Below are 111,066 nucleotides of genomic sequence, written 5' to 3' on the forward strand. Positions count from 1 at the left end.
GCGCGATCCGAAACTGAAGACGGCCAATTTCTCGGGCGGCAATGCCCAGAAGATCGTGCTGGCCCGCGAGATGGAGCGCGACCCGGCTTTGCTGATCGTGGGGCAGCCGACGCGCGGCGTCGACATCGGCGCCATCGAGTTCATTCACCGCCGCCTGATCGGCATGCGCGACGCCGGCAAGGGCATCCTGGTGGTTTCGGTCGAGCTCGACGAGATCATGGGCCTCTCTGATCGCATCCTGGTGATGTGCGGCGGGCGCATCACCGGCGAGTGCCTGGCCAAGGACGCCACCGAGAACGGCCTTGGCCTCCTGATGGCCGGCGTTTCGGGAGAAGCGGCATGAGCGGGCAGACCACCACGCCCGGGGCCTTTCTCGGGGCGATCTTTTCGGGGCGCAGCGGCGCCAGCCTGATCACCCTGCCCTGGTGGGCCGACACCATCATCCTGCCGCTGCTCAACGTCTTGGTGGCCTTCATCGTCTCCGGCATCGCGGTGTGGATCATCGTCGGCGCCGACCCCTTGACCGTCGGCGTCACCATGATCGGCGGCGCGTTCGGCGATGCCAACGCCGTGGGCACCACGCTTTATTATGCCACCACCTTCATCTTCGCCGGCCTTGCCGTCGCCGTCGCCTTTCATGCCGGATTGTTCAATATCGGCGTGGACGGCCAGGGCCAGATCGCCGGCATCGGCATCGCCTGGGCCTGCCTGCATCTGGGCGGCCTGCCCTGGCCCCTCGCCATCCCGCTCGGCATGGCCGCCGGCATGCTCTTCGGCGCCGCCTGGGCCTTCATTCCGGGCTACCTCCAGGCCAAGCGCGGCAGCCATGTCGTCATCACCACCATCATGTTCAACTACATCGCCACCGCTCTGGTGCAGTATCTCCTGGTGAACGTGATGATGAAGCCGGGCTCGGGCGAGCCGAAGTCCGAGCTTTTTCCGGATTCGACGGGCATGCCCTTGCTCAGCGACATCCTGGCCGGCATCGGCATCCAGCTCGACCTCACCCTCGTCAATCTCGCCTTTCCGATCGCCCTGATCGCAGCCCTACTGGTCTGGGCCCTGATCTGGCGCACGCGGCTCGGCTATGCGATGCGCACGGTCGGCCACAACCAGACGGCCGCCGTCTATGCCGGCATCTCGCCTGCGAAAATCATCATCATCGCCATGCTGATCTCGGGGGGCCTGGCCGGCCTGATGGGCGCCAATGTGCTGATGGGCGAGCAGCACCGCATGATCATCGACTACACGGCCGGCGCCGGCTTCATCGGCATCGCCGTTTCCCTGATGGGCCGCTCCCATCCGGCCGGCATCGTGCTTGCTTCCATCCTGTTCGGAGCGCTCATCCAGGGCGGTCAGGAATTGTCCTTCGAAAACCCCGTGTTCGACAAGAACATGATCGTGATGATCCAGGGCATCATCATTCTCTTCGTCGGCGCCCTGGAGACCATGTTCCGACCCCAGCTCGCTGCCCTGTTCCAACTGTTCACCCCCGCCGGCAAGGGAGCATGACGCCATGGATACCGTGATCATGCTGGCCAGCGTGGCGGCCGCCGCCATCCGCATCTCCACGCCCTATCTGCTCTGCGCCCTCGCCGGCCTCTATTCGGAACGTTCGGGCATCGTCGACATCGGCCTCGAAGGCAAGATGCTGGTGGGGGCCTTCGCCGCCGCGGTCACCGCCGCGACCTATGGCTCGGCCTGGCTCGGCCTCATCGCCGCCATCATCGTTTCCATCGGCTTTGCGCTGCTGCACGGCATCGCCTCCATCCGCTATCGCGGCAACCAGATCGTTTCCGGCGTCGCCATCAACATCCTGGCGCTCGGCAGTACCGCCTTCATCGGCAATGCCTGGTATGGCGAGGGCGGCCGCACGCCGAGCCTCAGCGGCGCCGCCCGTTTCCAACCGATCGAGCTGCCGGGTGCGGAGGCGATCAAGGGCGTGCCGGTGATCGGTGAGCTCTATGCCGACGTGCTCTCCGGCCATTCGATCCTGGTCTATTTCGCCTTCATCTGCGTGCCGGTAACGGCCTGGGTCCTCTACAAGACCCGTTTCGGCCTGCGCCTGCGCGCCGTCGGCGAGAACCCGCAGGCGGTCGACACCGCCGGCATCTCGGTCGCCTGGCTGCGCTACCGGGCCGTGCTGATCTGCGGCCTGCTGACCGGCATCGCCGGTGCCTATCTCTCCACCGCCGATTCGGCCGCCTTCGTCTCCAACATGACCGGCGGGCGCGGCTATATGGGCCTGGCGGCCCTGATCTTCGCCAAATGGCGGCCCTGGCCCGCGCTCGGCGCCTGCCTGCTCTTCGGCCTGCTCGACGCCATCTCGATCCGCATGGGGTCGGGCTTCGTCGTCGCGGGCATGCTGGTGCCCTCGGAGCTGATCTCGGCGCTGCCTTTCATCCTCACCGTACTGATGCTGGCCGGCTTCGTCGGCGCGGCGACGCCGCCCAAGGCCGCGGGCATTCCCTATCTCAAGGAACGCTGATGGACGCGCTCGCCGATCTGTTCGAAGCCGCCAGGGCCGTGCGCGAGAAGGCGCACGCCCCCTATTCGCGCTTCAAGGTGGGAGCGGCCATCCGCGGCCGTTCGGGCCGGATCTATGCCGGCTGCAATGTCGAGAATGCCGCCTATCCGGTCGGGGCCTGCGCCGAAGGCGGCGCTATCTCGGCCATGGTGGCGGATGGCGAAACGGGAATCGCCGAAATCCTGGTACTGGGCTGGACCGACGCCCACCCCGATGCGCCCGGCCTCACCACGCCCTGCGGCGGCTGCCGCCAGCGCATCCGCGAATTCGCGAGGCCGTCGACACCCATCCATGTCGCAGGGCCCGAGGGCATCCGCCGCAGCTTCACGCTCGACGAGCTGCTGCCCGAGAGCTTCGGCCCGGAAAATCTCGGATAGAACCTCAGATCGAGACCAGGTCGAGGAAGCTGGCGCACAGCAGCACGACGGTGGCGACGGCCAGCGTCAGCCCCACCCAGAACTGCGCCCTGTCCTCGGCGGAAATGCCGCCCTTCAACACGATATGCATACGCTCGATCATAACCGACCCACCTCGAAACGGGGGTCATGATGGAAGCGTCGCGGATGCTCGGGCGTTAACGCGGCGCGAATTCGCCGCACCGTCTGGAATCATGGTTGAGAAGAGATGAGCGGGCGTCCGGGCGCCCGCGCATCCGGAACTACAGGAACGACTTGCCCGCCCCCTGCCAGTCCAGCCTGAGGTGCTCCGCCACGCTGGCGGCCATGTCGGCGAAGCTGTCGCGCCGGCCGATCGGCCCCGTGCGCTTGCCCAGACGCGCCAGCACCGGCACGAATTCGCGCGTATGGTCCGTTCCCGTCCAGGACGGGTCGCAGCCATGGTCGGCCGTGATGATCAGAAGGTCTTCCTCACCCAGCCGCGTCAGGATCTGCGGCAGGCGCATGTCGAACTGCTCCAGGGCGCCGGCATAGCCGGGAATATCGCGGCGATGGCCATAGAGCGTGTCGAAATCGACATAGTTGGCAAAGAGCAGGCCGCCATCGGGCAGGCGCCCCATAGCTTCGAGCGTGCGATCGATCAGGGCGTCGTTGCTCGGGCCCTTGACGATCTCGCCAGTGCCGCGATGGGCGAAGATGTCGCCGATCTTGCCGATGGTGACGATGCCCCGTCCCGCGCGCTCTGCCACGTCGAGCAGCGTGTCGGCCGGCGGCGGCACCGCATAGTCGCGCCGGTTGGCGGTGCGTGTGAAACCGCCGACGGCATCGCCGACGAAAGGCCGCGCGATCACCCGGCCGATATTGAGGTGGTCGACGTGGCGCCGGGCGATCTCGCACAGGGACAACAGCCTTTCCAGCCCGAACGCCTCCTCATGGGCGGCGATCTGCAGCACGCTGTCGGTGGAGGTGTAGAAGATCGGCTTGCCCGTCTCTATGCTCTCGGCACCGAGTTCGGCGATGATCTGCGTTCCCGAGGCATGACGCTGGCCGAGCACCCCGGCAAGCCCGGCCTCCTTGACGATGGCGGCGATCAGCTTGGGAGGAAAACAGGGCACCTCCCTGGGGAAATAGCCCCAGTCGAACGGCACGGGATAGCCGGCAATCTCCCAATGGCCGGATGGCGTGTCCTTGCCTTTGGAAACCTCCGCCGCATAGCCCCACAGCCCCTCGGCCACGCCGCCTTCCAGGCCAGGCGGGAGTGTGCCTGTCGCAGCCTGCGCAGCCGCGCCGAGGCCCAGGCTGGTGAGCACGGGCAGGCGCAGGGGCCCCGTGCGATGCTCGTTCTCCCCCGCCCGGCCCGCCGCGCAGGCCGCGGCGATATGGCCGAGCGTATCCGCTCCCGCATCGCCATAGCGCTCGGCATCGTCAGCCGAGCCGATGCCGAAGGAATCCATCACCAGAAGGAGAGCGCGGCCCATGTCACTTTCCTCCAATGCGTTCGAGTACCGGCGGCAAGGCTGCTTCGCCTTCTCCGATGCGGTAGGCGGTGCGGAGGCTGGCGGCCGCCGCTTCGGCTGCCGCGTCGCTGCGCGCATGCACGAAGCCGAGGGGACTGTCAGGCCCGACCTCGGCGCCGAGTTCGGCGAGGCCGGTCAGGCCCACGGCATGGTCGATCGCATCCTGCGGGCGGGTGCGCCCGCCGCCCAGCGCCACCACCGCGAGACCGACGGCCCGCGTATCGATACCGCCGACCCGCCCTGCCTGCTCGGCGAAGACGGGTTTAATCACTGGTGCAACGGGCAGATAATGCTCGGGCCGCTCGACGAAGTCCGCCGGCCCACCGAGCACCGCGATCATGCGGGCGAAATGTTCGGCCGCCCGCCCGCTCGCCAGAGCCTGCTCGATGCGCGCCTGGCCTTCGGCGGTATCGCGGGCAAGCCCGCCGAGCACCAGCATTTCGGCGCAAAGATCGACGGTGACCTCCAGGAGGCGCAGGTCCCGCTGCCCTCCCGTGAGGAAGTCCACGGCATTGCGGACCTCCAGGGCGTTGCCGGCGGCGCTGGCAAGGGGCTGGTCCATCGCCGTGATCAGTGCAGTGGTCGGCAGCCCGGCTCCCGTGGCGACGGTCGCAATCGATTCGGCCAGTTCGCGCGAGCCCTCCAGGGTGGGCATGAAGGCGCCAGAGCCCGTCTTCACGTCCATCACCAGGGCCTGAAGTCCGGCTGCGAGCTTTTTCGACAGGATCGAGGCCGTGATCAGCGGGATCGATTCGACCGTGGCCGTGACGTCGCGGATCGAATAGACGGTCTTGTCGGCCGGGGCGAGATCGGCGGTCTGGCCGATGATGGCGGTGCCTGCCTCGCGCACGGCGCGGCGGAACAGGTCGAGATCGGGCTGGGTGGCGTAGCCGGGCACCGAATCGAGCTTGTCGAGCGTGCCGCCGGTATGCCCCAGGCCCCGGCCCGAGATCATCGGCACGAAGCCGCCACAGGCAGCCACCAGCGGCCCGAGCATCAGGCTGACATTGTCGCCGACGCCGCCGGTCGAGTGCTTGTCCACCACCGGCCCCGGCAGGTCGAGCCCGCGCCAGTCGAGCACGGTGCCCGATTGGGTCATCGCCCGCGTCAGGGCAATGTGCTCCTCCATCGCCATGCCGCGGAAGAACACCGCCATGGCAAAGGCCGCGACCTGGGCATGGGTGACGCTGCCGGCGACAAGCCCTTGCACGAAACTCTCGATGTCAGCCGCGGATAGAGCGGCGCCATCGCGCTTCTTGCGGATGATTTCCTGGGGAAGAAGGGTCACGAATGGGGCTCCCTGGAGCAGAACGCAGTCAAGCGGAACGCTTCTTTGCGATTCCCGGCCGACGGCCAGATCGCAAGACGCCTTGGCCCTGCGTGGCCTTTCGATTTCGGGCCGCGACGATAGCCTCCACGATCCTCGAAGGAAAGCCATGCGGAGGAAAGTGTGCGAGCGTTTACAAATCTATCACGAAGAGACGACGTCCTGGTGCCCTGGCAAAGCTGCCCTACGGCCTGTTCCCCCCGAACTGGCCAGCGCCTGGCGCGCGTGCCACAATCGATGTGGTGCTGCCGTGAATCCGGGGTGGGGCGATGATCCGGCGTTGCGTAATGCTGTTGTGTCTGTTCTGGCTGGCCGGGGCCACCGTCGCGCTCGCCGACAAGCGTGTCGCCCTCGTCATCGGCAACGGCGACTATCGCACGCTCGGCCGCCTCGCCAATCCCGTCGCCGATGCCGACGCCATGGCCACGCTGCTCGCAGGTGGCCCACTCGGCTTCAAGGTGATCCGCGCCACCGACGCCGATCATGCCGCCATGCTCAGGGCGATGTCCGAATTCGGCAACGAGGCCACCGATGCCGATATCGCCCTGGTGTACTATGCCGGCCACGGCATGCAGGTCGACCAGCGCAATTTCCTCATTCCCGTCGGCGCCGACATCAAGAGTCGCGTCGATCTCGCCACGCAGACCATCAAACTCGACGACATCAGCGACATCCTGAGCGCTTCCGGCGCCAAGGCCAAGATCCTGCTGGTGGATGCCTGCCGCAACAATCCCCTGCCGGCAAGCGCAAGCCGCGGCGCCTCACGCGGCCTCGCCCGGCTCGATGCCGCCAGCACCGGTACGCTGGTGGCCTTCGCCACCGGCCCCAATGCCGTCGCCGACGATGGGGACAACGGCCATTCTCCCTTCGCGGCCGCCTTGCTGAAGCGTCTGCCGGAGGCCGGCATCGAGATCCGTCGCATGCTGGCGCTGGTACGCCAGGACGTCCATGCCGCCACGAACCAGCGCCAGACGCCGTGGGTGGATGAAGCCCTGCTCGGTGATCTCTATCTGTCGGGAAGCGCCATATCCGGTTCGGTCCCCATCGCCACGCAGCAGCCATCGCCGGCGCCGGGAAGCCCGGTCCCCGACAAGGCGGACATGGCGGCCTGTACCGATCTCGGTACCGAACCCACCCCGATCAAGCTCGAAGCCTATCTCGACAATTTTCCGAAGGGCTATTGCGCCGCCTCGGTGCGCCGGCGGCTGGAAGCCCTGGCCAAGCCTGCGGCCGGGCCGGCGCCGATCTCCGCCTCACCTGCGTCCGCGCCCGCTCGACCCGATCCGCCACCCTACACGATCTCGAGCTATTGGAACCATAACGGCTCGCGCGTGGCGCTTTCGGCGAGTGAGGGCAACCGCCTGTTCTATTATGAGGCGCCGCGCCCGGGCCTGGCCGAGGTCGGGGTCCGCAAGGGGGCACTGCTGTTCAAGGGGAGCGCCAGCGGCGGCATCTATCGCGGCCAGGCCTATGTCTTCTCGCGCGAATGCGGGCCGATCTCCTATCGCGTCGAGGGCTCGGCGGCCGGAGAGCCGCCGATCATCACCCTGCGTGGCAAGGCTCCCCGACGTGCCAAGGATTGTGCGCAAACCGGCTGGCGCGACGACACGCTGGTATTCCGCTACGATTCGGCGGCGCGATAGCACGCATACCCCTGCCGACCAGCCGGTCCGTGGTCCGACAAAGCCGCTTGAGTCCTTTTTAAGGGGGCAACATCGCCCCCGCGACCCTTCCCCCGCTTTCGGCTGCGGGATTGCTATGTTAAGGGGAGGCCGTGGAGCGGGCAGGCTCGCCTGTCCGGCCACGCGGTTTTGACTGGTCGATGAGGACTGAGACGCAATGGCGGAACGCCGTTCGAGCTTTGAATATGAAGATCTCCTGGCCTGCGGGCGCGGCGAGATGTTCGGCCCCGGCAATGCGCAATTGCCCCTCCCCCCCATGCTGATGTTCGATCGCATCCCGGAGATCTCCGAGACCGGCGGGCCAAATGGCAAGGGCTGCGTACGCGCCACGCTCGATGTCAAACCGGACCTGTGGTTCTTTTCCTGCCACTTCCAGGGCGATCCGGTGATGCCGGGCTGCCTTGGCCTCGACGCCCTCTGGCAGATGACCGGCTTCTTCCTGGGCTGGCTCGGCCAGTCCGGACGCGGCCGTGCTCTCGGCGTCGGCGAAGTCAAGTTCACCGACCAGGTGCTGCCCAGCGTCAAACAGGTCGAGTATGGCGTCGACCTCAAGCGGGTTTTCAAGGGTAAATTGATTCTCGGCATTGCGGATGGCTGGCTAAAGGCCGATGGCCGCACCATCTATGAAGCCAAGGATCTGCGCGTCGGCTTGTTCCAAGCCTGATTTCTGGCCTGAGCGCGGCGCGGATCGAGCGCGTTTCCGGTCGGGCCTGGCATCGGCCTGCCTGTTGCAATGCGCTTTGAAACATGCAGGGTGCGGCCCCGACGACGCTCGACGCGCCGACGGGGTCGATGCTTTGTTAGCCGTCCGTGTCCGGGTCCTGCCCGTCCGCGGGCAGCGAGCATAATTTCCGAGCTTGCCCAAAACCGGGCCGCTTGCGAAATTCTGCTCAAGCGTTTTGCGATGAGACGCAATTGCCTCAAATCGCAAGGACGCTCCCGCCAATCCGTCGGATTGGCTTGGAAACAAGGAGCTAGGGCAAGCGAGCGTTCACATTGAACGCGCTTTTCTCTAGGGAACGCAGTGCCGGCCTGGCGATCTCCTCGGAGAGGATCGTGGGGCGGTCACGAAACTGGAAGGGATCGCCATGAGACGTGTCGTCGTTACCGGCATGGGTATCGTGTCTTCGATCGGCAACTCGACGCAGGAGGTTCTCTCCAGCTTGCACGAGGCCAGATCCGGTATCACGCGCGCCGAGCAGTTCGTCCAATACGGCTTCCGCTCTCAAGTCTATGGCGCGCCGACGCTCGACCCTGCCTCGGTGGTCGATCGCCGCGCCATGCGCTTCCACGGTGGCGGTACCGCCTGGAACCATGTGGCGATGGAGCAGGCCATTCTAGATTCAGGCCTCGAAGCCAACGAAGTCTCCAACGAGCGCACCGGTATCATCATGGGGTCCGGCGGCCCCTCTACCCGTACCATCGTCGAGGCTGCCGACAAGGCGCGCGAGTCGGGCAGCTCCAAGAAGGTCGGCCCCTTCGCCGTGCCCAAGGCGATGTCGTCCACCGCTTCGGCCACGCTCTCGACCTGGTTCAAGATCAAGGGCACGAACTACTCGATCTCCTCGGCCTGCGCGACCTCGAACCATTGCATCGGCAATGCCTATGAGCAGATCCAATATGGCAAGCAGGACGTGATGTTCGCCGGCGGCTGCGAGGAACTCGACTGGACGCTCGCCGTGTTGTTCGACGGCATGGGTGCGATGTCGTCCAAATATAACGACACCCCGTCTACGGCCTCCCGCCCCTATGACAAGAATCGCGACGGCTTCGTGATCTCCGCCGGTGCCGGTGTGCTGGTGCTGGAAGAACTGGAGCACGCCAAGGCCCGCGGCGCCCGCATCTATGGCGAGATCGCCGGCTATGGCGCAACCTCCGACGGCCATGACATGGTTGCCCCCTCGGGCGAAGGCGCCGAGCGTTGCATGCGCATGGCGCTGGCCAATATCAAGGCACCGATCGACTACATCAACCCGCACGCCACCTCGACGCCGGCCGGCGATCCGCCTGAGATCGAGGCCATCCGCAAGGTGTTCGGCTCGGGCGACAAATGCCCCCCGATCGCCGCGACCAAGGCGCTGACCGGCCATTCGCAGGGCGCGACGGGCGTGCAGGAAGCAATTTATTCACTCCTCATGATGAATAATGGCTTCATCTGCGAGAGCGCGCATATCGAGGAGTTGGATCCGGCCTTTGCTGACATGCCGATCGTGCGCAAGCGTATCGACAATGCCAAGCTCAGCCATGTCCTGTCCAATTCCTTCGGATTCGGCGGTACCAACGCGGCCCTGGTCTTCAAGCGGCTCGACGCCTGAGATCGGTCACCGCCTGTTCCGCCCGGACTATCCAGGGTAGGCGCTCATCCATAGTTTGAAGACCGTGGATGAGCATGCCCGGTAACAAAGAGACAGATAAAGTGATCCGGGAAGCCAGCAAATCCCCGGCTGCTTTGTCAAAACGTGGTAAAGAGGCGGAAATGCGGGCTGATCGGCCGATTCTGGTCTGATTGCGCCCCAAAGCGCTTTGCGATTTGACGGGATCGCGTCGAATCGCAAAGCGCGTCCAACCAAGGAGTCAAAGCAAAGTAACGTTCACACGAAAACGCGCTTTGCTTTGGTGACTGATGACCAGGATTTGGAGTTGCAGGCCATGACAGGGCTCATGCAAGGTAAGCGCGGTCTGATCATGGGCGTGGCCAATGATCATTCGATCGCCTGGGGTATCGCCAAGAGCCTTGCCGCCCAAGGCGCCCAATTGGCATTCACCTATCAGGGCGATGCCCTGCGCAAGCGCGTGGAGCCGCTGGCCAACAGCGTCGGCTCCAGCCTGCTGGTGCCGTGCGACGTCGAGGATATCGCTTCCGTCGACGGCGTCTTCGCCACGCTGGCGCGGGAATGGGGCAAGATCGACTTCCTCGTCCACGCCATCGCCTATTCGGACAAGAGCGAGCTCAAGGGCCGCTACGCCGACACCACGCGCGACAATTTCGCCAAGACCATGGTGATCTCCTGCTTCTCCTTCACGGAGATCGCCAAGCGCGCCGCCGACCTGATGCATGATGGCGGCTCGATCCTCACCTTGACCTATGGCGGCTCCACCCGGGTGATGCCGAACTACAATGTCATGGGTGTCGCCAAGGCCGCGCTGGAAGCCTCGGTGCGTTATCTGGCTTCCGATTTCGGCCCGCAGGCCGTGCGCGTCAACGCCATCTCGGCCGGGCCGATCCGCACCCTGGCCGGTGCCGGCATTTCCGATGCCCGCCTGATGTTCAACTACCAGCGCGCCCATGCGCCGCTGCGTCGCACGGTCAGCATCGAGGAAGTCGGTGGCTCGGCGCTCTATCTGCTCTCGGACCTGTCGACCGGCGTCACCGGCGAGGTACATTTCGTCGACTCCGGCTACAACATCATCTCGATGCCGCATCCCGAAGCCCTCAAGGCCCAGGAAGCCGCCGAGGCGAGCGTGACGACGAAGGCCGCCGCCGAATAGGCCAGCCTGTCCCCGTCGCGGAAGCACTGGAAGCGAAGTATCCATGGAAGTGCGGGCATCGTCGCCCGCATTTTCTTTTCCACGAGCAAACAGCCAGCTACAGCCCGCTGAACCAATTATAGCTCTGGCTCTCCCAGGTGCCGCCGAGATAGTCGTTGCTCACCTCGATCTCGCCGATGAATTTGGGGTTCTTGAAACCGAGCTTGGTCGGCACGCGCAGTTTCATCGGGAAGCCATAGGCACGCGGCAGCACCTGCCCGTCTAACCAGAAGGTGAGCTGCGTCTGCGGATGCAGGGCGGTCGGCATGTCGATGCTGGTGACGTAATTGTCGTCGCAGCGGAAATTGACGTAGTTCGCCGTGAGATCGGCGCCGATCCGGCGCAGGAAATGCGAGAAGGGTACGCCGGACCAGCTGCCGATGGCGCTCCAGCCCTCGATGCAGATATGGCGAGTGATCTGGGTGACGCGCGGCAAGGCGTGCAACTGCGGCAGTGTCCAGTCCGCCCGCTGCTCGACCAGGCCCGTGACGTTCAGGCGATAGAGGCCGGCATCGATCACCGGTGCCTTGTCCGGAATGTTGGGCTCGTAGAAGGAGTTGAACGGGAAGGGCCGGGTGATCATGCTTTCGGGATATTCCTTTGCCAAACGCTCCGGGGAGAACAGCCAGGCCTGCACGCGGTCGTTGAAATCGGAGATCCGCCCCAGCATCGCCTCGGCGCTATAGCCGTCAGTGACGTCGCAGCCGGCGAGCAGGGTCAGGCTTCCCAGGCCGAGCGCCCGGCGCAGGAACTGGCGCCGCGTGGCGCGATCGAGCCGGCGGGCGGCCTCTTTGAGGATCGCGCCAGTATCGGGATGGGCCTTTTTGGGTTCACGCAGCATGACACCCTCCCTCAATGCCCGCGGATCATGGCGACGAGGCTGCGCGGCACCAGCAGGGCCATCGCGACATGCACGACCTGGAAGCCGACGATCACCGACATGGCGCCGAAATGGATCAGGCGGGCCATGTCGAAATCGCCGAGCAGCATGACGAGCGGGCGCAATTGCACCGGCTTCCAGATCGCCAGGCCCGACAGCACCACCAGCACGCCGGCGACAATCACGCCGAGATAGAGCAGGCGCTGCACGGCGTTGTAGTGGCTGAGATCCTCATGGCCCAGCCGCCCGGCCAGCGCCGCCTTGAGATCGGCGAGCACGGCGGCCAGCGTGACCGGCAGCAATTTGCGCCGGAACCGGCCGGAAACCAGGCCATAAGCGAGATAGACCACGCCATTGGCCATCACCAGCCACATGGCGGCGAAATGCCATTGCAGACCGCCGATCAAGGAGCCGCCGAGCGTGAGGGCCGAGGGAAACGGGAACGGCAGGGTGGGATAGGCATTGTGGATGGCCCAGCCGGAAGAGATCATCAGCAGCATCGCGACCGCATTGGTCCAATGGCTGATCCGCACGATCGCCGGGTGGATCGGCGCGGCGACCGGGACCGGCAGGGGGTGAGATTGCGTCATGGCGACGGACTCCCGAAAGGGATCTAGGAGGCACCGGACCGCGGAGGCGTCCGCGGTCCGGCGCAAGCCATCATTGCGGCAGCAGTACGGTGTCGACGACGTGGATGACGCCGTTGCTCTGGTTGACGTCGGGGATGGTGACGGTGGAGCGGTCACCCTTGGCGTCGATGATGTCGAGCTTGCGGCCGTCCTGCACGACGGTGAGCGTGCCGCCCTGCACAGTCTTGAGCGTGGCCTTGCCGCCCCCGGCCTTCACTTCGGACATCAGTTCGGCGGCCGAGTGCTTGCCGGCCACGACGTGATAGGTGAGCACAGCGGTCAGGGTCGCCTTGTTCTCGGGCTTGAGCAGCGTGTCCACCGTGCCCTTGGGCAGCTTGCCGAAGGCCTTGTTGACCGGGGCGAACACGGTGAAGGGGCCGGGGGTCATCAGGGTATCGACCAGGCCGGCCGCCTTGACCGCGGCGACCAGCGTGGTGTGGTCCTTCGAATTGACGGCGTTTTGGATGATGTTCTTGGAGGGATACATCGGCGCGCCGCCGACATTGACGGTGGTCTCGGCAAAGGCCGCGCCCGTGTAGAACACCGAGGCGGCCAGAACCACACCGATGACGGCTGCGTAAGAGGAGGTGCGACGGGTCATGATAGATCTCCGGAAGGTTGCACCGCTCGTTCCGAGCGGTGGAGCACGGGGATGTCCGCGTCTCGTGAAGATCTACGCCTCGATTTCGCACGAGTTTCAGAATTTAAAAAATATTCTTCAATTTCATCTTATAGATCGAAATAACAATGAAATATACAGATACGATACAACGGCCATAAGGTTTCATTTCTGTGAATAAAATTATTTCCATATTTCGATGAAACCTTTGCGCAGCTGCAACGTACGCACCAACCCGCCGGATTTCAGGATGGAATTCTGTTTCGCCGGGCAGCGAATTATTGTTTGATTGAGGCGGGCGACCAGTCCAGGCCAGGCGGAAACCGGGGCAATCGGCTTGAGCAGCAGCAGAGGCGTCAACGAGAAGGAAGGGTCGTCGCTGGAGGGCCTGTTGCACGCCGTCGCCTCCGGCGACAGGGCTGCGTTTCGGCGCCTCTATGATGCGACACAGGCGAAACTTTACGGGGTGGTGCTCCGTATCCTGCGTGACAGGGCTGCGGCCGACGATGCAGTGCAGGAGATCTACGTGAGAATCTGGGACAAGGCGGCGGATTTCGACCCCGGCAAGGCCTCCGCCCTGACCTGGATGGCGACGATCGCCCGCAACCGCGCCATCGACCTGCTGCGCAGCGCGCGGCCCACGGCCGGCACCGACGCCCAGGAGATCGAGGATTTGCCGGCCGAGGCAAGCGAACCGCTCGAGGCTCGCCAACGCAGCGAGGAATTGCGGCGACTGCTCTCCTGCCTCGCCGGCCTCGAAGAGGAGCGGCGCCAGATGATCCTGCTCGCTTACTATCGCGGTGCCACACGCGAGGCCCTGTCCCGGCGCTTCGAGCGGCCGGTGCCCACGGTCAAGACCCTGCTGCATCGCGGCCTCGCCCAGCTGAGGGAGTGCCTCGGCCATGACTGAGCGCGATGACCTCGATCTCCTGGCAGGCGAGTATGTGCTCGGCACGCTCGACACGGCCGAACGTGCCGCCGTTGCGGCCCGGCGCCAGCGCGAGCCCGATCTCGATGCCGCCATCACGGCCTGGGAGCGTCGTCTGGCCCCATTGGCCGAAACCATCGCACCGGTGGAGGCGCCTGCTTCCTTGTTCCCGAGCATCCTCGGCCGCCTCGACGGCGGGACGGACAGTCTGGTTCCCCTGCTCGAAAGGCGCCTGCGGCGCTGGCGCATGGCCGCCCTGGGTGCAGGCGCGCTGGCCGCGGGGCTGGCCCTCTTCGCCCTCACGCCCTCGCTCCGCAATCCGGCGCAACCGGGCAATTTCGTCGCCGTGCTGCAGAAGGACGCCGCCTCCCCCGCCTTCATCGTCTCGGTGAATGTCGAGGCGCGCTCCCTCACCATCCGGCCGGTGGCCGCCCGGCCCCAGCCGAACAAGTCCTATGAGTTGTGGCTGGTGAACGACAAGCTCCCCGGCCCGCGATCGCTCGGCGTGATCGGCGACCGGCCCTTCACGGTGGAGAAGGCACGCCTGTCCAGCGTGCCCGAGCAGGTGGTGCAGCAGGCCGTCCTGGCGGTGACCTTGGAGCCGGAGGGCGGCTCCCCCTCAGGCCAGCCCACCGGCCCCATCCTCTATTCCGGTACCCTGGTGCAGGCCACGCCCTGATCCTGCGGGTGCGCGGACGTCACGGCGACATGCTCGCATGCCGCGACGTCCGCATCCTCGCCTCCCAAGCTGTCACGGTTCCAAGAACGGACAAAGCGTGCACGTGCCCGGGAAAAGCTCACTCTCAATACGCGTGCAAATCGATTTGCAAATGCATTCATCTTGGCTATCATGCCCAAGTGAGCACGATATCGAAAGTCGCCGAGAGAGCTGGCGTTTCACGCACGACCGTATCGCATGCGATCAATCATGCCGATCGCGTGTCCAGGGAATTGCGCGAGCGCGTCGAACAGGCGATCCGCGAATTGGGCTACCAGCCCAACCCCCAGGCACGCAGCCTGCGCACGGGGCGCACCGATACGGTCGCCATGCTGATCCCCGACATCCGCAACCCCTTCTATCCCGAGCTGGTGAAGACGGCGCAGTCGGAGCTCGAGAATGTCGGCCTGGACATGCTGATCTTCAACACGGACGTGCCCGGTGGCCACTCCCAGGACCATGGCCGCGAATATCTCAGGCAGATCCGCAACCGCCGGGTCGATGGCCTCATCGTCGGCGATTTCGCCCTGCACGGCATGCATGACGTGCTCGAAGACATCGACATTCCCACCGTCTTCATCGGTCATCTGCCCAATCAGGCGGTCGACAGCATCCGGCTGGACGATTTCGGCGGCGGCTATCTGATGGGCGAATATCTGGCCCGCCAGGGCCATCGGCGCATCGCCCATGTCACCGGCCCGGACTTCTTCTCAGAGGCGATGGCGCGCGCGGACGGTTTCGAGAAGGCGTTGAGCGACAATGGCGTCGCGATCGACCCCGCCTTGCGCTTCACCGGCAGCTATCTGGCGCCATCGGGCCGCGAGGCCGCAGCCTGGCTCAGGCACGAGCACGGCCACGCCCTGCCGACGGCCGTATTCTTCGCCAACTACCTGATGGCCTCCGGCGCCCTGACCGAATTCTACGACAGCGGCATTTCGGTGCCCGGGCAGATCGCCGTATCCGTCTTCGACGACCTGCCCCAGCTCGAATATGTCCGCCCGCGCCTGACGCGGGTGGGCAACAGCCCGGCCACCCTCGCCCGGCAGGCCACAACCATGCTGCTCGAACGCCTGAACGGCAGCTTCACCGGCGCGCCGCGCACGGCAACCGTGCCATCCATCCTGCACCCCTTCGATTCAGCCTGACGGGAAGGCGGCAGACGCCGCATCCGTCGAGAACGACAAGCCGGTGGCACGACAACCGGCAACAGGGAGGAAATCATGACTGTGAAGGCCATAGGTCCCGAGAACCGTGGTGCTCGTATCAGCCGGCGCAACCTCATCGTCGCCGGCGCCGGCCTGGCGGGCGGCTTCCTCAATGCCCCCTATCTCAGCCGCTCCGGGGCCCAGGCCCAGGACGCCACCCTGAAATTCTGGCAGTTCTATGCGCCGGGCGGGGACGTGAAGCCGCAGGTCAAATGGTTCCAGGATCTGGTGGCGGCCTGGAATGCCGACCACTCCCCCAAGGTCGAGCTCGAATATATCGTCAACAGCGAATACATCTCCGGCTCCAAGCTCGCCACCGCATTCGCCTCGGGCCAGGGGCCGGACATTTTCCTGATCAGCCCCGGCGATTTCCTGCGCTACTACAATGGCGGCGTGCTGGCCGATCTCACGCCCCATATCGAGGAAGCAGCCCGCACCGACTTTCCCGATAGCGTGATCGCCAACCGTAAGGTCGACGGCAAGATCTATGGCGTGCCCATGGAGGTCGAGCCGATGGCCTTCTATTATTCGGTCAAGGCCTTCGAGGAAGCCAAACTCAACGAGAACGACATACCCAAGACCTGGGACGACCTCCTCGAGCTTGCCAAGAAGCTGACCACCTCGAACCGCTATGGCGTGCTGTTCGAGACCACGCCGGGCTATTATCAGAACTTTACCTGGTATCCCTTCCTCTGGCAGGGCGGCGGCGAGATCCAGGGCAAGGACGGCAAGAGCGCCTTCGACTCCCCCGCCACCGTGCAGGCCCTCAAGCTCTGGCAGGACGCCATCCAGTCCGGCGCGGCGCCCCGGCAGGTGGTCAGCGGCGGCTTCGACATCGTTTCCAATCTCGGCGCCGGCCTCACCGCCATGCAGAATGTCGGCATCTGGGGCATCGCCGCCATGGAGAACAACGCCAAGGACATGCCCTATGGCGTGTTCAAGCTGCCGGTTCCGGCCGGCGGGAAGTATGTCACCGTCGGCGGCGGCTGGGCCTTCGTCGCCAATGCCAAGGGCCAGAACCCCGACGCGGCGGCCAAATTCTGCGCTTGGGCCCTGGCCTCGATGGACAAGGGTTCGATCCAGCGGGTGCTCGACTGGTGCACGACCGCCAAGAGCGACATGCCGCCGCGCTCCAGCGCCCTCGCCGCCGGTTCCGCCGCCTTCCAGGCCGGCCGGATGGGCGTCTTCTCCAAGGAGATCTATCCGGGCACGCGGGCCGAACCGCGCGTACCGCCCGAGGTCTACAAGATCATCTCCGACGCGATCCAGGCGACCCAGCTCGGCGGCACCGATCCGCGTGAAGCGGCAACGGCGGCCAGCCAGCAGCTCGACGCCTTCCTCGCCGGCTATAGCGGCGCACCGATCCTGTGAGGGGTAGGGTGGTGTTGTCGTCGATATGGGATGCAGGCGCGCGGCCTCAGAAAAAGCCGCGACCACCCTTCTCCCCTTGCGGGAGAAGGTGGCGCGAAGCGCCGGATGAGGGGTGTTGGCGGACGCCTTGCAAGGTTGCGTTTCTCCCCTCATCCGCCCCTACGGGGCACCTTCTCCCGCAAGGGGAGAAGGGTGGTCGCGGCTTGTACTGCTCGCTTGATGGATTTGCGGGAGCCGCGCCATGACATCCGCTCGCAGCGCCCGCCGCGATGTCCTCGCCGGCTATCTCTTCGTACTGCCCGACGCCGTGGGGCTTGCCCTCTTCGTCGGCCTGCCGATGCTGCTGGCGCTGGCCATCGGCTTCTATGAGGTCGACGGCTTCGGCGGCTATCGTTTCGTCGGCCTGGCCAATTACGGGCGGATGTGGCGCGATCCGCTGTTCTGGACCTCGCTGAGGGTGACGCTCATCTATGCCGCCCTGCTGGTGCCCGCCCTCTATGTCAGCGGGCTTGGCCTCGCCTTGCTGGTACAGCGCGGCGGGCGGTTCGAAACCATGATCCGCTCGATGTTCTTCGCCCCGCAGATGGTCAGCCTGGTGGTGGTCGCCATGGTCTGGCAGATCCTGCTGGTGGAGAAGGTCGGCATCCTCTCCCGCCTCTCCGCCTCACTCGGCCTGCCCGGGCTTTCCCTGCTCGGCGACCCGAACCTGGCGCTGTTCACCCTGGTGGCCGTCAGCGTCTGGTTCATGATGGGGTTCTACATGCTGATCTTCCTCGGCGGCCTGCAGGACATTCCGACCGAATATTACGAGGCGGCCGAGCTCGACGGGGCCGGTGCGCTCGGCCGCTTTCGCTACATCACCTTGCCTTTGCTGCGTCCCACCAGCTTCTTCGTGGTGCTGGTCTCGGTGGTGATGGCGGCGGCCGGTGGCCAGGTCTTCGATCTCATCTATGTCATGACCAAGGGCGGCCCGGCCAACGCCACCTCCGCCCTGATCGTCTACATCTATCGCCAGGCCTTCCAGTTCGGCGCCTTCGGCTATGCCTCGGCCATGGCCTCGCTGCTAGTGGCGCTCTTGATGGCCGTGACCCTCATCCTGTTCAGGCTGACGCGGGGCGGGCGCTTCCATCATGCCTGAGCGCAACGCCCCTGCCCTGCCCCCATCGGGCCAGCTCGTGCGCTTCCTGTGGATGCTGGTCAGCCTCGTCCTGGCGCTGATGACGGTGTTCCCGCTGGTCTGGATGCTGGTCGTCGCCTTCAAGCCGCCGGCCGAGGTGTTCCTGCCCGATCTGGTGCCGCAGCGGCCGACGATCGGCAACTTCCTCTATGTGCTGACCGAGATCCCCTTCCTGCGCTACCTGCTCAATTCTTTCCTGGTCTCGGCGATCGTCACCCTCGTCGCGCTGTTCTTCCATTCCATGGCAGGTTATGCGCTGGCCCGGCTGCATTTCCCGGGGCGGGACGCGATCTTCCTCGCCATGTTCTCCACCTTCCTGGTGTCGCTGCCGGTGATCATCGTGCCGCTCTTCATCCTGGTGCGGGCGATGGGCATGCTCAATTCCTATGCCGGGCTGATCGTGCCTTCGATCTTCAACGCCTTCGGCATCTTCCTCCTCCGGCAATATTACCTGTCGCTGCCGCGCGAATTGGAGGAAGCCGCCCTGATCGACGGCGCCGGGCGCTGGCGCATCTATTGGAGCATCGTGCTGCCGCTGAGCCGGCCGATCCTGGCGGCGCTGGCCATCCTGTTCTTCCTCGCCAACTGGAACGCCTTCCTCTGGCCGCTCACCGTCGCCTCCGATTCCAGCCTATGGGTGGTCCAGGTCGCGATCGCCAATTTCCGCAGCCAATATGCCGGGGCCTGGAACTATGTGATGGCGGCCTCGACCATCGTCGCGCTGCCGATGCTGATCCTGTTTGCCGTGTTCCAGCGCCAGATCACCGAATCCATCAAGACCAGCGGCCTGAAATGAGCCGCCCCCTTGTTTCCAAAAAAGCCTTTCGAGGAAGTGAGCATGACCCAGTCCGGACTTTCGCCCCTGCGCGGCCTCGCCAAATTGCGCGAGGGCCGCTCCCGCCGCTTCTCCAGCTATGACCGCACCGGCGGCAATGACGACAGGCTGCATATCGAGCCGGGGCAGACGATCACCATCGCCGAATATGCCGGCGCCGGCATCGTCACCCATATCTGGGCCACGCTCGCCTGCAAGAGCGAATTGTTCCTGCGCAAGATCGTGCTCCGGGCCTATTGGGACGGCGAGGAGCATCCGAGCGTGGAGACACCGATCGGCGATTTCTTCGGCATGGGCCATGCCGCCACGCGCAACTTCGCCAGCCTGCCGGTGCAGGCCAGCCCCGAGGATGGCAAGGCCTTCAACTGCTATTTCCCGATGCCGTTCGCCAGCCACATGAGGCTGACTATTACCAACGAGGCCGAGGACGACCTGCTGTTCTACTATTATGTCGACCTTGAACTGCACGAAGAGCTCGAGCCGGGACTCGGCCGCTTCCACGCCCAATATCGCCAGGACCGGCCCAAAGGCGTGGACGAAACGGGCCTGGCCAACGAGCAATTCCTGTTCGGCGGCGAGACCGTCGACGGCAAGGACAACTACACCATCCTGGAGGCGGAGGGGCACGGCCATTATGTCGGCGTGCTCTACAGCGTCTATTCGCGGCGGCGCTCGGACCTATGGGACTGGTATGGCGAGGGCGACGACATGATCTTCGTCGATGGCGAGCCGGGCCTGTCGGTGCCCGACACGGTGCGCAAGCCCGATCCGCGCATCGGGCCCAAGGCCGCGCCGATCGCACCGCGCAGCGAGAGCAGCCCCGGCGCCAACGATGCGTGGCCGCCGACCCTGCACGGCACCGGCACGGAGGATTACTTCAACACGGCCTGGTGCCCGACGCAGGACTACAGCGCGCCGTATCACGGCATCATCGCCGCCGGCGGCCCGAACTGGACCGAACCGGTGACGCTCTATCGCTGGCACATCGAGGACCCGGTGATCTTCCATAGATCGATCCGGGTCAGCATCGAGCACGGCCACGCCAACCGGCGCTCGGACGACCTCTCCTCGGTGGCATTCTGGTATCAGGCCGAGCCGCACAAGCCCTTCGCGCCGCTGCCCGCCATGAAGGATCGCCTGCCGACCTTCCGCCGCCCCTACGAGACCTGGAACCTGCGCATGGATGGTGGGAGCTGAGGACGCGGGTTCGGAACAGAGAACCAAAGCGAGATAGGAAGCAAGGTGACCTAGAGCTCACAGGAAACCGTCAAGACATGCGCTTATTTCCGCAGAACCAAGCGCAGTAATCCTTCCTCGACGACGGCCATTGAATCCACACATCTCGACGAGGCAGAAAAAGGCGTGAGAAATCCTTCCCCGACTTCGGGGAAGGATTTCCTGCGCTCAATACTGCCAATACTGAGATGTGTGAATCCGGCAGCCAAAACCGGGGAGGGATTCACCCGCCTCTTCCGGCAGCGATAAGGTCGTCCTTGCCGACTGTTACTCCGCCGCGACCGCCACGGCCTCACCTCCGATCATCGCCAGCACGTTCTCGATCATCCGTCGGCCGATCTCGGGCCTGGTCATTACCGATTCCGGGTGGAACTGCACGGCGGCCAGCGGCAGGCTGGCATGCTCCACCGCCATGATGACGCCGTTGCCGTCGCGCGCGGTGACCCGCAGCTCCGCCGGCAGAACCTGCGCATCGGCATGGATGGAGTGGTAGCGCCCCACCGGGAAGCTGCCGGGCAGGCCGGCGAAGAGCCTGCCGTCCTCGACCTCCACCCGCGAGGCCTTGCCATGCATAGGCCTCGCGAGCAGGTCGAGCCGGCCACCGAAATATTCGACCATGCCCTGCAGGCCGAGGCAGACGCCGAAGACCGGCAGCCCGCGCTGCAAGGCAAGCGCCAGGGTCCGCTGCATGGCGAAATCCGCCGGCCGCCCCGGCCCCGGCGAGAGCACCAGGAGATCTGCCGGCTCCCCGTCCGCGAGCTTTTGCCGCGCCAAAGCCGGGCGCAGGGTCACGACCTCGGCACCGGCGGCGCGGAAATAGCCGGCCAGCGTGTGCACGAAACTATCCTCGTGATCGACGAGCAGCAGGCGCGGCCCGGGGCCAGCCCTGCGGACCGGTACCACCAGCCGGCCAACCGTGGGGGTTTCCTCCTCGAGCACGGCCAGCATGGCGGAGGCTTTCAACCGGGTTTCCGCCTCTTCCTCCAGGGGATCGCTGTCATGCAGCAGGGTGGCGCCGACACGGACTTCCGCCACCCCATCCTGCAGGCGGATGGTGCGTAGCGTCAGGCCGGTATTCAAGGCGCCATCGAAGCCGATCGAGCCGAAGGCCCCGCCATACCAGCGCCGGGCGCTCTTCTCTTCGGCTTCGATATGGCGGATCGCACCACGCTTGGGTGCCCCGGTCACCGTCACCGCCCAGGCATGGCTGAGAAAGGCATCGAGGGCGTCGTAGCCCGGCCGCAACAGGCCCTCGACATGGTCGACGGTATGAATCAGGCGTGAATAGAGCTCGATCTGTCGCCGGCCGATCACCCTGATGCTGCCGGGCTCGCAGATGCGCGACTTGTCGTTGCGGTCGACATCGGTGCACATGGTCAGTTCCGCCTCGTCCTTGGCGGAATTCAGGAGCTCGCGGATGCGCTCGGCATCCTCAAGGGCGTCGGCGCCGCGACGGATGGTGCCCGCGATCGGGCAGGTTTCGACGCGCTGGCCGTCGACCCGCACGAACATTTCCGGCGAGGCCGCCACCAGGAACTCGCCCTCTCCGAGATTGATCAGGGCACCGAAGGGCGAGGGATTGGCGCTGTTGAGCCGGCGAAAGACCGCGCTCGGCGCTTGCGCGCAGGGTTTGGACAGCAATTGCCCCAGCACCACCTCGAACAGATCGCCGCGGGCGAAGGCGGCCCTGGCCCGTTCGACCATGGCAGCATATTCGCCAGGCGCGTGGTCGCTCTCGGGCGGCAGGTCCGGGCCGGCCAGCATGCGATAGGGATGGGGTTCGGTGGCGCGGGACAGGTTTCGGGTCGAGCGTCCCTCGACGCCGAAATCGTAGCTCAGCCGTTGCGCCCGCCGGCGGGCATGATCGACCACCACCAGTTCGTCGGGCAGATAGAGCACGAGATCGCGCTGGTCCTCGCCGCGCGGCAGCCTGAGGTCCATCGGCTCGAACTGGAAGACGAGGTCGTAGCCGAAGGCACCGTAGAGGCCGAGATGGGGGTCGTCGGGCGCGGCGAAGAGTTCGACCACCGCCCGCAGCAGCGAGAACAGGCTGGGCTGGCGGCTGCGCTCCTCTTCGGCAAAGCCGCCTTCCGCCGCGCGCACCGTACCTGAGAGATAGTCCTCACCCCTGGTGAAGGTCTCGAAGAGATCGAGCGGGCGCAGACGGGCCTCGATAGCCGGGATGAGGCAGGTGCCGCGCGGGTTGAGGGCCCCGATCCGAAAGCTTCGGCCCTTGCCGGTGATGACCAGCGGCGGATCGACGAAGCCGATCTCGCCGCGCCGATAGCGCCCCGGCACTTCGCAGCCCGAGGAGAACAGCGCGCCCCGCTGCCGGTCCAGGCGATCGACGAGGGCGGACAGGTCATGAGGATAGTCGAGGTCGCGGCAAGTGCGATGGATCCGGATGCCGCCGGCCGAATGGTAGATATGGTCCGTCATGGAGCCAACTCCGAGTTGCGGCCGTCTCGGGTTGGGTGCTCCTGCGCTGATCTTCAAAAAATCAAAAGCCGCCCCTCCCGGGACGGCCAGATGTGCAATGATCATGCGTGGCCGTCCGTGCTTAGACGGGCCACCACCAGCTTGCTGAGAAAGACGAAATGCGCATGGCCGGATGCTAGCAGCCATGCCCAGCGAGAACAATCCCCTTCGGGCGGCCGAGCGAGATGTTTTTATCTATTTTGTCTACAATCTTTATGTATTAATAGAACGAGGATCTGTTTCGGAGATATGCCGTGTCCCGCCCCGCTCTGCCGACCCGACGCCGCTTCATTGCCGGCCTAGCCTCCCTCGTCGCCGGTGGCCTTGCAGCGCCTCGGCTCGCCAGGGCCGCCGACAATCCGTCCGAACTGCGGATCGACTATGCCACCTACAATCCCGTCGGCCTGCTGATCCGCGACAAGGGCTGGCTGGAGGAGGAGCTCAAGGCCGACGGCATCGCGGTGCGCTGGGTCCAGTCCCTCGGCTCCAACAAGGCCCTCGAATTCCTCAACGCCGGCAGCATCGATTTCGGCTCGACGGCGGGAGCGGCCGCCCTGGTCGGCCGCGTCAACGGCAATCCGATCAAAGCCGTCTATGTCTATTCGCGCCCGGAATGGACTGCGCTGGTGACGCGCCCCGACACCGGCATCGCCGCCGTCGCCGATCTCAAGGGCCGGCGCGTGGCGGCAACGCGCGGCACCGATCCTCACATCTTCCTCATCCGCGCGCTGGCTTCGGCCGGGCTGAAGGAAAAAGACATTGCGCTCGTGCCGCTTCAGCATGGCGACGGCAAGGCTGCCCTGATCCGCGGCGATGTCGACGCCTGGGCGGGGCTCGACCCGATCATGGCCGGCGCGGAGGTTGAAAATGGCGCCAAACTCTTCTTCCGCGATGCCGCGCTCAACAGCTGGGGAGTCTTGAATGTGCGCGAGGCCTTTGCCGCTGCCCATCCCGAGCTCGTGCGCCGCGTGCTGGCCGTCTATGAAAAGGGCCGCCAGCACGCCCTCGCCAATCCCGCCGATCTCAAGCAGAGCCTGATCGCGGCCGCCAAGCTGCCCGATGCGGTGATCGAACGCCAGCTCACCCGCACCGACCTGTCGACCGGCACGATCGGGGACGCCCAGCGACAGACCCTGGTGGCCGCCGGGCAAGCCCTGCAGGGCGCCGGCGTGATCAAGGCCGAGATCGACGTGCCCGCGGCAGTGAACGGGCTGATCGACCCGCGTTTCGGCGCACAGACGCAATAGGCCGGGCGATGACGGCACTCGAAAGCCCTGCCGCGCCGGAGGCGTTGAAAGAGCGGCGTCCGGCGACCAGGCCTTCTCTTCGCCATGTCCGGCCTTATGCCGGGCTGCTTCTGCCCCTCACCCTCGCCTTGGCATGGGAATATGCCGTCCATGCCGGCTGGAGCGACGGACGGCTCTTGCCGCCACCGAGCCGCATCGCCGCGACGCTGCTGGAGTTGGCGCGCAATGGCGACCTCACCACCCACGTCCTCGCAACGCTGGCCCGGGTCGGGGCCGGCTTCTTCTTCGGCGCTCTCGCCGGCATCGCACTCGGCGCTGCCTCCGGCTATTCGTCCCTGTTCCGGACCCTGGTCGACCCGACGCTGCAGGGGCTGCGTGCCATTCCCTCCCTCGCCTGGGTACCGCTCTTCATCCTGTGGTTCGGCATTTTCGAGCAATCCAAGATCATCCTCATCGCCATCGGCGTGTTCTTTCCGGTCTATCTCGGCGTTTCCAGCGCGATCCGCTCGGTCGATCGCAAGATCGTCGAGGTCGGCCAGGTCTTCCGGCTGAAAGGGCTGCAGCTGGTACGGCGCATCCTCCTGCCGGCGATCCTGCCACAGGTCGTCACGGCGCTCAGGGTCGGCCTCGGCCTCGGCTGGATGTTCGTGGTGGCTGCCGAGATCATGGGAGCCTCCGAAGGGCTCGGCTATCTGCTCGTCGATGGCCAGCAACTGGGCAAACCCGACGAGATCGTCGCCACCATCGTCCTGTTCGCGCTGATCGGCAAGGCGAGCGACATGATCCTGGTCGCGCTCAGCCACCCCTTCCTGCGTCACGAAGACAGTTTCGCCGGCGGGGACCGCTGATGCTGTCGCTGCGTAATCTCGACAAGACCTATGCCAATGCCACGCAGGCGCTGCGCGGCATCGACCTGTCCGTCGCGCCCGGCGAGGCCGTTGCCATCATCGGCGGCTCGGGAAGCGGCAAGAGCACGCTGCTGCGCCTGATCGGTGGCCTGGAAACCGCGACCTGTGGGCGGGTGGAGATCGATGGCGTGCCCATCAGCGGCCCGGCGGAGACCGTCGGCTTCGTCTTCCAGGAGCCGCGCCTCCTGCCCTGGCTGACCGTCGCGGGGAATGTCGCCTTCGGCCTCGCCAGCCTGCCCCGGCAGGAGCGAGACAGGCGGGTCGCCGAAGTCCTCGCACGCGTCGGTCTGGAGGGACAGGGTAGAAGATGGCCCAAGGAATTGTCCGGCGGCATGGCCCAGCGCGTCGCCATCGCCCGCACCCTGGCGGCGCGGCCGGGCATCCTTCTTCTCGACGAGCCGTTTTCCGCCCTCGATGCGCTGACCCGCGCGAGCCTGCAGGATCATGTCGCCCGGCTCTGGCTGGAGGACCGGCAGACCCTTCTTCTCGTCACGCATGACATCGAGGAGGCGCTGCTGCTCGCCGATCGCGTCGTCGTCCTCGCGCCGAAGCCCGGACGTATCGAAGAGACGGTCAGCGTCGACTTGCCTCGCCCTCGCGATCGCGACAGCGCAGCCTTCGAACAGGCCAGGCGCTATTTACGCAAGGCTCTCGATCACTCCCTGCACGGCCAGATGCCTGCCTATGCCTGATGCTGCCGAGGGTTCATTGCCCCCAAAAGCAGAACGCGCCACCTTCAGGGAAGAAGGCGGCGCGTTCGAAACTCGTCCGTCGACGGAAGGCGGTGCTCAGACAGCCTGGGCACCGTAGACCTGCTGGCGAGCATGACGGATCATTTCCATGCGGTCGGCACGCAGATCACGCAGATCGCGGTCGGACAGGCTGTTGATCTCATCGAGCAGGCGCAGGAACTCGGCCTGCTTGGCCATGCGGTCCTTAAAATAAGCAATGATGCTTGCGAAGATCATGATGACTACTCCTTTGTTGCCAAGGAGTATCCACCTTCTCATGTTGCGCTGCAACATACATCGTCGCAATGCCGAATTGCATAGCTCGCATGGCTAAAGGGTCGAATATGGCGAGTTCTTAACCAATTCGCTCAACACGTATGCAATATTGCATTCCTGACATAAATCCGCAATGCAATTGACACCTTCGCAGGCAGGCGGTGCCGCACCTTGCAGCAACCTGCCACTCCAATAGCGCTGCGCCTCACTGCTTGGCGGCAGCGAGCTCCGCCTCGATGGCCGCGATCGATTCCCGCAGCTTGGCAACGCGCTCTTCCGCCTCGCGGGCCAGCCGCTCGTAATGGGCGCCGCGGTTCTTCTGCACCGCCAGGACCTTGGCCTGCTTCTGGATGCTGGCGATCTCGGCGAGCATACGGGCCTTCTTCATGGGCCGATCATCCATCGCGCCACTCCTTGTTCGTTACATCAGAGCTTTCCTTAGACGGCCTTGCGGCGAAAGGCACGCCCGATGGCATAAAATTCACATCAGGCGTTGGCATTCCGGCCCTGGGGCGCTAATCCGGCGTCTGACATCTTCATGAGAGAGACGTGATGACCGATAGCCCACCCGACCGCCTCGCCGCCAATCCCGACAGCCCCTTTTTCGACCAGGCCCTGATGGAGCGTGGCGTCGGCATCCGCTTCAACGGCGCCGAGAAGACCAATGTCGAGGAATATTGCGTCAGCGAGGGCTGGATCCGGGTCGCCGCCGGCAATGCCAAGGACCGGCGCGGCAATCCCCTGACCATCAAGCTCAAGGGCAAGGTCGAGCCTTATTTCCGCGACGAGGCGTGAGCACCGCACCCCAGCTCATCCCCCGCCCGCATCAGGTCGAGGCGAGCGAGGCCATCCTCGCCGCCCGCCGCGCCGGGCGGCCGGGCTTCCTGCTGGGCGACCTGACCGGCCTCGGCAAGACGCTGTCGGCCTGGCTGGCGCTGAGCGCCATGCCGGAACAGGAAATCCTGGTGATCTGCCCCAAGGGGGCCATTCCGCAATGGCGCCTGACCATGACGCAGGCCGGCCTGCCGGCCAAGGCGGTCACCGTGATGAATTTCGAGCGCACGAAGGTGCTGATGGCGCCGCCCGCCACCAGCACCAAGCGTTCGACCCGGGCCAAGAACAACGAGCTCGCCAAGCTCGGCACGCCCAAGCGTAGCTGGCCGCTGGTGGTGATCGACGAAGCCCACCGCATCCGCAATCCCAATTCGCAGCAGGGACTGGTCTGCCGCCAGATGGCGGCGGCCGCCGACTTCACCCTCTATATGAGCGCCACCGCCGGGCAGGCGCCGCACGAACTTTCCTATCTCGCCCGCCTGCTCGCGCGGGAAGGCGACAAGCGGAAGGGCGAGGGCCTGGCTGCCGATCTCGACGGCTTCCGGGCCCTGATGAAGCGGCTCGGGATCGGGCGCGCCAAGGGGCGCTGGAAAAACTGGTCCTGGGAGCCGAACGAGGACGACCGCCGCACAATGTCCTCTCTACTCTACAAGGGGCGCGATGCCATCGGCCTGCGTCGTCGGCCCGAGGAGATCGCCGGCTGGCCCGAAGTGCAGCGCGAGGTAACGCCGACCGCGCTCGATGCCGAGAACCGGCGCCTCTATGAGGCGACCTGGCGCGAATTCCGCCGGGAACTCGGCCTGGTCGGCGGCTCGACGCGGCGGGCGGCGGGTTGGGCCGCCGATCTGCGCTTTCGCCAGAAAGGCAGCCTCCTGCGCGTCGCCGGCACCGCCGATTTTGCCGACGACCTGATGGACAATGGCCAGCAAGTGGCGATTTCCGTCGCCTTCCTGGAAACGAGCGCCCTGCTGGTCGAGAAATTGCGGGGCCATGGCTGGCGCGTCGACGCCATCAACGGCACCCAGAGCGGCGAGCGCAACGAAGCCGTCAGACAGGCCTTCCAGCGCGGCGAGCTCGATGCCGTGGTGTTCACCGTCACCGAAGCGATCTCCCTCCACCGTGGCGAAATGCCGGGCGGAGAACGCGAGCGTTCGCTGGTGGTGCACGACATGCGCCACAGCGCCATCCAGCTCCAGCAGATCGAGGGGCGCTGCCATCGTGACGGCCAGCGCGCCGTGATCTACTACGCCTATGCCGAGAATACGGTGGAGGAAAAGATCGCGGCCACCGTGATCGGCCGCATGGCCGACATGGACGGCATGGCCGGCGACGACACCGCCATGCTCGATGCCATCGCCGGCGTGATCGAGGAAGCCGCCGAGGCACGCTGAGCGCCGGCCTATCCGCCGTCAGGCGAACGGGTCGTAACCGGGCTTCTTGTAGACGAGATCCGGCTTGTCCTGGATGTCGGGAATGTAGACCTTCCGGGTCCACTCTTCTTCCGGCACGTCCTCGATCGAGACCGAGATCGACTTGTCCTGGCTGTTCAGGCTGTCGATCACGGCCTGGGTCAGGGCATCGGCGAGCTTGCGCTTCTGCTCCTCGGACCTGCCGGGCAGCATTTTCACAATGAGGTGGGGCATAATTTCTCCGCTTTCCGCTGCCCGCCGAACATGGGCACGCTTCCAGCTGCGCTCATAGACCGGTTGAGCCGGCCAAGCCAGGACCAGTTGCGAGGTGTCCGCTCGCGGGCGGAAGGTCACGCCGCCGCACCGATCCTCAATTGATCGCCGTAAAGGCGGCGACCAGCAGCATGCAGGTGCCGAAGGTCCAGCCCTGGGCCCGCTGGGCACGCTCGGAGCGGAAACGCCCAAGCAGACTGGCTCCGGCATAGATCCAGAGAAAATGGCAGAGCACCGAGATCAGCACGAAACCGGCCGTGAGCTGGATGACGGTGCTGGTGACACCGGCGGCGGGATCGAGGAACTGCGTGAACATCGCCAGCACCATCGAATGGATCTTGGGATTGACGGCGACGGAGAGGATGCCGTCGACCAGGCCGAGATGCGGCTGGCGCTTTTGCGCAGAAGCGGCGTCGTGGCCCGCCGACCGGAAGAAGCTCCAGGCCAGATAGAGCAAGTAGGCTATGCCCGCCAGTTTCAGCCCGAAGGCGAAACCGGGATGGGCGCGAACGACCTCCCCCAGGCCGAAGCCATAGATCAGGCAAAGCGCCAGATTGCCGATCTCGAAGCCCACCCAGAAGCGCACGGAACCGCGCACGCCATATTGGGCGCCCATGGCGGTGAGCACGGTATTGCCCGGTCCCGGACTGATGACCAGAGGCACCGCATAGCCGGCGAAGAGAATCCAGACATTCCAGACGAGCATGGCGATCTCATTTCAACACGCCGCACCGGGCACGGGCCGGTACGCTGGAAGGATGGAAACACCACTATTCGGGCCGGACAAAACGATCTATTTTCACGCCCTCCATGAACTGGATTCATCGAGCATGCGTCGCCTACCGCCGCTGGTGGCCGTCCGAGCCTTCGAGGCCGGTGCCCGGCACCTCAGCTTCACCCGGGCCGCCGACGAATTATGCGTGACCCAGACGGCGATCAGCCATCAGGTGCGGCAGCTCGAAACCTGGCTGGGTGTCCGGCTGTTCGAGCGCGCGGGCCATGCCCTGCGGTTGACCGAGGCGGGAGGTGCCTATCTTGCCGAAGTCGGCGAGGTGCTCGATCGCCTGGCGGCGGTGACCGAGACCGTGCGCGGCCGGCACGACGGTCCCCTGCGCATCACGGTGCTGCCCTCCTTCGCCAGTTGCTGGCTGGTGCCACGGCTCGGGCGTTTTCGCGAAAGCCATCCCGATATCGAGCTAAAACTGACGAGTTCACCCGATAGCTGGGCCTTCACTGAGGACCGCTTCGATCTCGCCATCCGCTCGGGCCTCGGCCGCTGGCCCGGGCTCAAGGCCGACCTGATCGCCCAGGAGATGCTCGGCCCGGTCTGCAGTCCGGCGGTCGCAGCAGGGTTGCCCTCGCCTTGCTCGCCTTCAGACCTGCTCGCCAGCCATCTGCTGCATGACACGCCCAGGGACGCCTGGTCGCGCTGGTTCCGCCATGCCGGCCTGCCCGAAGCCGCCCTTGCCGCGGGCCATGCCTTCGACGACCACGGCCATCTGCTGCAGGCGGCCTCCGAGGGACAGGGCATGGCGCTCGGCAAACTGTTCCTGGCCGAACGCGCCCTGCGGGAAGGCCGCCTGGTGCGCCCGGTCGATCCGATCCTGCCCAACGACTACAGCTACTGGTTGGTCTACCCCCGCACTGTCGCCGGACGGCCCGATGTGGGCCGCTTCCGCAATTGGCTGCTGGCGGAAGCCAAGGCGACCGCAGCCGCCCTCCTGGTTCAGGGCGCAGCGCCATAGATCGCGTCGCGGACATCCAGCGAGAACGCGCCGGACATGCCTTCGAAAGCCGTGTTGGTCAGGACGACGACGCTGAGCCCGCTTTCCTTGTCGATGAACCAGTTGTGGCCATAGGCACCACCCCAGCGGATCGTGCCCTTGGTCTGGGGCGACAGCGCCAGGCCGGGATCGTCGAGCACCGCCCAGCCGAGCCCGAAGCGCCAGCCCGGCCCCTGCGCTTCGCTGCCGATCTGGTCCGTCATCATCATGCGCACCGTCTCGGCCCGAAGCAGCGGAGCGCCGTCCCGCCGGATCGCCTCCAGGAGAGCGAGAACCTCCCCGGCCGTCCCAGCCATGCCGGCGCCCCCTGACGGATAGGCCTCAGGATCGAAGATCCGGCTCGGCGAGAAGCGCACCGCCTGATCCCAAAGCGGCACGTCCATCCCGTCCTCGATCAATCGCGGCTCGGGGTTGCCATCGGCATAGGCGGTCGCCAGGCGGGACCTGTCCGTCACCGCGAAGCCGGTATCGGCGAGCCCAAGCGGCCGGGTGACCAGGCGGCGCACCAGGGACGGCAGGCTTTCCCCGCTCGCCTGCTCCAGCACGGCGCCGATCACGTCCATGCCCAGCGAATAACGCCAGGCGGCACCGGGCTCGAAGGCGAGCGGCGCCAAAGCCAGACGCCGCAGATTCTCGGGCAGCGTCAGGCCGGGATGGTGGTCGAGCCCATCGGAGACGCCGAGCTGGTGATAGGGCGTGCCCTGCGGCTCAAGGAAGCCATAGCTGAGGCCGGCACTGTGGCTCATGAGATGCCGCAGGCGAATCACCGGCTCGGTCCCGTCGGCCATGCGCGGGCGGAAGTCGGGCAGCCAGCGTGACACGGGATCGTCGAGGCCGATCACGCCCTGCTCGACCAGGCGCATGGCCGCCACCGTGACGAAGGGCTTGGTGATCGAGGCGAGCAGGAAAATGGTATCGGGCGCCATCGCCCGCCTGGCCTCGCGATCCGCCAGGCCGGCCGCGCGCTCATAGACACGATCGCCGTTTCTGGCGACGAGAACGACCGTACCGACAATGCGCTTTTCGGCCAGCGCCCGGTCGATCACGCCATCCAGGCGGTCGAGGAACGGATCAGCGGAAAGGGCTGCGACATTTGGCTGAAGACTCATGAGCGGGCATCCACTATTATCACAATGGTCATTCCTGAATACAGCAGGCCTTCGGATATTTCTAGAGTGAACACTGTGAAAAATAACGAAGCCGAAAGACGCCCCCGCGGGCGTCCCCGCAGCTTTGATCGTGAAGAGGCGCTCGCTGCCGCCGCTCATACCTTCTGGGCCCTCGGCTATGAGGGCGCGTCGATCACCGATCTCACCGAGGCGATGGGCATCACGCCGCAGAGCCTCTATGCCGCCTTCGGCTCCAAGGCCGAACTGCATAGGGAGGCCCTGATCTGGTATCGCGGCCATGTGGGTGCTTTCGGGCCGCAAATACTGGCGCAGGAGGCGGATGTGGTCCGGGCCTTCGAGCGCATCCTGCTCGCCTGGGCCGACCAATATGCCCGCAAGGAGCATCCGCCCGGCTGCATGATTTCCACCGCCGTGCTGCGCTGCGCCAGCGAGAACAGGCCGGTGGCCGAGCATGTCTCTTCATTGCGCCTGGGCGCCCTTGCCATGTTTCGCGAACGCCTGGAGCGCGCCGTCAGGGAGGGCAACCTCAAGCCGGATACCGATACGGCTGCTCTCGCCCGCTTCCTCGGCGCCCTGGTACAGGGCATGTCCGTGCAGGCACAGGACGGTGCCAGCGGCGAAGAGCTCGCAGGCATCGCGCGGCTCGGCATCGCGCAGCTCGAACGCTATCGGACCTGATCGGCCCGGCGGGACGAAGCCCGGTCCCTGGATTGTCTCAACCTATTCACGCAAAACGGGGCGCCGAAGCGCCCCGTTCATCGTCAAGCCCGTATGGCCTTGTCAGAGGACGAAATACCAGTTCGCCAGCAGCACCACGGCGAGGCCGGCCACAAGGGTGAGGTAGGGCAGGATGCCGGCCTTCTTCTGCTGGAGGTCGACGGATCTGAGGCCGAGATCGTCGAGCATGTGCTCGGGGAACTTGCCGCCATCCTGGATGTAGTGCCGGTAGCAGAACACCGGGATGATGAGGGCGGCGGTGCACAGGCCCGCCCACAGCGCCAGGGGGTTCCAGACCTTGGCGCCCGCCCCCATGAACATGGCATTCACATAGGCGAAGATGGCGCCGATGGCGATGACGAAGGTCGGCGCCTTCCAGGGCCTGTTGATGTGGCCATTGTCCATCCGGTGGATCCAGCCGGCATTGAGGTTGAGGAAGTTGAAAATGATGTAGCCGCAATTCGACACGGCCAGGATGAAGAAGAAGCTGGTGGCATCGGCCGCAGCGATGGCGAGCAGCATCAGATTGAAGATGAGGTCGGTCCACATCGCCCGGGTCGGGGCGCCATGCGAGTTCACATGGCTCAGATATTTGGGCAGCCAGCCATCCACCGAGCCCTGATAGAGGGTACGGGAGGAGCCGGCCATCGCGGTCATGATGGCCAGGATCAGCGCCAGGATCATCAACATGACCAGCAATTGGCTGATAATGGCGCCGCCATGCACCATGTCGGCCATCGCCGCCGCCACGCCCGAACCGTCCACGATGGGGGTCGCCAGCATGCCGTTCAATCCGAGCACGCCCTGGAAGGTGAAGGGCACCAGAATGAAGAGCAGCATGCACAGAAGGCCGGAATAGAAGATGGCCTTGAAGGTATCGCGGCCCGGATCCTTGAACTCGCTGGTGTAGCAGACCGCGGTCTCGAAGCCGTAGGTCGACCAGGCCGCGATGAACATGCCGCCGAGCACCAGGGTCCAGCCCGCGACGTTCCAGCTGCCGGGCGCCGGCGCATAGGCCGTAGCGAGGGGGACCAGCGGCGAATAGTTGGCCCAGTTGATCTGGCCGGTGATGATCGGCACGATGCCGACGATCAGCATCGGGATGATGACGATCAGGCCGATGATCTTCTGGGTGTTGGCGGTGCCGAGAATGCCGCGATGCTGGATCGCGAAGGTCAGGAGCATCAGCGCGGCGCCGATGAAGAAGACCGAATTGAGCGAGAAGCCGAAGAGCGGGAAGGTATGGCTGAACAGCGTCCAGGTCCTGATCGCCGGGGTCGCCGCGGCCGTCACCGCCGTGATGGCGTCAGCCGGCGCCGTGCCGGCATGGGCAGCGATATAGGCCAGGACTTCGGGTGAACTGTCCGTGAAGACGGGGATTGGAAAGAGGGCATTGAGAATGTAACCGGCGGCAATGGAGCAGCCAAGCGACAGCACGGGTGACCAGGCGAACCAGTTGCACCAGACCGAGAGCGGCGCGATGAACTTGGAGTACCGCAGCCAAGCCGTGGCGCCATAAACGGAGGAGCCACCCGATTTGTTGGGAAACAGGCCGGCGATCTCCGCATAGGTGAAGGACTGGATGAAGCCCATGATCATGGAGGCCGTCCAGATCAGGAAGGCCGGCGTACCGGTGGTGCCGGCAATGCCGCCGATCGAGAACAGCACGAGCGGCGGTACGCCGCTTGCTACCCAGAAGGCTCCTCGCCAATCGATATGGCGCAGCAGTTGGCTCTCGCCCCCTGCGCTCGTATTTGCGTCAGTTGTCGCCGTCATTGTGTTCCCCGGATCTGATCGACTGCACTGGATGCTGGGGCGGTGCTGGCTGCGAGAGTTCCACGACGGCTCTCGTCTTCACCCACCGTCTCTCTTTTTTACTGCGAGTGAAGATTGACACACTCTGAGGAAGCGTCAACCCTTAGTTTTCTGCGATTCCCTGGGAAATAACCGAATTTCTGCCTATTTTTTGAGCACAACAGCAATCCGATTGGAGGGCTCCAACCGTCACGGAGCAAAAAGAATTCGGGCTGATAAAATTTCCTGCTGGACAAACTTGTTTCTTCTCTGGAAACTTCAGGCGTCACCGGGCAGGCAAAATGCGCGGGACGAACCATTCGAAGGATGCCCGTATGTCGTCACGCAAGATGTGGGGGAATGAGCCATTCTGGGGCCTCGGTTTCGAGTGGGATCCGCAATGGATGCTGACCGACCGCCAGAAGGCCTTGCAGGCCAAGCTCATCGAGCTGTGCCAGACGGAGATGCGCGCCAACGCTGTCGAGAGCGACCGCAACCGCGCCTATCCGCGCAAGAATTTCCAGATCCTGGCCGAGCATGGCTTCCTGGGCCTGATCGTGCCCAAGGAGCTCGGCGGCCAGGGCGAGAATCACATCTGCGTCGCCATGGTGGTGGAGACCATCGCCCGCTATGGCTGTGCCTCCACGGCCATGTGCTACACCATGCATACCGGTGCCGTCGCCGCCGCCCTGCTGCGCCATCACGACAATGCAGCCCTGAAGGACATCCTGCGCCGTCTCGACAAGGACTGCCTGATCGGCACCCTGTCCTATTCCGATCCGGAGACCGGATCGCATTTCTGGTATCCGATCTCCTCGGGCGTCGAGGAGACCAAGGAAGGCTGGCACGTCCGCAAGAAGGCGTCCTGGACCACCTCCGGCGGCTTTGCCGACTGGTATATCGTCCAGACGACCTCTCCCAACTTCAACGGCAATTATGCCGACCTCTCCTGCTTCCTCATCCTCGGCGATGAGATCACCAGCGATCCCGGCAGCTGGAACGGCCTTGGCCTGCGCGGCAACCAGTCCGGCCCGCTGGAAGTCAACAAGGTGGTGCCGCGCAACCGCCTGGTCGGCCCGGTCGGGGACGGCGCCCGCTCCAATGACGAGATCGTCGATCCCTTCTTCCTGCTGTGCTCCTCCGCCTGCTGGAGCGGCATCGCCATGGGCATGATCGACATCGCCAAGGCGCACACCACCAAGAAGACCCACAAGGATGTCGGCATGCGGGTGGCCGACTACGCCACCATCCAGGATTACGTAGGCGAAGCGATCATCGACACCAATGTGGTGCGCTCGATGGATTTCCTCATCGCCAAGGCGCTGGACGACGCCACCGGCAACAATGACTGGTCGATCCACAAGAACGATGTCTCCTTCCTGCCGCGTGCCGGCCTGCTGCACTGGCTCTGGCAGCTGAAATTCGCTGCCGCCAAGAACGTCGCCGCCGTCTCCGACAAGATGCTGCATGCCTGCGGCGGCACCGGCTACAAGCCCGAGCTGCAGATCGAGCGCTATCTGCGCGACGCCAAGGCCGGCTGGGTGATGGGGCCCACCAACGAGGTGCTGCGCCAGTTCGTGGGCAAGACCTCGCTGCTGGGTTTCGAGGCGGTCGACTATTGGAACACCTCGATCAACGAGCGGGTTCTCAACAACGAGATCAAGAAGATGGATGTGGACGCCAAGCGCGCTCTGGCCGAGCGGCTTCTGGCGGAAATCAATCCCCCTGCCATTCGGAAGACGGCGTAAGATGCGGCTGGAAACGCAATCCCCGGCAGGAAATGCGGTCCGTTTCGGTTTCCGCCCCGACGAGGCGGCAATGGTTTGCGGCTGCCTCCCGGATTCGGGCGAATCCGGGGTATACCGGTGTCGGAGCGCAAGCGCCGACGTCGGTAAGGGTATGAGGCAAGATGGTCCAGGGTTCTGCAACAAAGCCAGCGAAGGCCGATACCGTTCCAGAAGCCATCGATCCCCTGCGCTTTCGCGGGGCGCTCGGCCTGTTTGCCACCGGCGTCACCGTGGTGACCGCCACCCATCCGACCGCGGGGCTGATCGGCATCACCGCCAATTCCTTTTCCTCGGTCTCGCTCGATCCGCCGCTGGTATTGTTCTCCATCGCCAACAAGGCCCGCAGCCTGTCGGCCTTCCTGGAAGCGCCGGGCTTCTGCGTGAACGTCTTGCGCAAGGAACAACGCGCCCTTTCGGCCCGCTTTGCGCGGCAGAGCCAGGACAAATGGGCGGATGTGGCCTACACGGCCGGGCGCTTCGGGGCGCCGATCCTGCCGGACACGATGGCGGCCTTCGACTGCCTGCACCATGCCCAGTACGAGGGCGGCGACCACCGCATCATCGTCGGCCGGGTGGTCGACATGGAGCACAATGTCGAGGGCGAGCCGCTGCTCTTCTTCGGCGGCCGCTACCGGGTGCTGGGAGAGGAAGCCGAGTAGCGCTGCATATCGTCAATCATCCGGGCGCGTCCTGCCCGTTCGCTTGCCTGTAGGAGTGGTTTGCCATGCCTGAAGCCGAAATGCTTCGTGTCGCCGGCGGATCGAGCCAGGTCTTCGCCCTCGGCAAGGGCGATCGTCTGCGCCTGACCGATCTGGAGGGCGGCCAGAACGCCCTGCTCTATGCCTTTGCGGCGCAGGAGAGCCTGCCTTCGGGCCATCCCGCCGCCCCGCGCGATGCACTGGCGGGCCTGATCGCCGCCAATGAGAATGCCGCCGCCACCCATCACCAACTCGCCGGCCGCGATCTTGCCAGTGCCAGCGGCATCCTGATCTCCGGACCCGACGCCCCGGCGGGAGAGGCCCTCTCGCTGGCGGCCGAGCGCGACATGACCTGCGTGCTGATCGTGCCGGCCGGCGATTCGACGGCGGATGCCGTGGTTCCGGCCACCGACTTCCATCTGGAGATCGCGCGCAGCGACGAAACCGACAAGCGCGCGCCGCAGAGCCAGCCCGCCGCCCCTCTCGCCACGCCGGTCCAGGACTTCCGGGTGAAGGCCGCGACCGCGGAGCGTTTCGAAGTCAAGGCCGGCCAATATATCCAGATCATGGACATCGACGGGCGCCAATGCTCGGATTTCCTCGCCTTCGACACTGAGCTGCTCAAGCAGGGCATCGAATGCGGCCTCGACGCCACCGCGACCCGCACCCTGATGGGCCGCGCCTATCCGGGGCCGGGCCTGTTCTCGAAATTCTTCGACCAACGCATGCGCGCCACGGTGGAAGTGGTGCAGGACACCTGCGGGCGGCACGACACCTTCGGCCTCGCCTGCACCATGAAATATTACGACGACATGGGTTATCCGGGCCATGATTCCTGCTCGGAGAACTTCAACAGGGTGTTGGCGCAGGACGGCATTGCCCCCCGTCCCGGCTGGCCGGCGATCAATTTCTTCTTCAACACGCAGGTCAACCATGACGGCACCATCAGTGCCGACGAGCCCTGGTCGCGCCCCGGCGACTATGTGCTGATGCGCGCGCTGATCGACCTCACCTGCGCCGCCTCCTCCTGTGCCGACGACATCGATCCGGCCAATGGCTGGAACCCCACCGACATCCAGGTCCGCGTCTATGACGCCGATCACGAATTCCCCAAGGCGATTGCTACGCGCATGACACCCGATTCCCCTCCGGTCTTCACCAAGGAGACGGCGTTCCACTCGAAGGTCGCTCCCCTTTCGCGCCGCATGGTCGAGTATCGCGGCTATTGGCTCGCCAATTCCTTCCTCGCCGACGGCGCGGTGGCCGAATATTGGGCCTGCCGCGAAAAGGTGGCGGTGATCGACCTTTCCGCCCTGCGCAAGTTCGAGGTACTCGGCCCCGATGCCGAGGCGCTGCTCGACTATGCCGTGACGCGCGACATCACCAAGCTTTCGGTCGGCCAGGTGGTCTACACCGCCATCTGCTACCCGCATGGCGGCATGCTGGATGACGGCACCGTCTTCCGCCTCGGGCCGCAGCAGTTCCGCCTCGTCTGCGGCGATCCCTATGTCGGCGTGCATCTGCGCCAGCTCGCCGAGGAAAAGGGCTTCAAGGTCTGGATCCGCTCCTCGACCGACCAGTTGCATAATCTCGCCGTGCAGGGGCCCAAGAGCCGCGATCTCATTTCCAAGATCATCTGGACGCCGCCGGCCCAGCCCGCCGCCAACGAGATCGGCGTGTTCCGTTCCACCGTCGGCCGCCTCGGCCATGCCCAGGGCCCAGCCGTGGTGGTCTCGCGCACCGGCTACACCGGCGAACTCGGCTACGAGATCTTCTGCCATCCCCGCGACGGCGAGGCCGTCTGGGATGCCGTCTTCAAGGCCGGCAAGCCGCTCGGCGTGGTGCCCATGGGTCTCGAAGCGCTCGACATGCTGCGCATCGAGGCCGGGCTGATCTTCGCCCATTACGAATTCTCCGACGAGACCGACCCGTTCGAGGCCGGCATCGCCTTCACCGTGCCGCTGGTCTCCAAGAAGGGTGACTTCGTCGGCAAGGAGGCGCTGGTCAAGCGCAAGGCCGAGCCGCAGCGCAAGCTCGTCGGCCTGGAGATCGAGGGACGCGAGACCGCCCATCACGGCGACCATGTCTATGCCGGGCGCGCCCGCATCGGCGTGGTCACTTCAGGCATGCGCTCGCCCATCCTCGACAAGAACATCGCCCTCGCCCGCGTCGACATCGGCTCGGCCGAGATCGGCACCGAACTCGAGATCGGCAAGCTCGACGGCCACCAGAAGCGCCTCAAGGCCAAGGTCGTGCGCTTTGCCCATTACGACCCCGACAAGACGAGGGTGAGGATGTAACGGTCATCCCGGACGAGGAGCGGCACAACGTGACGCGACGAAGATCCGGGACCGCGAAGACAAGAAGGCACCACAAGATCAAACGGTCCCGTGTCTGCATCGCATCATTTCATGCTGCGACGCGCACGGGATGACAAACCAAAGAAGGGAACATCCATGAGTGTCATGTCCTGGCGGCGTTCGCCGCTCGCCGCCCGCCACCGAGCCCTCGGCTCCACCCTGGAAGACTGGAACGGGATGGAGACGGCCTGGACCTATACCAAGTCCGACCTCGCCGACGAGCATGAGGCGATCCGCACCAAAGCGGCGCTGATGGACGTGTCCGGCCTGCGCAAGGCCCATCTGGTCGGCCCGCATTCGCACCAGGTGCTGCAACGCCTGACCACGCGCGACGTGCGCAAGATCGTGCCCGGCAAGTCGGCCTATGCCTGCGTGCTCAACGACGCCGGCAAATTCACCGACGACTGCATCCTCTATCGCACCGGCCCCAACAGCTGGATGACGGTCTATGGCTCCGGCACCGGCTTCGAGGACATGGCCCGCGACGCGGCCGGCAAGAACGTCGCCGTGCTGTTCGACGACGATCTGCAGGACCTGTCGCTGCAGGGCCCGCTGGCGGTGAAGTATCTCGCCAAGCACGTGCCCGGCATCAAGGACCTCAAATATTTCCACCACATGCAGACCACGCTGTTCGGCAAGCCGGTGATGATCTCGCGCACCGGCTATACCGGCGAGCGCGGCTACGAGATCTTCTGCAAGTCGGAAGATGCGGTGGAGATCTGGGACACCATCCTCAAGGAAGGCAAGCGCATGGGCATCGTGCCCGCCTCCTTCACCGCGCTCGACTGGCTCCGGGTGGAGAGCTATCTGCTGTTCTATCCCTATGACAATTCGCAGATGTATCCCTTCGAGAACGAGGGTCCGGGCGACACGCTCTGGGAACTCGGCCTCACCTTCACCGTCTCGCCCGGCAAGACCGGCTTCCGCGGCGCCGAGGAGCACTACCGCCTCAAGGGCAAGGAGCGCTTCAAGATCTTCGGCGTCCTCGCTGACACCGACAAGATCCTCGATGCCGGCGACGAGCTCTGGGCCGGCGGCAAGAAGGTGGGCGTGGTCACCTGCGGCATGTATTCGCGCCTGACCAACCGCTCGATGGCGATCGCCCGCATGGCCGTCGACGTCGCCAAGCAGGGCACCAAGCTCGAGGTCAAGGGCAAGAACGTGCAGTGCTCGGCGATCGCCCATACCATCACCTTCGACGATCCGGAGAAGAAGAAGCGTACGGCGCTGTGAGGCGCCTGGCCCCTCTCCCATGGGAGAGGGGCCGTTGTACATGATAGCCAGATCCTGGCTGCGTCTGTTTCCGTTCGCGCTGGAGTTTCGATAGAACCATGCTCGTATCCGGCATCAAGAGCCGTCCTGTCTATGGCACGCTTGCCATCCGCCCCGGCGCCAAGCGCCACCTGTTCGTGGCGGATGCCGAGGGCGGTCAGGCGATCCTCGACGCGGCCAAGACGGCCGACGCCGCCTTTCTCGACAGGGCTCACATCATTTATGTGCCCGGCGGAGCCGCTGCCAAGAATCTGGGAGAGGCGCTCAGGGCACTGGGTCCCGACATGTTCTATGAGGGCCCGAGCATCGCCGCCGCCCTGCCGCGCCTGGCCCAGACATTGGCGACGGCCCATATGGGCACCCAGATCTATCTGGCCGGCACGGAAGGCCTGATCGGCCAGGCCATGAAGCTTGCGATCGAAGCCGGCGTCGACCATCTTTCCATCCAGACCGAGCACCGCGGCTCGGAAGAGCGCCGGGTGCAATGCGTGCATTGCAAGGGCATCACCGAGCATGTGCGCACGCAGCCGGTCAAATGTGCCCATTGCGGCCTGACTCTGCTGGTGCGCGACCATTATTCGCGCCGCATTGCCGCATTCCAGGGCGTGTGCATCGACGCCGAAGAGCCTGGTGTCGTTCCGCCGACCGAGGAGGCCTTTCCATGAGTGACAAGACACCCAAGATCGAGGTGCGCGTCAGCGAGATCCACCAGGTCACGCCCGAGATCAAGCGCTTCCATTTCAAGCCCGTAGACGGCTCGCCCCTGCCCAATTTCTCGGGCGGCGCCCATGTGGTGGTGGAGATGGAAGACGGCGCCACCCTCCGGCGCAACCCCTATTCACTGATGAGCCGCCCGGGCGACACGGCCTGCTACACCATCAGCGTCAGGCGCGACGACAATGGCCGTGGCGGCTCGCTGTTCCTGCATGGCAGGGTCCGCCCCGGCGACATCATCCGCATCAGCCACCCGGTCAACCTGTTCCCGCCGGACCAGCGCGCCAAGAAACACCTGCTCTTTGCCGGCGGCATCGGCATCACGCCCTTCATGGCGATGATGGCGCAGCTTGCCGACGAGGACCGCCCCTTCGAGCTGCATTACGCCGTGCGTTCGGACGAGCACGGCGCCTATCTCGCCCATCTGGCCGAGCGCTATGGCCGCCGGGTCCACATCTATCGCGATGCCAAGAGCGAAGCGATCCCGCTGGTCGACCTGCTCGCCCGCCAGCCCCTCGGCACGCATCTCTATGTCTGCGGGCCCGGCGGCATGATCAAATGGGTGCTCAACACCGCCCGCAACGAAGGCTGGCCCGAGCAGAACCTGCACAATGAGCAGTTCCTCGCGCCGGCTTCCGGCAAGCCCTACGAGATTACCCTGGCCCAATCAGGCAAGAAGGCCCAGGTCGGGCCGCATCAGAGCATGCTGGAGGCGATCGAGGCAGCCGGGGTCGACGCGCCCTATCTGTGCCGGGGCGGCGCCTGCGGCCAGTGCGAGACGCGGGTGCTCTCCTGCGACGGCACGCTCATGCACAACGACCACTACCTGTCGGACGCCGACAAGGCTTCCGGCACCAAGGTCATGCCCTGCGTCTCGCGCTTCGAGGGCCGGGAACTGGTGTTGGATTTGTAATCTCGGGGGCCGCCGGCTTTCTCGGCGACATGCTCGCATGTCGCGAAACCGGCTCTCCCCCGAATCTTCCGTTTCAAGAGCCGGCTGGAAGCCGGCGGTCCCAGGAAAGGACATCCCCATGGGCATCCAATTCCGCCAGGAAACCTTCCGCGACGACTTCACTTTCCGCAATTCGGAAACGGCGATCCGCCGCTTTCCCTTCCCCTTCGACAAGGACAACTACATGTATGCGGTCAATATCGAACCGCATACGGCAGGCCCGAAGGGCTCTGTCTTCGAGCATCCCATCGACGTCGACGAGCACTATGTCTCGGAGATGGCCGACCGGGCGCTGGTGCTGAAGGAAGACCCGCTGCGCTGCCAGTCCCTGCCGCACATGACGCTGGCGGGTTGGGACCTGCTGGAACTGCTGATGGAGAGCATGTCGACCTCCTATCCCGAGCATTTCACGCTCGAGCGGGACGGCAACCAATGGCACTGGATCAACCGGCCGCTCGGCATCGACGACCGCTTCACCTTCGGCGACGTCGCCACCCTGCCCTATGGGCCGATGGAATACATCACCCGCCAGGCCCAGGGCGATTTCTGCCTGCTCGACCAGCGCGACGGCAATCTGTGGATGGATGCCGGCATCGTCACCACCCAGGCCGACTGGTCGCTCGATTTCGACATCGGCATGAACTTCATGGAATGGCACGGCCCCGTGCCGCTCGCCCACCAGCTGGGCGTGTTCGAGCGTGCGCTCAAATTCATGCTGAACCTGCGCCAGGGCTCGCCCACGCGGCGGCTCAACTGGACGATGACGGTCAATCCGCGCCTGGATACCTCGCCCGAGAACTATCACAAATGGGGCAAGGACCGCACCACGCTGACGCTGGACAATATCGGCAACAAGCTGCATCTGCGCGTCGAGCTGCAGAGCTTCTTCCGCCTGCCGCGCTCCAACGCCATCGTCTTCCCGATCCGCTGCTACCTGATCAAGCTGGAGGAGCTGGTGACGGTGCCCAAATGGGGCCGGCGCCTGCATCGCGTGCTGCAGACGCTGCCGCCCGAACTGGTCGACTACAAGGGCCTCACCCGCTTCCGCGACACCGCGGTGGAGTGGCTGTCGAAATATGACGACGGCGCCGAGACCAGCCCCGGCGGCTGGCCGGATTGATCATGGAGCGCGGGCATCTCAGCGCCATGAAGGCATGTCGCGATGTCCGCTCTTGGAAGCGTTGCGCTTGAAAGGTAGCGGGAGGGCGGAGAACCGCCCCCAACCTTGCACTATTTCGCAAGCGGAGGATCAATCGCCGGAACAGCTTCGTAGCGATAGGTCACTTATGGCTGAATAATTGTCCACCGATGGACCAACTCTCCGGTAGGCCTGTGACATTGTCGACGTACAACACATAGTGTTGATTATCGCCACCTTCCGGCAATTCAAATATCGAATGCCACGAACCATATCTGACAGTCGACCCCAAACAACTTACATCTTTCAATCTTTTAACAGAAAATGGAAGATATGGATTCGTATAGCTTATTATGAAATTAGAAAACCTAGTACCGTTGCCATCCCAAATTTTCCATCCATCCCCTTCATTTATCCATCGCTCCCTATCAACACCAACAAAACCTAAAAACTTATCTTCCTGCGTGGGAGTGGCTTTGTATTTTGTCTCGATCCGAATAGCTTCCGCGGACTGACGGATGTAGGTGGTCATGAGTTTCGAGCCATGTTCGCCCTCCTCCACTATGTCGGCTCTGAAAGGCACAGTTTTCAGCCTATCGAAAGCCTGCACCAAATAGTCTTGGCAGGACCCGCGGGCACCGCCAATCGATAGCACCAACAGCAGCACTGCCATGAAGAAGCGGCGCATGAAACCTCGAACACCAGCAAGTCGATAAGGCTATATGTATTCGATCCCGCTGAAATGCCAGCGGGACTCAATATAAGCCGGCAAACATGGCGGCTGGCGAGCTGGGGCGTTTCCGGGTGCACGGGCATCCTGCCCGTTCTTTCGTTCCAACCAGCGACATTGCTTCCAAGAACGGGCAGGATGCCCGTGCACCCGGAATAGCACTACCGCTTGATGCCGATGCTGCGACCGGCATCCTTCGGCATCGGCAGGGTGGCGTGCTCCTTCAGCAGCCCCTCCAGCACTGCCGCGCTCTGCGGCAGCCAGGGCGCGGCGTGCGGCTCATCGGTCTGGTCGATCGACATCAAGAGTTGCTCGGAGGTCGCCACCACAAGGTTGCGCACCTTGTCAACCATGCTCAGGAAGATGCGGACGCGCTTGGCATCGAGGTCCAGCACCTGGCAGGTCACCGAAACGGGCGTGCCGAGCTTGACCTCCCACAGGAAGCGGACATGGGTCTCCATCGTGTAGATGGTATGGCGCGTCGTCTCCCGCACCGCTTCGGTCAGGCAGACCCGGCCGAGGAACTCGTCCACGGCCTTGGCGAAGATCACCGCGTAATAGCCGTCATAGAGATGGCCGTTATAGTCGATCCATTCCGGGCGGACGGTTTCGTCGAGAAGGTGCATGGGAGTCCCCCAAAGCGTTTTGTGATTTCTCGGAATCATCAAGAATCGCAAAGACGCGTCGAAACAAAGAGATAGAGCAAACAAAAGTTCACGTGTGAACGCGCTTTGCTCCAGGATTGCAGGCGTCCCGCCTGCATCACCCATCGTGCAAGTGTGACGGTTCCAAGAGTCGGCTGAAAGCCTGCGGTCCCCTGAGAGCTAGATCCGCCCCTCCAGCCCCTCGGCCTCCGGCCAATATTTCTTGGCCAGCGCCATCACCTCGATGAGGAAGTCGTCGCGGCGGCGTTCCAGCGCCTTGATCGAGCGCCCGGCGGCCTGGTGCTCGCAACCATCGGCGACGCGATCGATCAGTTCATCCGTCAGTTCCGGAGCCACCAGCTTGGTCCAGGGCAGCTTCAGGGCGGGGCCGAACTGGTGCAGCATGTGCCGCATACCGCCCTCGCCGCCGGCGAGATGGAAAGTCAGGAAGGTGCCCATCAGCGACCAGCGCAGGCCGCAGCCATAGACCACGGCCGCGTCGACTTCCTCGGTGGTAGCAACCCCGTCATTGACCAGCCAGAGAGCCTCGCGCCAGAGCGCTTCCATCAGCCGGTCCGCAATGAAGCCTTCGATCTCCACCTTGACATGCAGAGGGCGCATGCCGATCGAGGTGTAGAACGCCTTGGCGGCCTCGACCGTCTCGGGGGAGGTCTTCTCGCCGCCGAGCACTTCCACCAGGGGCAGCAGGTAGACGGGGTTGAAGGGGTGGCCCACCACCAGCCGGGTCGGATCGGCCATCCTGGCCTGCAGCCGGCTCGGCAACAGGCCCGAGGTGGAGGAGCCGATGATGGCGCCGGGCTTGGCGGCAGCGTCGATCTGCGCCAGCAGGTCCTGCTTGAGCTCCTCGCGCTCCGGTGCGTTCTCCTGGATGAAGTCCGCCTCGGCGACCGCCTCGGCGATCGAACCGGCATAGCTGAGGCGCTTGCGGTCGGCACCGGCGGCGAGCCCCTGCTTTTCCAGGGCCGGCCAGGCATTGTCGATGGCCGCGCGCAGCTTTTCCTCGGCGCCCGGAGCCGGATCATAGGCGACGACGTCCAGACCGTGCGCGAGCGCCCGTGCCGCCCAGCCGGCACCGATGACCCCGGTTCCAACGATTGCAAATGTCTTAGCTGCAAATGTCTTGGCTGCTGCGGCCATGGAATTCTCCCTCTTGCTCGTGGCGACTAGACAGGGCCTTGCCGGAAACGCCTTTGCATGGCGCGACATCTCAGGTGCCGAACGCGACGGAAATAGTCAGCATCGTCGGTAAAGTGCGCGCTGGTTTTCGGAAAAACCATGCGACGACCAAATCGACAGTATCGGCCCCGATTTCGAGATCGGTCCGATGCTGTCGTCAACCATTTGGTTGACAGTTTAGGGGCAAAGGCAGATATTCAACCGTATGGTTGAATATCAAGATCCTCTCGACGCCGTCTTTCATGCCCTGGCCGATCCGACCAGGCGGGCCATGCTGCGCAGCCTCGCCGCCGAGCCCCGCAAGGTGGGCGAACTCGCCCACCCCTTCGCCATCTCTCTGGCCGCCGCCTCCAAGCATATCAAGGTGCTGGAGAAGGCCGGCCTGGTGGAACGCCGTGTCGAAGGACGCACCCATACCTGCCGGCTGAATCCGCGGCCTCTGCATGCCGGCCTGGAATGGATGCGTTTTTATGAAAAACTCTGGAATCAGCGGCTCGACACGCTTGACGCCTTGCTGATCGCGGATGCGATTGCCAACCCTCAAGGGAGTTGAGCCTGAAGCGTCTCGCGATTTGCCGGTATCTGCAGGACTCGCAAAGGTGCCCTGGCCAATCCGTCGGATTGGCTGGGAAATAAAGCATCAGAGAAAACAAGCGCTCATGAAAGCGCTTTACTCTAGGGAGTTGAACCATGTCCGACTACGGCGTGATCATCGACACCGAGACCGTACGCATCGAACGCGTTCTTTCCGGACAGATCGAACGCGTCTGGGCCTTCCTGACCGAAGCCGAGAAGCGCCAGCAATGGCTGGCCGGCGGCGAGATGGATTTGCAGCCGGGCGGACGGGTCAACCATGTCTTCCGCAATGGGGACCTGTCGTCGCCCGACGACCCGCCGCCGCCCAAATATGTGCATCTGAACGGCACGGTGGAAATGCATGGGCGGGTGATCGCCTGCGAGCCGCCCACCTTGATCGAATATGCCTGGGGGGACGGCTCCCAGGTGCGCATCGACCTCAAGCCGGAGCTCGGGCGGACCCATATCACCATCACCCATAGCCGCCTGCTCACCCGCGACGAACTGATCAGCGTCGCTGCCGGCTGGCACACCCATCTCGACATCCTCGCGGCCCGCCTCGGAGGACACGCACCGCCGAGCTTCTGGGGCCTGCATACGCGGCTCGAAGCCGACTACGAGAGCAAGATGAGCGCAGGCTGACGACGATCGCCGTCCGGCGCCCCTGCCGGACGGCGACCTGCCCTGGCGACAGACGCGGCACTGCCCGGTGACGATGGCGGACCCGGCCGCTCTATCGGATAGCGTAAGTTGTCAATGTCACGACTGAGCGGAAAGCGATCGAGGAACGCAGGGACAGTGGAGGAACAGCGCAAGCGCCGTCTCCGTCATCAAGCTTTTCTTGTCGTTCAAGATAGCTTTCCTCCCTTGAACGAAGCATCGGAAACAAGGAGATTGCGGCTGATCACAGCTTCATCGGCCCGTTGGGAGTGCCGCTGAAAATCATGTGAGTTGCGTCCTCCCACCCCCGGTTTTCCGATGTCCGCCATCACCGCCTCGCCCGACGCCCGTTCCGTTCATCGGCTCGGTGTCTTTCTCGTCGTCGCCTCCGCCATCGCCTGGAGCATCAGCGGCATCTTCGCCCGCATGCTCACGGTGGACGCCTGGACGACCGTGTCGCTGCGCGCGGCGATCGGCGCGATCTATATGGGGGTCGGTCTCGTCTATGTGCATCGCGCCGACAGCCTGGCCGCGATCCGCTCGATCGGCTGGTTCGGCCTCATCATCGCGGCCTGCGCCTCGCTGTCGATGCTGTTCTTCGTCGGGGCGCTCTATCACACCACCATCGCCAACGTATCGGTGATCTATGCCACCACGCCCTTCCTGGCCGCCGGCCTTGCCTGGCTGATCATGCGCGAGAGGGTCTCCCGGCGCACGCTGATCGCTTCCGGCGGCGCGCTCGTCGGCGTGGTCGTGATGGTGGGAGGCTCCTTCGGATCCGGCCATCTCTTCGGCGACGCCATGGCGCTCGGCATGGCCGCCTCCTTCGCCATCGTGGCGGTGGTCGCGCGGGCCCGTCCGGGGCTGGAAATGCTGCCGGTCAACCTGTTCTGCTGCCTGTTCACCGCGCTGGTGGGCCTGCCCTTCGCCTCGCCCGCCGCAGCGACGGCGCAGGACTGGGTGGTGCTGGCGCTGTTCGCCTTCACCTCGATCCCCCTGGCCTTCTTCATGTTCCTGGCCGGTGCACGCCGGATCCCCGCCGCCGAATCCGGCCTGATCTCCACGCTCGACGTGGTGCTGGCCCCGCTGTGGGTCTATCTGATCTTCGCCGAGGATCCGGGTATGGCCGCGATCATCGGCGGCGCCATCGTGCTCCTGGCTGTGATCTGGCACATTCTCGGTGGCTGGCGCCTGAAGTCGTCCTGAGGCCGTATAGTCCCGGGATCACACCGAGGCGCGCGCCGCCACTTGCGCTTCCTCATCGCGGGCGAAGCTGCGCCCGAGAGCGGCGACGAGCACGCCCGCGAGCAGCACCCCGCCACCCAGGACGGTGGTCAGGCGCGGTGTCTCGTCGAAGAAGAGATAGACCCAGACCGGCCCGAGGATCATCTCGGTCTGGGCCAGCAAGGTCAGTTGCCCGGCGCCGACATACCGGGCGGCCGCATTGAGCAGATACATGCCGCCGCCGATGAAAACGGCGCCATGGATCATGGCATAGGTGTTTTCCAGCATCGGCGTGGCGATGGTGATCCCTCTCAGCGCCATGAAAGCGCCGCAGGTGAGGATGGTCAGCACCGCCCAGCCCGTCACCACGCCCGACATGTCCCTGTCGCGGCCGAGCCGGGCAATGATGGAATAGAGGCCATAGGCAAAGCCCACGCCGAAGGCAGCGAGATTGCCGATGGCATTGCCGCTGCCCAGTTCCCCCCAGGTCATGATCAGCAATCCGGCGATGCCGATGGCGATGCCGCACCAGGTGGAGACGAAGATGCGCTCCTTCAGGATCAGGCGGGCCAATATGGCGCCGATCAGCGGCGCCGCGCTCGAAAACAGCAGGGCATTGGCGATGGTGGTCGTCTTCATGGCGAAGATGAACAAATCAGCCATCACCGTCATGCACAGCGCGCCACCAAGTCCCAGCCAGCCGCCCGAAATCAACTGCTGCAGCGGCGACTTGCCCTGTAGCAGCGCCACACCGAGAACCAGCGGCAGCAGGCCGAAGCTGCGCCAGATCAGATATTGCACGGCGTCGAGATGCGGCGACTCACGAATGGTGATGCTGCCGAACGAAAACACCGTTCCCGCCGCGAGGGCGAGGAACGCACCAAAGAGGTGGGAGCCACGGGAAGACATGACGGGGACGCGACCAGGAGGAAGAACTTCCACAATGCCGGGAAAGCGAACATCGAATAGTCCAGGCGCGACATTTCTGGCTGATCCGAGCCGGAATTGACGGACGATTGCACCAGCGCGTCGCTGAGAACGATGGGCAGCTTTCTCCCCTTGGCGGTGTCGTCAACTCTCTTGCGTTGACTGGAGGTGCCGGCAGGCGGACGAGGGGCTGCGCCACCCTCTCGGGGCTTTCAAACGCCAACACCCTGGGAGGGGGGCGTGAGGACCGGCTCGTCACCCCTCGAAGCCGCGATAGCGCCGCTTGTAGTCGGTGTCGTAGAGCGCGCTTTCGCGGAAATCCTCGCTGGCCAGCGTGCGCCCGATCAGGATCAAGGCGGTGCGCTCCATCGGCTCGGCCGCGATCTTGTCTTCGATATCGCCGAGCGTACCGGTGACGACACGCTCATCCGGCCAGCTTGCCCGGAAGACCACCGCGACCGGGCAAGCGCTGCCGTAATGCGGCGTCGTCTCGGCTACCACGCGCGCCAGTGCGTGGATGGAAAGATGCACCGCCAGCGTCGCACCGGTCTGGGAGAAAGCCTCCAGCGTCTCGCTCTCCGGCATGGCCGAGGCCCGGCCGGAGGTACGCGTCAGCACCACCGATTGCGCCACTTCCGGCAGCGTGAGCTCCTTGCCGAGCACCGCCGCGGCGGCGGCGAAGGACGGCACGCCCGGCGTGATGGTGTAGGGAATGCCGAGAGCCCGCAGGCGGCGCGTCTGCTCGCCCAGCGCGCTCCAGATCGACAGATCCCCCGAATGCAGCCGCGCGACATCGAGGCCCGCTTCATGCGCTTGTTCGATCTCAGCCATGATGAGGTCCAGCGTCAGCGGCGCGGTATCGACCACGCGCGCATCTTGGGGCGCCAGCGCAATGATCTCAGGCGGCACCAGCGAGCCGGCATAGAGGCAGACCGGACAACGCGCCACGAGATCGCGGCCCCTGACGGTGATGAGGTCGGGCGCGCCGGGGCCGGCGCCGATGAAGTGAACGGTCATGTCAGGCCTCGTTGACGGCGATGGCGCAGGTGGCGTTCGCACTGGCGATGCGCGCCCGCTTGAGGGTGGATTGCGGGCCGGCGCCAGCGAGCGCCGCGGTTTCGGCCACGCTGCCCAGCCCCGTCAGGGCGACCACGCGCTCCGAACGGGTCAGCACGCGCGGCTCGGCGGCCTCCAGCGCAGCCTGGGGGATCAGCACGAGTGGGACGCCCAGGCTGGTGGCAGCCTCCGCCAGTCCCGCCTCGCCCTGCTTGAAGGCGGGTGCGAACAGGCCCGAAAGTGCGGCAAGCTCCAAGCCGGCCTCCTGCAGGGCCAGCCGGACGAGAGCGGTGATTTCCTCGGCCGGGCAGCCTTTGCGGCAGCCGAGGCCGGCGGCGACGAACGGTTTCATTGCCCAGGATTTCCTGGCTTGACCACGCTCCATTGCGTCACCGGCATCGCCGGGCGCCAGCCATGCATGCTGCCGACGGGCACCAGCCGCTCCACGCCCAGACGGATCAGATCGCCGCCATATTGGGTGAAACGCCGGGCCAGGGCCTGCTCGCTCTCCAGCGTAACGGCATTGGCAACGAGGCGCCCGCCCGGGCGCAGGGCGGCCCAGGCAGCCTCGAACACGCCCTCATCACCCGTGCCGCCACCGATGAAGACGGCATCAGGGCGCTCCAGTCCCGCCAGGGCGGCTGGTGCCGCTCCGGTGACGAGGCGCAGATGCGGCACGCCGAGATTGACGGCATTGACCAAGGCGCGAGTGGCCCTGTCGGCATTCTCCTCGATGCCGATGGCGCGATTGGACGGATGGCGCAGCAGCCATTCGATGGCGACCGACCCCGCCCCCAGGCCGATGTCCCAGAGCAGTTGGCCCCTGAGCGGGGCCAGCGCCGACAGCGTGACGGCGCGGATCTCCCGCTTGGTCAGTTGGCCGTCATGCTCGAAGAACGCGTCGGGCAGGCCGCTGGCGAGCGGCAGCGGGCGGGCGTCGGGGCCGGCAACCACCTCGATGGCCAGGATGTTGAGCGGATCGATCTCGTCGAGGTCGAAGGCATCGGCCCGGGCGGAACGGATCCTTTCCCCGCTTCCGCCCATGCGCTCCAGCACGGTCAGGCGGGACAGGCCGAAACCGAGTTCGGTGAGGCGGGCGGCAGCCTTGGCGGCCGTGCGGCCATCCCAGGTCAGGGCCAGAATGCGGGCATCGGGCTGGACATGCGGCACCAGCGTCTCGAACGGCCGGCCATGCAGCGAGATCAGGGCACAATCCTGCTGCGCCCAGCCGAGCCGCGCCGCGGCGAGGGAGAAGGACGATGGCGCGGGATGGCAGGCGATCTCCTCGGGCGGGATGAAGCGCGCGAGCGTGGCACCCACACCCCACAGGAACGGATCTCCGGAGGCCAGCACGACGACGCGCCGCCCACGCGCCGCCCTGATCGGGCCGATGGCGTCGGTCAGCGGGCTCGGCCAGGCCAGCCTTTCCGCCGGCCTTTCGGCGGCTCTGTCCGGCACCATGGCCAGGTGCCTGGCGCCACCGACCAGCAGTTCGGCCCCGGCGACCACGGCGGCGGCCAGCGGCGACAGGCCGGCCATGCCGTCCTCGCCGATGCCGACGATGGACAGCCAGCGATCCGAATGGTTGACAGGGCTCATCCGACCCTCAAGAGACGACAGCGCATTTCAGTTCCAACGCAATTCACTTAAGAAGAAACGATCCGGTTTGTCATAGCCGGGCTTGACCCGGCTATCCAGAAGCCACACGCAATCGGGCAATAGGCTGGATTGCCGGTCAAGCCCGGCAATGACAAAGATCGAACCAACTTGAATGACGCTTGAGTGACCCGTTCCCGTCCCCATGTCCTGCTGCTCGGCGGCACCAGCGAGGCTTCGGCCCTGGCGAGGCTCCTGGCCGCGCGCTCCGACATTCCGGCCATGGTGTCCCTTGCCGGGCGGACGATCAATCCCGCCCCGCCCCCGATCGCCCATCGGATCGGCGGCTTCGGCGGCGTCGAAGGACTTTGCGCCTTCCTCGAGGAAAATGCGGTCACCGCGCTCATCGATGCCACGCATCCCTTCGCCGAGCGGATGTCGGCCAATGCGGTCGAGGCGGCCCGGCGCACCGGCGTACCGTTGCTGGCCCTGCGGCGTCCGGCCTGGCAGGCTGAGAGCGGCGATCGCTGGAGCGAGGTTCCGGACGCCGAGGCCGCGGTTGAGGCGCTCGGCACCGCGCCACGTCGCGTCTTCCTGACCACCGGCCGGCTCGAACTGCCGGCCTTCCTCGCCGCACCCCAGCATTTCTATCTGGTCCGTTCGGTCGATCCGCCGGAAGAGCTGCCGCCGCGCGCCAGGCTGATCCTTGCCCGCGGTCCCTTCGCGGAGGCCGATGATTACAGGCTGATGCAGGAAGAGGCCGTCGACATCCTGGTCACCAAGAATTCCGGCGGCAGCGCCACCTATGGCAAGATCGCCGCCGCGCGCCGCCTCGGCCTGCCGGTCATCCTGCTGCGCCGGCCTGGGACGGCCGAAGTGGAGACGGTGGCAACGGTGCAGGAGGCTTTGGCCTGGATCGAGCACCGGGGGGCTGGTCTTCAGACCAGCCCGGAGACGTCGCGCCCGCCGGAAAGACAAAGCCGGGTCTGAAGACCCGCCCCCCGGAACTGCTTGCCCCTGGGATAGCAGGCTTCCAGCCTGCATTCTCGGAAACGTCGAACACGCCGGAGAGGCAGAGCAGGCTGGAAGCCTGCGCTCCCAGGACGTCACGCGTCCCATCTCCGGGGCGAATAGATCCAAGGCTCGGCCTCCCCGCGCTCGATCAACCTCGTCTGCGAGGAGCCGATCAGCACGAGCGTGCGCATGTCGACCTCTTCCGGCTTCACCGCGGACAGGCTGGTCAGGATGATCTCCTCGTCCGGCCGGCCCACGGCCTTGGCGAGCACGACGATACGCTCGCCCGCCTGGCGACGCAGCACCTCGAAGGCCCTGCCGATCTGGTCGGGCCGGGCCTTCGAGGCCGGGTTGTAGAAGGCGAGCACGAAATCGCCCTCCACGGCCGCCACCAGCCGCTTCTCTATCACGGACCAGGGCTTGAGATTGTCCGACAGCGAGACCACGCAGAAATCATGCCCGAGCGGCGCGCCGAGCCGCGCGGCAGCGGCGAGCACGGCGGTGACCCCGGGAACGACCACGATATCGAGGTCACGCCAGGCGGGATCCCCCGCCTCGACCGCCTCGAAGACCGCCGCGGCCATGGCAAAGACACCGGGATCCCCGCCCGAGACCACGGCGACGCGCGCGCCGGCCATCGCGAGCTCGAGCGCGTGACGGGCGCGATCGACCTCGACGCGGTTGTCGCTGGCATGGCGTTTTGCCGGGCTCGGCGGCACCCGGTCGACATAGGGGCCGTAGCCGATGATATCGGTCGCCTCGGCCAGCAGCGCGCTGGCCTCCGGCGTGATCCATTTCGCCGGCCCCGGCCCGAGGCCGATGATCATGACGCGGCCGGTCATGGGGTTTCTCCCAAGCGCATTGCCTTACCCTCCCCTGGAGGGGGAGGGTCGGACCGCAGGTCCGGGGCGGGGTGACGAGCGCCATTCCAGGCTGAATATAGCGTACCCACCCCACCCCGAGGCTTCGCCTCGACCCTCCCCCTCCAGGGGAGGGTATGAGATCCGTCTCCCGCCCTCACAGCAGCCGCCCCTGGCCGGGCACCAGCAGCATGGCGAAATAAGGCGCGCCGGTGAAATCGGCCGGCGGCAGAGGCATGATCTTCTCGCCGGCCATGGTGCCGCGCTCGACATAAACAGTGCGGGCGGCAAGGTCCAACTCCTCCAGCACGGCGCGCACTTTGCGAAAATGCCGGCCGAGCTTCATGATCACCGCCGCGTCTGCCAGTTCGAGATGACGCTTGAGCGCCGCCGCGTCCAGCGTTGCCGGCAGCACGGTAAGGATGTCGTCACCATAGGTGATCGGCGTGCGGGCTCGCGTCCAGCAGCCCGCCATGCCCGAGACGCCGGCAACCACCTCGGTCTCGTAGGAGGAGGCCAGGCGATGGAAGATCGGCATGAAGGAGCCGTAGAAGAAGGGATCGCCTTCCGACACCACCACGACATCGCGGCCGGCATCGAGATGAGCGGCGAGCCGGCGGGCCGATTCGTCATAGAAGCCGCCGAGCGCCGAATGATAGACCGGATCGCCAGCCGGCACTTCCGTCGTCATCGGATAGGCCAGCTTCTCCTCGATGACATCATCGGCCAGGAAGCCCTCGATGATGGTGCGACCATGGCCGCGCTGTCCCTGCTTGCAGAAATAGGCGACGACCGGTGCCGCGCGAATCAGCCGCGCGGCCTTCAGGGTCATCAGCTCGGGATCGCCCGGGCCGACGCCGACGCCATAGAGACGACCGGCACTCATTCGATTTCGCTCGCCAGCGCGTTGATGGCCGCCGCGGTCATGGCACTGCCGCCCTTGCGTCCGCGCACGATCAGCCAGGGTATCTTGCCCCAGGCCTTGAGCTCGTCCTTGGATTCGGCAGCGCCGACGAAACCGACGGGAATGCCGAGAATGGCGGCGGGCCTGGGCGCGCCACGATCGATCATGTCCATCAGATGAAAGAGCGCGGTCGGCGCATTGCCAATGGCAACCACGGCGCCGCCAAGGCGGTCGCGCCAGAGCTCCATGGCGGCAGCGGTGCGGGTATTGCCGATCTGCCGGGCAAGCTCGGGCGTGCGCGGATCGTCGAGCGTGCAGATCACGTCATTGTCGGCCGGCAGGCGGGCGCGGGTCACCCCATTGGCCACCATCTTCGAATCGCACAGCAAGGGTGCGCCGGCCCTGAGCGCAGCGCGCGCGCTCGCTACCAGATCGCCGGACATCTCGACATCGGCAGCGACCTCGACCATGCCGCAGGCATGGATGATGCGGACGACGACGGGGGCCTCGAGGGCCGAAAAGCGCGACAGGTCACTTTCGGCACGGATCATCGCGAAGGAGCGGCGATAGATCTCGGCACCGTCACGGATATAGTCGCGTTCAGACATGGTCACTCACTTGGTCGTCCCGGACGCGGCGCAGCACGCAGTGATGCGATGCAGATCCGGGATCGCTGGCAGAACAAGGCATACTTTCACGGCGGTTCCGCATCTGCGCCGCATCATTTCATGATGCAGCACGTGCGGAATGACAACGCCCTGTTCATCGCTGCTCACTGCTCTTGAAACTCTTCTCAGCCAGGCGCTTGGCCAAAAACGCCGTCAATTCGCCCAAGGACATCGGTTCCGTCTCGCTCGGCGCCTTGCTGTCGGCGTCGAAGGCGATACCATAGCGCCCTCCCTGCCCCACCAGCGTGATGGAAGCCGGTGCGCGCCGTGCGCAGCCCTTGGCGCAGCCCGAGACATGCACGCTCGCCCCCCTTTCGACGAAGCCGGCCAGCACCGGCGCCAGCCTTGCGGCATCGGCCTGCGCCGGCGCTTCGCCGGATAGACAAGAAGGGCTGCCGGGGCAAGCGGCAATGGCAAGCCGCGGGTCGCCGGGATCGACGACGAGGCCGAGGGACGACACTTCCGGAGTGACGTCGACGGCAAGCGGCGCCAGCAGGATGGAGCGCCAGGGCGTCAAGCGCAACGTCGCGCCATGCCGGGCGGCGACGCCGGCGAGGCCCTCGAGCTGGTGGGCATCGAGCCGTCCGAAGGGAGCAGCCGCGGTGAAGAAGCCGGCGGCGTGGGGGCCGGCGAAACGCAATGGCGCATTTGCCTTCTCCACGAAGTGGGGAAGGTGGCGTTGCGAAGCAACGACGGATGGGGTGTGGTCCGCTAGCAGCGCTCCAACTGGAAAAGGCGGTTCTAGCGGGCCACACCCCATCCGACCCGACTTCGTCGGGCCACCTTCCCCACTTCGTGGAGAAGGCAAGTGCACCCTCTCGTCTCGCAACCGCCCCACCACATCGCGCATGCGGCGTTCGTCGGGTTGGCGCAGAGCGAGGAAGCGTTCGGCGACGCTGAGTGCGGCTTCCAGTGCTTCCTCTACCCTCACCCGTCCCAATGCTTCACCACCGGCTTCCAGCCGGAAATGCGCGTCATCCTCTGCCCTCAACGCGATATCGGCCTCGACACCGTCAAGCGACAGCACGCCGCCACCGTCGAGCAGGAAACCGAACTTGGCCGGCAGGGAATGGAAACGATCGTTTCCTATCAAGCGCAGCTCCAGCGCCCGGATCAAAGGCTGCACATCGACGGGCGCGCTCGGATCGAGCCCGGCGAGCGGGCTCGCAATCACGTTGCGGATCTGTTCGGCGGCAGCGCTGGCATCGAGCAGGCCGAGTTCGGCGAGCCGGTCGAGCAAGGGTTGGAGGGTCTCGTCGCGGACGCCGCGCATCTGCAGATTGGCACGGGAGGTCAAATCGATCAGGCCATTGCCGAAGCGCCGGGCCGCCTCGGCCAGGGCGGCCGCACGCTCCGGAGCAAGTTCCCCGCCCGTCAGGCGCACGCGCACGATCAATCCGTCCCCCGAGCGCATCGGCCTGAGCGCCCCGGGACACCAGCCCTTGACCTGATTGGACGGTTCGCTCACGCCGCTCTCCCAGCCTCGTCCAGCAGGCGGCTGGCCGAATTACGGCGCGGCTGCCACAGCCCCCTGCGGATCGCCTCGGCCAGCCGCGCCCGGATCGCCCGGCCCGCAGCGGGATTGGCTGAAGCGAGGAAGGCCGCGACCTCCTCGTCCTCGACATAGGCTTCGTGCATGCGGTCGAAAGCGGCATTGGTGACGATGCCGGCCGTCGCCGAGAAGGCAAACAGCGAATCCATGGCATTGGCCATTTCGGCGGCGCCAGCATAGCCATGGGCCATCATGCCGTCGATCCAGCGCCGGCTGGCGGCCCGGCCATGCACGAGGCGGCCGACCTCCTCGCCGAGGCTACGCAGGCGGGGCTTGTCAGGATTGGAAAGGTCGGCGTGATAGAGGGCGGCCTTGGCCCCCAGCGCCTCCAGCGCCGCCGCAAAGCCACCCTGATGCGCGGCGAAGGTGACGTCATCAAGGATGTCGATCTCGCGATGGTCCTGGCCATGCACATGGGCATCGGCGGCGGCGACCCGCTCGGCGAAGACGGAAGGCACGGCGTCACCTTCGATGCCGGCGCCGTAGGCATGGCTGCTGGCGGCGAGATAGTCGCGGCCGAGATCGGCCCTGTTATCCCAGGCCCCGCGCGCGATGCGGTCGGTGATCCCGGCGCCATAGGCCGAGGGCGCAGCGCCGAAAATGCGCAGCGGGCGCTCGCCGCTCGTCTTCGCCGCGGCGGCCAGCGGGTTCCATTCGGCGCTTTCGTCAAGGGCGGCGACGGCCCTGACCGCTTCGTCGAACAACATGATCTGCTGAGCGAATACGTCGCGGAACAGGCCGGATATGCGCAGCGTCACGTCGACGCGCGGCCGGTCGAGCCGGGCCTGCGGCAGGATCTCGAAGCCGGAGACGCGATTGGAGCCGTTGTCCCATACCGGCTTGACGCCCAGCAGGGCCAGGGCCTGGGCAAGATCGTCGCCGCCGGTGCGCATGGTCGCCGAGCCCCACAGGTCGAGCACGATGTTCCGGGGATAGTCGCCGTGATCCTGCAGATAACGCTGGATCAAGGCATCTGCCGCACGCGATCCAATCGCGTAGGCGGCACGGGTCGGAACCGCCCTTGGATCGAGCGTGGTGAGGTTGCGCCCGGTCGGCAGCACGTCGGCACGCCCGCGCGTCGGCGCCCCGGCGGGGCCGGGCCGCACGAAGCGTCCGTCGAGGCCGGCAAGAAGGCTGGCCATTTCGCTGTCGCCGCAACTGTCGAGACGCGCGGCCAAAGCCGGGCGCTCCTCCGCGCCGCTGGTGGCGGCGAGGACATCGAGGAGGTGGTCGCTCTCCTCCGGCCGACGTCCGAACACATGCAGGCCATCGCGGATCTGCAATTCCTTGACGTCGCACAGGAAGGCATCGAGGCGCGCCAGCGTCTCGTCCTCATCGAGGCCGGGTGCGATGCCACATTCGGCGGTGAGGCCGGTCTCCATGGCCCGCTCGATGATCTCACGCCTGAGATAGGTCATGCGGCGCTGATCGAGGCCATCGGCGCTGGCATATTCGTCGATCAGGCGCTCGACCTCAATGGCGCCGCCGGAAAGGCCCGCCTCTCGCAGGGGTGGGGTGAGATGGCCGATGGTGACAGCCCCGAGCCGGCGCTTGGCCTGCGCCGCCTCGCCGGGATTGTTGACGATGAAGGGATAGAGCACCGGCACGGCTCCGGCGGCCAGCTCCGGAAAACACTGGGCGGAGAGCGCGGCCGCCTTACCGGGCAGCCATTCGAGCGTGCCATGGGTGCCGAGATGGATCATCGCATCGATGCCGAAAGCCTGGCGCAGCCACAGATAGAAGGCGAGATAGGCATGGCGCGGCGGCAGATCGGGCGAGTGGTGGTCGCCCTTGCGGTCAAGGGCCGAGCCGCGGTCCGGCTGCACCGCCACCGCGACATGGCCGCAGAGATGGCCGGCAAAGCGGAAGGCGCCGTCGCTGCAAAGGGGGTCGGCCGAGGGATCGCCCCATTGGGCCGCGAGCCTGTCGCGGAGGGCGGCAGGTAGGGTGTCGAGCCAGGCGGAATAGGCTGAGAGCGGGAGGGAAAGCGCCTTACCCTCCCCTGGAGGGGGAGCGTCGGACCGCAGGTTCGGGGTGGGGTGGGAATCACAACGGTCGAGGCAGTCACCCCACCCCGACGCTATGCGTCGACCCTCCCCCTCCAGGGGAGGGTATGACCGGCCCAACAACTCCAGCAGATCGGCACCGCTTTCCGGCAGGTCCCCCACCGCATAGCCCTCGTCGCGGAGCCGCTCCAGGATCGCCAGGGCCGAGGCGGGCGCATCGAGGCCGACGGCGTGGGCGAGACGGCCATCCGCGCCCGGATAGTTGGAGAGGATCAGGCCAAGCCTGCGCTCCGCCCGCGCCTTGGCGCCGAGCCGAGCCCAGGCAGCGGCCTTGGCGGCCACTGCGGCGATGCGCTCGTCATGGGGGGCATGGGCGAGGCGGGTGAAGGCGCCCTCCTCGCGTTCGGCCTTGAAGGAGATCACGCCGGCCGAAAGGCGGCCGTCGAGCTCCGGCAGTGCGACATGCATGGCAAGGTCGCTGGCCGACATCCCGCGGGTCGAGGCCTCCCAGGCCTCCTGCGCCGAGGAAGAGGTGATCACCTGCAGGACCGGACAACCGGCCACGTCGAGCGGCGAGGCACCGTCGTCGTCCAGGGCAGAAAAGGCGGTGGCATTGAGGATCACCGCCGGCTTGAGTTCCCTAAGCTGTCGGCGCACCCACTGCGTCGTCTCCCCGTCCTTGAGCGAACCGACATAAAGCGCCGTGGCGGCGAGCCCCTCGGCATCGAGCGCACGCGCCAGGGCTTCGATGGGGGCGGTGTCAGCGGAGAGCAGGATGGAGCGGTAGAAGAGGATGACGGCCTTCCCCGGGACCGCAGGCGTCTCGCCTGCTCTTCGTCCCTCTGGCGAGCGCGGTGTTTCCAAGAGCAGGCGAGACGCCTGCGGTCCCAGGAACACCCCGTATTTCGGCACGGTCACCGGTGCTTCCGGTTCGCCGAAATCGAGACCGCCCAGCCTGGCGGCATAGAGCAGGGACGCCCGGGCGTTTTGCGGACCGCCTTCACGCCAGTATTGGGCGAGCCGATCCAGCGCCTCCTGCGGCACGGTAGAGAGCTGAGACAGGCGCCCGTCGGGCCTGTCGTCACCGGGAATGAGGGCGAGCGCGATGCCGTAGGTGCGCGCCGCCGCCGCCAGTTCCTCCACGCCATAGCGCCAATAATCGAGGCCACCGAGCAGGCGTACCACGATCGCCTTGGCATGGCGGGCCGTCTGATCGATGTAGAGGTCGACGGACATCGGATGGCGCAGCTTCTGCAGCGGCGCCAGGCGCAAATCGTCGAGGCCGGAAGCGGCTGCCAGGGCAAGGTCGCTGTCGGTCAGCGAGGCAAACACGATCGCGCCGGGTGCCTGACCCAGATCGACGGCGGCCTCGCTGGCATCGAGCGAACGCGTATCGGCCGGCAGCAGATGCATCAGCCCTCCAGCGTCTTGCGGATGCCGGCCTGGTCGATGCCCTTCTCGCCGATGATGACGAGGCGGCTCGAACGCGTTTCCTCCGGCGCCCAGGCGCGGTCGAAATGCTGCGAGAAACGGGCGCCGACGCCCTGGACCAGCATGCGCATCGGCTTGCCGTCGACGGCGACGAAACCCTTGATGCGCAGGATATCGTGTTCCTCGGCCGCCGCCTTCAGCTTACGCACCAGGGCGTCGGCGTCGAGGACGGCCGGCAGGTCGACGATGAAGGTGTCGAAATCGTCGTGGTCGTGTTCGGCCTCGTGATCGTGGTGGGAGGGACGCGCCTCCAGATCATTCTCGGCCGCTGCCCCGAGCCCGAGCAGCACGGCGGCATCGATGCGGCCCTCGGAGGTGCGCACCACCTTGACGGCACGCGGCACGGTCTTCTCGATATCCTTCTCCACGCTGTCGGCCTCGCCGGCTGAGAGGAGATCAGCCTTGTTGAGCACGACGAGGTCGGCGCAGAGGAGCTGGTCCTCATAGACCTCCTCGAGCGGATTGTCGTGGTCGAGGGAGGCATCGCCCTCGGCCTGGCGCTTCAATTCCTCCGGATCATCGGCGAAGCGGCCGGCTGCGACCGCGGCACCGTCGACCACGGCGATGACGCCGTCGACGGTGACGCGCGAGCGGATCGCCGGCCAGTTGAAGGCCTTGACCAGCGGCTTGGGCAGAGCGAGGCCGGAGGTCTCGATCACGATGTGCTCGGGTGCGTTCGGACGCGCCAGCAGCGTCTCCAGAGCCGGCACGAAATCGTCGGCCACCGTGCAGCAGATGCAGCCATTGGCGAGTTCGACGATGGCGTCTTCCGGGCAGCTCTCGATGCCGCAGGACTTCAGAATGTCGCCATCGACGCCGACATCGCCGAATTCATTGACGATCAGCGCCAGCCTGCGGCCATTGGCGGTGGCGAGCAGGTTGCGGATCAGCGTCGTCTTGCCGGCCCCGAGAAAGCCGGTGACGATGGTGCAGGGAACCTTGGTGTGCGCGTTCATTCGGCGGCGTCCTTGAGGGTTGATAGGGGTGGGATGCGCGCGATCATGCTGCGCTTGAAGACGTCCGGACGGCCGCGCCAGGGCATCAGGCCGTCGGTGGAATGGGCCAGCAGCCCGATGCCGGTGAGAATGTCGGGGCCGCTCTCGGCGGTGAGGTCGCCGAAGACATAGGTCCAGCTACCGGGCGCCGACAAAGCCACCGTGCAGGAGCGCTTGCAATTGCCCAGGCACTCGACAGGTTGCAGCTCGACGCTTTCGGGCAGCATGCCGGCGAGCGCATCGCGCAACCGGGCGCCCTGGCGCGGCGCCTCGGGGTCATCGCCCTCGCGCCTGCAGGTCACGCAGACGAGCAGCCGGACTGGGAGAGTTGTTTCTGGCATCGGCCCTGTTCATCGCCGCCGGAGCGGATGGAGGGCGCGGGACCGACGGCATGGCCGGCGATCGTCCGGGTAGACGGAACCGGCCTCCGAGGCGCCCCGCCCGGACCGGTGACAGCAGTGCGACCGGCAGGTCTCCTGGCTCGCAGCTCATCGCCTCCCGCCGCCTTCCCGGTCACCCAGTGGCCTCAAGGCGGGACGCTCGCCGCTTACAGTTGCGGGGGCAGCCGCGGCTTTGGCATCCAAGGCAGCCGTCGACCGGCCTCCTCTTATCCGCACCGCATTCCCTCTTCTCTCTTAACGAGAGACCGATCGTGGCTGACATAAGGGGTGCGCGGACAGGCTTGTCAATGTTCCCGCTTCCAAAGGAGGCGCAAAATCCGGCATAAAGGGCAGCAACGTCGCCGCACCAACGAGATTGCCATGCCCGAAGAGAAGCCGCCGGCACCGCCGCCCGAGCCGCAAAAGATCGACGTCATCTTCCGCGGCGGTTCGGTGACGGCTATCGGCGTCGTGCTCGCCTTCTCGCTCGGCTTCCTCAACAACTGGGCCTCGCAGCCGGGAACCTGGATCCCGGAAGACCTGGCAGCCGTCTTTCTCATCGGGGGCGGCATCGTCTTCCAGGTCTGGGCGCTGGCGGGCATGCTCTCGCCCACTTCACTGGAGGGACCGGTCTATCGCCGCATCGTGCGCACCTTCATGATCGGCCTTATCCTCGTCTCGGTCGGCGTTCTTGTCGCCATCGCCGGCGACGCGCTCGGCTACAGCCGGATCTGGTTCAAGCAATAGTCGGGCCTTCCGAACGGGCGGCGACGTTTCTCGATCGTTTCCAGCCTGCACAAACTCTCACGTCTGCGTTACCCGTCACCCCGGCGCCATGATTGCCGCCACAATTTGGCCTTCCCGCAATCGCCCACCAGAAGGCCGACGCCGATGGGCCCGGTTCTTCTGCCCGGCATCAGCCGCTGGAAGGCCTGCCCATGGTTGCCATCACCGTCAATTCGACCACCCACCAGCTCGACATCGAGCCCGAGACCCCTTTGCTCTGGGTCCTGCGCGATGAACTCGGCCTCACCGGCACCAAGTTCGGCTGCGGCATCGCCCAATGCGGCGCCTGCACCGTCCATGTGAACGGCGCCGCCATCCGTTCCTGCCAGACCCAGATCGGTGACGTCGACGGCGCCACCATCACCACGATCGAGGGCCTGTCGGCGGACGGCAAGCATCCGGTGCAGCAAGCCTGGCTGGCCGAGGACGTGCCGCAATGCGGCTATTGCCAGTCGGGCCAGATCATGGCCGCCGTCGCCTTCCTGAAGGACACGCCAGCGCCCACCGACGCGGATATCGACAACGGCATCACCAATATCTGTCGCTGCGGCACCTATCCGCGCATCCGCGCCGCCATCCACCGCGCCGCCGAACTGATGAAGGGGTGAGGCCATGAACGCGATCGACCGCACCTCCGCCGCGCTGAGCCGGCGCAGCTTTCTCGCCATCGGCCTCTCGGCCGCCGGCGGCCTGATGATCGGCGGGTTCATCCCCGATGCCGCCCACGCTCTGACCATTGCCGACCAGCCCTGGGGCGGGACGGCTACGGACGGCGAGATCAACGCCTGGATCCTGATCGAGCCCGATGACACCGTGATCATCCGTGTGGCGCAATCGGAAATGGGCGAAGGCATCTTCACGGCCCTGCCGATGATCGTCGCCGAGGAACTCGGCTGCGACTGGGCCAGGGTGAGGCCCGAATACGCCTCGGCCAGCCGGAACCTGCGCGAGAACACCGTCTACAAGCGCATGGGCACCGGCGGTTCCGGCGCCGTGCGCCGCTCCCGCGAATTCCTGCAGGTGGCCGGCGCCAATGCCCGCGAAAGGCTGGTGCAGGCCGCCGCTACGCGCTGGCAGGTGCCGGCCGAAAGCTGCAGCGTCGATGCCGGCAAGGTGCTGCACCGGGCCAGCAATCGCAGCCTGCGCTTCGGCGAGCTTGCCGGCGAGGCCGCCAAGGTCACGCTGGCCAAGGAGCCGGCGATCAAGACGCCCGAGCAGTTCACGCTGATCGGCAAGCCGCTGGCGCGCCTGGATACGCCGCCCAAGCTGACGGGCGCGGCGAAGTTCGGCATCGATATCCGCCTGCCCGACATGGTCTATGCCGCCGTGGTGACCTGTCCCGTCTTCGGCGGCCGCGTGAAATCCCATGACGAAAGCGCCGTCAAGGGCCGCCGCGGCATCCTGGCCGTGGTGCCGATCGAGGGCGGCCTCGCCGTGGTGGCCGACCGGTTCTGGCGCGCCAAGGAAGCGGCGCTCGCCTTGCCGGTGATCTGGGAGGAGGGTCCGGCTGCCGAAACGGACAGCAAGCGCTTCGACGCCGACTATGTCGCCGCGCTCGACGGCCCCGCTGTCACGGCGCACAAAGAAGGCGACGTCGACACCGCCCTCGCCCGCGGCAAGCGTGTCGACGCTCTCTACCAGGCGCCGCACCTGGCCCACGCCCCGATGGAACCGCTCAACTGCACCGCCCATGTCCATGACGGCAAGGTCGAGGTCTGGATGGGCACGCAGAACCCCGACATGGCGCTCCAGCTTGCCGCTAAGGCAGCCGGCGTGGCCCCCTCCCAGGTCGAGATCCACAATTGCTTCCTCGGCGGCGGCTTCGGCCGACGCGCCGTCAACGACGAACTCGTGCAGGCCGTGACCGTGTCGAAAGCGGTAGGCAAGCCGGTCAAGCTGGTGTGGACGCGCGAGGAGGACATGCGCCACGACCGCTATCGCCCCCAGGCGGCCATCCGCTTCCAGGCCTCCCTTGGCGATGACGGCCTGCCGGCGGCCATCCATGTTCGCACGGCCGTCGGCTCCATCCAGCGCTCGCTCGGCTGGGGCAAGGTGGAGAACGGCGTCGAGCCCTCCGCCGTCGAGGGCCTCGCCAACATGCCCTACCGCTCCGGCGCGGCCCAGATCGACTGCATCCTCAAGAACACCCATGTGCCGGTGATGTTCTGGCGTTCGGTCGGCTCGTCACAGAATGCCTTCGCCCTGGAGAGCTTCATCGACGAAATGGCGGTGGCAGCCGGCCAGGATCCCTACCGCTTCAGGCGCCAGCTGCTCGAAGGCAAGCCTGACTTTCTCGCCGTGCTCGATACGCTGGCTGAGAAGAGCGACTGGGGCAAGCCGCTGCCCAAGGGCCAGGGACGCGGCATCGCCATCCACGAATCCTTCGGCACCATCGTCGGCGAGGTGGTGGAACTCGCCGTCAGTCCCCAGGGTGAAGTGAAGGTGCAGCGCGTGGTGGCGGCCGTCGATTGCGGCCATGTCGTCAATCCGCTCACCGTGGAGATGCAGATCGAGAGCGCGGTCGTCTATGGCCTGTCGGCCGCCCTGTTTGGGGAGATCACCATCGAGAAGGGCGCGGTGGTGCAAGGCAATTTCGACGACTACCAGGTCGCCCGCCTCGCCGATACGCCTCCGATCGAGACCCATCTGGTGCTCAGCGGCGGCAAGAAATGGGGCGGCATCGGCGAGCCCGGTACGCCGCCGATCGCACCGGCGGTGTGCAATGCGATCTTCGCCGCCACCGGCAAGCGCATCCGCAGCCTGCCGGTCAAGAACACCGACCTGAAATGGGGACCGGTGTGAGTCTTCACCCTCCCCTCCAGGGAAGGGTGAAATCGCGTGACTTGCCTTCCTGCCCAAGACCCGGCAGGAAGGCGGCATGTCCTCTCCTCGACTCACCCTCGTCCTCGGCGGCGCGCGTTCCGGCAAGAGCCGGCATGCGGAGAGCCTGATTTCGACCCATCCCGCGCCCTGGACCTATATCGCCACCGCGCAAGCCTTCGACGACGAGATGCGCGAGCGCATCGGCGAGCACCAGGCCCGGCGCGACGCCAACTGGCATACGGTCGATGCGCCGCTCGCCCTGCCGGAAGCGCTTGCCGCTACACGGGGTCCGGTGCTGGTCGACTGCCTGACGCTCTGGCTCAGCAATCTCATGCTGGGCGGACATGACCTCAAATCCGCCTTTCTCCGGCTGCAGGAAGCCCTGGCGGCGGTCTCCGGCCCGGTGGTGATGGTTAGCAACGAGGTCGGCCTGTCCATCGTGCCGGACAACGCTCTCGGCCGGGCCTTTCGCGACGAGCAGGGCCGGCTCAATCAACGGATCGCCGCCCTCGCCGACCGGGTGATCTTCATGATGGCAGGCCTGCCTCTGGTGGTGAAGTGAGTGGATGCTGAAATGACCGACGATGCCGCACGCCACAAGGCGAAGATGGAAAAGCGCAAGGCCGTACAGGACGCCGAGGTCGCTTCCAAGACCATCACCGAAAAGGGCCTGCTGATCGTCAATACCGGCCCCGGCAAGGGCAAGTCCACGGCTGCCTTCGGCCTGATCATGCGCGCGCTCGGCCATGGCTGGCGCATCGGCGTGGTACAGTTCATCAAGGGCGCCTGGTCGACCGGCGAGCGCACGGCGCTGGAGCGCTTCGACGACCTGGTGACCTGGAAGAGCATGGGCGAGGGCTTCACCTGGGAGACCCAGGACCGCGAGCGCGACGTCGCCGCCGCCGGCCGGGCCTGGGAGACGGCCAAGGCAATGCTGGCGGATCCCGGCATCCGCCTCCTCGTGCTCGACGAGATCAACATCGCCCTGCGCTACGACTATCTCGACCTCGCCGAGGTGGTGGAAACCTTGAAGGCGCGCCGGCCGGACCTGCATGTCGTCGTCACCGGCCGCAACGCCAAGCCCGAGATGATCGAGGCGGCCGACCTGGTGACCGAGATGACGCTGGTGAAGCATCATTTCGCCGCCGGCGTGAAGGCCCAGCAAGGCATCGAGTTCTAAGGCCCAGCAATCCTCATGATCCAGCAACATCCCGAGCGCTCGGCGCTGGTCGCCATCCTGTGCGTCGCCGGCGCCGCCCTGATCTTCGCCGTGCTGGCCGGCCTGGTCATGCGAGGCGGCACGGAAGCCTTCGATCGCGCCATCCTCCTGATGATGCGCGATCCCGCCGATCTCACCGATCCGCTCGGGCCGGGCTGGCTCGAGGAGATGATGCGAGACTTCACTGGTCTCGGCGGCGTCGGCGTGCTGACCCTGACGACGCTGGCCGTGGCAGGTTTTCTCGCTTTGTCAGGATCGCCGCGCAGCGCCGTCTTCGTCATCCTCGCCATCGGCAGCGGCATCCTGATGAGCTCGCTCTTGAAATATGGCTTCGACCGGCCGAGGCCTGACCTGGTGGCGCACGGCTCCAGGGTCTACACGTCGAGCTTTCCCAGCGGCCACTCCTTCATGTCGGCGACCGTCTATTTCACGCTCGGCATCATGCTGGCCCGCCGTTTTCCCACGCGGGCCCTGTCGATCTACATCATGGTGGTGTGCACGCTGCTGACCTTCGTGGTCGGCGTCAGCCGCGTCTATCTCGGCGTGCACTGGCCCACCGACGTGATTGCCGGATGGGTGATCGGCGCCGGATGGGCGCTGTTCTGCTCACTCCTGGCGCAGCGCCTGTCGGGGCATTGATCAGCCGGATTTCGCTGGCGGCGCATAGACTTCGATGGCGTGGCGCCGGAGTTTGAAATGCGCCGGCGTCCAGGTGGTGAGCTCGCCATCGGTGTTCACAGGGCGCGGCCGGTTGGTGCGGATCACCAGCTCGGTGGTGCTGAAAGCCCGCACGTCATCCCACTGGCCATGGGTTCCCCTGCGCAGGCTCGGCAGCAGCTTGAGCAGACGCCACCAATGGTCGACCTCCAGGCTGTAGAAATCGAGCTTGCCGTCATCGGCAGTGGCGGTCTGCTCCACGCTCATGCCGCCGCCATAATATTTGCCGTTGCCGACCGAGACCTGCAGGGTCTTGAGCTTCTCGGTGGTGCCGTCATGGTCGAGATAGGCGGTGAAGAGCTGCGAGCGCGCCAGCAGCCGGGCGGCCACGATGCCGTAGCCGAGTTTGCCGAACGTCTTCTTGGCCTTCTCGGAGAGTTCGGCGGCAAGGTCCGCGCTGAAGCCGATGCTCGCCACGTTGAAATAGAGCTGACCATTGACCTCGCCGAGATCCATGGGCCTGGGCTGTCCGGTTACGATGAGTTCGGCCGCTTTCAGCGGATCGGCGGGGATCTCGACGGTGCGGGCGAAGTCGTTGGCGGTGCCGAGCGGCAGCACGCCGAGCGGCAGGCCAGTCTCCATAAGCCCCCGGGCGGCAGCGTTGAGGGTGCCGTCACCACCGCCGACGATGACGAGGTCGCACTCTTCCCGGCGCCGCAGAATCACGTCGGCAATCTTCTCGTCCCCTTCCGGGTTCGCCTCGATGAGATGAATGCCGCCCGTTTCCAGCACCTTGCGGATCGCATCGGTGCCCTTGCCGCCATTGCGCGCGTTGGGATTGACGATGAAGAGGGCACGCCTGCCCTGCTGCGAATCAACCATACTTTTCCCCAATGCCCTTCGCGCAGGGCGCGAGACCCGAAACGGACCTGCCTAATCGGCAATCTGGCGCATTCCATGGCCGTGGCACGGCAAGGTCGATGCAGGGCTCCGAATTCAGATTGGTGACGGCAGAGTTTGGAGTGCCTGGCGTGCGATCTTTCCGGGTGCACGGGCATCTTGCCCGTTCTTCCGATCCCGCAAGTACCGTGTTTCCAAGAACGGGCAAGATGCCCGTGCACCCGGAACCCGCCTGTCAGCGCCGGCGGTACCGCGCCTACTCCGCAGCTTCGGCCTTCATGGCCTCGTCCGCCTCGATATGGCCGGAATGAATGCGAATCATGCGATCGCAGCGGGCGGCAAGGCCGAGGTCATGCGTCACCAGCACGAGGGTGGCGCCGCGCTCGCGCTTCAGGCGGAACATCAGCTCGACGATACCCGCGCCGGTACCCTCGTCGAGATTGCCTGTCGGCTCGTCGGCGATCAGGATGGCCGGCTCGGGCGCCAGGGCGCGGGCCAGCGCCACGCGCTGCTGTTCGCCGCCCGAGAGCTGGGCCGGATAATGGGCTTTGCGTGCACCGAGCCCCACGGCTTCCAATTCCGCTTCCGCGCGGGCGAAGGCATCGCGCCTGCCGGCCAGTTCCAGCGGCACGGCGACGTTTTCGAGCGCGGTCATGGTGGGGATGAGATGGAAGGACTGGAAGACCACGCCGATATGGCGCCCTCTGAACTTGGCGAGGCCGTCCTCGTCGAGGACGCCGAGATCCTGCCCGGCGATGCGGATGCTGCCGCTGTCAGGCCGCTCCAGGCCGCCCAGCGTCATCAAAAGCGTGGATTTGCCCGAACCGGAAGGGCCGACGAGGCCGACCGCTTCCCCCTGCCTTATTTTCAGCGTAACGCCCTTGAGAATGTGAACGCGTGCCGCGCCGGTGCCGAGGCTGAGATGGACATCAGCCAAATCGATCGCTTCGCTCATTCGCATCCTGCCTGAAAGGTTTTCGTGATCGTGTATCGTATCTATGCATCGATTGTGGCAATTCTCACATTGCTTGTCATGACCCCGCTCACGACCGTGTCGGCAGCCGCCGAACCGCTGCGGCTGGTGGCCCTGGGCGACAGCCTCACCGCCGGGCTCGGCCTGGAAGCTGGGGATGCCTATCCCGCCAAGCTGCAGGCGGCGCTTGCCAAGCTCGGCATCGAAGTGACGATCGACAATGCCGGCGTTTCCGGCGACACCACCGACGGCGGCCTTGCCCGGCTCGACTGGTCGGTCCCCGACGGCACCAAGGCTGTGCTGCTCGAACTCGGCGCCAACGACATGCTGCGCGGCCTCGATCCCAAGCTCGCCCGGGCCAATCTCGCGGCCATGCTGGAGCGGCTCAAGGAGCGCAAGATCCCGGTCCTGCTCATGGGCATGCGCGCCGCGCCCAATCTCGGCGCCGATTACCAGAAGGCGTTCGATGGCATCTATCCCGATCTCGCCAACCAGTATGGGGCAGAATTCTATCCCTTCTTCCTGGATGGGGTCGCCGGCACACCGGGCCTCAACCAGGCCGACGGCATGCATCCGACCGCTGCCGGCGTCGACGCGATCGTCACCAGGCTGGCACCGGTGGTAGCGGAGTTCGTAAAGAAATTGCGATAAGGCTGTGCACCAAAGGTTGAGCGCGTCAGGCGCCGAAGCAAATTCAAGGGAGGCAGCACGAATGGGCATCGAGGGGCGAGCAAAGGGCGAATTGCGCCTCATCCCGGCGCGCAAGGGCGTGGCGGATCGGGTCAAGGCCGGGCAGACGGTGACCGTCATCAACACCCATGGCAGCCAGGTCGTCGACAGCTGGGCCTTCAATGCCCAGGATCCCGGCGAGTTCATGTCGATGGAGCACAGCCGCGGCGCCATGCTGCGCGTCAATCCCCAACTCGGCGACACGCTGCGCAGCAATCGCCGACGCCCCATGCTCACCCTGGTCGAAGACAATTCCGGTGGCATCCACGACACGCTGATCGCCGCCTGCGACCGCTATCGCTATGAGCAGCTCGGCCATGTCGGCCATCACGACAGTTGCACCGACAATCTGGCGCATGCCCTGGCTTCACTCGGCGTCACCAGCACGGAGACACCCAGCCCGCTCAACCTGTTCATGAACATCCCGGTCGGCGCCGATGGCAGCGTCTCCTTCCAGCCACCGGTGTCGACGCCGGGCTCCCATGTCCGCCTCAAGGCCGAGATGGACCTGATCGTCGTCTTCTCGGCCTGCCCCCAGGACCTGGTGCCGGTGAACGGCGCCGACTGCATCCCCCAGGATGCGCATTACACCATCGACTGATCGTCTCAGGCTCCCGGACAGGAAACCAAAAGTGAGCAGCAACCATCCCTTCCAGCCGCTCGATTCGGGGCTCGTGCCGCGCTTTGCCGGCCCCTCGACCTTCATGCGCCTGCCCATGGCCCGGCCGGACGAGATCGATATCGCCCTCGTCGGCATTCCCTTCGATGGCGGCGCGACCAACCGAACCGGCGCACGGCATGGCCCCCGGGAAATCCGCAACCAGTCGAGCCTGGTGCGGCGGGTGCACCATGTCACCGGTGTCTCGCCCTTTGACCGGATCCGGGCCGGCGATTGCGGCGACGCACCGATCAATCCGCTCGACCTGATGGCGAGCCTGGAAAGCATCGAGGCCTTTTATGCGCAGATCCAGGCCGCCGGCGCCCGCCCATTGACGGCGGGAGGCGACCATCTCACCACCCTGCCCATCCTGCGTGCCCTGGCGAAACAGGCGCCGGTCGGCCTCGTCCAGTTCGATGCCCATTCCGACACCTATGACAGCTTCTTCGGCAGCCGCTACAACCACGGCACGCCGTTCCGCCGCGCCATCGAGGAGGGGCTGGTCGATCCCAGGCGCATGATCCAGATCGGCATTCGCGGCGCGATCTCCGATGCCGCCAATTACGACTTCGCCCGGGCCGCCGGGGTCCGCATCGTCTTCATCGAGGAGTTCATGGCTCGCGGCGTGGCCGATGTCATGGCCGAAGCGCGAGCCATCATCGGCGACCAGCCCGCCTATCTCAGCTTCGACATCGATGCGCTCGACCCTTCCTTCGCACCCGGCACCGGCACGCCGGAGATCGGCGGCATGTCGACGCGTGAGGCCCAGGCGATGATCCGCCTGATGGAAGGCGCCCATCTGGTCGGCGCGGACCTGGTGGAAGTCTCGCCGCCGCTCGATCCGTCCGGCCTCACCGCTTTGACCGGCGCGACGCTGATGTTCGAACTGCTCTGCGTGATGGCGGGGCATAACGGACGGGCGAGTTGAAGTCCTCAAGGACGAGCAGCCACATCGAAGCCCCCTCGCCCTGCAAAGCGGGGAGAGGGTAAGGGCGAGGGGCTACACAGCCTTGGCCAGCCATAGCGCAGCCCCTCACCTTACCTCTCCCCGTAAGAACGGGGCGAGGAGACCCAGGCGTTGCGGCTTGGCTGATTGCCGTTCACCCCACGCGAATCAAGAGCGCGCTCACACCACCAGCCGCAGCGGCTTGTCGATGGCCTGCAGCACGCGCGCCAGGTCATGGCCACGCTTGAGGATCATGCCGGTCGGGGCCAGCACGCTATAGGCGCCCTGGCGCTGGGCGAGGGAGGGATCCTTGACGATACGGTAGAGCGGCATCTCCGAGGCACGCCGGAAGATGGAAAACACGGCCTTGTCGCGCAGGAAATCGATGGCGTAGTCACGCCATTCGCCATGGGAGACCATGCGCCCGTAGAGATTCATGATCTGACGCAATTCATGCCTGTCGAAGGCGATGGCTGGGGGATCGGGGCGGCGCGAAGCGGGAAGTTGCGCGACGTCTGCGCTTTCGCTCCGCGAAAACAGCGATCCCGGCGGATCAGCCTCCGTCATGACGCCTCCTGTGTAAACGGCTTGTCGTCACACTGTCATGATTGCGCCGATCCGCCTCGCGTTCAAGTCTTATCGCCTCACGAAACGGTCACCGCAGGGGAAGACTGCCGTCCCCCGTAGCAATACGGCCGTAAAGCTCGGGCCTGCGGTCGCGGAACAGGCCCCAGGCAGCACGTTCGGCGCGAATCGCCTCAAGATCGAAGCTTGCCGTCAGCACCGCCTCGCTGGAACGCCCCGCCTCGGCCAACAGGTCACCATGTTGGCCGGCGATGAAGGAGGAGCCATAGAAGGTCAGTTCCCGTTCGCCGAAACGCTCGACACCGATGCGGTTGGCGGCCATCACCGGCATGATGTTGGCGCCGGCATGGCCCCGCATCACCGTGCGCCAGTGCTCCATCGAATCGAAGCCGGTGGCGGGCTCGGAGCCGATCGCGGTGGGATAGAGCAGCGCATCCGCACCCATCAGCGCCATGGACCGCGCCGCCTCGGGGAACCACTGATCCCAGCAGATACCGACGCCGATGGTGCCGAAGCGGGTGGGCCAGACCTTGAAACCGGTATCGCCGGGCCGGAAATAGAACTTCTCCTCATAGCCGGGCCCGTCCGGGATATGGGATTTGCGGTAGAGGCCGAGCACGCCGCCATCGGCGTCGACCATGACCAGGCTGTTGTAATAGGCCTGGTTGGCACGCTCGAACAGGCTGACGGGCAGGACCACGCCGAGTTCGGCGGCCAGGGCGCGCATGGCCTTAAGGGTCGGATGATCCTGGTCCAGCGTGCGGGCCTTGGCAAAGTGCTCGGCCTTCTCTTCCTGGCAGAAATAGAGATCCTCGAACAGTTCCTGCACCAGCACGATTTGAGCACCGGCCCCGGCCGCCTCGCGCACCAGGCGCGTCGCCGTGGCTACGTTCTGATCAACGCTGTCGGTGCAGGCGAACTGCACCACCCCGAATGTCGTCTTGGCCATCATGCGCCCTCGAAGCCGGTGAGGACGCCGACCGCATTCACCGCGATCTCGGCCACGGCATAGCCGCCTTCCATCACGAAGAGCGTCGGCAGGCCGAGCTTGGCGATGCGCGCGCCGATGAGCGGATAATGCTCGGTCTTCAGCTTGAAGGCGCTGATCGGATCCTTCTCGAAAGTGTCGACCCCGAGCGAGACCAGGAGCACGTCGGGCTTGTAGGCCGCCGCCTTGGCGCAAGCATCGTCCAGCGCCGCGCCCCAGACCTCGAAGGTCGTGCCCGCCGGCATCGGATAGTTGACGTTGAAGCCCTCCCCCTTGCCGGCGCCCTTCTCGTCGGCAAAGCCGAGGAAGAAGGGATATTCATTGGCGGGGTCGCCGTGCAGATTGAGCACCAGCACGTCGTCACGCTCGTAGAAGATCTCCTGCGTGCCGTTGCCGTGGTGGTAGTCGACATCGAGGATCGCGACCTTGCGGGCGCCATTGTCCAGGAACCATTGCGCCGCCACGGCTGCATTGTTGATGAAGCAATAGCCGCCCATGAAGCCGGAACCGGCATGATGGCCAGGCGGGCGGCAGAGGGCGAAGGCCGATTTCTCGCCGCCCTTGACCAGTCCGGCGGCGGTCAGCGCCACCTCATAGGAGGATTTGATCGCGTCCCAGGTCCCCTCCACGAAGGTCGCGCCGGCGTCGAAGGAATAATAGCCGAGCAACGCCTCGATCGATTCCGGCGGCCTGTCACCCCTGAGGCCGCGCGTCGGCCAGGTGAAGGGCATCGCGGTGCCCTCGCGCCCGGCGGCCTTCCACATCGGATAGGCCCGCCCGAGGAAATCGATGAAATCGGGCTTGTGCACGCGCCGGGCGGCATCGAGCGAATGGGTCTGCGGCGCCAGCACCGGGCCGAGCCCGACCTCGTCGATGCGGGCGCGGATGAACTCGGCGCGCGAGGGCATCTCGAAGGCCGGGACGATGGCACCGGCCACCAGTTCGACATTGCCGGCATGGCCCTTGTGACGCTCGGAATAGACGGATTTCATCGGACGGATCCCAGTGACTCATCCTGGAATTGTGATCACAAACGTCCAGCCTTAGCAAGAGCGACGAAGCGAAAGCGACCATCGGGCGCCATCCCAGCCCTATTGCTTTTGCCTGGGGGCGGTGTTTCATTCGCCCGACGGGATGACATTTGCACGACACCAGCCAAGAAGCATTCCGATACTACCCAGGGAGGTTTTATGCGTTTCGTAACATTCGCCGCCGGTGCACTGGCGCTGATGGCCAGCATGGGCATGGCCCACGCCAAGGACTGGTCGACCATCAAGATCGGCACCGAGGGGGCCTATCCTCCCTTCAACAGCCTGACGCCGTCGGGCGAGATCGTCGGCTTCGACGTCGACATCGCCAAGGCCGTCTGCGAGAAGCTGAAAGCCAAATGCACCGTGGTTGCCCAGGATTGGGACGGCATCATTCCCGGCCTGAAGGCCGGCAAATACGATGCCATCTTCGCCTCGATGTCGATCACGGACGAGCGCAAGAAACAGGTCGATTTTTCCAGGTCCTACTACCAGACGCCGGCCGTCTGGGTCGCCCCCAAGGATAGCAAGATCACATCCTTCGACGCCGACGGCCTGAAGAGTTCCATCGTCGGCACCCAGTCCTCCACCATCCATTCCAACTTCCTTGAGGGTGAGATCGGCCCGGGCGGTGCCCAGGTGAAGCTCTATCCCGCCCAGGACGAGGCCAATGCCGACCTCGCCGCCGGACGTATCGACGCCGTGGAAGCCGACAAGAGCGCCATGATGGAATGGCTCAAATCCGATGCCGGCAAATGCTGCGAGATCAAGGCCGAGATCGACATCAAGAAGTACGTCAAATATTTCGGCCTCGGTGTCGGTGCGGCCGTGCGCAAGGAGGACACCGATCTTCGCGACGCCATCAGCAAGGCGATCGAGGAAATCCACGCCGACGGCACCTACAAGAAGCTGAACGAGAAATATTTTCCGTTCGACCTCTGGGTGCCCTGACGCCACCGCCAGAGACGCGTCAGGCCTGGAGCAAAGCGCGTTTAGAAGGAAACGCTGCCTTGCTCTAACTCTTTGGTCAGACGCGTTTTTGCGATTCTTGGCGATTGTGCCAAATCACAAAACGCTTTTGGCCGGCTGCATCGAATGCAGCCGTCGGCCTGACCTGGCAGCGCTTTGATCGGCCTGGCACCGAATCCGGTGCCAGAGCCATATCCCGAGGGCTCAGCGGCGGGGGCATGGAATGGAACTTCTGGGATTTGGCGCAACGGGATGGGGCACCCCGCTGCTGCAGGGCGCCTTGATGACCCTGGGCCTGGCCTTGTGTACCCTGCCTTTCGGCCTGCTGCTCGGGCTCGGCGTGGCGATGGCCAAGCATGGCGGTCCCATCTGGCTCGGCGTCGTCTGCGGCATCTACACCTCGCTGTTCCGCGCCTTGCCCGAACTGCTCACCATCCTGATCGTCTATTTCCTGGGCCAGTCCGCCATCAATACGCTTCTGGCGGCGCTCGGGCTGGGCATCCAGATCGAGGTCAGTGGTTTCGCCGCCGGTTTCGTGGCCCTCGGCCTGGTGCTCGGCGCCTTTTCCAGCGAGGTCTGGCTCGGCGCCCTGCGCAGCCTTTCCAGGGGACAAAGCGAGGGCGCGGCGGCACTGGGCCTCAGCCGCGGCCAGACATTCCGCAAGATCATTCTGCCCCAGCTGATTCGGACGGCCCTGCCCGGCCTCGGCAACAATTGGATGGCGCTCCTCAAGGATACTTCGCTCGTCTCCGCCATCGCGGTCAGCGAATTGATGTACATGACTAACAGGGCCGTCTTCGCGACCAAGCAACCCCTGATGTTCTACGCGGCCTGCTGCCTGCTCTATCTGGTGATGGCCATTCTATCAGGCATCGCCCAGACGATGCTGGAAAAGCACTATAATCGCGGCCAGAACCTGGCGAGGGCCTGAGCATGGAGACGCTCTGGACCGGCTTTCTCACTCTCGTCGGCGATGCCGGCCTCAACAGCGACCTGCTGGCGACCTACGGCCCGCGTCTCCTGGCCGGCCTGCGCCTGACGCTGCTGCTGGTCGCCCTGGCCATGGTACTCGGCGCCCTGCTGTCCTTCCCGATCGCGCTGGCGCGCATGTCGCGCAATTCGGTCCTGCGGGGGCTGGCCTTCGGCTATATCTATTTCTTTCGCGGCACGCCGCTGCTGGCCCAGGTCTATCTGATCTATAACGGCCTCGGCATCTTTCTCGGCGCCCACAAATCCTTGTTCGAGGACCTGGGCCTGTGGTGGCTGCTGCGCGACGGCTTCTACTACGCGGTGATCGCCTTCACCCTGAACACCGCCGCCTACCAGGCCGAAATCCTGCGCGGCGGCATCGAGTCGCTGCCGCGGGGCCAGACCGAGGGAGGCCTCGCCCTCGGTCTGCATTCGGGCCAGATCTTCCGCAAGATTATCCTGCCCCAGGCCCTGATGGTGAGCCTGCGCCCCTATGGCAACGAGCTGATCCTGATGCTCAAGGCGAGTTCGGTCGCCGCCCTGGTGGCAGTCCCCGAACTGATGGGCGTGACCCGCCTTGCCTTCTCGCGCACCTTCGATTTCCAGGCCTATATGTGGACGGCGATCCTCTATCTGATCATGGTCTTCGCCATCGCCCATGTCTGGAACCTGCTGGAGAAGCGGCTGACCCGGCATCTGCACCGCGCCATGCCACAAACGGCGGCGACCGCGCAGGCGCATTGAGTCCGGCATAGGGCTGAAGAAGATGCCGGTCTCGCTCCATCGTCCAATGGCGCCGGGGAGAGACTGCCCGCCTAGATCCGATCGACCAAGGTGGCGCCCGCCTCGCGCATCGCGGCAATCCCCGCCGTGACGGATCCGCCGAGGTCGATGCCGCGGCAGGCATCGAGCACGACGATGGTCTCGAAGCCCAGGCGCCTGGCATCCTCGGCCGAGAAGCGCACGCAAAAATCGGTGGCGAGGCCGACGCAGAACAATCGGCCGAGACCGCGTTCCCTGAGATAGCCCGAGAGCCCTGTGGGAGTCTTGCGGTCGTTCTCGAAGAAGGCCGAATAGCTGTCGATGGCGGGATTGTAGCCCTTGCGGATGATCATCTCCGCCCTGGGCAGGGCCAGGCCGGGATGGAACTCGGCTCCCGGGCTGCCCTGGATGCAGTGATCGGGCCAGAGCGTCTGCTCGCCATAGGGCATGGTCGTCGTGGTGAACGGCGCCTTGCCCGGATGGCTGGAGGCGAAGGAGGAGTGGCCGGGCGGGTGCCAGTCCTGCGTCAGCATGCAATGGGCGAAATCCACGGCCATCCGGTTGATATACGGCACCACCGAATCGCCGTCGGGCACGGCCAGCGTCCCGCCCGGGCAGAAATCATTCTGCACGTCGATCACCAACAGGACGTCGTTCGGGCCGGGCTTCATGAAATCTCTCTCTTGATGGCGTAATGCCTCTATCTTGATCACCCCGGCCGGAAGATCAACTTGCCTTTGATTCTCAGGGAGCTACACAGGAGAACAGGCTGCGGATTGCGACTCGCGGCCGGCAAAGGCAGGACCCCATGCGTCCAGATTTCTCCCCCTCCATCGTCGTCGCCGAACACAGCTATTTGCTGCATGGCCAGCGGCTGACCGCTCCCTCCCTGCTGCCGGGCCTCCATGTGGTGGCGACGCCCATCGGCAATCTCCAGGACATCACGCTGCGGGCGCTGACCACGCTGGCCGCCGCCGATCTCATCGTCTGCGAGGATACGCGCGTCACCAGCCGCCTCACCAACCATTATGGTATCAGCGCCCAGCTCCTGGCCTATAACGACCACAACGCCCCCCGCGTGCGGCCCCAGATCCTGGAGCGGCTGACCAGCGGCCAGGGCGTCGCCCTGGTCTCGGACGCCGGCACGCCCATGGTCTCCGATCCCGGCTTCAAGCTGGTGCGCGAGGCCATCGAAGAGAACATTCCCGTCTTCGCCGCGCCCGGCCCCTCCGCTGCGCTGGCAGCGCTTGCCGTCGCAGGCCTGCCGACCGACCGCTTCTTCTTCGAGGGCTTCCTGCCAAACAAGGACGGAGCCCGGTCCAACCGCCTTGCCGAGCTCAAGACCGTTCCGGCCACCCTGATCTTCTACGAAAGCGGCCCGCGCCTCGCCGACAGCCTGGCTGCCATGGCGACGGCGCTCGGCAACCGCGCCGCGAGCGTGGCACGGGAGCTCACCAAGACCTATGAGACGGTCTATCGCGGCACGCTCGTGTCGCTGGCCACCGATTTTGCCATTGCCGACGAACCGCGAGGCGAGATCGTGGTGGTGGTGGGACCGCCGGTCGAGGAAAAGGCCAGCGCCGACGACATCGAGGCTTCGCTGGCTGCCGCGCTCGATACGCTTTCGGTCAAGGATGCCGCCGCCGCCGTTTCGGCCCGCCTCGGCCTGCCCAAGCGCGACGTCTATGCTCGCGCCGTCGAGATGGCCTCGGAGCGCCGCAGCAGGGCCTCTTGAGCAGGCTCGAACGCCAGGCTGCCTTCCGCGTCGGCCTCAATGCCGAGACAAAAGCGGGCTGGGTGCTGCGCCTCAAGGGCTATCGCCTGCTCGCCCGCCGCTTCAAGGTGCCGGGCGGCGAGATCGACCTGATCGCCCGCCGCGGGGGGACGCTGGTCTTCGTGGAGGTGAAGGCGCGTGCGGACCTCGCCGTGGCGCTGGAGGCGATCACGCCCACCCAGCAGCGGCGCATCGCCACCGCCGCCCGGGCCTGGCTGGCGCGCCATCCCGATCAGACCCAGCTGATCCAGCGTTTCGATGCGGTTTTCGTGATGCCGCGGCGCTGGCCGCGCCATCAGGCCAACTGGTTCGAGATGGATCTGGGGTGATTTGGGGGGCGGGTCTTCGGACCCGCTTGAAACACAGCGCCTGAAGNACCCGCCCCCCGAAAACTTACCGCCCCAGCACCCGGTTCAGCCAGTCGGCGATCGGCCGGCCGGTGTTGCGCGGCGCATTCGCCGTCATCACCGGCTCGACAGCCACCGGCTGGTCCTCCGGTGCGCCGTCGAATTGCGGCTGCTGCGCGATGACGTCCTCCGGCGGCGGCGCCTCGCGCACCCACGGACGGCCCGGCAGCGGCGCCGGCGGCACGCCCTTATGGGCACCGCGCATGAACTCGTTCCAGATCTGGGCCGGCAGGCTGCCGCCGGTCATGCGCGAGGTGGAGGTGCCGTCATCATTGCCGAGCCAGACGGCTGTTACCATGTGGCTGGTGTAGCCGATGAACCAGGCATCGCGATAGTTCTGGCTGGTGCCGCTCTTGCCGGCCGATTGCCAGCCCGGCAGGCCATATTTGCGCGCGGTGCCGACCGTCAGGGTCTGGCTCATCATCGCATTCATCATGCCGACCTTGTCGTCCTCGATGACGCGTTGATTGCCGGGCGCCTGGCGCTGGAACAGCACCTTGCCCTTCTCGGTCCTGATACGCTTGACCACATAGGGGATCACCATGCGCCCGCCATTGGCGAAGGTGGCATAGGCCGAGGTGATCTCCAGCGGCGTGACTTCCGACGTGCCGAGGGCGATGGAGGGATTGGGATCGAGATTGGAATTGATGCCGAGGCTGTGGGCGACGGCGACCACCGCCTTCGGCCCCACTTCGGCGCACAGGCGCACCGCTACCGTGTTGAGCGAGAGGGCGAGCGCCGTGGTCAGCGACACCGGGCCGCGATATTCGCGCGAGAAGTCCTTCGGGCTCCAACCTGCCAGGGTGATCGGGGCGTCATCACGGACGGTATCGGGCGTCGCGCCGTTCATCAGCGCGGCGAGATAGACGAAAGGCTTGAAGGTGGAGCCAGGCTGGCGATAGGCCGAAATCGCCCGGTTGAACTGGCTCTCCGCATAGGAGCGCCCGCCCACCATGGCCCTGACGGCACCATCGGGATCCATCGCCACCAGGGCGCCCTGGCTCACGCGCAGCTTGCCGCCCGACTTGTCGAGGCCCTGGCGCAGGGACTGCTCGGCGAGGTTCTGCAGCTTGGCATCGATGGTGGTCTCCACCACCACGTCGGTGTCGAGCGGGCCGGTGAGGTCGCTGAGCTGGTTGGAAATCCAGTCGGCCGGATAGTTGCCGGAAGAGCGGGCGGCGAATTTGGAAACCTTGACGGGCGTGGCCAGGGCCGTCTTCTCGTCCTGCGCGCTGATCGCGCCGGTATCGACCATGGCGTCGAGCACGAGCTGGGCCCGGTCATGCGCGCCCTTGGGGTTCTTGGTCGGATCCAGCGAAGACGGCGCCTTGACCAGGCCGGCCAGGGTCGCGGCCTCGGCAATGGTGAGTTCCTTGGCGGGCTTGCGGAAATAGCGCTGCGCCGCCGCCTCGATGCCGTAGGAGCCCGCGCCGAAATAGACGCGGTTGATATACATCTCCAGGATCTGGTTCTTGGAGAATTTACGCTCGAGATAGACAGCGAGGATGGCTTCCTGGATCTTGCGGCGCAGACTGCGCTCGGGCGTGAGGAAGACGTTCTTGGCGAGCTGCTGCGTCAGCGTCGAGCCGCCCTGGGTCAGGCGATGAGTGGTGAGATAGACATAGCCGGCGCGGGCCAGGCCCTGCGGATCGACGCCGTAATGGGAATAGAAGCGCCGGTCCTCGATGGCGATGAAGGCCTGCGGCACATATTTCGGCAGGTCCTTGATCGAGATGGCGGCGCCGCCCATTTCGCCCTGATTGGCGATGACGGTGCCGTCGGCCGAGACGATCTTCACATTGGGCGGGCGCGGCGGCACTTCCAGATTCTGGATCGGCGGCAAATTGGCGGCATACCAAGCCACGACGCCACCGACGCCGAGCAGGCCCCACATGCACAGCAGGAAGGACCAGTAGGTCAGGCGATAGAGCATGGAGCGCCGGCGCTTGGGCTTGCGCCCGCCTCCCGAACTGCCGCCGCCGCCCCCACCGCCACGGCGGTTGGAGCCGCCGCCCCGCGAGGAGGATCCGCCGAACAGGCTCCAGCCCTTGCTCGAGCGCGCGGTCTTGGCGCGGGAGGGCGAGCGCTCGCGCAACTCCAGCGGTACCGGCGCGGGGCGGTCTTCCCGGGTCAAGCGGAAACTATCGCCCTGATCGGCTTCCTCGCCCTTTTCGGGCTCGAAACGGGGTTCGACCCGCTCAACCATGCGCCGTTGGCCCTGCGCCATCCCAGCCTTCCAAAATCATTACAATCAGATCAGTCATATCAGCGCCGGGTTAAGCAAGGGCTACCGCAGCTTGCGACATTTGCTTTCCACTCAGGGAAAGGCATGAACAAGGCGTCAATCCGTCATTGTCGTGGCGTATTCAAGCCTCGAAGCCCTGTATCCGATGGAAAATCCGTGCAGGCGCCCTGCGGCAGGCCCTTTCGTAAAGTCTTCAGGCCCTGTAGAGGACGTGCGGCGACAAGGCTGGAGGACATATGGCGCTCATCTTCAAGATCCTGACGGCGCAGCAATGGCGCAACGCCGAGGCTGCCGGGCGTTTCGACGGCGCCCCCATCGACGTCCAGGACGGCTATATCCATTTCTCCTCCGCCGAGACGGCGCAGGAGACGGCGGCGCGGCATTTCGCCGGCCAGGACGATCTCGTCCTCGCCGCCGTCGAAGCCGACAGGCTCGGCGAAGCCCTCAAATGGGAAGTCTCGCGCGGCGGCGCCTTGTTCCCCCACCTTTATGCCGCCCTGCCCCTCGATTTGATCGAATGGACGGCGCCACTGCCGCTCGGAGCGGATGGCCGCCATGTCTTCCCGCTCGAATTTCTCTCGAGCCAGCAGCCATGATCGGCGCCGCCTTCGCCCTCATCCGCCCCCGCCTGTTTCGCATGGATCCCGAAGAGGCGCATGAGGCCACCCTCTCCGCCCTGCGCAGCCTGCCGATCCCTCCGTCCCTGCCCGATCCGGCCTCGCTCCAGGTGAAGGCCTTCGGGCTCGATTTCCCCAATCCGGTCGGCGTGGCGGCGGGCTTCGACAAGAATGCCGAGGTGGTCGATCCCCTGTTCAGGCTCGGCTTCGGCTTCGTGGAGATCGGCAGCGTCACCCCGCGCCCCCAGGAGGGCAATCCCCGCCCCCGCCTGTTCCGCCTGCCGGCAGACGAGGGCGTCATCAATCGCTTCGGCTTCAACAATCAGGGCCACGCCGCCGTGCTGGCCCGGCTCAAGGCCCGCAAGGGCCGCGGCATTCTCGGCGTCAACGTCGGCGCCAACAAGGACAGCGAGGACAAGGCTGCCGACTATGCCGCCGGCATCATCGTCTTCGCCCCCGTCGCCTCCTATTTCACCCTCAACATTTCCTCGCCCAACACGCCGGGCCTGCGCAATCTGCAAAAGCGCGAGGCGCTCGACGAGTTGCTGGCCCGTGCGGTGGAGGCGCGCGATACGGCTGCGCTCATCGGGCCGCGCCGACCGCTGCTTCTCAAGATCGCGCCCGACATTACCATGTTCGAGCTCGACGACATCGTCGACCGGGCGCTCGCCCACAAGCTCGACGGCATGATCGTCTCCAACACCACGATATCGCGGCCGGAGACGCTGAGGGAGCACGAGACGGCCAAGGAAGCCGGCGGCCTGTCGGGGGCGCCCCTGTTCGACCTCTCCACACAGGTGCTGGCCGAGACGGCCCGCCGCGTCGGCGGGCGCTTCCCCCTGGTCGGCGTCGGCGGCATCCACTCGGCCGAAACCGCCAAGGCCAAGCTCGCGGCCGGCGCCACCTTGGTGCAGCTCTATTCGAGCCTGGTCTACAAAGGCCCCGGCCTGATCCGGCAGATCAAGAAGGGACTGCGGTAAGTTTGGAGCGCGGACATCCTGTCCGCCTCTTTCTGCTAGCTCTGTGGTTCAAAGATGCGGACTGGAAGTCCGCGCTCCGAAGCACGGACTCCTGGTCGACACTCCCCACAACCTTACGCCGCCTTCTTTTCAGGCTTGAAGCGCTGATAGAAACGCTCGTCCTTGACGGCCATGTCGCGCAGCAGCTGGTTGGGCGCAAAGCGCGGGCCATAGGCGGCTGCGAGCTTGTCGCACAGAGCCACGAAGGCCTTGCTGCCCATGCCGTCGATATAGGACAGGGCTCCCCCCGTGAAGGGCGCGAAGCCGAAGCCGAGGATGGAGCCGACATCCGCTTCGCGCATGTCGGTGATGATGCCGTCCTCCACCGTGCGGGCCGCTTCCAGCGCCTGGACCACCAGGAAACGGTGCTTCAGCGTCTTCTGGTCGATGGTATCGGGATCGAGCTTCACCGCCTGGAGGTCCGACAGGCCCGGCCATAGCCGCTTGGAGGCGCCGGCCGGATAGTCGTAGAAGCCCTTGCCGTTCTTGCGGCCGAGGCGGCCATGCTGGTTGAGCAGGGCGTCGAGCAGCTTTTCCTGCGCCGGATCGACGGCGGCCTCGCCAAGGTCCTTCTTGGTGGCCTGCAGGATCTTCCAGGCCAGGTCGATCGCGACCTCGTCATTGAGCGAGAGCGGCCCGACCGGCATGCCGGCGGCCCGGGCGACATTCTCGATCATCGCCGGCGGCACGCCCTCGCCCAGCATCAGATGGCCTTCGCGGATATAGTTTAGCACGCAGCGATTGGCGAAGAAGCCGCGGCCGTCATTGACCAGGATCGGCGTCTTCCGGATGGCGCGCACGAAGTCGAGCGCCACGGCGATAGCCTTGTCGCCGGTCTTGGCGCCCTTGATCACCTCGACCAGCAGCATCTTGTCGACCGGCGAGAAGAAATGCACGCCGATGAACTGCTCGGGTCGGGCCGAATTCCCGGCGAGCGAGGTGATCGGCAGCGTCGAGGTGTTCGAGGCGAAGATGGTGCCTTCGCCGATCACCGCCTCGATCTTCTTGATCACCTCGGCCTTGACGGCGCGATCCTCGAACACGGCCTCGACGATGAGGTCGACGCCGGCCAGTGCGCCGAAGTCGGCGGTAGCGGTGATGCGGCCGAGCAGGGCTTCCTTGTCCGCCATCGAGGCGCGGCCCTTCTTGATCTGGCCGGTGATCAGACCGTCGGAATGGGCCTTGCCCTTGTCGGCGGCTTCCTGGTCGCGATCGACCAGCACCACCTCGAGCCCGGCCAGCGCCGAGACATAGGCAATGCCCGCGCCCATGAAGCCGGCGCCGACCACGCCGACGCGCTTGAGGCTGGACGGCGGCAGGGCCGGACGGCGCGCGCCCTTATTGAGCTCCTGCATGGAGACGAACAGGGTACGGATCATCGAGCGCGCCTCGGTCGAGCGCAGCACATGGGCGAAATAGCGCGATTCCACCGTCAGCGCCCGATCGAAGGGCAGCTGGAGGCCCTCATACACCGTCTGCAGGATGGCGCGGGCGGCGGGATAATTGTCGTAGGTCTCGCGGCGATAGAGTGCGTTGGCCGGTGGGAACACCATCATGCCGGCCTTGGAATAGACCGGGCCTGCGGGCAGGCGGAAGCCTTCGACATCCCAGGGGGCGACGGGCGAGCCGCCGTCCCTGATCCATTCCTTGGCCTTGGCAACCAGCTCCTCGCGCGGGGCGACGGCGTGCAGCAGGCCCATCTTCTGAGCCTGGCCGATGCGCAGCTGGTCGCCCTTGAGCAGCATCTGCAGGGCCTGGTCCGGCTTCATCAGACGGGAGACGCGCGTGGTGCCGCCCGCGCCGGGAAACAGGCCGACCTTGACTTCGGGCAGGCCAACGCGGGCCTTGTCATTGTCGGAGGCACCGATGCGGTAATGGCAGGCCAGGGTGAGTTCGAAAGCGCCACCCAGGCAGACGCCGTTGATCGCGGCGGCGAAGGGCTTGCCTGCGGTTTCGATGCGGCGATAGAGCTGGGAGAGGAAACGGCTCTCGGCGAAGAAGGTCTCCATCGCCTTGTCCTCGCCGAGCTCGGCCCGCGCCTTGGCGTAACGCTGGCCCATGCCCTCGAGCATGGTGAGATCGGCGCCGCCGGAAAAGGCGTCCTTGCCCGAGGCGATGACGCAGCCCTTGATGGCGGCATCGGAAGTCACGCGCTTGAGAATCTGGCCGAGTTCTTCCATCACCTCCACGGTGATGACGTTCATCGAGCGGCCCGGCATGTCCCAGGTGGCGAGGGCGATGCCGTCGCTGTCGACATCGAAGCGGAAATTGTTCATCTCAGATCCTCTCGATGATGGTGGCGGCACCCATGCCGGCAGCTACGCACAGCGTGATCAGGGCGGTCGACTTGCCGGTACGCTCGAGTTCGTCGAGGGCGGTGCCCAGGATCATCGCGCCGGTGGCGCCGAGCGGATGACCCATGGCGATCGCGCCGCCGCAGGGATTGACCTTGGCCGGATCGAGATCGAAGGCCTGCATGTAGCGCAGCACCACCGAGGAAAAGGCCTCGTTGATCTCGAACAGATCGATGTCCGCCTTGCTCATGCCGGCCTTGCGCAGCAGAAGCTCGGTGACGTCGACGGGGCCGGTCAGCATCAGGGCGGTATCCGAACCGATCGAGGCCGCCGCCCGAAGGCGGGCCCGCGGCTTGAGGCCGAAGCGCTTGCCGGCCTCGGCCGAACCGATCAGCACGGCGGAAGCGCCGTCGACGATGCCGGAGGAGTTGCCGGCGTGGTGGACGTGGCTGACCTTCTCGACCTCCGGATGCGACTGCACCGCGACGGCGTCAAAGCCGCCCATCTCGCCCATCTGCACGAAAGAGGCGTTGAGGGCGGCCAGGGACTGCATGGTGGTAGCAGGGCGCATATGCTCGTCCTTGTCCAGGATGGTCAGGCCGTTGATATCCTTGACGGCGATGACGGACTTGGCGAAGCGCCCCTCGCTCCAGGACTGGGCGGTGCGGCGCTGCGACTCAACCGCATAGCCGTCGACATCGTCCCGCGAGAAGCCATATTTGGTGGCGATCAGGTCGGCGGAAATGCCCTGGGGCATGAACCAGGTCGGCACCGCGCTGGAGGGATCGAGCGCCCAGGCGCCGCCCGAGGCCATCATGCCGATGCGCGACATGCTCTCGACGCCGCCGGCGACGACGAGGTCCTTCTGGCCCCCGGCGATCTGGCCGGCCGCCAGGTTTACCGCATCCAGGCCCGAGGCGCAGAAACGGTTGATCTGCACGCCCGGCACCTTCTCGCCGAGACCGGCATGCAGCGCGGCGATGCGGGCGATGTCGCCACCGGCCTCGCCGATCGGATCGACGCAGCCGAGGATGACGTCCTCAACCGCATTCTCGGGGAGTTCGTTGCGCTTGGCCACCGCCCGCAGCGTCTGGCTCGCCAGCGACAGGCTGGTGACCTCGTGCAGGGCGCCGTCTGCCTTGCCCTTGCCGCGCGGTGTGCGCACGGCGTCGTAGATGAAGGCTTCGCTCATTGGGTCTCTCCCTGGGAGCGCGGACATCCTGTCCGCTCTTCCCCATCAGATTATCTGGCCTGCAAGGGCGGACAAGATGCCCGCGCTCCGATCAAAACGCCTCGGCCGACAGGGCCATAACGTCGCCGGCACCGGCGGTGACGCGGGCAAGGCGCAGTCCGGTTTCCGGCAGCAACCGATCGGCAAAGAATTTCGCCGTAATCAGCTTGTTCTTGGCAAAATCGCTCTCTCCCATTGCCAACGCTGCCTTGGCCATCTGCGCCCACATATAGCCGAGCGCCACCAGGCCGAAGAGATGGAGATAGTCGGTCGAGGCCGCGCCGGCATTGTCCGGCTTGGCCAGGGCATTCTGCATCAGCCACATCGTTGCCTGCTGCAGATGGCCGGCCGAAGCCTTCAGGGGCGCAATATAGGGCTTGAGGGCCTCGTCCGCCTCATGGGCCTTGAGGAAACCGTTCAATTCCCCGAGATAGGCCATCATGGCACGGCCGCCGTCACGCGGCAGTTTGCGGCCGACGAGGTCGAGGGCCTGGATGCCGTTGGCGCCTTCATAGATCAGGGTGATGCGGGCGTCGCGCACGAACTGTTCGACACCGACCTCCGCGATATAGCCGTGGCCGCCGAACATTTGCTGGCTATTGATCGCATTCTGCAGGCCGTTTTCGGTGAGGATGGCCTTGACGATCGGGGTCAGCAGGCCGAGACGATCGTCGGCGGCCTGGCGGGCGGGCGCATCGGGCGAACGGCGATGGATATCGGCCTGCAGCGCGGTGGCGAGCGCCAGAGCGCGGCCGCCTTCGTTGAGGGCGCGGGCCGTCATCAGGGTGCGGCGGACATCGGGATGCACGATGATCGGATCGGCCGCCTTGTCGGCCTCCTTGGCACCGGTGAGCGCCCGGCCCTGCAGGCGTTCGCGGGCATAGACCGCGGCATTCTGGGTGGCGACCTCGCCGAGCGCCAGGCCCTGCATGCCGACGGCCAGCCGCGCCTCGTTCATCATCACGAACATGGCGGCGAGGCCCTTGTTCTCGACACCGACAAGATAGCCGGTCGCCTCTTCGTAGTTCATCACGCAGGTCGCATTGGCGTGAATGCCCATCTTCTCCTCGATCTTGCCGCAGGAGACCTTGTTGCCGGCGCCGAGGGAGCCGTCGGCATTGACGAGACGTTTCGGGCAGACGAACAGCGAGATGCCCTTGGTACCCGCCGGCGCGCCCTCGATGCGGGCGAGCACCAGATGCACGATATTGTCGGCGAGGTCATGCTCGCCGGCGGAGATGAAGATCTTGGTACCGGAGATCTTGTAGGAGCCATCGCCGGCGGGCACGGCCTTGGTGCGGATCAGGCCGAGATCAGTGCCGCAATGCGGCTCGGTGAGATTCATGGTGCCGGTCCATTCGCCGGCTATCATCTTGGGCAGATAGGTCTGCTTCTGCGCGTCGCTGCCATGCTCGAGCAAAGCCGCGATGGCGCCCTGGGTCAGGCCCGGATACATGCCGAAAGCCAGATTGGCGCCCGAGACGAATTCCTGCATGACCGAGTTGAGCACCGCCGGCAGTCCGGCGCCGCCATATTCCGCCGGGGCCGGCAAGCCGACCCAGCCGCCTTCGCGGTAGGCCTGGTAGGCCGGCTTGAAACCATCCGGCGTCGTCACCGTGCCGTCGTCGGAACGGATGCAGCCTTCACGGTCGCCGCTGGCATTGAGAGGCTGCAGCAACTCCTCGCACATCTTGGCGCCTTCGCCGAGAATAGCGCCCACGGTCTCGGGCGAGACGTCCTCGAAGCCGGGGAGATTGTTGTATTTGTTGATGTCGAGCACGTCGTTGAGGAGGAACATCACATCCTCCACGGGAGCCTTGTAGCTGGGCATCGGTCTGCTCCTGTTGAATTATTTCTGCTGGCGGCCGAGACGACCGCGCACGATGTCGCGCGCATGGCTGAGTTCGGCATAGGCGTGGTCGATGTCGCGGCGGCGGCGGTCGAGCTCGGCGAGCTTCTCCTCGAACCGCTCGAGAGCGACGCGCAGCTGCGTGGCCTGGCCATCGCCAAGATCGTAGAGGTCGAGCATCGACTTGACCTCCTCGAGCGAGAATCCGACGCTCTTGCCCATCAGGACGAGCTTGAGGCGTGCGCGATCGCGACGGGAATAGATGCGCTCCTGCCCCCGCCTGGTGGGGATCAGCAGGCCCTTCTCTTCATAGAAACGCAGGGTACGCGAGGTCACCTCGAATTCGGTGACCAATTCGTGGATGGTGAACTGGTCCTTGCGCTGTCCACCCTTGCGCGGGTCGGTTGCTTCTTCGGCGAATGCCATCTCGCTCAGTGACATCGGAGACCCCTGCTTTGCAGATGACCGGGAGATATATTCAGTTTACGTTAACGTCAAGATATGATCGTAAAAAAATGAAACCTTTGAGCGCGAAGTTTGTTCCTGCCCCCCGCGCGCCAGAACCCCTATCCGCGCCGCTGCCCGTAGAGCTCGCAGAGGGTACCGCTGTAGGGCGGGGGCAACTCGGTCGAGCCCCACCGCTCCGAACCGAGCCTTCTGGTCTCAGCAATGGAGGCCTGGTTGCGGGGTGGATGACATGGACGATCTCCTGCCACCCCAGTTCCTCTTAGACCCCGATGACGCAGCGCGTCGCAGCCTCCATGGCCATGGCTCGAAACCCACCACCCCAGGCAGGCGCAGGACCGGCTTGGCCGTCGCTAGCGCGGATCCCAGCACAATTGCCTCAATGCCCTCCGTCGCCATGCCCGCAGCCGCCATGGCCATCCCCGCTACCGACCGGAGCATCGGTGTCGCTGGCGTCCCACTCCGATGCCGCAAAAGCGAAAGAGAGCGGGCGCAAGCGGCGCCGTCTGGAAAGGCGCCGCCTCTCCCAGGCCGCCGAACCCCACAGAATGGCAATCACCAACCCCAGGCCTATGAACAGGCCACCCAGAGCGAGCAGGGCCGTGGTGTAAATGTCGTTTTCCACGCTGCCTCCTGGTGTCACCCCGAAAACAAATGGCCGCTTCCGCAGGAAGCCTAGCTGAAATCGACACAAGGTCCACGCCAACGCTGCTCTACGGTGCGGTGGCAACCTCGGCAAAGGTGATCCGGTCGCGTGCGACTTCCTGGCGTTGCGGCGGAGTCAATCCCGCCTCGGCCTTCTGCACCAGGCTTGGTCCGAACAGGCTCTCATCAGGCCAGTCGCGCCAGGGATTCGAGGTCATGTCCAGGCCGACGACCCCGCCCGACATATTGTAGACGAGGGGCCCGGAATTCTGGAACCCGTCAGGAATGGCGGCAAGGCTCACCTTCCTGCCGGTGGCGAGTTCATACACAAAGCCGCCCTTGCGCCCGCTCAGATCAGTCGTCCCGACATAGCGCCCGCTTGGATCGAGCCCGTCGACCTTCTCGTTCGTCGTCTTGACTTCGGTCATCTCATCGCGGGCGAGATCCCAGATCTCCAGGAGCCCATCGCCCAAGCCGATGGAAGAAGCGCCGATCAGATATTTGCGTGTGGGATCGCACAACACGCGCTCAATGGACGCATCGATCGAGCGCAGATGGGTGGTGCGGCTCTCGCGCAGATCGAAGATCGCCACCGCATTCCCGCCGGGTGCCTTCTGCACACGGATCAGGTCGGCCTGAAGCCTGAGGCAGATCGCATCGTTGCCGCCGAAGACGGCGGAAGTCACTTTCGAGGCGTTGACCTTGCCAAGGCCAAGCGCGCTTTCCTTGATCCGGATCATGGGCTTGCCCGTGGCGACGTCAATGACCGTCAGGAACCCGGAATTGTCGCCCGCCAGCAGCAGACGGCTCTCGTCCGGACTGAAATCCATCATGGAGACCGCGCCTTCGCGCGGCAGGTCGAACAGCTTGGTGCCATCAAGCCCGTTCAAGACCGAGACCTTGCCGGAGGAGCTCACGGCGAGGAACTTGCCGTGTGGGCTGAACAGCAGATTGCGGGCGCCCGTCTCAAGAGCCAGCCTCGCCACGATCTTGCCCTTGTCCGTCGACCACAAATCGAGTTCGCCGGACTGGTAGTCGGCACTGGACGCCAGGAGGCCAACGCGGTCCAGCGGCGAGACGGCAGTCCAGAGGATGGTCTTGCCCGTGTCGACGGGCAGCTTGATCTGGCGGCTCTGAACGGCGGTGTAGAGTGCCAGATAGGCCTTGGGAAAGCGCTTCAGCGCAGTATCGTCCGACTGGGAGGGCAGTCCCTTCAGCGCCTCGATGATCGCCGCCTGCTTGTTACTGTCCTGGTAGAGCAGTTCCAGCGAACGGGTGGCATGATTGTTGGAGACGGACTGGGCCTCGGCCAGGGTCTGGCCACCGCCGAGCTTGAGCTCGTCGGTCAGGGAGGATTTCATCCAGGGCGTCTGGGCCCAGTCGGTCTCCTCGCCCACCGCCTTGGTGACGTCGCTCATGATGCGCTGGATCGAATAGCCAGAGGTGCCGACTGCCTTGACGAAGGCGCCGGTGAAGGGACTGAGCTCGCCCTTGCCATCGAGCGCCACCGCATTGGGCGAGGTGGCATAGGCTACCATCAGCCCACGCGCCTGCACGGTGCCCGGAGCTGCCGTCGCCCCAGCCCCCTCGACACGCGCGAGGCCGCGCCCGGTCGAGACCGAAAGCCCGGCCTGGCCGCCTTCCGCCATCGGATTGTTGCGGCAGGCATCGAGGAAGACCAGGGTCGCCTTGGCGCCCTTCTGCAGGGTGTCGACGATCGGCTGCACCGGCACGAAGCCATGCTGGAGATCCTTCGAGGTAGCATCGGTGGCCACCAGATAGTTCTCGTCTTTGATCTGGATGCCGTGGCCGGAATAATAGAACATCGCCACATCGGCCCCGACCGCGCCGGCATAGGCGGTGGCGAGGCAGTTCTGCAGGCCCGCGCTGTCGGCATCACCGGCCAGGAAGATTTCGAAGCCGAGCGCCCCCATCGCCTTGGCGACAGCCTCGGCGTCCCTGGCCGGATTGAGCAGGGCCGGGATGCCGTTGCCATAGCCGCCATTGCCGACGATGACAGCCACCCGTTTGCCGCTGACCCCGGCCGGTGCGGCCCGATGCTCGCAAGTGCCGGCGGCGTACGCGGAACCGCCCGGACTGGTTGCAAGAATCCCCAGGGTCGCGATGAATGTGATGGCAATCAGACCACGAGTGCTCTTCATGATTCCCCCAGACTCACGCTTGCTTCCCTGAGGTCAGCGCGAAGTTTGACGTAAACACGATTGAAGGTCGAGCCTCCGGGTAAGCATGCAGGACTACGAGAAACGATACCGGGACCTGCGCGCCGCCGGCCTGCCGGGTTGGGCCGGAGATTGTCATGCCGGCAACCGGCTGAAGCTCGCTGCGATGTTGGACGACCTCCATCGATCCGATCTCCTGCCGCCTGCCCCGTGCCCTGCCCTCGAACTCGGCTGCGGCAATGCCGCCATGGCAGCCCTGCTGCTGGCCGAACGCGGCTATCGGGTGCACGGCATCGATATCTCGCCAACGGCCATCGACTGGGCCCATGAAACCTTCGAGGCCGCCGGGCTTGCTGGCCATTTCATCCGGGGTGATGTGCGCACCATGCCCGATTTCGACACGGCATCTTTCGCTTTGGTCTTCGACGGCGCCTGCCTGCACTGCCTGATCGGCGCGGATCGCAGCCTTTGCCTGGCAGAGCTGCGCCGCATTCTGCAGCCTGACGGCATCTTCATCGCCAGTACCATGTGCGGCCCGCCGCATTCGCCCGAGGCCCGCGCCCGCTATGATGCCAAGCGTCAGTGCCTCGTCGACGACGGTGTTCCCACGCGCACTCTGAGGCCGCTGTCCGCCCTCCTGGCGGAACTGGAAGAGGCCGGCCTTGAGGTGGTTGATTATCGGATCCACCGCAATCCATGGTGGGACCACGCCACGATCGTCACCCGCCCGGCCCCTCGCCTTCAGAATTTGTAGCTCACGCCGAGCAGGGCCGTGGTCTCGTGGAAACGGACCTTGCCTGGATTGGCCGCCCGGATCCGCCATTTGCCGAAATCGCTGTAGCGCACCTCGCCGCGCACCGACCAATTGTCGTTGAGCGCATATTCGAGGCCGGCGCCGACGGTCCAGCCGGCCCGGGTGGTACTGGCCGAAAAAGCCCCGAGGCCGGGAGCGTTGACGTTGTATTTCTGGTTGGCGAAGGCGACGCCGGCGGTCAGATAAGGCAGGAAGCGGTCGAAGGCATAGCCGACCCGCCCGCGGATCGAGCCCTGCCAGTCGCTCTTGAAGCGGACGCTATAAGGGACGGCACCGGCGACGCTGTGGCGCGTCTTCGACAGGGAGGTGTAGTCGATGTCGCCTTCCAGCCCGACCACCACATTGTTCTCGAACTGGTAATTGTAGCCGGCATGCAGGCCGCCGATGAAACCGACGTCGTTGAAATTCTGACGATAGCCGCCGGTGTCGGCACTGATCCTGGCATTGCCGAACACGGCCCCGGCATGGGCACCGACATAGAAGCCGGTCCAGCTATAGGGCACCACCGGGGCGATCGGCTCGGCGGTGGTATAGCCGAGGTCGGCGGCCAGGACCGGGGTGGCGCTCGCGATGAGGGCGGCTAGGGCAAGACGCAGACGCATGGGACAGTTCCTGTTGGGGATTGCTGTCCTGTTGATGACATGACCTGCGATTCCTGCCTGTATCGTCAGAAACAGGCCCTATCTGCCATCGAAGAGGCCTATTTCGCCAGCACGAAGGCCTGCAGGGCTGCCAACGTGTCGGCCCCGTAGCTGCCGTCCGGGGCGCGATTGAGCAGGCCGGCCTTGGCCAGCCGCTGCTCGACGGCCTTGCGCAGCTGCGGCGTAAGCGAGGTCGAGGCCTTGTCGATCAGGAGACCGCGGGCCACCGGCGAGCCGCCCCTCAAGGCTTCCAGGCCGTAATCGGCCGCCTTGCCGGGATCGCGCTTGATGCCACCAGCCCCCGCCATCAGGAACGGTATCAGGCTGGCCTTGGCATTGAGGTTGCCGATCGCCGCGGCCCTCTCGAAGAAATCCGTGGCCCTGCCGAAATCGCGCGGCCCGCCAATGCCGTTGGCCGCCATGTTCCCGAGCATGACGTTGCCGTCGCCATCGCCCAGTTCGGCCGCACGCTGGAACAGCTTGCGGGCCGTGGCGAAATCCTTCACCGCGCCAGTCTGGCCGAGCAGCACATAGCCGACCCGCAGCATGGTCTGGGTGTGCTCGGTCTCGACGAGCTTGTCGATCCATTGGCGCGCCTCTCCAGCATTCTTGGGCACGCCCGTGCCCTGCAGATAGAGCACGGCCAGGAAGCCCATCGCCTGCGGATCGCCGGTGTCGGCGGCCTTCCGGTACCATTGCGCCGCCTGCACGGCATCGCGCGGGCGGCCGGTACCATTCTCGAACTCGATGGCGATATTGCGCATGGCCGAGATATTGCCGGCCGCCGCGGCCTGGTCGAACAGGGCCACGGCACGCGGCAGATCCACGGGGCCGCCCTCGCCCGTCTCCAGCATCAGGGCCAGGTCCGACATGGCCGAGACCGAGCCCGTGGCGGCGGCCTTGGTCAGCAGCGCACGCGCCTCGGCATCGCTGCCGGCCACATCGAGCGCCCGCGCCAGCTGGAACTGCACGCGCCGATCCTCGGGAGCGGCCGCCAGGGCCGCCCGGCAGGCTTCGACGGCCAGCCGGGGCTGGATGCGGTTGAACTCGACACCGGGCACGCCGGAGGGGCGGTCGATGTCCTGCGGCGAAGCCGCCATCTTGTCGCATCCTTCCACCGCAGCCTGGGCAGCAGCGTCGAGCGGCGCGGGTGCGGGCGTCTGTGGTGCGGGCGTGGGCAATACAGGCGGCAGCGGGGTGGGCGCCGCAGCGCCGCCCGCGAAATAGAAATCGCCGAGCAGCGAGAAGGTCACCTCGGGCAGTTGCCGCTCATTGGTGGCCTTGTAGACATTGGCGGCGACACGGCGGAACAAGGCACCGATCTCGACCCCGGGCTTGCCGACCTCCCCCAGAAAGGCCGCGGCAAACGGGCTGTTGCGGCCGCCGCCATCGGCCGCGACGGCACCGGGCTGGGTGGAATAGGCGATCACGCTGCCCGCCGTCTGCTGGATCCGCGCGAGGCCGCGGCTGATGCCGATCGAACGCGTCGGACTCGCCTTGGACAAGAGCTGCTGGGCCAGGGGATTGTCGCGGCAGGCATCGAGCATGACGATGCGCACGCCGTTGGCGCGCTGCAGGTCGTTGAGGATGTCGTCGACCCGCGCCATCTCGTAATTGACATCGCCGACGCCGGTCAGCTTGGCATCGACGGGCATCAGATAGTTCGAGCCCTGGAACTGGAAACCGTGGCCGCCATAATAGAACAGCGCCGCGTCGGCGCCGTCGGCCTCATTGGCGAAACGCCTGAAGGCATCGTCCATGCCGTGCTTGTCGAGGTCATAGCCTTCGACCACCGTAAAGCCGACCGCCTTCAGGGCCTTGGCGACGTCCGTGGCATCGTTGCGGGGATTGGGCAGCGGCACGGTGTTGCGATAGGCCGAATTGCCGATCACCAGGGCGATGCGCTTGTCCGCCCAAGCGGGAGCGGAGAGAGCCGTGCACCCGACCAGCACAAAGGCAAGACCGGCAAGCATCGGCCGGAGTGAAAACCGCATCCTCGAAGCTCCCTGTCGCTGCCTGCGCCGGACCGTCGGCCGAAGCAGAGCCGTCGGCAATGCCCCAGGGAACAGATCGGGCGAGGCGGCGTCAAGGCTGTCATGCGGGGCTTGGGAAACACCGCGTCTGGGACCGCGGACGTCACAGCCGTGTCGCTTGCCGCCCCCCTACCGCAAACCATCCTCGCCCTTGATCTCGGCCTTGGTCAGGCCGCCGACACGCGGCAAAGGACGCCCACTGTCAGTGACGACGATCGCAACCAGGATCTCGTCGGCGCGCGGCGCGTCGGGAACGCGCACTTCCATGGCATCGAAATGGCTGCGCACATAGGCCGCGTCCTTGTGGCCGAGCGGCACGTCGAGCACGCCGCCGAGGCCGCAGCGCTTCTTGGCCGACGGGATCAGGGCCGCGCCCTTGCCGAGCACCTTGCGCACCGGCGTGCCCATTTTCGGATGCAGGATGGCGGCGGCATGTTCGAGTTCGCCATTCTCGCCCACCGCCGCAGCCTTGCCATAACTCTCGGCTGCTGTCCCCTCGATGCCGAGGGCGGCGACGGCACGCTCGGTCAGCAAGGCGCCGAGCTCCTCACCGATCTCCATCAGCGGCGTGAGATCCTCGACATAGCGGCCGGCGAAGGGATTGGCGATCACGGCAATCGCAGCCGCGCGCCTGACCGGCGGCTCGACGGGACGATCCATCTCGCGGCGCACTTCCTCGACGAAGGTGACGAGCTTGCGGATGCTGGCTGGCATGATGATGATCCTTTCCGGAGCAGAGTTAGGTCTCGCCGGTCAACAGGTGAATCGAATTGGCTCGACCTTTGTCATTGTCTGGCTTGCCCCGGCAATCCAGGGCCCCTTTCCAGACATCGAAGGCGGGACTTCTGGATGCCCGGGTTAAGCCCGGGCATGACAAAGGTGGCGCTTCAGTTATTTCCGGACGATGCCTCAGCGCAGACCGTCCACGCCCTTCACGTCCTTGGCCGCGAGGCCGCCGACGCGGGCGTGGATACGTGCGCCCGTGGTCATCACCAGGACGAGCAGGAGTTCGTCGGCCTTCGGTCCATCGGCGAGCCCCACCTCCATGGCGTCGAAATGGCTGCGCACATAGGAGGCGTTGATATGGGTGACGGGCACGTCGAGCCGCGTGCCGGGTCCGCCGAGCTTCTTGGCCGACGGCACGATCGCCTTGGCATCCCCCAGGATCTCGCGCATGGCATAGCCGCCGGGCACATGCCAGAGCGCGCCATGCTCGAGTTCGCCGGCGGCGCCAACGATGGCTCCCTTGCCGTATCCCTGGACATCCCCGGCCTTGCCGCCAAGCGCCGCCAGCAAGGCGGCGGCCATCTCGACGCCGAGCGGCTTCAACTCCTCCATGAAGGGCGCAATCTCCTCGACATAGCGCCCCGCAAAGGGGTTGTGGATCACGCTCAGAATGGCGCCACGCTTCAGGGGCACGGCATTCACGGGACCGCCTTCGTGGAAAATCTCTTCGACGATGACGGCGCGCTTGCGCAGGACGATCTCGGACATGTCAGGCGGCTTTCGGTTGCAGCAGAGTGTTGGCAGTCGACACCAGCGTGGTGACGCCGGCAAGATGGAGGGCAGCGGCACGGATCAGCCCGCTGTCGATGAGACCGCGAGCCCTCGCCTCCCCTGCCCGCAGGGCCGTGACGATGTCCTCATGCGCGAGGGGGCCGACGGCGCGCGTCACCGGGCGTTCGCCGAGATCGCTATCGTGCTGCAGTGAAGACGCCGACACCCGCTGGATGGCGGAATGGCCAGGCAGGTCTACGGCATTGGCGATGATGGTGGCCGCCGCATCGGCTACCGCGGCATTGCCGGCCAGCACGGTGACGGCGTCGGCGATACCGAGCGAAAAGCTGCGTCCGCGCCAGCCTGAGGTAGCGATGCCGCCGATGCCCTCGCCCGCCCGCACATGGCTGCGGGCGAACAGGCTCGGCCTGTCGGGGCGGTCGACCAGGCCGATGGCGAAATCCTCGCCCTCGGCCAGATAGAGGGCGATGTCGCCGCCATTGTTGACGAAGGCGCGGTCGAGCGGCGCCACCGCGCGCATCGCCGCCAGGATCTCGTCCGCCACGGCACCAGCGACCGCGGCCATCGGGGTGATGAAATGGCTGCCAGCATAGGGGGCGACCGCGGCCTGCATGCGCCGCGCGACCACGCCTCGGGCGAGCAGGCTGCCTGCCGTGTGTGGCGCCCGCAGCAGCGGTAGTTCCTCGCAGAGCGTTTCCAGCAGGCCCTCGAAACGCTGCGCCGCCGCTGCGTAAGCAGCCCGCACAGCCTCGGGCTCGGCCTGCGCCTCGATGATGAGATCGATCGGGCCATGCTGCAAATGCAGGCGCCTGTGATCGTTCAGGAACGCCGCCTGCGGCCCGGCCCTCATCCGTGCGACCTCCGGGCCGCATGCGGCGCGAAAGGCCAGGGATTGTCGGCACGCTGGGCGAGATCGACCCCCTCGCGCAGGCTCGATAGCGGCCTGACATGTCCCATATGCCCCCCCATCGCCTCATAGTCGTCGAGCCGCAGGGTGAACTCGATCGGGGCGACCAGAGCCGGGGTCGGCACATAGCCGAAGGCGTTGTCGGGCAGGCGGGTGACGTCGACCATGAAGGTGATGCCGCCGCCCGGCCAGACATAGACGGGCGCGCCGCCGCAGGTGACATAGGTCAGGGCGTCCTTGACCGAGCGGGTCAGCCGCACCGGGTTTTCGGTGACCCCGGCTCTCAGGGATCCGCCGGCACCGCCGATGAACAGCACCGTGGCGAGGGCCGGCTCGCAATTTTCGGCAATGCGCTCCACCGACTCCACCAGCGATGCCGGTAGGTCCCGCGGCACCGGCTGGAGCGCCTCGTCGAGCTCGTAATAGCCGTGATGCTCCCCGGTCGTGCTCACCATCAAGAGGCGCAGGCCCGGCCAGGCGGTCTTGGCATCGAACGGGCCGAGAATGGCAAGAGGGTCGTCGATATTGGTACCGCCCCAGCCGGTACCGGGTTCTGCCACCTGGAAATAGCGTCCGGGCGTGGAGCGTCTCCCCTTGAGCTTGATGCCGGTATCGGGAATGTCGAGCAGCTTGCCGGCCTGGTGCTCGGACAGAACGCCGGTGATGTGGTCGTCGACCACCACCACCTCGTCGGCCTTGCCGAGCCATTGCCGCGCGAAGATGCCGATGGTGGCCGAGCCGCATCCCACCCGCATGCGCTGCTCCAGCTGCCCGTTGACAACGGGTGCCTTGCCGGCCTCGATCACCAGCGTGGCGCCGCCATCGACGGTCATCTCGACCGGCTTGCGGTTGCACAGATCGAGCAGGGCATCGCAGGTGACGCGCCCCTCCTTCTTCGAGCCGCCGGTGAGGTGATGCACGCCGCCCAGCGACAGCATCTGCGAGCCATATTCGCCGGTGGTGACATGGCCGATCGCCTCCCCGTTCACCCGCACCGTGCTCTGCTCGGGGCCGACGAAGCGATCGGTGTCGATCTTCACCTTGACGCCGCAATAGGAGAAGATGCCCTCGGTCACCACCGTGACCATGTCGACGCCTTCGACCTCGGACGAGACGATGAAGGGGGCCGGCTTATAGTCGGGATAGGTGGTGCCCGCGCCGATGGCGGTGACGAATTTCTCCGGATTCGGCACCAGGGAACCGTCCCATCCCTTGCTGCCGCCGAAGGGCACGAGGTCACCACCTTCGGAAACGGTGCGTTCCAGGAGAATATGCGGATCGACCCTGACCAGCGTGCCATTGTCGTTGGCGTAGCGGTCGCAGGCCCCGGCCATGCCCGGCTTGATGTAGCACATCACCGGGCAGGCATCGCAGCGGATCTTGCCGTCCGGCGAGGCCACCGGAGCCGGCGCCTCAAACTCGCTATGCGCGGAAAACTCACTATAAGAAGGCATGGAGCGAGCTCCCGAAGGCGGGTCAAATTCGTTTGTATACTAACGATACTCGACCCGGTATCCCCTTTTGTCAAGACCGGGGCGGCGCCACCGATTCACGCCGGATCAGGATCGTGTCGAGGATGTGCCTGCGTGGTGGCGCCTTGTCGCCCATGATGCGCGCCACCAGCATCTGGGCCGCGGCCGCTCCAAGTTCGTAGGAGGGCTGGGACACCACGCTCACCAGCGGAGAGACCGCGCTCGTCCAATCGGCATCGTCGAAACTCACCAGCGACAGGTCGCCGGGAATGTGAAGCCCCAGGGCCCGGGCGGCCCGGAACACTTCGAGTGCAATCTTGCTGTCGGATGCCAGCAAGGCGGTCGGTCGGCCAGGGGCCCGCAACAGATCCAGAAGTATCGTCTGCGAGCGAGCCGTCTTGGCCGCATCCAGGCGTATCTGCCGCTCTGCCTCGGTCAGGCCCGCAATATCCGAGGCTTCCAGGAAACCGGCAATGCGGTTGAGCACGGTCGTGAGAGGAATCTGTTCGGGGCCGCGATAGTGCACATCGGCGGCGGCCGTGGCGGTAATGTAGGCGAGCCGGCGGTGCCCCGCGGCGAGGAGCAATTGCGTGGCCTCCCGCGCCGCCTTGTGGTCGTCGACGAGCGCCACATCCACCGACAGCCCCGGCACGTCACGGTCGAGCAGCACCAGGGGACAAGCGCGGCCCAGGGCATCCTGAAGATGGCTGCCATCATGGCGCGTGGCGGGCGCAACGATCAGCCCGTCGACGCGCTTGGCGAGGAAGACTTCGGTGGAGGCCTTTTCCGTGGCGAGCGTCTCGCCGGAATTGGACAGGATGACATCGAAGCCCGCCTGGGCCGCAACGTCGCTGATCCCGCGCACGGCCAGCCCGAAAAAGGGGTTCTCGATATCGCCGACGATCACCCCGATCGTGCCGGAACGCCCCGTCGCCATGGTGCGCGCGAGTTCGTTGGGCCGATAGTCGAGCCGCCGCGCAGCTTCCAGGATCCGTTCCTTCAGATCCGCACGCACGGCGCCATAGCCACCCAACGCCCTGGCTGCCGTCGCCTTCGACACCTGGGCGGCTCGCGCCACATCGGCGACGGTCACGGGTCGTCGGGTGGGATTGTGCTTGTCCATGCTCGCCACTATCGCCTTTGCCGGAGCTGCGTCAATGCGAAGTTTCAATTGAAGAGACCGGTCTCTCATGTTAAGAGACCGGTCTCAATAAAAAATCCAGGGGAAATAAATGAAGAATCCCAATCGACGCGACGTGATGGCCGCCACCGCGCTCGGCGCACTGGCATGGATGACGGCCGGCGGCGGGCGCGCCGCCGCGAGCAGCAATCCCTACAATCTCATCGATGCCGGAACGATCAGCGTCGGCAGCATGGGAGACGCCAAGCCCTACACTTTCACCGACGCCAACGGCGAATTCAGCGGCTTCGACATCGAACTGTTCCGGGACGTCGCGCGCAGGCTGGGCTTCGACAAGGATCACGTGACATTCACCGGCCAGGATTTCTCGGCCCTGCTTCCCTCGGTCGCCAATGGCCGCTTCGACGTGGCCGTCGCCGCCATCGGCACCACCGAGGCGCGCAAGAAAACCGTCGACTTCTCCGATGGCTACCTGGCCGGTTACCTGACGGTGCTGACTTCCCAGGCCGGGATCAAGAGCGCCGACGATCTCGCCGGCAAGCGCCTGGGCGCCGTGCAGGGTACGCTGCAGGAGACCTACGCCAAGACCCACTTCACCAAGTCGGACATCGTCAACTTTCCGGACAATAATTCGGCCATCTCCGCCCTCAACAGCGGCACGGTCGATGCCCATTTCCTCGACTACGAAGCGGCCAAGCAATATGGAGAACGCTTCAAGGGCCTGAAGCTGGCGATCAACATCCCCTCCTTCGACGCGCCGGCCGGTTTCGTCGTCAAGAAGGGCAACGACGCCCTTCGCCAGGCCCTCAACAAGGCGTTGCATGACGCCATGCAGGATGGCACCTGGAAAACCCTCTACACCAAATGGTTCCCGGGATCGCCGATGCCCGAGCAATATCTGCCCAAATGACATCGCCCAAGTGACATCGTCCAAGTGACATCTGCCCAAGCGGGCCGCTTGACAGCCGGTGCTGAGGCACGGCGGGGAACACGACGCGGGTGCATCTGTTGGGAGAAATCCTGGGAGAAACCGCGTCGAGCCCGTGCTCACCCCTCTCTTGCTCCCCTTCCTTGTTTCCAAGCCAATCCGCTGGATTGGCTGGAGCGTCTTTGCGATTCCCGATGATCCCTCCCACTCGCAAGGCGCTTTAGCTTGCCACGAAAGACCACCCAATGAGCTGGTTCGATATCCTCCAGCGGAGTTTCTTCGATTGGGACTCCATGGCGGAGGTGCTGCCCAACATGCTGATGGTGGGCCTGAAGAACACCCTGATCCTGGCCGTCGCCTCGACATTGCTGGGCATCGTCATCGGCATGGTGCTGGCCGTGATGGGCATCTCCCGCGCGGCCTGGATCCGCCTGCCCGCCCGCATCTACACCGATGTCTTTCGCGGCCTGCCGGCCATCGTCACCATTCTGCTGATCGGCCAGGGCTTTGCCGGCATCGGCCGCCAGATCTTCGGGCCGTCGCCCTATCCGCTCGGCATCCTGGCGCTGAGCCTGATCGCCGGCGCCTATATCGGCGAAATCTTCCGTGCGGGCATCCAGAGCGTGGAGCGCGGCCAGCTCGAAGCCTGCCGTGCCCTCGGCATGACCTATCCCAAGGGCATGCGCCTCATCGTCATCCCCCAGGGCGTGCGCCGCGTGCTGCCCGCCCTGGTCAACCAGTTCATCGGCAACATCAAGGATTCGAGCCTGGTCTACTTTCTCGGATTGCTGGCATCCGAGCGGGAGCTGTTCCGGGTGGGCCAGGACCAGGCCGTGGTGTCGGGCAATCTATCGCCCCTGATGCTGGCCGGTATCTTCTACCTCGTCATCACCGTGCCGCTGACGCATGTCGTCAACGCCATCGACGGGCGCCTGCGCACCGGCCGCAAGGTCAGCGCGGTTACCAGCGGCCTGGAGGAGTTGCGCGAGCTCGACGAGACGCCGGCAGTCCATCCTTCGGACGCCGGAGCAGGAGCCGGCCTGCCGATGGCGATCCGGGGCGCCCGCCTCGATGTCATCGGCCTCGACATGGCCTATGGCGATTTCAAGGTCCTGAGAGGCGTGAGCCTGAAGGCCGAAGCCGGCACGATCACCTGCGTGATCGGCCCCTCGGGGTCCGGCAAATCGACGTTGCTGCGCTGCCTCAATCGCCTCGCCGAGCCCGTCTCGGGCGATATTCGTCTGGACGGGCAGAGCGTGCTGGGCATGAAGCCGGACCTGCTCCGCCGCCGTGTCGGCATGGTATTCCAACAGTTCAACCTCTTCCCCGACCATACGGCGATCGGCAATGTCGAACTCGCCTTGCGCAAGGTTCAGGGGCTTTCGACGGCCGAATCCCGCCGTATCGCCGAGGAACGTCTGGCCGAGGTAGGCCTCGCAACCCGGATGAATCATCGGCCGATCGACCTGTCGGGCGGGCAGCAGCAGCGCGTTGCGATCGCCAGGGCGCTGGCGCTCAAGCCCGAACTGATGCTGTTCGACGAAGTCACCAGCGCACTCGACCCGGAACTGGTGAAAGGCGTGCTCAATCTCATGGCACGGCTCGGCAAGAGCGGCATGACCATGGTCGTGGTCACGCATGAGATGAACTTCGCGCGCCGGGTCGCCGACCAGGTGGTGTTCATGGACGAGGGGCAGGTCGTCGAGGCCGGTCCCCCGGATGCCATCTTCGACAATCCCCAAAGCCCCCGTCTGCGGCGCTTCCTGTCGGAAATGCTGTGACGGTCCCGGCCCTCATCCAAATCCAATCTTGCCTTGAAAGTTCCAGCCATGACTGCAGTATCGTCCACATCCCGCGCCATCGTCGTCGGCGGCGGCATCTTCGGCGTCTCGGCCGCCACCCATCTCGTCCGCCTCGGCATCGCCACCACGCTGGTGACGGAGAGCCGGCCGGCCAGCGGTGCCTCGGGGCGGTCTCTGGCCTGGCTCAATTCGTCACGGCGACGCTCTGCGGCCTATCACCAGTTGCGCATGATCGGCATCGATCGCTACCGCACGCTGGCGGCACGCCATCCGGAGGCGGCCTGGCTGCGTTTCGACGGAGGCCTGACCTGGGATGCCGATGACGCGACCAACGAGATCCGCTCCGTCTTCGCCCATGAGCGGGCCCTGGGATATGACGCCCTCCTCCTTTCCCCGGAAGAGGTTGCCGACGTGACACCCGGCATCGATCGGCGAGCGATCACGCCCCAGGGCGCGATCTTCAATCCCGGCGAAGGCTGGGTCGACCTGCCGTCGGTGATCGAGGTGATGCTGGCCGAATTCATCGAAAAAGGCGGCGCCCTGGTGACCGATGCGGGCAAGGCCAGCGTACAGCTCACGGCCGGACGCGCCAGTGGTGTCTCGATCGCCGACGGCCGCCTGTTCGAGGCCGATGCGGTTCTGGTCGCGACCGGCGCCGACGTTCCCGCCCTCGTCGCCAGGGAAGGCCGGTTCATCGCCGACTCCACCCCGATCGCACTCCTCGTCCGCACCAAGCCGATCGCAACCAGGCTGCGCGCCGTATTGAACACACCGCGGGTCGCGGTTCGCCCCACGCCGAGCGGCGCCCTCGTGCTCGACTCAGCCTGGTCGGAGGAAGAAATCGTGATACGCGACGACGGCAGCTTCGAAATCCGGCAATCCACCATTCACGGCCTGCTGGAAGAAGCCTCAAGGGTGCTTGAGGGCAACCCGACGCTGGAGCTCGACGGCTACGGTGCCGGTCCCAAGCCCATTCCGGGTGACGGCGACCCGGTCTTCGGGGCCATCGAGGGCATTCCCGGCTACCACGTCGCCTTCAGCCATAGCGGCGCGACGCTTGGGCTCATCGCCGGAGAGCTCCTGGCCGGCGAGATTGCCTGGGGCTCCCCTCATCCCCTGCTGGCGCCCTTCCGGGCCCAGCGCTTCGCCAAAGCGGCCTGAAGCGCATCGCCGTCAGCTCCGCGCCGACAATCCCTTGTCGGCGCGCACCTCGCCATCCCCACCCTTCTCGATCAGAGTGGTGACGTCCTGAAGGATGTGCGGCAGGGCGAAACCGGCCGTACAGGCGAGATAGCGCGGCTCGAAGCGGGGATTGAAGCGGGCCTTGAAACCGCGCAGCGCGTCGAAATTGGCGATGTGGTCACCGAAGCGGAACAGCAGCGGTGTGACGCGCTGCCAGGCCGGGCCGAGATTCTCGCCCGCCTGCGCCGGGTTGGGCGTCAGGCCGAGGTCGAAGCGCTTGGCACCGCGCGCCTTGGCCAGGCGGATGAGGCGCAGCAGCATGAAATCGAGCGTCGAGATGCCGAGCTCCGGCAGATAGCGCAGGATGTCGACGGCCCACTCCTCATTGTCCGCGCTTCGCATCACCACGGCAAAGCCGACCACCGCGCCGGCCCGGCGCAGGATGGCGCAGTCATTGGTCCGGATCCAGCCGGGCGAAAAGCGCCCGACGACGAAATGGCCCTCGCTTCGCCCGGTACCGGCGAGCCAGGAGCGGGACACCGCTTCCAGCGTCGGCATGATCGTGGCCGTGGCGCCGGCAGGAACCAGATCCAGGCTGAGGGCGTGGATATCGGCCCAGGAGAAGATCGCATTGGCACCGGCATAGGGTTCGTCCCCCAGGCTGGCAAGATCGACGCTGGCATGGTCGCCGATCGGCGTCAGCGTCAGGCCGGCCTCCAGATAGTCGGCCCGCATCCGTGGCGAGGCGGACAGGATCACCGGCCACAGTCTCTGCTGCTCCGCCCTTTCGCCGAAGACCCAGAGCAGGTCCTGCACCATGGCCGGATCGCCCATCGGATCGCCCAGCGCGATCGACGAGGCCCCGGCGCGGGCCACCACCATGGCGGCATTGCCTTGGTCGTTGGCGAGCAGCATCTGGCCCGGCAGCAAAGCGAGCCTGGCCTCTGCCGAAGGCACCCGCGCGACCAGGCCCGATATGTCGATCGACGCCGCTGGCACCAGGGCGATGCCGCCCTTCCAATAGGCGCTCAGGATACCGATGACGATGGCGGCTGCGACCGCCAGGCTGGTCGAGCGCAGGAAGCGCGACATCTCATCGCCATAGCCGAAGGTGACCCACAGTTCCGGCGTGTAGTCGACGAAGCGGAAGGCGAAGAAGCCGATCCACACCGTCACGGCCAGCATGGCGGCGATCGCGCCGAGCAGGAGCGGCGAATAATCGATGCCGAACAGCCAGGCACCGCGCGGAAAGGCCGGCCGGCTGAGGGCGAGCACCATAAGGGCGCAGCACAGGGTCAGCATGAAGCGCCAATCGGCGCTGCGCAGCAGGGTGGCGACGGTGGCGATCACCAGGACGATCATCGCCGTGCGCCAGGCGGCCTCCATGCGCCGGATCAAGCCGCGCGCCAGGAACAGCAGCGCCACGCCAGAGAGCGATGCGATGACATGGGCCGTCTCCACCACCGGCAACGGCACCAGGCTGGTGAGCAGGATGCGGCGGGCTTCGGTGGCCGGCACCGCGCCGGTGATCAGCAGGGCACCACCGGCAAGGAACATGGCGCCCGCCACCAGGATCGGGGCGAGCGGCTTCATGATACCGGCGACCTGGTCGACCATCTTGCCGACGACATGGCGTCGGCGCGCCAGCTCATAGGCCCCCAGGATCGCCAAAGCGAGGGCGAAAGGCACGAAATAATAGATGACGCGGTAGAGGATGATGCGGCCGAGCAGATCGTCCTTGGCGATGGTCGGCAGCGCGATCAGCATGGTGGTCTCGAACACGCCGATGCCGCCGGGCGCGTGGCTGAGCACGCCGAGGAAAGCCGCCAGCACATAGATCACCATGAAGGTGAAGAAGGGCACGCTCGCCGCCTGGTCCGGCAGCAGGATGTAGAGCGCGCCGGCCCCGGCACAGACATCGAAGATGCCGAGCACGATCTGCGCGGCGGTGACCTTGCCGCCCGGCAGCGGCATCGACCAGCCCTCGACGGCAACGACACGCCGGCCGGTCGAGACATAGCCGACATAACCGACGATCACCGCGATGATGGCGACGCCGATCGACATGTTGAGCGAGAGCGGCAGATGGTCGACGCCCGCCACCGATCCCGGCACCAGCACCAGGCCGAGCGCCAGCACCGCGCCCATGCCGAGCCAGAAGGTCAGGGTGCACACCAGCGTCAGCGCCGCGATCTGCGGCGCCGACAGCCCGGCTCCACCATAGACGCGGTAGCGCACCGCGCCGGCGGTCAATAGCGGCACGCCGAGCGTGTAGCTGATCGCATAGGAGGTGAAGGAGCCGATGGCTGCGGTGGAATAGGGAATGTCCTTGGCGCCGATCTGGCGTAGCGCCAGGCCGTCATAGCCGGTCAAGGCCAGATAGGAGAGCGCGGTGAACAGGATCGACAGGGCGATTGCCATGGTCGGCGTGGCGGTGAAGGCGGCCACCACCTTTTCCGGTTCGACACCACGCAGGATCGAGGCCAGCACGACGAGCGCACCGACGAACAGGCCGATCGACAGGATCGGCCCGACATAGCGCCAGGGCACGCGGCGCAGCAGGCGCCGCACGGTGGAGAGCCTCTCATTCTCAGGCGGCAGGACGAGCAATCTCGCGGTCTGCTTGTTCTCGTCCTTGTTCGCCGTCACACACCAACTCCCGAAATACCGGCTCTTGTCGAACGGCTTGCCTTATGCGCGCAGGAAGACCGAATTGTGAAGAGGGGCGTGGTGCGATTTGGTACGCCCGGAGTTCCAGCCTTCATGCGCCATCGATCGCCTTCAATCTTGCCAGCATCGCCTCGACCTCCGCCTCGGGCAGTTTCGCGATGTCCTGGGCAAGGCGGTTGGCAAGCTCGGTGGCCTGCGGCGTCAGGCCGGCGGTGTCGACCACGACGCGCGGATCGGACAGCGCAGCCAGGCGCTGCAGGTCCTCGGCCTCGTCCCAGATGATGTTGAAATGGGTGATGATCCGCTGCAGCAGGATCCAGGTCGGCTGCCCGCGCTTGCCATGCTCGAGGGCCGACAGATAGGCGGCCGAGACGCCGAGCGCCTCCGCCATCTCCTTGAGGCTCTGGCCACGGGCCGCCCGCAGGGCGCGCAATCTGGCACCGAAGGGGGTCATCGGTCGCCGAGCCTGCGGATGCGGCGCAGCCGGACATAGAGGGCGCCGCTGCCGCCATGCCCGTGATGTGCCTCCTCGAAGCCGAGGATCAGCGGCCTGAGATCGGGCATGCGCAGCCATTGCGGCACGACGCGGCGCAGCACCCCGCGCTCATCGCCCGAAAACGTCATATCGCCGCCGCCGCCCTTGCCGGTGATCACCAGCACCATGGAATAGCCGCGCATCTGGGCAATGGCGAGGAAGCCGCGCAAGGCGCCGTGGGCCTCGGCCTGGCGCATGCCGTGCAGATCGATCCGGGCGTCGATGGCGCGCGTGCCGCGCACAACCTGGCGCCGCTCGCGCTTGTCGATGGGTGCTATCGGCGGTATCGGCGGCGCGGCCGGAGGCTTGGCCGGACGGCTGGCCGCCGATTTCGGTTTCACCGCCGGTTTGACCGGTGGTGCGGCCGGTTCAGGCAGGGTGTCTGCCGCCGTCGTCGCCGCCTTGGCCAGCTTGCGGCGGCGGCGTTTCAGCGGGATGACTTCCCGGGTGACGAAGGCCCAGAGTTCGCTATCCTCGGCGGACAATCCCTTGCGGCGGCTCATGGTCGCCCCCCGGCGCCATCTTTGGCGTCAGGCTGCGATTTGGGCCATAGCGCGTAGAAGCCGCCGCCATGGCGGACAGCGCCGGCAACCGCTCCCGCCTTGGCGCCCGATCCGAAGAAGATGTCGGCGCGTGCCGGGCCGATGATGGCCGATCCCGTATCCTGGGCGATCATCAGCTTGCGGATGGGCTCGGGCTTCACCCCGCCACCGACATCGGGGATTGCCGTCTCGACGAAGACGGGCAAGCCATAGGGCCAGATCCTGCGGTCGATAGCGATGGAACGCAGCGGCGTGACCGGCAGGCCCTCGCCGCCGATCGGGCCGGCATCGGCGCCGAGGAAGGGAGCCACCTTGAAGAAGACGAAGGATTTGTTCACCCACATCACCTCGCGCGCCTGCTTGGGGTCGCGCGCCAGGAAATCCCGCAAACCCGCCATGGTGACGTCGCGGGGTGGGATGTTGAGCCTGTCGGCCACCGCCTTGCCGATGGCGGAATAGGGCTGGCCGTTCTTGCCGGCATAGGCAAAGCGCACAACGCTGCCGGTCGGCAGCCGCAGCCGCCCCGAGCCCTGCACCTGCATGAAGAAGCGGTCGACGGGATCGGCGACATAGGCGATCTCCAGGCCCTTCCCGTCGAGGGCTCCCTGCTCGATCGCCTTGCGATCCGGATAGACTTCCAGGCTGCCGTCGAGCTTGCGCCGGGCTGCGCTGTAGCCCTGGAAGCCTGGCGGTATGGCGTTGGGCTCGAAGCTGACCAGATCTGCCGGCCGGTCATAGAGCGGGGTCTGGAACTCGCCCTCGCGCACCAGCGAACCCCGGATCTCCGGCTCGTAATAACCGGTGTAGAAGGCCTTTCCGCCGGTGGGCCCGCTGCCCTTCTGCGTGGTGATGCGCCAGGCGTTGAAATGGGCCTGGAAGAAGGCGCGGGCGGCGGGCGCATCCAGCGCGCCGCGCTTCAAGGCCTCGCCGCAAAGGCGCGCGAGGTCCTCGGGAACCGGTACACCGGCATCGAGAGCGGGATTGTTCTCGGCCTGGGAGCGGCAGGAGGCGAGCCAGACCTGCCAGGCCTTGGCGTGATCGTCCCGTTTCCATCCGGCGAGCTTGCCGAAAGGCACCCGTGTAGCCGTCGCTCCCGCCGGCAGCGGCGGTGGCGACGGACGTTCGCCCGCCCAGGCTAGACTGGCCGCGACGAAGAAAGCGACGAAGGGCCCGACTCGGCGCAAGATCCCCATGACATCGATACCGTGGCCCGCCCGCCTCTTCCGACCGCGCTCAACCGCCGGTCGCCACGAGGCGCCAATTCGGATCCTTGGTGCTGGTATCGCGCGCGAATGTCCAGGTGTCGGTGACAACAGCCACCTGATCGACGCTGCCGTCGACGACCGCACCATTCCTGTCCTTGGTGGCACTGATCATCTGCGAGACGAAATTGACGGTCAGTTCGGCGACGCGGCCCTTGACGCCGGCGGCGACGATATCGGCCTTGTCGATCGAAACGAAATTGGCCTGCACGGTCTCGCCACGCGCCTCGCGCTCGGTGATGTCCTGGGAAAACGCGTCGAAATTCTCGCGTGACAGCAGGTTCTTCAGGGTCTTGCGGTCACCATTGTTGAAGGCGGTGACGATCATTTCATAGGCCGCCTTGGCGCCCGGGACGAAGCTCTGGGGCTGGAAACTCGGATCGACAGTCGCGATCGCATCGAACCCGGCTGCGAGGGGCGTGTCCTTCTCGGCAAAACCTTCCCAGCGGAAAGCTGACGTCGGCGCCTGCGTTTCGATCGGGGATTCGGCATCGCGCTGCGGCGGATTGGCGGCCCTGTCGTCGCGGGACGCAGGCTGGGCATCGCGCCGCAATCCCTCGAATGTCGGAGGCTCGGCGCCGGTGCGCTCCCCCAGCACGGAACGCAGCTTGAAGATCACGAACACCGCGAGCCCCAGAAACACCAGCGTGATGATATCAAAACTACCCATTTGTGCCTTCAGCATCCCCACCGACCGAGTGACGACTCGAAATAACGGCTCAAGCCCCCTGTGGCAATGCCACAATCCTCACCTATATGGTGTGCATCGAGCAGTTTGCCAGCTTCATGCTACCATGAAGGGCAAACATGGCCAGCATGCGGCGTATGCCGTTGCGCAAGGTCTTGCCCAGAGGGAACCGCAAAGACGCATTTTTGGCAAAACGCGTCCTTGCTCCAGGAGAAACGACACCGATGATCGCACGCAGCTTCAATGTTCCCGCTGGCTGGGCATGGCTCGGGCTGGCCGGACTTGTGATCCTGCCCTTCGCGGAAATCGCCGCTTTCGTCTGGGTCGCGAGCCGGATCGGCATCGCGCTTGCGCTGATCGCCCTGGTGGCGACCTCCTTCATCGGCGCATCGCTGCTGCGCCGGCAGGGCACGAGCGTGTTCTCCCGCGTGATGCGGGCAATGCAGGGCGGTGAGCCGAACAACGGCGCCGCCCGCGAGAGCCTGATGGTGGCGCTCGGCGGTGTCTTGATGATCATTCCCGGTTTCGTCACCGACGTCATCGGCTTCGCCCTCCTTCTGCCGAGCCTGTTGCGGCAGTGGCGCGAAGGGCCGGCTCCTGCCCCTCAGGGGCGCACCGGCACCGCGAGCAGCGATCCCAAGGTTATCGACCTCGGTCGCGACGAATGGAAACCGGTGGACGAGTAAGGCCAGCCCGCCGCATGCGACGAGTACGCATGCCGTTCGTCTCCCAGACAGGCTCGACCTTTGTCATTGCCGGGCTTCGACCCGGCAATCCAGCTTCAAGCGCCGGGCCGCTGGATGCCCGGGTCGAAGCTCGGGCATGACAAAGGTCAGTGTTTTTTCACGAAGAAGCCGTTGGTCGGAAGCTAGAGCCGCTGGTCGACGGCCAGCTTCAGGCCAGCAGTCCCCTCGCCTCCTCGTCGCCGAGCGGCGCGGGCCGCTCGCAGCCCTGCTCGATCAGCACCGGCCGCTTCTGCTCGGCGGCGGTGAGGATGCCTTCCATCACCGCAAGGACGTGCAAACCGATCTCGCCGCTGGCACGATGGGGACGGCCGTCGATGATGCCCCGTGCCATGTCGGCGAGGCCGAGGCCGCGATAATTGGCATTGACGGGATGGTCGGCCGGCCAGTTCGGCTGGCCGAACCGGTCGCCGGACGAAGCATGGCTTTCCCAGGCTTCGCGTGGGCGGGCCAGCGAAACCTCGCCGCCGAACCAGTTGGGATCGGGCACGCGCAGCGACGCGTCGGTGCCGTGCAGCTCGATCGGCTGCTGGCCATGGGCCCAGACATCCCAGCTTGCCAGGAAGGTGATCTGCGCACCGGACTTGAAGGCAAGCAGAGCCTGGATGCTGGTGGGCGTCTCCACCGCGATGCTCTGTCCCTTGAAGGGCGAGCCCTCCGTGGTCACCACCCGCTCCGCAAAACCGCTCTGGCTGAGGGCCATCACCGAAGCGACCGGCCCCAACAGGTTGACCAGGGTGGAGAGATAATAGGGCCCCATATCGAAGACGGGCCCGGCGCCGGGTTTGAAGAAGAACTCCGGATTGGGGTGCCAGTGCTCCATGCCATGGCCGAGCACGGCGGCCGTGCCGATCAGCGGCCGGCCGATCTCGCCCGCATCGATCCGCAGCCTCGACTGCTGGATGGCGGCACCC

General features: G+C 65.7%; 108 protein-coding genes and 1 riboswitch (2 of these 109 only partly in view). Of the genes, 55 read left to right on the top strand and 53 right to left on the bottom strand.

Going from position 1 to position 111,066, the window contains the following annotated elements:
- The 4 genes in view from ACTJKX_RS18940 to ACTJKX_RS18955 are tightly spaced (at most 4 nt apart) and all read left to right on the top strand, a layout consistent with a single transcriptional unit that may run on beyond the window.
- Positions 1–343 carry the 3' portion of an ABC transporter ATP-binding protein gene (locus ACTJKX_RS18940; RefSeq protein ID WP_440726141.1) on the top strand. The gene continues 1,175 nt to the left of window position 1, outside the view, so the window shows 343 of its 1,518 coding nt (coding positions 1,176–1,518); its start codon lies off the left edge, out of view; it ends in the stop codon at positions 341–343.
- Entirely contained in the window at positions 340–1,512 is a 1,173-nt protein-coding gene (locus ACTJKX_RS18945) for an ABC transporter permease (RefSeq protein ID WP_440726142.1), read from the top strand. The genes ACTJKX_RS18940 and ACTJKX_RS18945 overlap by 4 nt, the downstream gene beginning before the upstream one ends.
- Before the next feature lie 4 nt (positions 1,513–1,516).
- On the top strand, positions 1,517–2,488 hold the full coding sequence (locus ACTJKX_RS18950) for an ABC transporter permease (protein WP_311940699.1): 972 nt from the start codon (positions 1,517–1,519) through the stop codon (positions 2,486–2,488).
- On the top strand, positions 2,488–2,904 hold the full coding sequence (locus ACTJKX_RS18955; protein WP_311940702.1) for a cytidine deaminase: 417 nt from the start codon (positions 2,488–2,490) through the stop codon (positions 2,902–2,904). Before ACTJKX_RS18950 ends, ACTJKX_RS18955 begins: the two co-directional genes overlap by 1 nt.
- Before the next feature lie 4 nt (positions 2,905–2,908).
- Here the strand turns inward: ACTJKX_RS18955 and ACTJKX_RS18960 are convergent, their stop codons facing one another.
- The 3 genes from ACTJKX_RS18960 to deoA form a co-directional block, all read right to left on the bottom strand.
- Positions 2,909–3,046, bottom strand: coding sequence for a hypothetical protein (locus tag ACTJKX_RS18960; protein ID WP_440726143.1), 138 nt, complete (start codon positions 3,044–3,046; stop codon positions 2,909–2,911).
- A gap of 139 nt (positions 3,047–3,185) precedes the next feature.
- Positions 3,186–4,400 (bottom strand): phosphopentomutase, encoded by a 1,215-nt coding sequence (locus tag ACTJKX_RS18965; protein WP_440726144.1) that lies wholly within the window; start codon positions 4,398–4,400, stop codon positions 3,186–3,188.
- A gap of 1 nt (position 4,401) precedes the next feature.
- Entirely contained in the window at positions 4,402–5,727 is a 1,326-nt protein-coding gene (deoA, locus tag ACTJKX_RS18970) for a thymidine phosphorylase (RefSeq protein WP_440726145.1), read from the bottom strand.
- 308 nt (positions 5,728–6,035) lie between these two features.
- Between deoA and ACTJKX_RS18975 the strand changes: the two genes are divergently transcribed.
- From ACTJKX_RS18975 to fabI, 5 genes are all read left to right on the top strand, one after another.
- Positions 6,036–7,409 carry a caspase family protein gene (locus ACTJKX_RS18975; RefSeq protein ID WP_440726146.1) on the top strand — a complete coding sequence of 458 codons (1,374 nt, stop codon included), beginning with the start codon at positions 6,036–6,038 and terminating at the stop codon, positions 7,407–7,409.
- Positions 7,410–7,605: 196 nt separating this feature from the next.
- Positions 7,606–8,112, top strand: coding sequence for a 3-hydroxyacyl-[acyl-carrier-protein] dehydratase FabA (fabA, locus tag ACTJKX_RS18980; protein ID WP_068287971.1), 507 nt, complete (start codon positions 7,606–7,608; stop codon positions 8,110–8,112).
- Positions 8,113–8,536: 424 nt separating this feature from the next.
- Positions 8,537–9,763, top strand: a complete 1,227-nt coding sequence (gene fabB, locus ACTJKX_RS18985; protein WP_440726147.1) for a beta-ketoacyl-ACP synthase I — start codon at positions 8,537–8,539, stop codon at positions 9,761–9,763.
- A gap of 68 nt (positions 9,764–9,831) precedes the next feature.
- Positions 9,832–9,954, top strand: a complete 123-nt coding sequence (locus ACTJKX_RS18990; RefSeq protein ID WP_311940720.1) for a hypothetical protein — start codon at positions 9,832–9,834, stop codon at positions 9,952–9,954.
- A 143-nt stretch (positions 9,955–10,097) separates the two neighbouring features.
- Positions 10,098–10,937 (top strand): enoyl-ACP reductase FabI, encoded by an 840-nt coding sequence (fabI, locus tag ACTJKX_RS18995; RefSeq protein ID WP_440726148.1) that lies wholly within the window; start codon positions 10,098–10,100, stop codon positions 10,935–10,937.
- Between the two features lie 97 nt (positions 10,938–11,034).
- Here fabI and ACTJKX_RS19000 read toward each other — a convergent pair whose 3' ends face one another.
- The 3 genes from ACTJKX_RS19000 to ACTJKX_RS19010 all read right to left on the bottom strand — a co-directional run bounded on the left by ACTJKX_RS19000 (position 11,035) and on the right by ACTJKX_RS19010 (position 13,086).
- On the bottom strand, positions 11,035–11,817 hold the full coding sequence (locus tag ACTJKX_RS19000) for a molybdopterin-dependent oxidoreductase (protein WP_440726149.1): 783 nt from the start codon (positions 11,815–11,817) through the stop codon (positions 11,035–11,037).
- Positions 11,818–11,828: 11 nt separating this feature from the next.
- Positions 11,829–12,446 (bottom strand): cytochrome b/b6 domain-containing protein, encoded by a 618-nt coding sequence (locus tag ACTJKX_RS19005; protein WP_440726150.1) that lies wholly within the window; start codon positions 12,444–12,446, stop codon positions 11,829–11,831.
- 70 nt (positions 12,447–12,516) lie between these two features.
- Entirely contained in the window at positions 12,517–13,086 is a 570-nt protein-coding gene (locus ACTJKX_RS19010; RefSeq protein WP_311940732.1) for a fasciclin domain-containing protein, read from the bottom strand.
- Between the two features lie 355 nt (positions 13,087–13,441).
- Here ACTJKX_RS19010 and ACTJKX_RS19015 point away from each other — a divergent pair, with 355 nt between their 5' ends.
- The 7 genes from ACTJKX_RS19015 (at position 13,442) to ACTJKX_RS19045 (ending at position 20,535) form a co-directional block, all read left to right on the top strand.
- Positions 13,442–14,014, top strand: a complete 573-nt coding sequence (locus tag ACTJKX_RS19015) for a sigma-70 family RNA polymerase sigma factor (protein WP_440726151.1) — start codon at positions 13,442–13,444, stop codon at positions 14,012–14,014.
- Positions 14,007–14,711, top strand: a complete 705-nt coding sequence (locus ACTJKX_RS19020) for an anti-sigma factor (RefSeq protein WP_440726152.1) — start codon at positions 14,007–14,009, stop codon at positions 14,709–14,711. The genes ACTJKX_RS19015 and ACTJKX_RS19020 overlap by 8 nt, the downstream gene beginning before the upstream one ends.
- A gap of 179 nt (positions 14,712–14,890) precedes the next feature.
- Complete coding sequence (locus ACTJKX_RS19025) at positions 14,891–15,895, top strand: LacI family DNA-binding transcriptional regulator (protein ID WP_367625237.1); 1,005 nt, start codon at positions 14,891–14,893, stop codon at positions 15,893–15,895.
- A 75-nt stretch (positions 15,896–15,970) separates the two neighbouring features.
- Entirely contained in the window at positions 15,971–17,326 is a 1,356-nt protein-coding gene (locus tag ACTJKX_RS19030; protein ID WP_440726153.1) for an ABC transporter substrate-binding protein, read from the top strand.
- 241 nt (positions 17,327–17,567) lie between these two features.
- Complete coding sequence (locus ACTJKX_RS19035; RefSeq protein ID WP_440726154.1) at positions 17,568–18,464, top strand: carbohydrate ABC transporter permease; 897 nt, start codon at positions 17,568–17,570, stop codon at positions 18,462–18,464.
- Positions 18,457–19,299 carry a carbohydrate ABC transporter permease gene (locus ACTJKX_RS19040; RefSeq protein ID WP_311940751.1) on the top strand — a complete coding sequence of 281 codons (843 nt, stop codon included), beginning with the start codon at positions 18,457–18,459 and terminating at the stop codon, positions 19,297–19,299. Before ACTJKX_RS19035 ends, ACTJKX_RS19040 begins: the two co-directional genes overlap by 8 nt.
- Before the next feature lie 42 nt (positions 19,300–19,341).
- Positions 19,342–20,535: a glycoside hydrolase family 172 protein gene (locus ACTJKX_RS19045; RefSeq protein ID WP_440726155.1), complete on the top strand. Its 1,194-nt coding sequence runs from the start codon at positions 19,342–19,344 to the stop codon at positions 20,533–20,535.
- Between the two features lie 306 nt (positions 20,536–20,841).
- Here the strand turns inward: ACTJKX_RS19045 and ACTJKX_RS19050 are convergent, their stop codons facing one another.
- Complete coding sequence (locus tag ACTJKX_RS19050) at positions 20,842–23,013, bottom strand: anthranilate synthase component I (protein WP_440726156.1); 2,172 nt, start codon at positions 23,011–23,013, stop codon at positions 20,842–20,844.
- Positions 23,014–23,321: 308 nt separating this feature from the next.
- On the opposite strand from ACTJKX_RS19050, the gene ACTJKX_RS19055 reads away from it, so the two are divergent.
- The 3 genes from ACTJKX_RS19055 to ACTJKX_RS19065 are packed head-to-tail and all read left to right on the top strand — an operon-like array spanning position 23,322 to position 25,899.
- Positions 23,322–24,299 carry an aliphatic sulfonate ABC transporter substrate-binding protein gene (locus ACTJKX_RS19055; protein WP_376717740.1) on the top strand — a complete coding sequence of 326 codons (978 nt, stop codon included), beginning with the start codon at positions 23,322–23,324 and terminating at the stop codon, positions 24,297–24,299.
- Between the two features lie 8 nt (positions 24,300–24,307).
- Positions 24,308–25,147, top strand: a complete 840-nt coding sequence (locus ACTJKX_RS19060; RefSeq protein WP_440726157.1) for an ABC transporter permease — start codon at positions 24,308–24,310, stop codon at positions 25,145–25,147.
- Complete coding sequence (locus ACTJKX_RS19065; RefSeq protein WP_440726158.1) at positions 25,147–25,899, top strand: ABC transporter ATP-binding protein; 753 nt, start codon at positions 25,147–25,149, stop codon at positions 25,897–25,899. The genes ACTJKX_RS19060 and ACTJKX_RS19065 overlap by 1 nt, the downstream gene beginning before the upstream one ends.
- Before the next feature lie 96 nt (positions 25,900–25,995).
- On the opposite strand, the gene ACTJKX_RS19070 is transcribed toward ACTJKX_RS19065, so the two are convergent.
- Both ACTJKX_RS19070 and ACTJKX_RS19075 read right to left on the bottom strand, forming a co-directional pair.
- On the bottom strand, positions 25,996–26,175 hold the full coding sequence (locus tag ACTJKX_RS19070; protein ID WP_311940764.1) for a hypothetical protein: 180 nt from the start codon (positions 26,173–26,175) through the stop codon (positions 25,996–25,998).
- Positions 26,176–26,419: 244 nt separating this feature from the next.
- The gene (locus ACTJKX_RS19075) at positions 26,420–26,617 is read right to left on the bottom strand and encodes a hypothetical protein (protein ID WP_068287917.1); all 198 of its coding nucleotides are present in this window, start codon (positions 26,615–26,617) and stop codon (positions 26,420–26,422) included.
- Positions 26,618–26,766: 149 nt separating this feature from the next.
- Between ACTJKX_RS19075 and ACTJKX_RS19080 the strand changes: the two genes are divergently transcribed.
- Complete coding sequence (locus ACTJKX_RS19080) at positions 26,767–27,009, top strand: DUF3297 family protein (RefSeq protein ID WP_311941021.1); 243 nt, start codon at positions 26,767–26,769, stop codon at positions 27,007–27,009.
- Positions 27,006–28,439 carry a DEAD/DEAH box helicase family protein gene (locus ACTJKX_RS19085; protein WP_440726159.1) on the top strand — a complete coding sequence of 478 codons (1,434 nt, stop codon included), beginning with the start codon at positions 27,006–27,008 and terminating at the stop codon, positions 28,437–28,439. Before ACTJKX_RS19080 ends, ACTJKX_RS19085 begins: the two co-directional genes overlap by 4 nt.
- Before the next feature lie 18 nt (positions 28,440–28,457).
- Here ACTJKX_RS19085 and ACTJKX_RS19090 read toward each other — a convergent pair whose 3' ends face one another.
- Complete coding sequence (locus ACTJKX_RS19090; protein ID WP_311940771.1) at positions 28,458–28,691, bottom strand: tautomerase family protein; 234 nt, start codon at positions 28,689–28,691, stop codon at positions 28,458–28,460.
- 136 nt (positions 28,692–28,827) lie between these two features.
- On the bottom strand, positions 28,828–29,436 hold the full coding sequence (locus ACTJKX_RS19095; RefSeq protein WP_415080301.1) for a LysE family translocator: 609 nt from the start codon (positions 29,434–29,436) through the stop codon (positions 28,828–28,830).
- 124 nt (positions 29,437–29,560) lie between these two features.
- Here ACTJKX_RS19095 and gcvA point away from each other — a divergent pair, with 124 nt between their 5' ends.
- Entirely contained in the window at positions 29,561–30,475 is a 915-nt protein-coding gene (gcvA, locus tag ACTJKX_RS19100; RefSeq protein ID WP_440726160.1) for a transcriptional regulator GcvA, read from the top strand.
- Here gcvA and ACTJKX_RS19105 read toward each other — a convergent pair.
- Entirely contained in the window at positions 30,457–31,623 is a 1,167-nt protein-coding gene (locus ACTJKX_RS19105; RefSeq protein WP_440726161.1) for a serine hydrolase domain-containing protein, read from the bottom strand. The genes gcvA and ACTJKX_RS19105 overlap by 19 nt on opposite strands.
- A gap of 24 nt (positions 31,624–31,647) precedes the next feature.
- Here ACTJKX_RS19105 and ACTJKX_RS19110 point away from each other — a divergent pair, with 24 nt between their 5' ends.
- Positions 31,648–32,322 (top strand): TetR/AcrR family transcriptional regulator, encoded by a 675-nt coding sequence (locus ACTJKX_RS19110; protein ID WP_394313791.1) that lies wholly within the window; start codon positions 31,648–31,650, stop codon positions 32,320–32,322.
- A gap of 102 nt (positions 32,323–32,424) precedes the next feature.
- On the opposite strand, the gene ACTJKX_RS19115 is transcribed toward ACTJKX_RS19110, so the two are convergent.
- Complete coding sequence (locus tag ACTJKX_RS19115; protein ID WP_068287898.1) at positions 32,425–34,137, bottom strand: APC family permease; 1,713 nt, start codon at positions 34,135–34,137, stop codon at positions 32,425–32,427.
- A gap of 353 nt (positions 34,138–34,490) precedes the next feature.
- Between ACTJKX_RS19115 and ACTJKX_RS19120 the strand changes: the two genes are divergently transcribed.
- The 7 genes from ACTJKX_RS19120 (at position 34,491) to ACTJKX_RS19150 (ending at position 43,058) form a co-directional block, all read left to right on the top strand.
- A complete protein-coding gene (locus ACTJKX_RS19120; protein ID WP_311940789.1) occupies positions 34,491–35,903 on the top strand; it encodes an acyl-CoA dehydrogenase family protein in 1,413 nt (470 codons plus the stop codon).
- Positions 35,904–36,064: 161 nt separating this feature from the next.
- Positions 36,065–36,601 (top strand): flavin reductase family protein, encoded by a 537-nt coding sequence (locus tag ACTJKX_RS19125; RefSeq protein WP_440726162.1) that lies wholly within the window; start codon positions 36,065–36,067, stop codon positions 36,599–36,601.
- A 65-nt stretch (positions 36,602–36,666) separates the two neighbouring features.
- Positions 36,667–38,940 carry a DUF1989 domain-containing protein gene (locus ACTJKX_RS19130; protein WP_440726163.1) on the top strand — a complete coding sequence of 758 codons (2,274 nt, stop codon included), beginning with the start codon at positions 36,667–36,669 and terminating at the stop codon, positions 38,938–38,940.
- 165 nt (positions 38,941–39,105) lie between these two features.
- Positions 39,106–40,233 (top strand): aminomethyltransferase family protein, encoded by a 1,128-nt coding sequence (locus ACTJKX_RS19135; RefSeq protein WP_440726228.1) that lies wholly within the window; start codon positions 39,106–39,108, stop codon positions 40,231–40,233.
- 98 nt (positions 40,234–40,331) lie between these two features.
- A complete protein-coding gene (locus ACTJKX_RS19140; RefSeq protein ID WP_311940794.1) occupies positions 40,332–40,937 on the top strand; it encodes a dimethylamine monooxygenase subunit DmmA family protein in 606 nt (201 codons plus the stop codon).
- Positions 40,934–41,899: a PDR/VanB family oxidoreductase gene (locus ACTJKX_RS19145; protein WP_440726164.1), complete on the top strand. Its 966-nt coding sequence runs from the start codon at positions 40,934–40,936 to the stop codon at positions 41,897–41,899. The genes ACTJKX_RS19140 and ACTJKX_RS19145 overlap by 4 nt, the downstream gene beginning before the upstream one ends.
- A gap of 118 nt (positions 41,900–42,017) precedes the next feature.
- Positions 42,018–43,058 carry a heme-dependent oxidative N-demethylase family protein gene (locus ACTJKX_RS19150; RefSeq protein WP_440726165.1) on the top strand — a complete coding sequence of 347 codons (1,041 nt, stop codon included), beginning with the start codon at positions 42,018–42,020 and terminating at the stop codon, positions 43,056–43,058.
- A gap of 160 nt (positions 43,059–43,218) precedes the next feature.
- Here ACTJKX_RS19150 and ACTJKX_RS19155 read toward each other — a convergent pair whose 3' ends face one another.
- The 3 genes from ACTJKX_RS19155 to ACTJKX_RS19165 form a co-directional block, all read right to left on the bottom strand.
- Positions 43,219–43,764, bottom strand: coding sequence for a hypothetical protein (locus ACTJKX_RS19155; protein ID WP_440726166.1), 546 nt, complete (start codon positions 43,762–43,764; stop codon positions 43,219–43,221).
- A gap of 203 nt (positions 43,765–43,967) precedes the next feature.
- On the bottom strand, positions 43,968–44,432 hold the full coding sequence (locus ACTJKX_RS19160; protein WP_440726167.1) for a thioesterase family protein: 465 nt from the start codon (positions 44,430–44,432) through the stop codon (positions 43,968–43,970).
- 198 nt (positions 44,433–44,630) lie between these two features.
- Entirely contained in the window at positions 44,631–45,608 is a 978-nt protein-coding gene (locus ACTJKX_RS19165) for an L-carnitine dehydrogenase (protein ID WP_415080295.1), read from the bottom strand.
- Positions 45,609–45,852: 244 nt separating this feature from the next.
- Here ACTJKX_RS19165 and ACTJKX_RS19170 point away from each other — a divergent pair, with 244 nt between their 5' ends.
- The 3 genes from ACTJKX_RS19170 to ACTJKX_RS19180 all read left to right on the top strand — a co-directional run bounded on the left by ACTJKX_RS19170 (position 45,853) and on the right by ACTJKX_RS19180 (position 48,089).
- Positions 45,853–46,200 carry an ArsR/SmtB family transcription factor gene (locus tag ACTJKX_RS19170; RefSeq protein WP_394313923.1) on the top strand — a complete coding sequence of 116 codons (348 nt, stop codon included), beginning with the start codon at positions 45,853–45,855 and terminating at the stop codon, positions 46,198–46,200.
- Positions 46,201–46,337: 137 nt separating this feature from the next.
- Entirely contained in the window at positions 46,338–46,865 is a 528-nt protein-coding gene (locus ACTJKX_RS19175; protein ID WP_311940812.1) for an SRPBCC family protein, read from the top strand.
- 336 nt (positions 46,866–47,201) lie between these two features.
- The gene (locus ACTJKX_RS19180; RefSeq protein WP_367625253.1) at positions 47,202–48,089 is read left to right on the top strand and encodes a DMT family transporter; all 888 of its coding nucleotides are present in this window, start codon (positions 47,202–47,204) and stop codon (positions 48,087–48,089) included.
- An 18-nt stretch (positions 48,090–48,107) separates the two neighbouring features.
- On the opposite strand, the gene ACTJKX_RS19185 is transcribed toward ACTJKX_RS19180, so the two are convergent.
- From ACTJKX_RS19185 to cbiE, 4 genes are all read right to left on the bottom strand, one after another.
- Entirely contained in the window at positions 48,108–49,016 is a 909-nt protein-coding gene (locus tag ACTJKX_RS19185; RefSeq protein WP_440726168.1) for a DMT family transporter, read from the bottom strand.
- Positions 49,017–49,289: 273 nt separating this feature from the next.
- A complete protein-coding gene (gene cobM, locus ACTJKX_RS19190; protein ID WP_440726169.1) occupies positions 49,290–50,051 on the bottom strand; it encodes a precorrin-4 C(11)-methyltransferase in 762 nt (253 codons plus the stop codon).
- Position 50,052: 1 nt separating this feature from the next.
- On the bottom strand, positions 50,053–50,442 hold the full coding sequence (locus ACTJKX_RS19195) for a cobalamin biosynthesis protein (protein WP_311940825.1): 390 nt from the start codon (positions 50,440–50,442) through the stop codon (positions 50,053–50,055).
- Positions 50,439–51,689 (bottom strand): precorrin-6y C5,15-methyltransferase (decarboxylating) subunit CbiE, encoded by a 1,251-nt coding sequence (gene cbiE, locus ACTJKX_RS19200; RefSeq protein ID WP_440726170.1) that lies wholly within the window; start codon positions 51,687–51,689, stop codon positions 50,439–50,441. The genes ACTJKX_RS19195 and cbiE overlap by 4 nt, the downstream gene beginning before the upstream one ends.
- Before the next feature lie 183 nt (positions 51,690–51,872).
- Between cbiE and ACTJKX_RS19205 the strand changes: the two genes are divergently transcribed.
- Positions 51,873–52,676 carry a cobalt-precorrin-6A reductase gene (locus ACTJKX_RS19205; RefSeq protein WP_440726171.1) on the top strand — a complete coding sequence of 268 codons (804 nt, stop codon included), beginning with the start codon at positions 51,873–51,875 and terminating at the stop codon, positions 52,674–52,676.
- Between the two features lie 116 nt (positions 52,677–52,792).
- Here ACTJKX_RS19205 and cobJ read toward each other — a convergent pair whose 3' ends face one another.
- The 7 genes from cobJ to ACTJKX_RS19240 form a co-directional block, all read right to left on the bottom strand.
- Positions 52,793–53,542, bottom strand: a complete 750-nt coding sequence (gene cobJ, locus ACTJKX_RS19210; RefSeq protein WP_367625258.1) for a precorrin-3B C(17)-methyltransferase — start codon at positions 53,540–53,542, stop codon at positions 52,793–52,795.
- A 175-nt stretch (positions 53,543–53,717) separates the two neighbouring features.
- A complete protein-coding gene (locus ACTJKX_RS19215; RefSeq protein ID WP_311940838.1) occupies positions 53,718–54,446 on the bottom strand; it encodes a precorrin-2 C(20)-methyltransferase in 729 nt (242 codons plus the stop codon).
- Positions 54,443–55,072, bottom strand: coding sequence for a precorrin-8X methylmutase (locus ACTJKX_RS19220; protein WP_440726172.1), 630 nt, complete (start codon positions 55,070–55,072; stop codon positions 54,443–54,445). Before ACTJKX_RS19220 ends, ACTJKX_RS19215 begins: the two co-directional genes overlap by 4 nt.
- Before the next feature lie 154 nt (positions 55,073–55,226).
- Positions 55,227–56,600, bottom strand: coding sequence for a precorrin-3B synthase (gene cobG / locus ACTJKX_RS19225; protein WP_440726173.1), 1,374 nt, complete (start codon positions 56,598–56,600; stop codon positions 55,227–55,229).
- A complete protein-coding gene (gene cobN, locus ACTJKX_RS19230) occupies positions 56,597–60,103 on the bottom strand; it encodes a cobaltochelatase subunit CobN (protein ID WP_440726174.1) in 3,507 nt (1,168 codons plus the stop codon). The genes cobG and cobN overlap by 4 nt, the downstream gene beginning before the upstream one ends.
- Entirely contained in the window at positions 60,103–61,137 is a 1,035-nt protein-coding gene (gene cobW, locus ACTJKX_RS19235) for a cobalamin biosynthesis protein CobW (protein WP_440726175.1), read from the bottom strand. The genes cobN and cobW overlap by 1 nt, the downstream gene beginning before the upstream one ends.
- Entirely contained in the window at positions 61,134–61,517 is a 384-nt protein-coding gene (locus ACTJKX_RS19240; protein ID WP_440726176.1) for a DUF1636 family protein, read from the bottom strand. Before ACTJKX_RS19240 ends, cobW begins: the two co-directional genes overlap by 4 nt.
- A gap of 108 nt (positions 61,518–61,625) precedes the next feature.
- Positions 61,626–61,842, bottom strand: a riboswitch (cobalamin riboswitch).
- Positions 61,843–61,937: 95 nt separating this feature from the next.
- On the opposite strand from ACTJKX_RS19240, the gene ACTJKX_RS19245 reads away from it, so the two are divergent.
- The 6 genes from ACTJKX_RS19245 to ACTJKX_RS19270 all read left to right on the top strand — a co-directional run bounded on the left by ACTJKX_RS19245 (position 61,938) and on the right by ACTJKX_RS19270 (position 67,023).
- Positions 61,938–62,303 carry a hypothetical protein gene (locus ACTJKX_RS19245; protein ID WP_311940857.1) on the top strand — a complete coding sequence of 122 codons (366 nt, stop codon included), beginning with the start codon at positions 61,938–61,940 and terminating at the stop codon, positions 62,301–62,303.
- 191 nt (positions 62,304–62,494) lie between these two features.
- Positions 62,495–62,950: a (2Fe-2S)-binding protein gene (locus tag ACTJKX_RS19250; RefSeq protein ID WP_149253765.1), complete on the top strand. Its 456-nt coding sequence runs from the start codon at positions 62,495–62,497 to the stop codon at positions 62,948–62,950.
- Between the two features lie 4 nt (positions 62,951–62,954).
- Entirely contained in the window at positions 62,955–65,144 is a 2,190-nt protein-coding gene (locus ACTJKX_RS19255; RefSeq protein WP_440726177.1) for a molybdopterin cofactor-binding domain-containing protein, read from the top strand.
- Positions 65,145–65,220: 76 nt separating this feature from the next.
- The gene (gene cobU, locus ACTJKX_RS19260; protein WP_415080280.1) at positions 65,221–65,727 is read left to right on the top strand and encodes a bifunctional adenosylcobinamide kinase/adenosylcobinamide-phosphate guanylyltransferase; all 507 of its coding nucleotides are present in this window, start codon (positions 65,221–65,223) and stop codon (positions 65,725–65,727) included.
- Between the two features lie 12 nt (positions 65,728–65,739).
- The gene (cobO, locus tag ACTJKX_RS19265; protein WP_440726178.1) at positions 65,740–66,345 is read left to right on the top strand and encodes a cob(I)yrinic acid a,c-diamide adenosyltransferase; all 606 of its coding nucleotides are present in this window, start codon (positions 65,740–65,742) and stop codon (positions 66,343–66,345) included.
- A 15-nt stretch (positions 66,346–66,360) separates the two neighbouring features.
- On the top strand, positions 66,361–67,023 hold the full coding sequence (locus tag ACTJKX_RS19270) for a phosphatase PAP2 family protein (protein WP_367625268.1): 663 nt from the start codon (positions 66,361–66,363) through the stop codon (positions 67,021–67,023).
- Here the strand turns inward: ACTJKX_RS19270 and ACTJKX_RS19275 are convergent, their stop codons facing one another.
- A complete protein-coding gene (locus ACTJKX_RS19275) occupies positions 67,024–67,923 on the bottom strand; it encodes a lipid kinase (RefSeq protein WP_440726179.1) in 900 nt (299 codons plus the stop codon).
- Between the two features lie 274 nt (positions 67,924–68,197).
- On the bottom strand, positions 68,198–68,896 hold the full coding sequence (locus tag ACTJKX_RS19280) for an ABC transporter ATP-binding protein (RefSeq protein WP_440726180.1): 699 nt from the start codon (positions 68,894–68,896) through the stop codon (positions 68,198–68,200).
- A gap of 78 nt (positions 68,897–68,974) precedes the next feature.
- Between ACTJKX_RS19280 and ACTJKX_RS19285 the strand changes: the two genes are divergently transcribed.
- The 3 genes from ACTJKX_RS19285 to speB all read left to right on the top strand — a co-directional run bounded on the left by ACTJKX_RS19285 (position 68,975) and on the right by speB (position 71,229).
- The gene (locus tag ACTJKX_RS19285; protein ID WP_394313896.1) at positions 68,975–69,565 is read left to right on the top strand and encodes an arylesterase; all 591 of its coding nucleotides are present in this window, start codon (positions 68,975–68,977) and stop codon (positions 69,563–69,565) included.
- A 61-nt stretch (positions 69,566–69,626) separates the two neighbouring features.
- Complete coding sequence (locus ACTJKX_RS19290) at positions 69,627–70,244, top strand: DUF1989 domain-containing protein (protein ID WP_440726181.1); 618 nt, start codon at positions 69,627–69,629, stop codon at positions 70,242–70,244.
- A 103-nt stretch (positions 70,245–70,347) separates the two neighbouring features.
- Positions 70,348–71,229 (top strand): agmatinase, encoded by an 882-nt coding sequence (speB, locus tag ACTJKX_RS19295; protein ID WP_440726229.1) that lies wholly within the window; start codon positions 70,348–70,350, stop codon positions 71,227–71,229.
- Positions 71,230–71,427: 198 nt separating this feature from the next.
- Here the strand turns inward: speB and ACTJKX_RS19300 are convergent, their stop codons facing one another.
- From ACTJKX_RS19300 to ACTJKX_RS19310, 3 genes are all read right to left on the bottom strand, one after another.
- Positions 71,428–71,814, bottom strand: coding sequence for a DUF2794 domain-containing protein (locus tag ACTJKX_RS19300; RefSeq protein ID WP_394313892.1), 387 nt, complete (start codon positions 71,812–71,814; stop codon positions 71,428–71,430).
- Between the two features lie 88 nt (positions 71,815–71,902).
- Complete coding sequence (gene aguB, locus ACTJKX_RS19305) at positions 71,903–72,781, bottom strand: N-carbamoylputrescine amidase (RefSeq protein ID WP_425590891.1); 879 nt, start codon at positions 72,779–72,781, stop codon at positions 71,903–71,905.
- Positions 72,781–73,812 (bottom strand): histone deacetylase family protein, encoded by a 1,032-nt coding sequence (locus tag ACTJKX_RS19310; RefSeq protein ID WP_311940889.1) that lies wholly within the window; start codon positions 73,810–73,812, stop codon positions 72,781–72,783. The genes aguB and ACTJKX_RS19310 overlap by 1 nt, the downstream gene beginning before the upstream one ends.
- Positions 73,813–74,010: 198 nt before the next feature.
- Between ACTJKX_RS19310 and ACTJKX_RS19315 the strand changes: the two genes are divergently transcribed.
- The 3 genes from ACTJKX_RS19315 to ACTJKX_RS19325 all read left to right on the top strand — a co-directional run bounded on the left by ACTJKX_RS19315 (position 74,011) and on the right by ACTJKX_RS19325 (position 76,530).
- Positions 74,011–74,799, top strand: coding sequence for a transporter substrate-binding domain-containing protein (locus ACTJKX_RS19315; protein ID WP_311940891.1), 789 nt, complete (start codon positions 74,011–74,013; stop codon positions 74,797–74,799).
- A 241-nt stretch (positions 74,800–75,040) separates the two neighbouring features.
- On the top strand, positions 75,041–75,748 hold the full coding sequence (locus ACTJKX_RS19320) for an ABC transporter permease (RefSeq protein WP_440726182.1): 708 nt from the start codon (positions 75,041–75,043) through the stop codon (positions 75,746–75,748).
- 2 nt (positions 75,749–75,750) lie between these two features.
- Positions 75,751–76,530, top strand: coding sequence for an ABC transporter permease (locus ACTJKX_RS19325; protein WP_440726183.1), 780 nt, complete (start codon positions 75,751–75,753; stop codon positions 76,528–76,530).
- A 71-nt stretch (positions 76,531–76,601) separates the two neighbouring features.
- Here the strand turns inward: ACTJKX_RS19325 and pncA are convergent, their stop codons facing one another.
- Positions 76,602–77,219, bottom strand: a complete 618-nt coding sequence (gene pncA, locus ACTJKX_RS19330; RefSeq protein ID WP_440726184.1) for a bifunctional nicotinamidase/pyrazinamidase — start codon at positions 77,217–77,219, stop codon at positions 76,602–76,604.
- A gap of 137 nt (positions 77,220–77,356) precedes the next feature.
- Here pncA and rsmI point away from each other — a divergent pair, with 137 nt between their 5' ends.
- Together rsmI and ACTJKX_RS19340 are read left to right on the top strand one after the other, a co-directional pair.
- Positions 77,357–78,283 carry a 16S rRNA (cytidine(1402)-2'-O)-methyltransferase gene (gene rsmI, locus ACTJKX_RS19335; protein WP_440726185.1) on the top strand — a complete coding sequence of 309 codons (927 nt, stop codon included), beginning with the start codon at positions 77,357–77,359 and terminating at the stop codon, positions 78,281–78,283.
- Entirely contained in the window at positions 78,280–78,651 is a 372-nt protein-coding gene (locus ACTJKX_RS19340; RefSeq protein WP_440726186.1) for a YraN family protein, read from the top strand. Before rsmI ends, ACTJKX_RS19340 begins: the two co-directional genes overlap by 4 nt.
- Before the next feature lie 64 nt (positions 78,652–78,715).
- Here the strand turns inward: ACTJKX_RS19340 and ACTJKX_RS19345 are convergent, their stop codons facing one another.
- Entirely contained in the window at positions 78,716–80,956 is a 2,241-nt protein-coding gene (locus ACTJKX_RS19345; protein WP_440726187.1) for a transglycosylase domain-containing protein, read from the bottom strand.
- 254 nt (positions 80,957–81,210) lie between these two features.
- Here ACTJKX_RS19345 and ACTJKX_RS19350 point away from each other — a divergent pair, with 254 nt between their 5' ends.
- The gene (locus ACTJKX_RS19350) at positions 81,211–81,570 is read left to right on the top strand and encodes a DUF952 domain-containing protein (RefSeq protein ID WP_068299482.1); all 360 of its coding nucleotides are present in this window, start codon (positions 81,211–81,213) and stop codon (positions 81,568–81,570) included.
- Positions 81,567–82,571 (top strand): quinone-dependent dihydroorotate dehydrogenase, encoded by a 1,005-nt coding sequence (locus ACTJKX_RS19355; RefSeq protein WP_440726188.1) that lies wholly within the window; start codon positions 81,567–81,569, stop codon positions 82,569–82,571. Before ACTJKX_RS19350 ends, ACTJKX_RS19355 begins: the two co-directional genes overlap by 4 nt.
- 113 nt (positions 82,572–82,684) lie before the next feature.
- Here the strand turns inward: ACTJKX_RS19355 and ACTJKX_RS19360 are convergent, their stop codons facing one another.
- From ACTJKX_RS19360 to ACTJKX_RS19385, 6 genes are all read right to left on the bottom strand, one after another.
- Positions 82,685–84,886, bottom strand: coding sequence for an FAD-dependent oxidoreductase (locus ACTJKX_RS19360; RefSeq protein ID WP_440726189.1), 2,202 nt, complete (start codon positions 84,884–84,886; stop codon positions 82,685–82,687).
- Position 84,887: 1 nt separating this feature from the next.
- Entirely contained in the window at positions 84,888–86,096 is a 1,209-nt protein-coding gene (locus tag ACTJKX_RS19365; protein WP_149253743.1) for an acetyl-CoA C-acetyltransferase, read from the bottom strand.
- A gap of 91 nt (positions 86,097–86,187) precedes the next feature.
- Positions 86,188–87,966: an acyl-CoA dehydrogenase C-terminal domain-containing protein gene (locus ACTJKX_RS19370; RefSeq protein WP_415080270.1), complete on the bottom strand. Its 1,779-nt coding sequence runs from the start codon at positions 87,964–87,966 to the stop codon at positions 86,188–86,190.
- Between the two features lie 18 nt (positions 87,967–87,984).
- Positions 87,985–88,425: a MerR family transcriptional regulator gene (locus ACTJKX_RS19375; protein ID WP_394313869.1), complete on the bottom strand. Its 441-nt coding sequence runs from the start codon at positions 88,423–88,425 to the stop codon at positions 87,985–87,987.
- 403 nt (positions 88,426–88,828) lie between these two features.
- Positions 88,829–89,074: a hypothetical protein gene (locus ACTJKX_RS19380; RefSeq protein ID WP_394313867.1), complete on the bottom strand. Its 246-nt coding sequence runs from the start codon at positions 89,072–89,074 to the stop codon at positions 88,829–88,831.
- Between the two features lie 88 nt (positions 89,075–89,162).
- On the bottom strand, positions 89,163–91,256 hold the full coding sequence (locus ACTJKX_RS19385) for a caspase family protein (RefSeq protein ID WP_440726190.1): 2,094 nt from the start codon (positions 91,254–91,256) through the stop codon (positions 89,163–89,165).
- A gap of 85 nt (positions 91,257–91,341) precedes the next feature.
- On the opposite strand from ACTJKX_RS19385, the gene ACTJKX_RS19390 reads away from it, so the two are divergent.
- The gene (locus tag ACTJKX_RS19390; protein ID WP_394313864.1) at positions 91,342–92,028 is read left to right on the top strand and encodes a class I SAM-dependent methyltransferase; all 687 of its coding nucleotides are present in this window, start codon (positions 91,342–91,344) and stop codon (positions 92,026–92,028) included.
- On the opposite strand, the gene ACTJKX_RS19395 is transcribed toward ACTJKX_RS19390, so the two are convergent.
- From ACTJKX_RS19395 to ACTJKX_RS19425, 7 genes are all read right to left on the bottom strand, one after another.
- Positions 92,016–92,690 carry an outer membrane protein gene (locus ACTJKX_RS19395; protein ID WP_311940940.1) on the bottom strand — a complete coding sequence of 225 codons (675 nt, stop codon included), beginning with the start codon at positions 92,688–92,690 and terminating at the stop codon, positions 92,016–92,018. The genes ACTJKX_RS19390 and ACTJKX_RS19395 overlap by 13 nt on opposite strands.
- Before the next feature lie 98 nt (positions 92,691–92,788).
- On the bottom strand, positions 92,789–94,723 hold the full coding sequence (locus tag ACTJKX_RS19400) for a caspase family protein (RefSeq protein ID WP_440726191.1): 1,935 nt from the start codon (positions 94,721–94,723) through the stop codon (positions 92,789–92,791).
- A gap of 168 nt (positions 94,724–94,891) precedes the next feature.
- A complete protein-coding gene (locus ACTJKX_RS19405) occupies positions 94,892–95,476 on the bottom strand; it encodes an amino acid synthesis family protein (protein WP_440726192.1) in 585 nt (194 codons plus the stop codon).
- Positions 95,477–95,671: 195 nt separating this feature from the next.
- Positions 95,672–96,256, bottom strand: a complete 585-nt coding sequence (locus ACTJKX_RS19410; RefSeq protein ID WP_394313857.1) for an amino acid synthesis family protein — start codon at positions 96,254–96,256, stop codon at positions 95,672–95,674.
- A 1-nt stretch (position 96,257) separates the two neighbouring features.
- The gene (locus ACTJKX_RS19415) at positions 96,258–97,130 is read right to left on the bottom strand and encodes a UPF0280 family protein (RefSeq protein WP_440726193.1); all 873 of its coding nucleotides are present in this window, start codon (positions 97,128–97,130) and stop codon (positions 96,258–96,260) included.
- The gene (locus ACTJKX_RS19420; RefSeq protein WP_394313935.1) at positions 97,127–98,542 is read right to left on the bottom strand and encodes a 6-hydroxynicotinate reductase; all 1,416 of its coding nucleotides are present in this window, start codon (positions 98,540–98,542) and stop codon (positions 97,127–97,129) included. The genes ACTJKX_RS19415 and ACTJKX_RS19420 overlap by 4 nt, the downstream gene beginning before the upstream one ends.
- A gap of 169 nt (positions 98,543–98,711) precedes the next feature.
- A complete protein-coding gene (locus tag ACTJKX_RS19425) occupies positions 98,712–99,782 on the bottom strand; it encodes a LacI family DNA-binding transcriptional regulator (protein ID WP_440726194.1) in 1,071 nt (356 codons plus the stop codon).
- Between the two features lie 136 nt (positions 99,783–99,918).
- Here ACTJKX_RS19425 and ACTJKX_RS19430 point away from each other — a divergent pair, with 136 nt between their 5' ends.
- The 3 genes from ACTJKX_RS19430 to ACTJKX_RS19440 all read left to right on the top strand — a co-directional run bounded on the left by ACTJKX_RS19430 (position 99,919) and on the right by ACTJKX_RS19440 (position 103,691).
- A complete protein-coding gene (locus tag ACTJKX_RS19430) occupies positions 99,919–100,710 on the top strand; it encodes an ABC transporter substrate-binding protein (RefSeq protein WP_311941032.1) in 792 nt (263 codons plus the stop codon).
- Between the two features lie 263 nt (positions 100,711–100,973).
- Positions 100,974–102,509: an amino acid ABC transporter permease/ATP-binding protein gene (locus ACTJKX_RS19435; RefSeq protein ID WP_440726195.1), complete on the top strand. Its 1,536-nt coding sequence runs from the start codon at positions 100,974–100,976 to the stop codon at positions 102,507–102,509.
- Between the two features lie 48 nt (positions 102,510–102,557).
- Entirely contained in the window at positions 102,558–103,691 is a 1,134-nt protein-coding gene (locus tag ACTJKX_RS19440; RefSeq protein ID WP_440726196.1) for an NAD(P)/FAD-dependent oxidoreductase, read from the top strand.
- A 12-nt stretch (positions 103,692–103,703) separates the two neighbouring features.
- Here ACTJKX_RS19440 and mprF read toward each other — a convergent pair whose 3' ends face one another.
- From mprF to ACTJKX_RS19465, 5 genes are all read right to left on the bottom strand, one after another.
- Positions 103,704–106,361 carry a bifunctional lysylphosphatidylglycerol flippase/synthetase MprF gene (gene mprF / locus ACTJKX_RS19445; protein ID WP_440726197.1) on the bottom strand — a complete coding sequence of 886 codons (2,658 nt, stop codon included), beginning with the start codon at positions 106,359–106,361 and terminating at the stop codon, positions 103,704–103,706.
- 112 nt (positions 106,362–106,473) lie between these two features.
- Positions 106,474–106,836, bottom strand: coding sequence for a helix-turn-helix domain-containing protein (locus tag ACTJKX_RS19450; RefSeq protein ID WP_311940964.1), 363 nt, complete (start codon positions 106,834–106,836; stop codon positions 106,474–106,476).
- Positions 106,833–107,420, bottom strand: coding sequence for a Smr/MutS family protein (locus tag ACTJKX_RS19455; protein WP_440726198.1), 588 nt, complete (start codon positions 107,418–107,420; stop codon positions 106,833–106,835). The genes ACTJKX_RS19450 and ACTJKX_RS19455 overlap by 4 nt, the downstream gene beginning before the upstream one ends.
- Positions 107,417–108,652, bottom strand: a complete 1,236-nt coding sequence (mltA, locus tag ACTJKX_RS19460; protein ID WP_311940971.1) for a murein transglycosylase A — start codon at positions 108,650–108,652, stop codon at positions 107,417–107,419. Before mltA ends, ACTJKX_RS19455 begins: the two co-directional genes overlap by 4 nt.
- A gap of 40 nt (positions 108,653–108,692) precedes the next feature.
- Complete coding sequence (locus ACTJKX_RS19465) at positions 108,693–109,391, bottom strand: Tim44/TimA family putative adaptor protein (RefSeq protein WP_311940974.1); 699 nt, start codon at positions 109,389–109,391, stop codon at positions 108,693–108,695.
- 242 nt (positions 109,392–109,633) lie between these two features.
- On the opposite strand from ACTJKX_RS19465, the gene ACTJKX_RS19470 reads away from it, so the two are divergent.
- Positions 109,634–110,095 (top strand): FxsA family protein, encoded by a 462-nt coding sequence (locus ACTJKX_RS19470; RefSeq protein WP_440726199.1) that lies wholly within the window; start codon positions 109,634–109,636, stop codon positions 110,093–110,095.
- Between the two features lie 208 nt (positions 110,096–110,303).
- Here the strand turns inward: ACTJKX_RS19470 and ACTJKX_RS19475 are convergent, their stop codons facing one another.
- Positions 110,304–111,066 carry the 3' portion of a Gfo/Idh/MocA family protein gene (locus tag ACTJKX_RS19475; RefSeq protein WP_311940979.1) on the bottom strand. Its footprint extends 371 nt past the window's final position, so the window shows 763 of its 1,134 coding nt (coding positions 372–1,134); its start codon lies off the right edge, out of view; its stop codon occupies positions 110,304–110,306.

It is taken from the genome of Labrys sp. 22185 (assembly GCF_052045555.1).
Taxonomy (GTDB): domain Bacteria; phylum Pseudomonadota; class Alphaproteobacteria; order Rhizobiales; family Labraceae; genus Labrys; species Labrys neptuniae.

Bases quoted from the DNA above. Each gene is read 5' to 3' on its own strand.
- ACTJKX_RS19195 (WP_311940825.1), bottom strand. From the start codon at position 50,442: ATGAAACCGTTCGTCGCCGCCGGCCTCGGCTGCCGCAAAGGCTGCCCG.
- ACTJKX_RS19065 (WP_440726158.1), top strand. From the start codon at position 25,147: ATGCTGTCGCTGCGTAATCTCGACAAGACCTATGCCAATGCCACGCAG.
- ACTJKX_RS18950 (WP_311940699.1), top strand. From the start codon at position 1,517: ATGGATACCGTGATCATGCTGGCCAGCGTGGCGGCCGCCGCCATCCGC.
- ACTJKX_RS19315 (WP_311940891.1), top strand. From the start codon at position 74,011: ATGCGTTTCGTAACATTCGCCGCCGGTGCACTGGCGCTGATGGCCAGC.
- ACTJKX_RS18945 (WP_440726142.1), top strand. From the start codon at position 340: ATGAGCGGGCAGACCACCACGCCCGGGGCCTTTCTCGGGGCGATCTTT.
- ACTJKX_RS19365 (WP_149253743.1), bottom strand. From the start codon at position 86,096: ATGAGCGAAGCCTTCATCTACGACGCCGTGCGCACACCGCGCGGCAAG.
- ACTJKX_RS19350 (WP_068299482.1), top strand. From the start codon at position 81,211: ATGGCGCTCATCTTCAAGATCCTGACGGCGCAGCAATGGCGCAACGCC.
- gcvA (WP_440726160.1), top strand. From the start codon at position 29,561: ATGCGTCGCCTACCGCCGCTGGTGGCCGTCCGAGCCTTCGAGGCCGGT.
- ACTJKX_RS19300 (WP_394313892.1), bottom strand. From the start codon at position 71,814: ATGACGGAGGCTGATCCGCCGGGATCGCTGTTTTCGCGGAGCGAAAGC.
- ACTJKX_RS19320 (WP_440726182.1), top strand. From the start codon at position 75,041: ATGGAACTTCTGGGATTTGGCGCAACGGGATGGGGCACCCCGCTGCTG.
- ACTJKX_RS19005 (WP_440726150.1), bottom strand. From the start codon at position 12,446: ATGACGCAATCTCACCCCCTGCCGGTCCCGGTCGCCGCGCCGATCCAC.
- fabI (WP_440726148.1), top strand. From the start codon at position 10,098: ATGACAGGGCTCATGCAAGGTAAGCGCGGTCTGATCATGGGCGTGGCC.
- cobN (WP_440726174.1), bottom strand. From the start codon at position 60,103: ATGCATCTGCTGCCGGCCGATACGCGTTCGCTCGATGCCAGCGAGGCC.
- ACTJKX_RS18965 (WP_440726144.1), bottom strand. From the start codon at position 4,400: ATGGGCCGCGCTCTCCTTCTGGTGATGGATTCCTTCGGCATCGGCTCG.
- ACTJKX_RS19130 (WP_440726163.1), top strand. From the start codon at position 36,667: ATGCCTGAAGCCGAAATGCTTCGTGTCGCCGGCGGATCGAGCCAGGTC.
- ACTJKX_RS19310 (WP_311940889.1), bottom strand. From the start codon at position 73,812: ATGAAATCCGTCTATTCCGAGCGTCACAAGGGCCATGCCGGCAATGTC.
- ACTJKX_RS19425 (WP_440726194.1), bottom strand. From the start codon at position 99,782: ATGGACAAGCACAATCCCACCCGACGACCCGTGACCGTCGCCGATGTG.
- ACTJKX_RS19375 (WP_394313869.1), bottom strand. From the start codon at position 88,425: ATGTCACTGAGCGAGATGGCATTCGCCGAAGAAGCAACCGACCCGCGC.
- ACTJKX_RS19395 (WP_311940940.1), bottom strand. From the start codon at position 92,690: ATGCGTCTGCGTCTTGCCCTAGCCGCCCTCATCGCGAGCGCCACCCCG.
- ACTJKX_RS19105 (WP_440726161.1), bottom strand. From the start codon at position 31,623: ATGAGTCTTCAGCCAAATGTCGCAGCCCTTTCCGCTGATCCGTTCCTC.
- ACTJKX_RS19440 (WP_440726196.1), top strand. From the start codon at position 102,558: ATGACTGCAGTATCGTCCACATCCCGCGCCATCGTCGTCGGCGGCGGC.
- ACTJKX_RS19470 (WP_440726199.1), top strand. From the start codon at position 109,634: ATGATCGCACGCAGCTTCAATGTTCCCGCTGGCTGGGCATGGCTCGGG.
- ACTJKX_RS19145 (WP_440726164.1), top strand. From the start codon at position 40,934: ATGAGTGACAAGACACCCAAGATCGAGGTGCGCGTCAGCGAGATCCAC.
- ACTJKX_RS19390 (WP_394313864.1), top strand. From the start codon at position 91,342: ATGCAGGACTACGAGAAACGATACCGGGACCTGCGCGCCGCCGGCCTG.
- ACTJKX_RS19185 (WP_440726168.1), bottom strand. From the start codon at position 49,016: ATGTCTTCCCGTGGCTCCCACCTCTTTGGTGCGTTCCTCGCCCTCGCG.
- ACTJKX_RS19090 (WP_311940771.1), bottom strand. From the start codon at position 28,691: ATGCCCCACCTCATTGTGAAAATGCTGCCCGGCAGGTCCGAGGAGCAG.
- ACTJKX_RS18955 (WP_311940702.1), top strand. From the start codon at position 2,488: ATGGACGCGCTCGCCGATCTGTTCGAAGCCGCCAGGGCCGTGCGCGAG.
- ACTJKX_RS19010 (WP_311940732.1), bottom strand. From the start codon at position 13,086: ATGACCCGTCGCACCTCCTCTTACGCAGCCGTCATCGGTGTGGTTCTG.
- ACTJKX_RS19035 (WP_440726154.1), top strand. From the start codon at position 17,568: ATGACATCCGCTCGCAGCGCCCGCCGCGATGTCCTCGCCGGCTATCTC.
- cobU (WP_415080280.1), top strand. From the start codon at position 65,221: ATGTCCTCTCCTCGACTCACCCTCGTCCTCGGCGGCGCGCGTTCCGGC.
- ACTJKX_RS19095 (WP_415080301.1), bottom strand. From the start codon at position 29,436: ATGCTCGTCTGGAATGTCTGGATTCTCTTCGCCGGCTATGCGGTGCCT.
- ACTJKX_RS19410 (WP_394313857.1), bottom strand. From the start codon at position 96,256: ATGTCCGAGATCGTCCTGCGCAAGCGCGCCGTCATCGTCGAAGAGATT.
- ACTJKX_RS19290 (WP_440726181.1), top strand. From the start codon at position 69,627: ATGGGCATCGAGGGGCGAGCAAAGGGCGAATTGCGCCTCATCCCGGCG.
- cobW (WP_440726175.1), bottom strand. From the start codon at position 61,137: ATGAACGCGCACACCAAGGTTCCCTGCACCATCGTCACCGGCTTTCTC.
- aguB (WP_425590891.1), bottom strand. From the start codon at position 72,781: ATGGCCAAGACGACATTCGGGGTGGTGCAGTTCGCCTGCACCGACAGC.
- ACTJKX_RS19045 (WP_440726155.1), top strand. From the start codon at position 19,342: ATGACCCAGTCCGGACTTTCGCCCCTGCGCGGCCTCGCCAAATTGCGC.
- ACTJKX_RS19435 (WP_440726195.1), top strand. From the start codon at position 100,974: ATGAGCTGGTTCGATATCCTCCAGCGGAGTTTCTTCGATTGGGACTCC.
- ACTJKX_RS19135 (WP_440726228.1), top strand. From the start codon at position 39,106: ATGTCCTGGCGGCGTTCGCCGCTCGCCGCCCGCCACCGAGCCCTCGGC.
- ACTJKX_RS19040 (WP_311940751.1), top strand. From the start codon at position 18,457: ATGCCTGAGCGCAACGCCCCTGCCCTGCCCCCATCGGGCCAGCTCGTG.
- ACTJKX_RS19165 (WP_415080295.1), bottom strand. From the start codon at position 45,608: ATGGCCGCAGCAGCCAAGACATTTGCAGCTAAGACATTTGCAATCGTT.
- ACTJKX_RS19270 (WP_367625268.1), top strand. From the start codon at position 66,361: ATGATCCAGCAACATCCCGAGCGCTCGGCGCTGGTCGCCATCCTGTGC.
- ACTJKX_RS19415 (WP_440726193.1), bottom strand. From the start codon at position 97,130: ATGAGGGCCGGGCCGCAGGCGGCGTTCCTGAACGATCACAGGCGCCTG.
- ACTJKX_RS19170 (WP_394313923.1), top strand. From the start codon at position 45,853: ATGGTTGAATATCAAGATCCTCTCGACGCCGTCTTTCATGCCCTGGCC.
- ACTJKX_RS19140 (WP_311940794.1), top strand. From the start codon at position 40,332: ATGCTCGTATCCGGCATCAAGAGCCGTCCTGTCTATGGCACGCTTGCC.
- ACTJKX_RS19465 (WP_311940974.1), bottom strand. From the start codon at position 109,391: ATGGGTAGTTTTGATATCATCACGCTGGTGTTTCTGGGGCTCGCGGTG.
- ACTJKX_RS18960 (WP_440726143.1), bottom strand. From the start codon at position 3,046: ATGATCGAGCGTATGCATATCGTGTTGAAGGGCGGCATTTCCGCCGAG.
- ACTJKX_RS19150 (WP_440726165.1), top strand. From the start codon at position 42,018: ATGGGCATCCAATTCCGCCAGGAAACCTTCCGCGACGACTTCACTTTC.
- ACTJKX_RS19360 (WP_440726189.1), bottom strand. From the start codon at position 84,886: ATGAACAATTTCCGCTTCGATGTCGACAGCGACGGCATCGCCCTCGCC.
- ACTJKX_RS19255 (WP_440726177.1), top strand. From the start codon at position 62,955: ATGAACGCGATCGACCGCACCTCCGCCGCGCTGAGCCGGCGCAGCTTT.
- ACTJKX_RS19325 (WP_440726183.1), top strand. From the start codon at position 75,751: ATGGAGACGCTCTGGACCGGCTTTCTCACTCTCGTCGGCGATGCCGGC.
- ACTJKX_RS19285 (WP_394313896.1), top strand. From the start codon at position 68,975: ATGACCCCGCTCACGACCGTGTCGGCAGCCGCCGAACCGCTGCGGCTG.
- ACTJKX_RS19175 (WP_311940812.1), top strand. From the start codon at position 46,338: ATGTCCGACTACGGCGTGATCATCGACACCGAGACCGTACGCATCGAA.
- ACTJKX_RS19280 (WP_440726180.1), bottom strand. From the start codon at position 68,896: ATGAGCGAAGCGATCGATTTGGCTGATGTCCATCTCAGCCTCGGCACC.
- ACTJKX_RS19385 (WP_440726190.1), bottom strand. From the start codon at position 91,256: ATGAAGAGCACTCGTGGTCTGATTGCCATCACATTCATCGCGACCCTG.
- ACTJKX_RS19430 (WP_311941032.1), top strand. From the start codon at position 99,919: ATGGCCGCCACCGCGCTCGGCGCACTGGCATGGATGACGGCCGGCGGC.
- cobJ (WP_367625258.1), bottom strand. From the start codon at position 53,542: ATGACCGGCCGCGTCATGATCATCGGCCTCGGGCCGGGGCCGGCGAAA.
- fabA (WP_068287971.1), top strand. From the start codon at position 7,606: ATGGCGGAACGCCGTTCGAGCTTTGAATATGAAGATCTCCTGGCCTGC.
- ACTJKX_RS19220 (WP_440726172.1), bottom strand. From the start codon at position 55,072: ATGTCTGAACGCGACTATATCCGTGACGGTGCCGAGATCTATCGCCGC.
- cobO (WP_440726178.1), top strand. From the start codon at position 65,740: ATGACCGACGATGCCGCACGCCACAAGGCGAAGATGGAAAAGCGCAAG.
- ACTJKX_RS19030 (WP_440726153.1), top strand. From the start codon at position 15,971: ATGACTGTGAAGGCCATAGGTCCCGAGAACCGTGGTGCTCGTATCAGC.
- rsmI (WP_440726185.1), top strand. From the start codon at position 77,357: ATGCGTCCAGATTTCTCCCCCTCCATCGTCGTCGCCGAACACAGCTAT.
- ACTJKX_RS19370 (WP_415080270.1), bottom strand. From the start codon at position 87,966: ATGCCCAGCTACAAGGCTCCCGTGGAGGATGTGATGTTCCTCCTCAAC.
- ACTJKX_RS19060 (WP_440726157.1), top strand. From the start codon at position 24,308: ATGACGGCACTCGAAAGCCCTGCCGCGCCGGAGGCGTTGAAAGAGCGG.
- ACTJKX_RS19405 (WP_440726192.1), bottom strand. From the start codon at position 95,476: ATGCCAGCCAGCATCCGCAAGCTCGTCACCTTCGTCGAGGAAGTGCGC.
- ACTJKX_RS19245 (WP_311940857.1), top strand. From the start codon at position 61,938: ATGCCCGAAGAGAAGCCGCCGGCACCGCCGCCCGAGCCGCAAAAGATC.
- ACTJKX_RS19125 (WP_440726162.1), top strand. From the start codon at position 36,065: ATGGTCCAGGGTTCTGCAACAAAGCCAGCGAAGGCCGATACCGTTCCA.
- ACTJKX_RS19050 (WP_440726156.1), bottom strand. From the start codon at position 23,013: ATGACGGACCATATCTACCATTCGGCCGGCGGCATCCGGATCCATCGC.
- ACTJKX_RS19455 (WP_440726198.1), bottom strand. From the start codon at position 107,420: ATGAGCCGCCGCAAGGGATTGTCCGCCGAGGATAGCGAACTCTGGGCC.
- ACTJKX_RS19450 (WP_311940964.1), bottom strand. From the start codon at position 106,836: ATGACCCCCTTCGGTGCCAGATTGCGCGCCCTGCGGGCGGCCCGTGGC.
- ACTJKX_RS19160 (WP_440726167.1), bottom strand. From the start codon at position 44,432: ATGCACCTTCTCGACGAAACCGTCCGCCCGGAATGGATCGACTATAAC.
- ACTJKX_RS19355 (WP_440726188.1), top strand. From the start codon at position 81,567: ATGATCGGCGCCGCCTTCGCCCTCATCCGCCCCCGCCTGTTTCGCATG.
- ACTJKX_RS19400 (WP_440726191.1), bottom strand. From the start codon at position 94,723: ATGCGGTTTTCACTCCGGCCGATGCTTGCCGGTCTTGCCTTTGTGCTG.
- ACTJKX_RS19070 (WP_311940764.1), bottom strand. From the start codon at position 26,175: ATGATCTTCGCAAGCATCATTGCTTATTTTAAGGACCGCATGGCCAAG.
- ACTJKX_RS19180 (WP_367625253.1), top strand. From the start codon at position 47,202: ATGTCCGCCATCACCGCCTCGCCCGACGCCCGTTCCGTTCATCGGCTC.
- ACTJKX_RS19110 (WP_394313791.1), top strand. From the start codon at position 31,648: ATGGTCATTCCTGAATACAGCAGGCCTTCGGATATTTCTAGAGTGAAC.
- ACTJKX_RS19075 (WP_068287917.1), bottom strand. From the start codon at position 26,617: ATGGATGATCGGCCCATGAAGAAGGCCCGTATGCTCGCCGAGATCGCC.
- ACTJKX_RS19345 (WP_440726187.1), bottom strand. From the start codon at position 80,956: ATGGCGCAGGGCCAACGGCGCATGGTTGAGCGGGTCGAACCCCGTTTC.
- ACTJKX_RS19020 (WP_440726152.1), top strand. From the start codon at position 14,007: ATGACTGAGCGCGATGACCTCGATCTCCTGGCAGGCGAGTATGTGCTC.
- ACTJKX_RS19275 (WP_440726179.1), bottom strand. From the start codon at position 67,923: ATGGTTGATTCGCAGCAGGGCAGGCGTGCCCTCTTCATCGTCAATCCC.
- ACTJKX_RS19115 (WP_068287898.1), bottom strand. From the start codon at position 34,137: ATGACGGCGACAACTGACGCAAATACGAGCGCAGGGGGCGAGAGCCAA.
- cobM (WP_440726169.1), bottom strand. From the start codon at position 50,051: ATGACCGTTCACTTCATCGGCGCCGGCCCCGGCGCGCCCGACCTCATC.
- ACTJKX_RS18990 (WP_311940720.1), top strand. From the start codon at position 9,832: ATGAGCATGCCCGGTAACAAAGAGACAGATAAAGTGATCCGGGAAGCC.
- ACTJKX_RS19250 (WP_149253765.1), top strand. From the start codon at position 62,495: ATGGTTGCCATCACCGTCAATTCGACCACCCACCAGCTCGACATCGAG.
- ACTJKX_RS19155 (WP_440726166.1), bottom strand. From the start codon at position 43,764: ATGCGCCGCTTCTTCATGGCAGTGCTGCTGTTGGTGCTATCGATTGGC.
- speB (WP_440726229.1), top strand. From the start codon at position 70,348: ATGCGCCTGCCCATGGCCCGGCCGGACGAGATCGATATCGCCCTCGTC.
- ACTJKX_RS19120 (WP_311940789.1), top strand. From the start codon at position 34,491: ATGTCGTCACGCAAGATGTGGGGGAATGAGCCATTCTGGGGCCTCGGT.
- ACTJKX_RS19240 (WP_440726176.1), bottom strand. From the start codon at position 61,517: ATGCCAGAAACAACTCTCCCAGTCCGGCTGCTCGTCTGCGTGACCTGC.
- cbiE (WP_440726170.1), bottom strand. From the start codon at position 51,689: ATGAGCCCTGTCAACCATTCGGATCGCTGGCTGTCCATCGTCGGCATC.
- fabB (WP_440726147.1), top strand. From the start codon at position 8,537: ATGAGACGTGTCGTCGTTACCGGCATGGGTATCGTGTCTTCGATCGGC.
- ACTJKX_RS19420 (WP_394313935.1), bottom strand. From the start codon at position 98,542: ATGTGCTACATCAAGCCGGGCATGGCCGGGGCCTGCGACCGCTACGCC.
- ACTJKX_RS19215 (WP_311940838.1), bottom strand. From the start codon at position 54,446: ATGAGTGCCGGTCGTCTCTATGGCGTCGGCGTCGGCCCGGGCGATCCC.
- ACTJKX_RS19080 (WP_311941021.1), top strand. From the start codon at position 26,767: ATGACCGATAGCCCACCCGACCGCCTCGCCGCCAATCCCGACAGCCCC.
- ACTJKX_RS19000 (WP_440726149.1), bottom strand. From the start codon at position 11,817: ATGCTGCGTGAACCCAAAAAGGCCCATCCCGATACTGGCGCGATCCTC.
- pncA (WP_440726184.1), bottom strand. From the start codon at position 77,219: ATGAAGCCCGGCCCGAACGACGTCCTGTTGGTGATCGACGTGCAGAAT.
- ACTJKX_RS18975 (WP_440726146.1), top strand. From the start codon at position 6,036: ATGATCCGGCGTTGCGTAATGCTGTTGTGTCTGTTCTGGCTGGCCGGG.
- mltA (WP_311940971.1), bottom strand. From the start codon at position 108,652: ATGGGGATCTTGCGCCGAGTCGGGCCCTTCGTCGCTTTCTTCGTCGCG.